Here is an 81,666-nt window from a genome sequence, read left to right on the forward strand (position 1 = left end):
ATCCGCCTCGGGAGAGAGCCAAATTGTTAAGTTTATTGTACTCTCTCGCCACAGAAATGACCCGGCCGAATGCCCAATTCTCATAAGCGAGGAAGCTTTTAATTACGAAGCGTATTAGCTAGTCGAGTCGTATTTCTTTCGTTCCAACTGCGGCTAAACACTGAACAAAAAAAACGGCCGTGAACTTCCCTCGCGCCAACTTGTTGCGAACGTTCGGCTCTGTCTCTTTCACGCCAATCTCAGCGAGCTTGTCCACGAGCTGCGCGTAGGTCACGCCCCTGCGCTTCAACTCCGCTTTCAGGATGCCCTTCACGCGAGCATCCCAAGCCTGTTCCGCGTCGTCAGCCATATCGCATCCTGCCTGATTGCAGATGCCATCATACGCGATGCCTTTGCCCTTGACTATAGGGCGACAATGCCATCAAATAAGATGCATAGGCATCTGACACGATGGCAATGTGCCAACACTTCCTCCTTTCGGCCAAGGCCCGCACCCTGTCGCTCAAGGCGATCTACAAGGGCGGCGAGGACAAGGCGTATGAGACCTTCAAGCGGCTTCGCTGGCCCGAGACGGATGGCGATCCCGTGTGCCCGAAGTGCGGGTGCCTGGAGCACTACAACATCACCACGCGCCGCTGCTTCAAGTGCGCCGGGTGCGGATCGCAGTTCTCGGTCACATCGGGGACGATCTTCGCCTCCCGCAAGCTGTCCTTCATGGATCTGTGCGGAGCCGTGGCGATCTTCGTCAACGCGGTGAAGGGTCTGTCTGCGCTCCAACTCGGCCGCGATCTCTCCGTCTCCTACAAGACGGCCTTCGTGCTCGCTCACAAGCTCCGTGAGGCGCTTGGGACGGAAGCCAAGGGTGTGACGCTTGAGGGCGAGGTCGAGATCGACGGCGCCTATTTCGGCGGCCACGTGCGCCCTGAGAACCGCAAGGAGGACCGCAAGGACCGTCGCCTCAAGGAGCACCAGACCGGCGAGCGCCGCGTCGTCATCGTCATGCGCCAGCGCGGCGGACGTACCCTCACGTTCGTGCGCAAGCGCGAGGCTGAGGGCGTTGCTCTCGCCAAGGAGCACATCGCCAAGGGCGCGAAGGTGTACGCCGACGAAGCGAACCACTGGGATGATCTAGAGGCGGCGTTCCCCGATGCCGGCCGGATCAACCACTCCGAAGCCTACTCGGCCGATGGCGCCAACACGAACCAAGCCGAGAGCTTCTTTGCTCGCCTGCGGCGCATGGTGAGCGGGCAGCACCACTTCGTGACGGCCCGCTATCTCTACCAGTACGCCGTTGAAGCCGCATGGAAGGAAGATCATCGCCGTCTGCCGAACGGGATGACGTTCGCCCAAACGATCCGGCTGGCGATGTTGTCGCCAGTGAATCGGGCTTGGAAGGGGTACTGGCAGAAGCACGATTGCCGATAACTCGGCCGCTTGTTTGTCTCAGAAAGCACCCTATAACTGAATGCCGTCAAGCTGCCGGCCCCGCCGGCCCGCTCGAATTGTACGTGGACGCTATAACCAAGAGAATATACAATGGCTAGGCGATCTGCCCCACGAAAACTACCTGTCCCTCCCGCGCCGAACGCGGCCGAGGTAGGGCCAGAGATAGAAGAGGCAAAGCAAATCAGCGAATTCGATGAATTTTTGATAGACAGAATTCTATGCCGCATGATTGCGCATCGGGAATTCGACCCTAAGACAACAGATCAGGCCAAGGACAAATTGCTTCCCTACATTAGGCAGCATGTAGACACCGCGCTGATCGATTGCATCTGCTCAACCGAGGCCTGCAAGAACCACAACTTGCCGCTTCCGAAGTATCCTTTCTATAAAAGAGAGGATCATGTGCAATTTCGAGTGAGAAAGCTGGTGGAAAGCGTTTATCCCAACGCGCACAAGGAATTTATCCGTAAGAAGGTGACGGGGTGCATGATTACCGTGCAGCATGCTGTAAATATTGCATGGCAAAAGGCTAGTTAATTGAATCCTGCAGAAAAAGAACCCGTTAAGAAAGGGCGATATGCCTTCTCTAAGTGGCAGGACATCAAGTTTCGACTTGAGAATACTGCCCTTAGAGATATTATGTTCGGCAGCTTTACTGCGATAACAAGCGCATTTTTTTACCGCTACACGACGCTGAACGGAACGAGTCAGAGCGCCGCCGCTTTGATCGACTCAGACATGCTGCTGGCAAGCGCAATGGCTTTGGTTTTTGCGGCTTCCTTCCGCTATTTGGGTCATTTCGCGTTTGTATTTTCTTGTCCGACGCTTATACAGTCCCACAAAGATATTGATGATCTATTGAAAAAGGCAAAAGATTCCCTGACCGATACAGAAGAGTGGGCTAACGTTCACAGAAGCCAAGCTGTAAAGTGGGGAGCAGATAATTATAGAAGGCCGATTTTGAGGTTACTGATTTGGTTTACCGAGATGATTTCATTTGGGTTTTTTGCAGCAGGGATCTGTTTGCTATTTTTAGCCGTTCATCGATTTCTTCTTCAGATGCTCCGTCTTTTTTAGCTTGGATATATACATCAATCAGGCGAGTCGCCGCCTGCGCGACCAGCGAATGCCACTTGGGCAATTTAACTATATTGGGTTCATCTAATGGTTTTTTGAAGTCAGGCTCCGATGTCATGGCAGGCCCTTCAATTGTGGTCATTTTATTAAACGATGCATCCATCGCGGAACCACTTAATCGCCTTGAGATATCCCCATAAACAACAGCCGGAAGGCCGACAAAGCTCCATTTTGCCACTCATTACCTCTATACAAAATGCATTCCATGTCTTCTTCATTCAAAATTAACGTATCCACAGCGAGGGTTAGGTAGAAGCTTGCCAAAAGCACGTACTCCGCTCGTAATGCGATACGGCCACCAGCTTGGCGAGGCGCATCATCCGCAGCGCCTTGCTGGCCCGCTTCACCACGTCGCTCAGAAGCCGCTTGTCGGGCATTGCCTTGCCCTCGGCACCGCAGATGCGTTCGGCTAGCTCGCGCGTGCTGAGCGGCCTGTCTGAGCCCCGTAGCTCCTTGAGAATGAAGCCCCGCAGTTCGTTGCGGTAGAACAGGACGATCCGCTCCGTGCGGGCCGTTCGGTTCTCTAGCTCGCCCTCGTAGCCGAGGGAGTCGAGCACGCGGTCTATCGCCTCCACATCCGTTTGGATCGTTGCCATGCGCTCCCTGAGCGTGGCGGCTTCGTCTTGAAGCTCTTGGCGGCGTTGGAGAAGGCCGGTGATGGCGTGAGCGTACGTCTCGGTCATATTGCCATCATAGACGATGGCATACGCCTTGACCTAGCGTGCTTTCTGGTGCATTTGCTCCATAAGGCCGCTGATTTGTACACCAAACCTGCTTATTAAGGCCGCCGGAAGCTAAGCCATGCCTTCATGGCATGGCGATAGGTCTCCCCCACACAGTCCCTGCGGCAATGTCTGCTTCGCTGCATTTGGCGCCCGGAGCCGGACGGGTGGGAAACCACCCAAGTTGGTCGTGCGATCTATCCCGCCAATCGGCCGCAAAGCGGACCTCCCAAGGGTCTGCAAAGGGTCGGAAGCGGGCCCTCGGATGATCTGGCGGAGCGGGCTGTGCCTCGCCCTCGCTGCAGCGCCCTCGTGCCCGGTGGCTGTGAGGCCCTACTTCACACCCTTCCGCGCTCGATGTCGCCGTTGCCGCTCGGCAGAGGTCATCGCCGTCGCGCCGAGCGTCTTGCGTCCACGCTTCGTCTGCCTCGGCGTGACGGCCACACCCTCGCGATGCAACTGCCGGATCCAGCGCACGATCTCGCCCGGTGCCGGATTGTCCGGCCGGCTCATCATCAGCAGGACCACCGCGGACAGCATCCGATGGTCCAGATCACGCCGCAGGCTCTCCATGAACCACAACAAGCCGCCCAACCCGAACTCCCGGTAGGCGCGTCGGTGGTAGGCGAACACGATGGGCCAGCGCTTGCGCGCGCGATAGGTCGCCATCGCCGCTTCCATTTCGAGGAACGTATTGGCCGAGACAGGTGCGGTCGAGGCTTCCCGGCTTCGCTGGGGTATCCGCTCACCTCGGGAGCCCCCGGCGATCAATCGCTTGTACCGGGCGCAGACCGGCTCGATCACCTCGGCGCGGTGGCGGTCGTAGGCCGATCGCATCTCCGCTTGGAGGTCCTTCAGCCTCTTCTCGGTCGCCGCATCAAGCGTGAACTGTAACCTGCTTTTGGACAACGTCGTCCGGCTCCGACCGTGGTGGGAAGCGCACGATCGCTCCCGCTCTTGCGTGACGGATTTCGTCACGGGGCGCCAGTGCTTCGACCCAAATTTCGTCATCCTATTCGTTACGCATCCTCGGTGACGCTACCGAAGCGATCGCCATCTTTTCGTGACAATAAGGTGACCGCGTCGGCAGGAGGGGGGTCGGGCTTGATGATCCGACTTCGTCCTGTCGTCCCCCTCAGCAGTCAACACGCCGCTTGCGGGAATACGCGCGCGCCGCTGTCGCGGTGTGACCGCGAGGCGTCGTCGCGCCAGACGAGCATGGCACAACCAAGCCAGCCGTTCTCCGCCTCACGTTGCTCGTCCTGCCGGCTATCCGTGTGTCAGCTTCGGGCCGCTGGCACGCCGGATCCGCCGATTGGCACACGGCATCCGCCGAAGGCTGTGCCCGGCGCCCGAACGCAACCGCTCGGCTGAGGGCTGCCCCCGGAGACTGCCCCGGTCATCGCGGATTCCCCGCGCGGCTTACCGGGACGTCTCCAGCATGACCTCCGCCGTCACGCTTTCCGCCGCCACGCGCCAGAACCTGCTCTCGCTGCAGGACACCGCCGGCCTCGCCTCGACCAACCAGAACCGGCTCTCGACCGGCAGGAAGGTCAACTCGGTCCTGGACAACCCGATCAACTACTTCACCGCCGCGGGCACCTGCCGAAGATGCAGGGCACCCAGGCCTTGGCCTCCCCCGCCGAGGCCACCGCCGCCGGCAAGAGCGTGCGCGAAACCGCGCTCGCCAAGACCGTGCTCGGCAGCGCCGGCGCGGGCGTCGTCGGCGTGGACGCCAGCAAGGCCGACCAGATCAAGCTGAAGGCCGGCAACACCGGCTACACCTTCACCGTCGCGGCGACCGACACAGTCAACGACCTCGTCAACAGCATCAACAAGTCCGGCATCGCCACCGCGACGGTCGACAGCAGCGGCCGGTTCGTGGTCACCGGCACCGGATCCGACACGATCACGCTGCAGGCCGGCAGGACGGCGGCGGGCACGTTCACCGCGGATGCGGGCGAGACCAGCAAGCTGACCGGCGGCGCGGCCTTCTCAGTGGCGGGCGGCACCTCGGCCCAGCGCTCGGCGCTGGTCGATCAGTTCAACAACCTGCGCACCCAGATCAACCAGGCGGCCCAGGATGCCGGCTTCAACGGCACCAACCTGCTCGCCGGTGACAGCCTGACCATCGCCTTCAACGAGAAGACTGGTGCAGCCCAGTCGAAGCTCAGCGTGCAGGGCAGTGCGCTCTCGGCCGACGCGCTCGGGCTCGGCCGCTTCGTCGACTCGGCGATGGGTCAGGCCGGGGCGAACTTCGGCGTGCAGAACAACGCCGATCTCGGCAAGGCGGCCGACGCGCTGACCAACGCTCTGACCAGCCTGAAGTCGCTGTCCTCGACGCTGGGCTCGAACCTGTCGGTGGTGCAGACGCGTCAGGACTTCACCAAGCAGATGGTCGACGTGCTCGACACCGGCTCGGCCAACCTCGTGAACGCGGACATGAACGCGGAGGCGGCGACCTCGCAGGCCCTGTCGACGCGACAGTCGCTGGCGATCTCGGCGCTGTCGCTGGCCAACCAAGCCAACCAGGGCATCCTCCAGCTCCTGCGCTGAGCGCGGCGGATCCGGTGCATCGCAGACGGTGCGCCGGGTGCCCCGCCGACAGCGCGGCAGACGACAGGGCGGCGGACGGGGGCCGGTCCCGACCGCCGCACCCAGGAGCGACTTCGGACGGTCGCCAGCTGACGAGAGGCCGCTACGGTGCCAGGCGGTACAGACCGAGCGCGTCCTTGACGGTGTCGAGCGTCGCCTGCGTCACGCCGCGGGCGTGACGGGTGCCGTCCCGCAGGATGTCCGCGATATCGTCCGGGCGATCCGCCCAGGCACCGCGGCTTACACGGATCGACGCGAGCAGATCGAGCAGCACGGTCTCCAGGCGCTGCTTCACCACCGTGTCGCCAAGACCGCCGCGACGGTAGTGTGCCTTCATCTCGGCAACCGTGTCGCGATCGGGGTCGAACGCGTCGAGATAGGTGAACACCACGTTGCCCTCGACCCGGCCGGGATCGCTGACGCGTAGGTGGTCGGGATCGGTGTACATCCGGCGTACCGCCGCTCGGATTTCGTCGTCCGCCGCCGACAGGGCGAGGGCATTGCCATGCGACTTGCTCATCTTGGCGCGCCCGTCGACACCGGGCAGGCGTCCGCTCGCGGGGATCAACGCGCGCGCCTCCGGCAGCAGCGCATGACCGACCTGACGGTTGAGGCGCCGCACGATCGCGTTGGTCTGCTCGATCATCGGGGCCTGATCGGCGCCCACCGGCACGAGGGTGGCCCGGAATGCGGCGATGTCGGCGGCCTGGGCCACGGGGTAGCACAGGAAGCCGGCGGGGATGTCGCGCCCGAAGCCGCGCGCCTGGATCTCCTCCTTGATCGTTGGATTGCGCTCGAGCCGCGCCACGGTGACGAGGTTGAGGAAGAGCTGCGTCAGCTCGCAGAGAGCCGGCAGGGCCGACTGCACGCAGATCGTGGTGAGGCTCGGATCAATCCCGACGGCGAGATCGTCCAGGGCGAGGTCGATGACGTGTCTCGTGATGCACCCGGGATCGTCGGCGTTGTCGCTGAGCGCCTGCGCGTCGGCGATCAGCACGAACGTGTCGAGACCGTGCTGGAGGGTGACGCGGTTGCGCAGGCTGCAGCAGAAGTGACCGAGATGGAGCGGTCCGGTCGGGCGATCGCCCATCAGAACGATGGGGCGCGAGTCGGCGGGGATGTCGGACATAGGCGGTTCTCCAGTTGGGAGCCGCCGCGTCGGAAAAGCTGTCGGGATCGAGAACAGGCCTGCCGGACAACGGCGGCAGGGTTCGTCCTCGTGAGATGACGTGTCGTGCCGCTCCTCAGAGGGAGCGCCACCAGAGAGCGCAGGGTGTTGCGGCGATACACGTCATGGCCGAGCTGTCGCACGTCCGTCGTCGTGATGCCAGCGCCGTTGTTTCACAGGCACCAACAGCAGCTCTGCCCGCGGCAGGTTGTGCCGTGGGCAGAGCGACGGCCACGCGAGCGCTCAGAGCAGTTTGCCGGGCTCAGGCCGCGCGTCGGCCTGAGCATCGTCTCGCGACGGTGTCGTCGTACCCATTCCGCGCCAGGTGATGTTCGGCTCATGCGGACGATCGACCTTCGCGCTCGGGGGTGCGGTCCGCGTCAGCATGTCGATGGACCGTCTCTGTGCCTCCGCGACCGACCGGCCGTCGGTCGCGGGCGAGGCCGTGCTCTGCGGCTTGGCCAGGGTCGGACTGGCATCCATCGCCAGGCTTGTCGCGCCGGAGACCGGACCAGGCGATGTGCCGCCCACGGGTACGGTCGGCGGCACGGTCGACGACGGACCCGCCAACCCGCGGACATTGCCCTCTGCACCGGTGCCGACCACCGTTGACACGGGCGCGGACGTGCTCCGTGACGGCAGGTTCGGCTGCACGCCCGCGGCACGGGCCGACGGACCGGCCGTCGGTGCATCCGACGTCTTGGCTGCTGTCGCACCCCGAGTCGTGTTCGGCGTCGCGCTTGTTTTGACTTCGCCCTTCTTCTTGGCTGCGCGCGTCTGGCAGCGGCTGAGGTAGCGCTGCAGTTGCTGCGCGCTCAGCGCGCGTCCGCCGAAGCGCAGGCGCTTAGCGATTTCGGTGAGCGCATGGCCGGCCTTGAGGGCCGCGCGGATGTCGGGGGCGAGCTCGGCCACGGCAGCGGCCGTGGTGATCCGCTGCGGCTGCGGCACGGGCGGCTCCCGCATCAGCGCAGCGAGGGCTGCTTTGTTGGTGTCCATCTCGCTGCGGAGGATCGGCGCTGGTCGGGTTCGCGGCTGTGTCATCGCGTGTCTCGCTGATTGGCGTGGGATCGCGTCGGGTGGCGGCTCCTAACCCGACCAGACAATTGTCACGCTTGGACAAAGAATTGCCAAGTGGATAGCAACGAATAATGCCCATAGATCTGCTTGCTATGTGCGTTTTCGCGCTCGATTCGCGAGATAAAATCAGTACAGCTGTTTGACACGCCACGTGTCATGGGCTGTGTTGCCCGGGCGCTCAACCGATCTGTTGCAGGTCGTGCGGATGAGCGGTCCCGGAGTGAAGCCTCCCACATGTCGTCCTGTCGAATCTCAGCCGCTCTCGGACCCGTTGCGCATTGGGTGCGAGGAAGCGTCGCCAACCTGCTCCGGCGCGCTGTTACCGGTTCCGCGCGCCTTGCCAGCGCTCCGGCGTTCGCAAGCGGGTGCTCCCGGAAGGACGATCCCGAGGAGAACGAAGCGGGCAGGATGCTCTTTGCTATCCGCGCCGGCCGAGCCGGGCGCAGGCCGCAACGAGACGGGGCCGTTCGGCGCAGACGCTTCTCACCTTCCCCTCAGCCTGCCGGGGCGAGCCCCCGGCCCCCATCCCCGAACGCCCACGAAGCTTTCAGACGGAGACATCACCGATGCCCGGCCAGCGGGGATCTGAGACGCGGAAACTGACTCAACAGGTCGGGATCCGGCTCACGGAGGAGGAGTACGAGCGTCTCCTCGGCGAGGCGCAGGCTGCCGGCTTGACGCTTGCTGCGCTCACCCGAAAGCGGCTGCTCGGCTTGCACATCACCGCACAGGTCGATGGCGAACTGATCCGGGAGCTGCGCCGGCTGGGAGGGCTCGCAAAGCTGGCCATTCGCATGCCAGGCATGACGGAAGCGGGACGCCTCGCGCTCGCCGACATCCGCCGCGCCATCGCGCACGTGGCCGCGCCGTCGTGATCGGCAAGCGCATGCCCAAGCGCCGCGACGGCGCGCCGTTCGCCCGGCAAGTAGCGCAGCTGGCCGCATATATCGACGGCGGCGCGGGCGGAGCGGAGCGCGGCGATATCCTGGCCCAGGGCCAGCTCCATCTCATCGCCGACACACGCCCAGGACAGGTCGCGGAGATGATCGCCACCGCGATGGGCGCCCCTCGCGCCCGGGGCCCGATCGAGCACATAGTGCTGTCCTGGCGGGCCGGTGAGCAGCCGACAATCCGCCAGATCGAGCAGGCGATCGTGATCCTACTCGAGGAGACCGGCATGCGCGGTCACCAAGTGATCTGGACCCAGCATCTCGGTGGAACCGGCAATGCGCACGTCCATGCGCTGGTCTCGCGCGTCGCACCGGATGCGGACAGGCCGACGCCAGTCGCTTTCTTCCACCGCGCCATCGGGCGCGCCGTCGCCCGCATTGAGCACGCACAGGGCTGGCAACGGGAGCCCGGCGCTCACCACGAGGTCCTCGAGGAACGAACAGGAGAGCAGCATGTCATCCGGTACCGGACACACGGGCGCGCCGCCGACGAACTGGGCCCACGTCGCGGCCCACGAGGCGCAGGGCGCGCACCGCGACACGGGCGAGATCCTGAAGATGCTTCGCGAGGGGAGCGAGGAGGCCGATCCGATCGCGACGATCCTCGATGGCCAGGACAGGGCCTCGCGGCGGCAGACGCAGATCCTGGATTTGCTCCGCAAGATCGAGGCGGATCTGCAGGCAGTGCGGGCCGAGCAGCTGAGACAGGCGGAGGAGATCGCAGTCCTGCGCAAGGAGAGCCACGAGACCCACGCCAAGCTGGTTCGAGCCAGCGTCATACACCATCCGCCCGCCGGCTCGCCGCCCTGAGGCTGCGCCGGGCTGCCCTGGCGCGCGGCATCGCCGAGGCGCGGGACACCGCGGATCGGGATGACCTCCGACACCAGCCGCCGGAGGTCTCGGGAGCGGCAGGGGAGCCCTGGTCGGTCGGCCTCGCGGCCACGCCAGCCGCGCTCGCCACCCGCCGCCTCGCCGAGATCCGCATGCGGTTGGCGCATCGCGCGGCGGCGTCCGAGCCGCTGCTCGCTCGCAGCGTGGAGCCGAGCGATGCCCTGCCGGCCGGAGCGGCCAGGGTTGAAGTGTATCGCGGCGAGGAGAGCGCCGCGCGGCGGGTGATCGAGATCGCCGGTCCGATCGTGACGCGGTCCCGATCGTGGGCCGACCTGCATAGGAACCTTGCCGAACACGGTATCGCCTATGCCGCCAAGGGCTCGGGCGCGGTGTTCATCGTCGACGGGATCGTGCTGAAGGCTTCGACCTGCCGCGCGGCCAGTCGGGCCCGCTTGGAGACGCGCCTCGGCCCGTTCCAGCCGGGCCCGGCAGGTGACGGTGCGCCACTGCCGCAGGGCCATCGCCGAGCACCGGCGGTCCCGTCGCCGCGGGCCGCGCCCGGCATCGATCCGGCGCTGTTCGCCGTCGCCCGGCAGGCGCAGACTGCTGCAGGTGCGGCGCGTGAGACGTACGATGCGACCTACCCGGAACTGAACATCGCGCCTCTGCTGAAGGCCGCTGTCGTCGGCCCGGCCCCGCGCGCCGCCCCGAGCGCCCGCACGCTGGCGCGGCGGATCGGCAAGCCGCTGCCGCGCCTTGCTCCGGTGCGACAGCCGGAAGCAAGCGGCTCGAACCTGTCCGGCCTGCTCGCGCTCTATCACGCGGGGATGCAGGCCGAGCGCTACCGGGTCGTGGCCGAGCGCACCCGCTCACCGGCGTTCTCCGATCAGGACGGACGGCATCGACCGGTTCCCGACCGGCTGGTGCAACTGACGCCGCGACCGATGGTTGGGATCGCTGCCGGCTGGTCGGCACTGGAGCAGGCGGCCGGGCGGGACAGTGCCATTTACCTGACGCCCTTCTCGGACGAGCGGCATCACATCGTGCTTTCGGGGGCACGCCTCGAGGATGTCGGCCGATTGCAGGCGGCGGGCTTCGCTCCGGCCCTCGTGCTCGACAGACGGGACGGGCGCCACGAGGTCGTGCTCACCGCACCGGACCGGAACCGGCCCTACGAACAGGCTGCGCTGGCCGAGGCGCGTGAGCATCTCCGGCTCAGCCTCGGCCTCGGCCGCACACGCTTCGGGCTGCGCATCGACGCGGCCGATCGCCCGCGTACCGCTCTGCCCGGTGTCGAGCGTCACGCCCCCCGGATCTACGCGCAGATCGTGACCGCGACGGGGGCGACCTGCAAGCGACTGGGCCGTCTCATCTCACACTTCGTCGCTGTGTTTGCCCGGCGTTTCGGGCTCGGTCCGGGCTCGCGCCTCGGCCGCGGCGCGGACCCGGACGACGGCGCGTCGCTCACCGACGCGCCGCTGTACTGGGCCCACCGCGCCGACCTGCTCGCGCGCTGGCAGGGTCGTTGGCCCGATCCCTCGCGGGTCGACGCGCTCATCGCCCGCCGCCTGCGCAGCACCGGGCACAGCGAGGCCGCGGTCGCTGCCCTCATCACCGCCTGTGCGCCGGGTGTTCCGCGCATCGGCCGTCGGGCCTGGACCGGCTACGGCCGGCGCGCGGCGGCCCATGCTTTCCGCGACGAGGCCGACAGCTGCTGGGCGTTCGAGCGAGCGACACCGGCGATGTGGGCCGAGCTGGAACAAGCTGTGAAGGCACGCGAGCGGCCGGACAAGCCCAAGCCTACACGCTTGCCTGTGCCACCGTTCGTCGGACCGGTGCCTCTCCCGCCGAGAAGCGAAGCCAGGTTGGGTACGACACGCAGGAGATCGAGGAACGGCCGTGGAGATCCGGACGGCCCGGGGGAGCGGTGAGATCGGCGCTCTGGAAGATTGCGAACGCGCTGTACCCCAAGGCAGCGTCGGCTCGAGGCGGAACGTAACAGCCTTCGTCGCTCGGCACTGCGAGGCCTTGGACACACGTCCCAGACAGCACGCGCGCGCCTGCGTTGGATATCACGAAAGACGGGAAAAGACGTGTGCACCCAAGCCGTTGCTCGGGTGCTGGGGGAACAGGGATCGAAGGGAAAACGGCGAAGGCACCTTCGCTGAAAATCCCGGGAAGAACGGGTGACGGAGGGCGGCGCTCACACAGCGTCTGCTTCGCAACGGCGAGGCTCCTTCGATCTCTTCTCCGACAATGGACCTCCCCAAATGACACATCACGACATGCCCGCCAGTGCGGACGCGGCCGCTTGCCCGCTCGAGCCCACCGGCTTGTGGGTACGCGCCACGGCGAGCCGACCCCGGCGGCACCGCGACGGCTGGTTGTTCGACCTCCAGGCGCTCGATCCCACCCGCAGCGGTCGGCTTACCGCTTTCATGTCCGCTGACTTCACCCAGCAGGTCGAACAAGCTTCGGGCATCATGCTGCACGAAGAAGATCTCGTCGGCGATCATACCGTTCTGCTGACGCTCACCGTCGATCCGCTGCTCGGCTTGACCGGGCGGATCATCGGCCTGGATCGCGGCCTAATGCTCAGGGCCTGGGCCGAGCGCGACGCGCAGGTGCGGGAGGCGCTCGACGCCAACGGCCTCTGGGAACGGCAACGCGAATTGCCGATGCCACGCCGGCTACGGCGCGTGTTCCTGATCGAGCCAGACGATGGTGCGCCGCACGCGATCGGGGACGGTCTCGCTCGCTGGAACGAGCTCGGGATGATCGCGCTGATCCGTCACCCGCTCGCCTTCGAGGAGCCAGGCGCAGTGGCGGCGCTGCATAGCGCCTTCGATGCCGCCAACGATCAATTTGATTGGGGGACCCTGGATGCGGTGATCGTCGAACCGGGCACGGGCTTCGCCTTCCGCGCCCTGTCCGACCCAGGGCTGGCGCAGAGGCTGTGCGAGTTCCCGGTGCCCATCCTGACGCGGCGGACGCGGCCCGTGACATTGCTCGACGGGCTCGCCTTCCGCAGCTTCGACACTGCGCGCGACCTCGCCGCGCTGCTGATCGAGATCCTGCACCGCGAACTGCGTGAGGCCGACCGGCCCCGCCTCGAGGCGATCGCCCGCGAGCTCGGCCCGGCACCGGCGGCCGAAGATCGGCCAGTCAACGGGGCAGCGCTCTTCGACTGACGCGCTCCCGTCCACGGTCCCGGCGACCGCATGACGGCCGCCGGGCCGCTCGCCCCCGCCATTCACACGACGGCACACAGACAGATACCATGCGACATCACAGATTTCCGAGTTCGAGGGACACGCCGCCGCCCCAGTCTCATTCGGGCGGCGACGCGCCACCGGGCGTCCGCCGCCTCGGCAGCGCGCTTGAACCCGCCCCAAGCGCCGCCGACGTGCATGAACTGCGCGACCTGCTCGGCTGGCTGCGCCAACGCTTGCGCGGCGAGCACACCGTGCGGGCCTGCGTCCTCACCGTAGAAACAGCTGGTCCCGACAGCCATCTCCTCTTGCTGGGCGAGGCGCAGGCGAGCCTCAGCCACGATCCACCGGGACTGAAGGTCCGCCTCGATGCCCCCGAGCTCAACCGGATCCGAGCGGAGCGTGGTGCCGACTTCGATCCGGCCGACCTCGTTAACCGCACCGTCGAGGTTCAGTTGCGCACCGGCCTGCGTCAGCGGTTCGGCCGCGGAGCCGGCGTGCAGGCCAAGCTGATGAGTCTGCTCTCGCTCGGACAGATCCCGCTCGAAGCAGAACTCGAGCGCGAGCGCACGCTGCAGCGGCTGAGGCTCGAGGGGGGCCGCTTCGGGCCGGACAACTGGGTCGAGCCGGAGGACCTCCATCATATTGCGCTCGTCGTCTCAGAGCATAGCGAGGCACGCCGCGACGTCGAGCATGTGCTGCAGCCGCTTGAAGCGGCCGGCATTCTCTATCTACACAGGGTGTTCGCTGCCTTCGAAGGGGCGGGGGCCGAACGCTCCCTGACCGCGGCATTGGCCCGAGTCACGAGCTTGCACGCCGAGTACGGCCTGTCGGCAACACTTGTTTGCCGCGGCGGTGGGCCGATCGAAGCATTCCGTCCGCTCAACAGCTACGCGGTTGCGCGTGCCGCGACAGCTGATCGGCTGCCGAACCTGATCGTCGGCCTCGGACATGCCGGCACGCCACGCACTGCCCTCAATGCGGTGGCGGCGCGCTCCGAGCCGACCCCGACGGCGGCCGCAATGCTCGTGCGTCATCTCATCGAGCGCACCGGGCTCCGGGCCGAGCGCGCGCTCGCCGCCTTCGACGCAGCGATCGAGGAGGATCTCGGAGCGGCCGGCCGCATCGCCCTGGCACGAGCCACGACCGCCTTCGACGCGGCGCTGCAGGATCTCGTCACCGCGGCCGAAGCACGGCTGCGGCAGCTCGATCTGGCCGTCGAGCAGAGTCTGCTGTCAGAATTGAGCGCGGCAACCAGCAGGATCGCGCGGAAAGAACCCGGTGCCGATCCCGTCGAGGTGGGTCCTCTCGATGACACCGAGGACGACGTCCTCCTAAGCAAAGCCCTGGCGCTGGTGATCGCGGCCGACACGGGCTTCATCGTCACCCGCGCCCAGGATCTCTCAGCGGGCCTGCCGCTGCTGCTGCAATTCCCGGATGGCGCCGTACCCGTCCGGGTCGAACCCTTCACTTCAACCACTCACTGACATCACTCAAGGACGCCGATACCATGTCACATCCCCCCGAGACCCCGAGCTTCCTGGTCGCGGTCAAGCGCATCAAGGCGCTGACCCAGGAAATCCGCCGCGACGGACTGGCCGCCTTTGAGAAAGCAGAGGCCGCTTATGCCGAGGTGCAGGAATTACGCGCCGTACTGAACGCGCGGATCTCCGAGCTGCGCCGCCGCAGCCCGTAACAGACAGCCCAACCACCGCCGATGAGAGTTCATCGGCGGTCGTTGGGCGTGGGCATACTGAGAGGTCAGCTCGCGGAGCCCTTGCCGAATAGGCATGGGCACGGTCCAAAATCCCGGAAGCTCGGAACCGCTTCTGAGCGAGTCATCACATTGGCATCGACACCGCCGACGAGAGGCAGCGAACGGCACTCACAGCTGCCATGGTGTTGATGGTGAATGCTGTCCTGAACAAGCCCGGAGATTGCCCCTACTAGTGGGATACGCTGCTTGGCGTCACCATGCGTCGCTCATCGAGGAAGACCTGCGAAGTTCCGATCTCGGGATCGAGAAGCCCTGCACCCACTTTGCGATCTCGTGTACGCAGCTCAACGCTCTGTTCGAGGCCGATGACGGTGTGGTTTCCTACATCAAAGACTCGCGTCTCGCTCGCGCGATGCGCATCCTCGCCGGCCTTGAGGCGAGAATGCATTGCTCAAGGGTTGAGCAGATCACGCCGCGAAACATGCTTTCTTAGGTTTAACCCTCGATTTTAGCTTGGAGCCATGTGACAAAGCCGTAGCCGGCACGTTAAATGACGATTAGATGCGCAGGGTATACCCTACTGCCTGCCTTCACGACGGCATATAGCCAACAATAAAGGCAAATCGGTTTCGCCTATGAATACACTAAGGTATTATGCTGCTTACTTTCTTCCCGTTAGCATCATAGTTGTAGGAATAAATGTAAGTGTTTCAACTTTAACTGTTATTAAATGGCTTTATCCAGATCAGTCAGAGCATCTGCCTTGGCAGCCGGCAACCATGTTTGTTGCGCTACTTACAGCAATGTGGCTAGGAAAATCACAGCCTATTCTCCAAGTATTCGTGACTTATATTCGGTTCGTTTTTCTTTTTGCCATGGGATGTGGCTTTTTCGGAATGTTGTATTTAAATTGTGGGGATACGTGAACAATATACATCAATACCCTGACGCTGCACCTTGGGCGGTCGGGAATTTCTTGATGCTCGTGTCGCAGAGTTTCGCGATTGGAGGACTAACAACTGATCGCGGCAATCAGCACGCGCCAACAACTAATCGGCCGCAAATCGAAAATGATGGCAGAGACCAAGGAATTGCGCTGCAGATTCTTTATATTGCTATTGCCACCTTGATTGTAAGCGCGGTCAGCACAATCGGAACATGGCTTCCTTTGATCAGAAAATAAAGTTTCTAGAGCCGTGCAAGCCTTTGCATTTTTGACATGCTGGACATGGGTCGGAGGGTGGACACCAGCTGTCTGCCGCCATGCACAGAGTAGCAGCGTCGGGACTGTTCCGCATGGATGACGCGTCATAAGTCCCGAGATTGTTATCCGCCGCCGCGAAGCAACTGGCCCCGAACTGCGAAGACTGCTGGTCGCAAATGGCGAGCGCTGTGTCCGGATTGTTTCAAGCGAACCATGGGGATGGCCACCAACACAATCGGCCTGATCGCGCCCGCCTTGCCAGCTACCGGCTCGGCCGGAATGCCTGACGAGGCTCACCAGCGCGCGCCGCATCGACCATCCTTTCGATGTCGATCGGCAGGACGAGGCGATCGATTACGTCCTTGAGCATCATCAAGGTCTGGCCCTTGTTGTAACGCTTCATCTCGGAGCGTCTCGCCTGACTCTCGTGCCCAATCAGCTCTTCAACGAACTCTTGCTGAACCCCGGCATTGCAGAGGAGAGTTGTCACCGAGTGCCGGAACGAGTGAAACACCACATCCTTGCGCACGCCGTACTCCGACTTGAAGCGCTGGAACCACTTTCCGAAGGCGCTGCCGTATGCCGCATCGTCGCCATCGTCGAGATCATCTGCTTCCTCGACGCCGGCCTCGCCTTCAGGCAACAGCAGATCGTTTTCCCGTCGGCCTTGCACCAACGCTTCGATCAAACCCAGTCTCGGCAGATTTTGATGGAGGGGCACCCACCGGGCACTGCCCTCCGCTTTCAGCTCGAGGGTCACCTGCAGGGTTTGAAGAACCGGCTAGCGGAGTTCGCGCGCAAACAGGTCAGAGGTCCGGGGGTGAGCCCGAATTGTGGCTCGGCTTCCAAAGCGGAGCCACCGATCACTCGTACCTAAGCATCTGAAATATTTTGTCTTTAGCTCGCATAGGTTGGTACAGCTTCGGCGCTGATCGGCGTCCAAAAGGTGCCCACCTCAGTGCCGAAAATACCTTTCTGGCCAACCCCTTAGACGGTCTGCGGGGGTGGGACCACTTTGGGCTCTGACTCACTTCCGGTGCACACTGAAACCGCGCCGAGGATCGAGGCGACGCCTTCGACAGCCACCGGAGGTGCCCAAAAACCCACCGACCGGACGACCATGCCGCCCTGACTGCGGGCAATGACTTTCCACCCTGGGTATCGCTGCGTCTGGGATCGGAGAACCGGCGCTGACAGCCGATACGTGACCACGATCAGCTCTTGAACGGGGCGGAATGCAACCGACGAAACCGCGAGCATGCGTGGCGGACCGACGCGCCGAAGTGAACCAGCTCAACGGCTTGGCGAGGCCACCGAGCGATTGATATTCGACTCAGTTAGCTGCCGCCAATCCGCGAGGCGCTTCATACCTCCGAGGCTCCCTCAAGGAAATGCGCCGCGCGCGGCCGTCCTCTCCACCATCCCTCTCCAGTCGGGCTGCGGCGAGAGGTGGAAGACCTCGGCGAGCGCACGTTCAATCCCGTCAGCGTCGAGCTGCCGCCGTTCCACCTCGCCATGCGCCGGACGAATGGTGAGCCGGTTCCCCAGCAGAGTGCAGCGAGCGTCCGGGGTGATCCTTGCGGCGATCAGCTCGCGCCGGAAGTGCGACGTCTCGTGCGCGGCGGCGAACCAGTTGAACAGTTCATAGTGGCTGTCGAGCAGCGGTTCGGGCGACACGTCGTAGAGCGACCTCCACTCTCCGGCTATCTCCACCTGCACCAGGAGGCCGGCGCCGATCGGGAGCAGGCGGTACCGTTCGTGCGAAGTCGGCTGGGGCTCGCTGGAGTCCATCCGCAGCGGCGCCGGCGGCACACTCGAGCCAAAGCCGACGTCAGCGAGCCACGGCGCACCTTCGATGGTCACGCGCAGGACCATGTGCGTGCGCGGTGGCGGCGGCGCGCCCGGCGGCGCCATCCAGAGGACGCTTGCTACGAGTCCGTCCACGTCGAAGCCGATCGCGCGCAGCACGCGCTTGAAGAGGCCGTTCTGCTCGTAGCAGTAGCCTCCCCGCCGCGCCGCGATCAGCTTCGCGTCCACCGCGGCCGGCGATATGTCCACGCCTCGGCCGAGCAGGACATCAATCGCCTCGAACGGGATGGCGGCCAGATGGCGCTCCTGCAGTGCGCTCAACGTTTCAATCGTCGGCTCGAGCGGTCCATCATAACCGATGCGGCGGCAGTACGCCTCGATGTCCACCGGCGACGCCTGCGGCTGCCGGACTGCCGCGACGATCTGCGACGCCGCATAGGGGGCGTAGGTGCGCAGAAAGCGCGCGTCCGGATTGGCGGCGCTAATCATGCGCTCGAGCTCCGTCCGCGTCTCGGCGGACACGCCCATCCCGAAGGCGACGAGATCGAACGCACCTGAGCTCGCAGTTTCGGCGACGCCGACGGTCATGCCGCTGACGTCCAGGCCGCAAGCCGCCACCTCCTCCGTCACCAGCGCGAGAACCTGAGGGTCCTGCCCGACCACAAGGATTCGGGGCCTTCCGCAAGAAGGGGCCAGCGTATTCATGCCGCTGCTCCATAAGCTTCGGCTTGACGCGCCGCCTTGAGCGCGCGCTCACCACATCAGTTGTGACAGCAACGGCCGCATCGATCGCTAGTAGCGCTCTTCCTCGACCGGCCGGCCTTCGTCTCTGGACCTCCCCCAGGCGTTCTGGAAGCTGACGCCCTCCCAGGTGGTGACGGCGTGCAGTTCGGCGGAAGACCCCGCGGAGATGCACGACGGCGCTCAGACTGGAAACGGGAATGCAGCGTACCGCACGAGGAAAGTCGTCGCATCGAGCCGTACGAGCGATTTCCCCTCGGTTGTGCACCTTCCAAGCCGGGAAGATGACAGAGCCTTCCCGAGTGTTCACCTAGGTTACCCAGACCTCGGAATTCAGATGACGGCCCACAGTCCGTGCACTGCGACCCGCCGAGGACGCCACGGCAGCTCGATCAGGCGGCAATCTGGTCTTTCCCATGAGTAATTTCCTCGGCTCGGACCGGAAACTCCGCTTGAACGGCCTCGGCGACACGAGCCAGCCAAGCCTCGGCTCGTTGCGCCCGCATCTCCGCTGCCCGCGTGCGTTCTTCTGCAGCTTCGACGGCCTCCTCGGCCCATCGGCGCAGCTCCCGCTCACGCGCCTCGGCCGCCTCCGCTCGCCCGACCGCAGCGCTCAGCTGCTCGCGGACCTGGGCGACCAGTTCCTGCAAGCGCTTGGTCAGTGCCCGCGTTTGTTGCTCGGTCTCTCGAACGTAGCGTCCCGCTGCCTGGATTGCAGCGACCAGCTCTGCTCCGTTCCAGGAATCCCGCGTCGCTTGAACCGTGGTATTCTCGTTGGCCTGCTCCGGGTGGGCCGGCGATGCGACGATAACCGAAGACCAGCCTGAACCTTGTTGCGTCGTGTCTTTCCAGTCTGAAGGCGCGTTTTCGCTCATCTGACGTATCCTCCTGCTTTGAACCCATAGATGGCTGCCGATCGGTCCTGCCCGATCCTGTGGACCGGCCCGTGGCTTCGGCTCGGATGCACGTTCAGAACACGTAACTGCCTTGCCGACGAACCAGAGGCCCTCGACCAATAGAGTGCACACGCAAGGAGATAGATGTCAGCGTCGCAGATCAGGTGCAGCCGACGCAAATTCCCCGTGTGATTGACGCATCCTCCTCTTGCTCCTTCGTGCGCTTCTCGATGTTCCGTACTGCGGCTGGATCGAGGCTGCCTGGCCGCGGCACGACGCGTCCGGTCGGCGCGGTGTTCGGCACCGTGATCGGGGATCGTGATCCCTCCATATCGCCTGCTCGGCCACTAGGCTGGGCCGAACAAGGGTCAGGCACGTTCGCGGCGAAGACCAGCATCGCCGCAGCAAGGAATCTTGAGCGCATGACAACCTCCATGCTCAGACCTTCCTCCTTGCAATGATCTAGTGGGATCCGCCTCCAGCCAGAAGATGCAGTGGATGCAGAGCGCACTGCGCGACTATGAAAATTCAGTATCGCTGCAACGCGGAACCGGGCCAGTGCGTTTTCGTTACACGGATAGGGTGGATGATTGTCCCACCTGGAGGAGGTGCAAACCATGCTCTGGAAACTTGCAGGTGCTGCCGTCCTTGCCCTGGGAATATTGGTCGGCACCGGCTCGTCGGCCGAGGCACGCGACGGATGCGGCCCCGGCTTTCACCGGAACTTCTACGGCTTCTGTCGTCCGAACTTCTACGGTCCGGTCTTCTATAGTCCGCCTTGGCGTCGGCCCTGGGGATGGCACCGAGCCCGCTTCTACAGGCCGTATTGGGAACGGCCCTGGGGCTATCACGGAGTCGGATTCGATCGGCCGTGGCGCTGGCATTATCACGGGTGGCACCATCGGTGGTGAAAACCCGGCAGGTCTGTTTGCCGTCTTGAGCGCGACGACGCCGCCTGCTTAAGCAGGCGGCTTCTTACGACAGCCCCACGGCAGCCCGCCTGCTCACGTCTTGAAGGCACCCTATCCCGGACTATCGGAAGGCTCGCCGACACACGATCCTGACAGCCACCACGTCACGATCCAGCGCGCGGCTGCAGTATCAGCCATGTATTCACTCCTGCAGGGCTCAATCTCAACTGTGCTGCACTGCAGCAGGTTTGCGATGTGCCGCTTGGACCACCAAGTCGAGTTCGACCCCGGCGTTCGGTACTCCACGTACAGTCTTTCGTTTCGGTGCTGAATCCCGCCGAGGTGGGCACGGGCCAAATCCTGCTGGGTGGTCGGGGCCTACGACAGGGACGCGCTGCGGGACCGGATGGCCGAGCAGGGGGCGTGGGCGAATGTGAAGCGGATGCCCAACCGCAAGCAGGTGCTGGCCTTCAGCCCGTTCCTGTACAAGTACCGCAACTTGGTCGAGCGCTTCTTCGGCAAGATCAAGCACTTCCGCGCCGTCGCCACGCGCTACGACAAGGACCCCGACAACTTCCTGGCCAGCGTCAAGCTCGCAGCCCTGCGTGTCTGGCTGCGAGCTTAATGAGTCCGCGACCTAGGTAGGGAACTCATACAACCAATTGCTGTCTCTTGCGGTTTCTTCCTGAGTATGGGGTTTCCAGCTCAGGAGGATCGCGATGGCACGGCTGTTCTGGCTCTCGGACGAAGCCTGGGCGCGGATCGAACCGCAGTGCCTTACGGTCAACCGGGCAAGCCGCGGGTCGATGACCGGCGGGTCATCAGCGGCATCCTACATGTGCTGAAGGTCGGCTGCCGCTGGCAGGACACGCCCTCTGCCTACGGCCCGCATACGACGATCTACAACCGCTACAACAGGTGGTCTCAGCGCGGTGTCTGGCAGCGGCTTTTTGCCAGGATCGCTGCCGCAGGTCCTGTCCCCGAGGAGCTGATGCTCGATGCCTCTCACGTGAAGGCACACCGCTCGGCATCCGGCGGAAAAGGGGGGCCTGGACCCAAGCCATCGGCCGCTCGCGCGGCGGCTTCACGGGCAAAATCTATTGCTTGGCCGATGGTCGTGGCCGACCGGTTGCGTTCGCCCTGACACCAGGCAACGTGGCCGACATCAGCATGGCGCTGCCTCTGCTAGAGGCCGTCGTGCCATCCAGGCGCCTGATTGCCGACAAGGCCTACGACGCACAGAGCCTGAGGGATTGGTTGAAGAGCCGCAAGGTGATCGCCACCATCCCATCCACGGCCACCCGGACGGTCCCCTACAAGCACAGCCGGATCGCATACCGGCGGCGCAATCGGATCGAGCGCCTGTTCGGCCATCTCAAAAACTGGCGGCGCGTCGCGACCCGCTATGACCGATTGTCTTGCAACTATCTGGCCGCCGTCGTGATCGTTTCCTGTGTTGTCGCATGGACCTGAATGAGTCCCCTACCTAGTGCACTGACGCGGGCAAACGTACTGCGATCAGGGTTTTCCGCGGACTCGCAGCCGCTTAGCAGGCGAGCTCATGCGCGTTCGTCCGCGTCTGTGCAGTAGCTGCTGCGCTATTCACACCATCAGTCGCCCCACTACATCTCTCACGCCGTGCTGATGTAGTCGCGCATGGCCTGCCGTTCGGCCTCTAGCACAGCCAGCTGCCGTTCGATCACATCACGGATGGAGATGATGCCGACGAGCTTGCCGCTCTCGCACACTGGCATATGGCGGAACCGGCCCTCAGTCATTAGCCGCATCACCTCGTCGTTCGTGGTCTCGCGCCGGCAAGTGACAACCTTCCGAGTCATCTGGCTTGAGACCGGCAGGTCCAGGGCGGTCGCCCCTTGGGCCGCAAGCGCGTGCATGATGTCGCGCTCTGAGATGATGCCGACAACAGTACGAGCCTCGCCCATGACGACGAGCGCACCGATGCCATTCTCGGTTAGCAGGTGGATGGCGTCCGCAAGCGGATCATCAGGCCGTACCGTGACGACAGAGGAGCCTTTCTCAGCCAGGATATGCGCAACGGTCACGATGTTCCTCCCTGAAGAAACACTATATAACGCGCGATTGCGCCCCGCCGCTCCCATCAGCGGGATGATCATACTTGAAGCCAACCGTTCCATGCGGCCGGCATAGCACAGGCGCGCAAATTTTTTCTGGCGATGTCTGTCAAAGTAGAAGCCGAAGCGGGCCGTAGCGCGTGCTGGCGCTCACCCAAACTGCGGGCCAGAGAAACATCCACTGGCGTTGCTCACACGATCAGATCTGTCCAGCTTCGACGCAGCGGCACAGCCCAACAGTGCGAACGCGGAGCCTCGCACAAATCTCGAGCTTGTCCGCTATTTACTCTTGTCTAATCTGAGAGCTCCTACGATTTCCTCAGCTACTCTGCTGAAGCAGGGCGGTAAGGCCCCGCCACATTCGCTAACTCTTCACGAGTCGAGGTTGTGGCCGGAGGCCTTGCCTGCAATAAGTGGCCTTCGAGCTTTTTGGCGTCATCCTGGGAATGATCCTGCTCGCCACGCCGCAGATCTTTGATGAAGCCGGCGAACTGCTGGCACCTTGGAGTGCCGTGTTAGACGGTGCTCCGGTCATGCGCTTCGCGTTCTCGGCCGCGGCGGTCCTGGCGCTCGGCGCGATGAACTGGTTGGTGTGCGATCAGGACCGCAAGGACACACAAGTCACGGCCGAGAGCGCGTCACAGCCGCGGGATTGAGCGGCCAGCCCGATGAGGCCAGCCGCCAGGGTTTGCGCTAGATGTTTGATCCCCGGGGTACAATGGCCACGAAGAGCGGCAGCATCCGCAAGTCTATAGCCGGCGAGCGAACATCTGACCCCAAGTGGACATTTGGGTTGCCGCCGGCCAAGGTCCGGACGGGTGCAGGCTCTGTGAAATCGCGAGCCAGCCGCGTTGCCGTAGACAGTCTTCTGTGACGTGCGGGTTGAAGCCGCCTCGCAGGCCATTGCACGGCCTCCGACCGGCCGATATCGTTGGTTCAGGAGATAAACTTTCTACCGCGATCCGTGCCACTTTTGTTTTCACACCGTTCGGTTGGGGAGCCAACCTTCGGGCTTGAGCCTTTTAACGTCCGCAGGCGGTTCGAAGCGGACCGTTGGAGGATTCAAGTCCGCATTAGGGGAACGGCGCTTCGCCAACTGGAAGTTATGAGACATGCTGCTGGTGCAGTGGCCTACAAGCACCTGTCCAGCACTGCTCTGCCTCGCTCAGAGGAAAGGCCGGATCCGCGGTACAAGGGATGGACGCCGCTGAGGGTGCGCCGTCTGAACCATCATCATCTCGCCGACGTTCTCAGGCGTGATCAGGCCCACGAGCCTGCCAGACGCGTCTGTTACCCCAATTGCTGGTAGCCGTTTCTCCTGCATCAGACGAAGAGCACCTTCGAGCGGCTGGCGGTCCCGCACCACTGGAATGTCGGAACGCATCACTTCCGTCACCGAAGTTTCAGGACCGCGGTCACGGAGAGCGCGGATCATGTCGTCTCGAGTGAGCACGCCTCGCAGGTGTCCCATCCCATCTACAACGGGGAACTCGTGTTGTGTCGTAGTGATCAGGCACTGCACCGCATCCTCGACCTGACTACCCGGCCGTAGGCTCTCGAAGCGCGTGATCATCACGTCCGCCGCCAGCAAGCCGCGCGAGACTTGGCGCATCTGCACAGCATGAGCTTCAGAGGCAGCACCCATGTAGACGAAGAACGCGATGAACATCAGCAGCGGATTACCGCCAAGTAGGCCCCAGAGGCCGAACACGAAGGCGAGTGCCTGTCCGACGCGGGAAGCGATCTGGGTACCGCGTGCGTAGCCGAGACGATGCGCCAGGATGGCGCGCAACACGCGCCCGCCATCCATCGGAAAGGCCGGGATCAGGTTGAAGGCAACCAGGAACAGGTTGACCCACAGAAGGCGTTCCAGGAGGCTAACCCCGGGGTTAGCAACTTCTGTACCAGCTTCTGAGGCCAAACCGCCAAGCACAAGAAAGAGCAAGGCCGCGATGGCGATGTTCACCGCGGGACCGGCGAGTGCAACCACGAGCTCCTGTGTCGGCTTCTCGGGAACTCGCTCTAGGTGCGCGACGCCGCCGATGGGCAGCAACGTGATTTCCGGCGTCTGGATGCCGTAGCGTCGGGCGGCAAAGACATGCCCGAACTCGTGCAGCAGCACACAGAGAAACAGCAGGACGATGTACACGACACTCTGCAGCGCCGCGCCTTGTCCACCTCGGACGAAGGCAACCACGCCGATCCATGCGAGGAAGAGCAGGAAGGTGATGTGGACACGGATCACCGTGCCCTTCACGACGCCAATTGGTAGTGACCAGCCCATTCAGATTCGCCCTCGTGACCCCTGTGCCGTGACCGCTGCAGCAGCGTCACGCTTAACTCCCTTCCCGCCTGGGCTGCACCTCAGCCAGGGCAACTAGCGCCATGCAAACCGGCGGGCGTGCCATTATACCTGTCTTGGTCTCGGCTTTCAGTTACGGCCGACCTGCGAAAGCCAGATGACCGATGAACAGGCTCATGGTGACATCCATAGGAGAGCCCCTCAGCCTGATTGGGGTGCATGACCTCACAACATCGAAGCCGAGGGCGTAGGACCTACTCGCCTCAAGCCTCTCGATCGTCAGGTTCCTGAGCAAACTGCCGAAAGAACAAGATAGTTCTGGGACTCTGTTGTCCGAAACAGCTGCCGGACCGTCTGAGGCTGACTTGATGCTGGTTCCTGACGAGGGCAATCAGCGGGCGATCGTCAAGAAAAACGTCCCCCAGCGGGCCTCAGCGTCAGCTTGAGCAGTCCGATTTGTCACGATGTCCCTGACGCTTGCCTGCACCAGATCGGCATGACGCCGAAGTTCGAGGCGGCGGGACGCGACGTGGCGGCCACTCTCCTAGGTCCTCCGACGGCCGTCCAGGCGCTAATCGCGGACGGGCACCTGATGCACACGGTCAATCGGAGCCCGAAGAACAACCGGCTGCGGAAGGTGATCTCGCCCACAGAGCTTCGGCGCGACGACCGTAATGAATAATAAAGTATTTGACCTTCCGTTTTGATGCAGCAGCACAGAGGATCAGTATCTACGCCATGCTGCTCCGGTTAGGTCACTGGACTGTGTATTGCCTCATGCTCGTCAAGAACAGCGAAGATTGCCTGCTCGACGTTCTCAAGCCAGACGAACTCGAGCGCCGCGCGCGCACTTGGGGGGATCTCTTCGTATTCGCGGCGGTTGCGTGCCGGGAGCATCACCCGCGACAGGCCCGCCGCCGCGGCGGCGACGACTTTCTCCTTGATGCCGCCCACCGGTAGGACCATCCCTCGTAAGGAGATCTCTCCCGTCATGGCCGTGTCGCTGCGCACACAGCGATCCCTGAGTAAGGATGTCAGGGCGATGAACATCGCCACACCAGCACTGGGCCCGTCCTTGGGCGTGGCACCGGCCGGTACGTGAACGTGGATGTCACTCTTCTCGAAGACAGCCTGATCGATCCCAAGCGCCCCGGCTCGGCTCTTCACGAGGCTCAGGGCCGCCTGCGCACTCTCGCGCATGACATCACCCAGCTGTCCGGTAAGGATCAGATTGCCCTGGCCGGGCGCACGCGTTGCTTCGATGAACAGGATGTCGCCACCCACCGGCGTCCAAGCTAGCCCTGTTGCGACGCCGGGCACGCTTGTGCGCATCGCGACCTCGTTCTCGAACCGAGGTGGCCCGAGGACGGAAGCAAGCTCACCAACCCCGAAGCGGACTCTATCCGCACTACCTTCGGCAATCCGGACGGCCGCGTGGCGGAAGAGCCGCCCGATCTCACGTTCCAGGTTTCGAACGCCCGCCTCGCGGGTGTATGCACGGATCATCTCCGTGAGAGCCTGATCCCCGACCTCGACCTGCTCCGGCGTCAGCCCGTTCGCCTCAAGCTGGCGGCGGATGAGGTAGCGGCGAGCGATCTCGTGCTTCTCGTCCTCCGTGTAGCCGGCCAGGCTGATGACCTCCATCCGATCGCGCAGCGGGCTTGGTATCGTGTCCAGCATGTTGGCGGTGGCAATGAACGCAATGCGGGACAGATCGAACGGGACGCCGAGATAGTTGTCGCGAAACGTACCGTTCTGTTCAGGGTCGAGAACTTCCAGCATGGCGGCGGAGGGGTCACCTTGGATTCCGCGGCCCATCTTGTCGATCTCGTCGAGCATCACAACGCAATCGCGAGCTCCTGCCTTCCGGACAGCCTGGATGATGTTGCCCGGCATCGCACCAACGTACGTGCGCCGATGTCCACGGATCTCCGCCTCGTCGTGCACCCCACCAAGGCTCACCCGGACGAAGCTCCGTCCCATCGAGCGTGCAATCGACTGGCCGAGCGAGGTCTTGCCCACGCCGGGCGGCCCCACGAAGCACAGGATCGGTGCCTTGCCGTTCGGCGCGAGCTTGCGCACCGCGAGGTACTCAATGATGCGCGCTTTGATCTTCTCGAGACCGAAGTGGTCGGCGTCTAGGATCTGCCGCGCCTCGGCGATGTTGATGGGCTTCTCCTTCGGCAGTGCCCAGGGCAGCTCGATCAGCCAATCGAGATAGGTGCGGATCATGCCGGCCTCAGCTGCCGCCTCCGGCATCCGCTCGTAACGGCGCAATTCCTTGCGCGCTTGCGTCTCCACCTCCTCAGGCATCTGCGCCCGCGTGATCGCCTCATTAAGCTCAGCCACCTCCTGGGCTCGGCCGTCGTTCTCGCCGAGCTGGCGCTGGATGGCGGCCATCTGCTCGCGCAGGATAACCTCCCGCTGGCGCTCATCGATGGCCGCCTTTGTCTGAAGTCCGATCTCGTTGGTGAGGCGCAAAACCTCCAGCCGCTCGGCCAAGAGCCGCAGGACCTTATCCATGCGCGGTATGAGATCGACGGTCTCCAGGATCTCCTGCTTCTGCTCCGGCCCGATATCCATGTACGCCGCTGCGAGGTCGGTAAGCGCGGCAGGTGAGGTCGTCGCCTGAAGGGCTGTGATGAGTTCCTGTGGAGCTTGGGGAAGGAGTTGCAGAGCCTCGACGGCCTGGCTCTGCAGGTGACGAAAACGGGCTTCGACCTCCGGTGTCTGGATCTCGGGCTCAGGAATTTGAAGCACCCGCGCGATAGGGAAGGGAGTGCCCGGGAGATAGTCGAGTACGCGGAATCGCTGTGTGCCTTGGAAGATGGCGTGATGGGTTCCATCCGGCGCAGTCATGTACCGGACGATGTTGGCGATCGTACCGACACGGTAGAGATCGTCCGGGCCAGGATCTTCGATGCTGGCATCCCGCTGCATGAGAATGCCGACAGGACGTTCCTCGCGCACGGCGCGCTGAGCCGCTGCAATGGACTTCGCGCGTCCCAGGATCATCGGACCGATGATGCCAGGGAACAGCACGGTATTCCTAGCAGGCACCAGAATGAGGCCGTCTTCCGGAAGAGTGGGATTTGAAACCGCAGCATGCGGATCGTTCGCGTCGCCGTTGGACGTTCCAGAGAGGCTGTCGAGATGAGCCAAGAGAAGCGCCTCCTCAGCGGATCTTATCGAGCTGCACGACGAGGCAGCCGTCGGCCGCGAAGTGCCGGACGGAGTAGCGACCGGTCGGCAGTGGGATCCTGCGCTCGAAGCGCCCCTGCGGCAGCTCAAGTCGATGGATGACGGCGTTTCTCAGCTCGGGTGGCAGCACGCGCTTCCCCTGCACGAGAAGACTTCCGTCCTCAATCAACGCAGTGACCTGGTTTGGATCCACTCCCGGCAGGGCGATCAGAACGAGGACTGCCCTGTCGGTCTCGAGAACGTCCACCGGCGGTTCCCAAGCAGGTTCGCGCTGCGCAGTCGGGCGCTGAGGCCGGAACAGCTCGCGGTGCATTCGCTCCGCTCGCGTCAGGGCGTCGATGGCCTCAGCCAGCATCCAACCTGCCGGGTTCCTGTTCGGCATGCACGTCTCCTGAGATGCGGGTGTCTAGGAAATGCAGCTCGCTCCCTAAAGTGCCCAAGAGGTGGCATTCCTAGGAGATCCGGACAGCCAACGTCGATCTGTTTCAGCGTTCCGCCCTGGCAGCAGAGCTCTGCAGCACTTCTCGGAGCACGGATCGAAGTCCGTGCACCTGATCGAGGAGATCGAGAATGATCCCGATTCCGTCTGCGTTGACTCCGAACTCGTCGCCGAGGTGCCGGATCAGCTGCCCTCGCGCCAGGTCGATCTCTGACAGGCTCGCGCTGGACGACCCGGTGTCATCCAGCAAGAGCCAACCCTCGGAAGTCCAGAGCTGGAGCGTTGCGCTCCCGATACCAAGACGGCTGCAGAATTCTTCGCGCGTCATGCCTCGCGCTCCAGGTCGCGACGCGGATTGTGAGCAAGCCCGCGCTGCCAGTGTGTGACGAACGTCTCCAGATCCGGATCGTTCTCTGGCAGCACTACCTGCAGGGTGACGTACATGTCGCCATGTCCGCCCTGAGGCCGCAGCACGCCCTTACCGCGCAGCCGCAGCACCTTGCCGGTGTTGGACCCCTTTGGGATAGACATAGTCACCCGACCGGTCGGCGTCGGGACCTCGACGCGACCGCCGAGCACGGCTTCCGTCAAGGAGATGGGTAGATCGAGCCGGATGTCGTCCCCCTCGCGGCGGAACAGCCGGTGAGGACGCACCTCCAACTGAACCAGAGCATCGCCAGGCTGTGCACCGCCCAGGCCGGGCTCCCCCTTGCCTGCCAGGCCCAGAATCTGCCCGTCGCTCACGCCGGCCGGAACGACAAAATCGAGCGCTGTCCCGTCCGGCAGGACGACGTGCTTGTTAGTGCCGTTCACCGCCTCCAGGAAATCGATCGGAAGTCGCAGGTGGCGGTCGGCTCCGCGCATGCGGAAGCTCGTTCCGGTACGACGTCGTAGGAGCTCCGAGAGGAGGTCGTCCGTGCCGGTCATGTCCTCGAAACCTGCCGCCGACGCATAGGGATGTCCGTCGCTGGCGTCGGCGAAGTCGCGGTAGAACCGGTGCGGCGGCTTCTCCGTGCCCGACGCGTCGATCTCTCCGCGATCGAAGCGCGCTCGCTTCTCTGGATCGCCGAGGATGTCGTAGGCCCCCGAAATCCGTTTGAACGCCTCGGCAGCCCTTGGATCGCCAGGATTCAGATCGGGATGATGCTTCTTCGCCAGCTTACGGAACGCCCGCTGGATTTCCTCGGCCGACGCGTCGCGTTTAATGGCAAGAACGTCATAAGGATTGTCGCTCAAGGATCCTGCCTCCGCAAATTATCGTTGCGGCGTGGAATGGAAGAGACCGCGGCATCGAAGCGGTCAATGACTTGATCTTAGGACTGCGCGGGCCGGAGGCGCTGGGGAGCCTGCCTTTCGGACGGACTGGCCCGAGGCCAGACATTCCGGCGGGCTCAGCGGCCGCACCGGTAACCGGTTGGTGAGGCGGATCAGGGAGCCCGAAAGATCGCGAGAGCGGACACGAGCAACGGTCCAAGCCACTCGATCCCGCGGTTTCCGAGTGCGGCAGGAAGCGAAGGCCCACATGCCAAGTGTTACAGGCATGCATCCTTGCTGCCCGACCAGCGAGGGTCATCCGTACGCCAGATCACTGTGCCACGATGCGATGTGCTCCGTCTCCGCTGCCAACCTCCAGCTCCAGCGGCATCCACCCGCTGGCATCCTCGATGAGGTGCCGTAACGCTAGAGCATCTCCATCGGACTGGCGATTGGCTCGACGTCCGACCTCCCCCGGCTCGTACAGGAAGATGCCCTTGTCGAGGCGCTGGGGCTTGTCCTCTCGAAGTTCGCGCTTCGCCCTTCGTAGCTGCTTCGCGACCTTTTCGAGAGCCCTCCGGAATGCGGCGTAAGCGTTCCTGTCATCAGCCTCGCCGCTCATCATCGGTAGTGCCCCCATTTGGACGTTGACGGTACACCGATATGCACCGCCTTCCCTATTGAAATGCACTGCCGCGATGTTGAGGTTGCCAAAGTACTTACTCGCAACCTGCATGACGCCGGCACGCGCATAATCCGGCAGAACGCTGCCCAAGTCGACGTTTGAGCTTTGCACGAGGATATTGGAGCTAGAGCGTTGAGCCTTCATGACATCCTCCGTGTATATTGAATTCTCGATTGCAAAACTTTTCGCCACTTTGCTGGTTCCTCGCCTGGCCGCCGATCACATGCAGCCGTGAAGCCTTCGGCCTCCCCTTCGAACGTCGGTGGTCGGCAGGTCGTCGCGACCGTGCACGATTACTCCCTGCAAGCGCCGCATCCGTATCGCTGCACGCGGTCCGACCTTTCGAAGGTAGCGTCCCGACACTTAGGTCGGCGCCCGACGCTCCGCTTGCTCCTCGGCATGTCGGTCCGCCCCCACGCGATCGCGAGACGTTCCCGCCCAGCCACGCGACGGCGCGTTCTTCGCCGTGACCGAGAACGGGATTCTCCCTGCGGAATTCTGGAAGAGGGCTGCCTGTCTCTCTGGGGCTTCTCGTTCCGGGGGTCGGTGCATCGCTCCGGCTATGGGCTGTCGATCCTGGCTGCCAACCCGCTCGGTTGCGATGCCTCGGACCTAGACTGCTTGCTCTCGCACTCCGCGCGGCCATCGATCCTCAGGTCGGCAGTGGAAATGGTCCGTCCCGTGCCTCCTGCGGAGCCGTATCATCCATTGGCTGGGTCGGGTAGCGAAGAAGCAGCAGCAGCAGGAACGGCGCGGGAGCCATCAGGACCAAGAGACCCGAGCTCATCACGTTGGTCAGCACGAACCAAGTCAACATGACAGCCTCCCTCTCCCGAACAGGAAGCGTGCCACCGCCTCGATCCAGCGAGCGACGCGTGTCGAGCGAACCTCTGCCGCAAGGGTGGGCCAGAACTCTGCCACCGCGAGAGAGAAGGTGATCAGCCCAACGAGATGGAAGAGCCAGGACAACGGCGAGGCTTCGTTCATCCCCAGAGCCCAGGGCGCGAGCGCGACCATGGCGCCCACCAGCATTCTTCCTTTTACCTTCCACGCACGCGGATGCAGGAGAGACGACAGGCTGAGGCGCAAGAGAAGCGCGCCCCCAGAAACCGCGCAGGCCGCAACTTGGGTCAACTCGCCCAAGGCGGTCAGCCAAGGCGAAGCGAGCAGCACCGCGCCAAGCGTGCCGGTGACCAAGTACGAAGTTGTTCTATAATTGTGGTTTGCTCTTTCCAGCATCTGACCCTCCTTCCCGGAAGCAAAGATCAGGAAAAAACCTCGGACCCATGACAGAGACCCCCACGGCGGGCTCTACGAGCACAGGCATCCCACAGGATATCGCTCGCCTTCCGTCCGGGCGGCGATATGTTTCATGCCCTCCTGCAACAGCGGAACGGCAGCTTCCGGAGCACTCGGCTCTGGCCACCATGTCTCCCCAAGCCTCAGGAGCGCGCCCTCAAGCTCGTCGAACCAGAGTCGGCCGCACGGCGGCATCGCATCAGGGCGTGCCTGCGGGCCGGCTTCGGTGAAGGGCCAGAGCTCAGCGGTCGGCCGTTGTGGCCAATCTCCGCGGCCTTCTCCTGCATGGAGGCCGCCGTGCCTGCACTCCGTCAGGGACCGAAAGCCCCGAGACGCGCCGCGCTCTGGACGCGGAAGCTGCTTGCAAAGCACAGCAGGGCCGCATCCCAAGTCGTCAAGTGACCGCTGCCGAATGGCGGGCAGGCTCGGGCGATCGCCACGCCGAGCCAGACGAATCCCGTCAGGGACAGCAGCGCAGCCAAGCCTGTTGGCATGGCCGAGCTCGGGAGGAGCAGTGCCAACCCGACGCAGAGACTCTCAGACAGAAGCCAGTCGATGAGGAGCACCGTATTGCCATTCCACATTGGCAACGTGGGACGTGCGCGTCACATTCTCAGTGTCCAGCGGCGCCATTCGTTCAGGCGGAACGTCGCCATGTTCCCCTCCAATTCCGCAGACACCTTCTCAGGCGGCTTCGGCCTCGCCCTTAATCTGGGCGGGGGCGTTGTCCTGCCCGAGGGCGGCCTGCATGCCGCCGATGGTGATGCGGTGGGGCTTAAGCGCCTCTGGCACCTCGCGCTTGAGATCCACGGTGAGCAGGCCATTCTCCAGGGCGGCGCCCGTGACCCTCACGTGCTCGGCGAGGTTGAAGGTCTGGCGGAACGTGCGGGCGGCAATGCCGCGATGCAGGTACTGGCGCTCGCTCTCCTGGCTCTTCCTCTGGCCCGAGACGAGGAGCGCGGTGTCATGTTGAGTGAGTTCGATCTCGTCGGCCGTGAAGCCGGCAACCGCCATGGTGATGCGGTACTCGTCCTCAGCCACCTTCTCGATGTTGTAGGGCGGCCAAGCGCCTGTCGCTTCGGCCCTTTCGGCTTGGCTCAGCAGATCGAGCAGCCTGTCGAAGCCAACCGACGAACGAAACAGGGGCGCAACGTCGTATGTCCTCATAACCACATCCTCCGATGAGCAACGTGACTACAAGGGACGCCGGACACCGTGTGGCCGGCGCCCATAGCGCGAGCCCATGCCAGGCCTCGCACGCGCGTAACGCAGAGGCGAGCTGTGAGTTCCCGGCCATGCGCAATTTTCTATTGGGTGGAGCTGCCTTGGCCGCGAACGACGGCACTACGAAGGGCAGGAGTGGCCGGCGGCTGGAAGGCACGTTCATGAACATGACTGAATGCAGTTGGGCGCAGCGAAGGAGCTTTCCCTGCCAGATCTGTATTACGGCCCAATCGGCGTTAGGAAATTTCCGCCGCAGCCTATTTACGAGGAGTTGTAGGTGACTAGTGGAACAGATACGCCATCTCGGTGTGCCAGCGCTTCAGTTGCAGCTCGATCAATTTAAATAAGCTACCCCGGTTGCGGGCGTGGCGCGTCGGCAAGGCGAGTTCATGGAGCAGCGCATCCATCGCGGCCCGCCGCGCCCGGCTGCCTCGCAACTCGTCGAGTTTGGCGTCCAGGACCCGCTCGGCCTTGATGATAGTGCCGAGCTTATGGGAAAACGCTAGGGCCAGGATCGAGCGCACGTTGTCGTTAAGTGGGTCCATGCAGGTAGTAGCGCCGCAGGCGCCTGGACGGATCCGGTTCCCGTGGCAAGCACCCCCCGCGCGGGGAGCAAGCAATTGTCGGTCCGCGCGGGTGGCATCAGTCGCCAGTAGGCCGGATGAATTTTCGCCTTCGGTCCGGAGCTCCTCACCCAAGCCATCGAGCGACAGCAGGGAGACAGGCTCTCCGCCCCACGTCAAGGCTCGCTCAGCGCGGCTCAATTGCCGCCGCCTCGTCCTGCTGATGAGGCACCCTTATGCGGATACCGGGGCCAGCCGGCATCGTCTCGACAAGGAATGCGCCCAGGCGCCGACCAAGCAGAGCCTCGCACAGGCGAGTTGTCGAGCTGCAGCGATCCGAAGAGTGCGTCGGCCATACCGCCTAACAGTCGCGGTCAAGCCGCCCGCCAAGATGGATGCGTCAGCCCCGCCACCAGCGGAGCATCCAAACGCTGCCCTCCGGCGTTTTCAAGGCAAGCCGCTCCGTGCGGCCGTGTTCGTGCGAGAGGGTGAACGAGAGCATGAGGAAGATCGCACTGGCGGCCCTGGCGGCCGCAATCGGAACCGGCGGGCTCCTTGGCGGCACCGCCGCCCAGGCAGGAGGATACGGCTACGATGCGCACGACACCGTGGTGACCCGTCGCACCGTAGTGGAGCGCCGAATCGTAGCCCCGCCGCGGGAGGTGGTGCGCGAGGTGGTCGTCGAGCGTCCGGTTGTTCGCTCCCGCCGGATCGTGCGCGAAGTCGTGGAGGAGCGGCCGGTCGTGTACCGGCCTCGGCCTGTCGTGCGTGAGGTGGTGGTGGAGCGTGACGGCTTCCACGGCCCACGTCGCTTCGGACCGCGACCAGTCGGCTACGGCTATGGACCGGCCTTCGACCCCTACGATTGAGTTGACGTGCGCCGGCCTCTCGCCCGAGGCCGGCGCCTCTCCCCAGACCCGCTCCTCAACCCTGAGGTGGCGTCGCGCCGCTGCCGCTTCAGATGGCCTAGCTGTCTGACATCGCATCAACCAGAGGCGACGGATGGAACCGGGCCTTAGATGGCCTCGCGGTTCAGGCGCACCGGCGTTAGCGTTTTGCTGCTCCGCCTCGCCTGCACACCCGAGACCCTTTCGGCAGGAGAGGCTGGCATTCCAAACCGCCTGACGTGCAACGGCCACGGGCAGCCGCTTCGGTCGCTTAGGCGTGCCGGGGGAGTTCCTTGGCATCCGAAAGGGCCTGCCCCCGCGCTCTGGCCTCACCCAATATCCCCCTGCTAGAACACGCCTTCGGTAGATAACTGAGGCAAGATCCCGACGTGTCGCATTCCCGGCAGCCCCTCCAGTCTTCTCTCGAGGCCGCCGAACCCCTGCAGACGCTTCGCCGCGGTGGTCAGCTGTTCGAGACCGAGCGCCGCCTCAACGCTGTCCTGAACAATGCCTCGGTCTCCATCTTCCTGATGGATGACCGCCAGCATTGCATCTACATGAACCGCGCCGCCGAGCTCCTGACCGGCTACACCTTGGAGGAGGTGCTCGCTCGCGACTGCCCGTTGCACGACATCGTCCACCACACCTACCCTGACGGACGACCCTTCCCCCTGGCCGAGTGCGCCATCGACCGCGCCTTCCCACAGAACAATCAGGAGAAAGGCGAGGAGGTGTTCGTGCACAAGAACGGGCACTTTTATCCCGTGACCTTCACCGCCAGCCCGATCCGGGACGATGCCGCCAACATCATCGGCACCATCATCGAGGTGCGCGACATCACCGAGGAAAAGGCCGCGGCCGAGCGCCAGCGCCTGCTCGTTGACGAGCTCAACCACAGAGTGAAGAACACCTTCGCCACCATGCAGGCGATTGCCGCACAGAGCTTCCGCGGTACCGACCCGGCAGCCCTGGCCGTGTTCAACGCGCGCTTGGACGCGCTGTCGGGCGCCCACAACCTCCTCACAGAGGATCACTGGCAGAGCGCCAGCCTCCGCGGGGTGATCGAGCGCGCGCTTGCGCCGCATCTGATCGTTGCAGGCGACAGTAACCGTTTCCGGCTAAACGGCTGGGATGGACGCCTGCACCCGAAGGTGGCGGTGACGCTCGCGATGGCGCTGCACGAGTTGATGACGAACGCGACCAAGTACGGTGCACTCTCCGTGCCGGAGGGGCACGTCAGCGTGGACTGGACGCTGCAGTCGAACGAAGCCGGCGTGGAGCAGCTGGACCTGACCTGGCGGGAGCGAGGGGGGCCGTCAGTGACCCCACCCGCCCGCAAAGGCTTCGGCTCGCGCCTGATTGAGCGGCAACTGCCGATGGAGTTCGACGGCCGTGCGACGCTGGCCTACGAGCCTGAGGGTGTTGTCTGCCGGCTCCAAATCCCGCTGACCGCGTTAGGCTGGTATGGGCAAGAGAAGATCGAGGGGCGACCGGCTCGATGAGCGTGCTTGAGGGGCGGCGTGTGCTGCTCGTCGAGGACGAGAGCATGGTGGCGATGCTGGCCGAGGACATGCTGCTCGACCTCGGCTGCGACGTGGTGGTGGCCATGCGCCTCGACCAAGCGCTCGCGCAAGTGGAGGCCGGTGACTTTGACCTGGCGGTGCTCGACGTGAACATGGGCAGCACGCGCAGCTACCCGGTGGCGGACGCGCTGTTCGAGCGCTGCGTGCCGTTTCTGTTCGCGACCGGGTATGGCCTGGAAGGCGTGGAGCCGGACTACCGCGTGGTACCGGTGCTTCAGAAGCCCTACCAGCACGCGCAGATGCGACGCCTGCTGGAACACCTGCTCACCTGCGAGGATCTGCCTCGGAAGGGCGGGTCGAACGGCGGCGGGTTCAACTGCGGCTGCGTCGGTGGCCACGCGGACAAGGGCGGCGGTGGCTACCGAGCCGACGCGGCTCGCTGAAGGGCGAGGGCTGCGCGAGGCTGCTGTTGGTTAGCCCCGGTCGGCAAACGAGGAGATTCTCGCGTTCGCTGGAACGCGCCGTTAGCCACGACGCCGTGAAAAGGGTCGGGAATGACCCGGGTCGAAAGCGCCGGTGACACGCCGGGAGCTCTGATGCACAACGTGAAGCACAACCACGTGCTGCATACCCGCAACGTCATCCTACACGTGGTCACCGACGACCTGCCGCGGATAGCCGGGGCCGAACGCGTCACGGTCAAGCCGCCCTCGGATGTGTTCACCTGAGTGAGCGTGCACTTCGGGTTCATGGAGTTGCCCGATCTGCCGCGCGCTCTGGCCCGAGCGGGCTTCGATGCGAATGCTCTGTCCTACTTCCTCACGCGGCGGGTCTTGGTCGCCTTGCCGGAGACCGGCATGCCTGTTTGGCCGGACCGGCTCTTATCGCGATGGCGAGAGCGGCGACGGACGCCTCGCGCTGCTTCCGCATTCCGGTGGACCGAGCCGTCGAGATCGGGGCTCGGATCGACATCTGAACCCGATCCCCTTTGAGCGCATCGACGCGCTCTGACCGTGATACTTCGCTGTGGCCTGCTTGCCTGGCCAAAGCGGACGTTCAGACCCGCAGGACGAAGGGTCTGCAAAGGGTCAGGAGTTCGCGCACCGTTGTTTCTGGTGTGCGCCACAAGCGGGCTTTCGAACAGAGCTACGAGAATGGCCGCTTAGCCTTCGAAAGCTGCCATCAATGTGGAACAGCAGGTCCGGGCTGCCCTAACAACCGGCGCCGGTTCGAGCAGGCGTTCGAGCGGGCGTGGAGGGATTCCAACCGGAGCGGGAATGCGCGCAGGCTGGAGGCCGGGTTCCCGCGGCGGATCACGCCGGCCGAGGCTGGCCGCGCGCATCCGCTCCTCGCGGGGCGGCCCGCTTGCTACGACGCGCCAGCCATCCACACGGACGAGGTCGACGCGCTGCCTCCCGGGGCCACCCTGCTCGCCGGGAACCGTCACATCGACGTGCAGGCCGCCGAGATCCACTTCGGCCGCGGCGTTTTCTGGGGTGTGCAGTACCATCCCGAGATCGGCCTCGACGAGGTAGCGGGCGCCCTGCGTCGGCAGGCCGACGGCTTGGTCGAGGCCGGCCTGGCCGCGGGCCACGATGACGTGGAGGCGTACGCGGGCCAAGTCGAGACCCTGCATCGGGAGCCGGGCCGGCGCGACCTCGCCTGGCAACTCGGGCTGGACGAGCAGGTCACCGACGAGCGGCTGAGGCGCGCCGAGATGCGCAACTTCATCGAGGCGCTCGGGCGAGAGGGCCTGCTGGCTGTGGGTAAGTAGCACAAGCGGTCCGCGGCGCGGAACGAGGGCGAAGCGGCGCCGTTGCCCGATGCCGCGGCAGCCCGTGCAGGTTCCGTGGGCATCCGTGCGACGTCCGTGCCGAGTTCCGATGCAACTGCCCCGAGACGACTCCCACCGCCCGCAGGCCGAAGCCTTCCGCGCCTTCATTCGCGACGCAGGCTTTCCGTGCGTCGGCGCCAAGTCGGCCTTGTCGAAGGGCCAGATGCGGATCCTGGTCGCCCGCGACATCACCTCGGCCTGGGACGACATGCGCATCTACCCGGCGCTGATGGCCTTCGCAGCGCGCTACCGCAGACGGCCGGACCTGTTCCAGAGCTTCGCGGTTCTGTTCGAGGGACCGGGCGACCTCGACGAGGCGGGCTTCGAGCGGCACCTCTGGGACCGGGTGCAGTCTCTAACCGACAAGGACGCCTAGCTCGGCCATCCCTGGGACGGGCGCGTCGCGAGTGACCCGGACAGCCCGCACTTCTCACTGAGCTTCGCCGGGGAGGCCTTCTTCGTAGCCGGCCTGCATCCGCGGGCAAGCCGACCGGCACGCCAGTTCTCGTCGCCGGCCCTGGTCTTCAACCTGCACGCCCAGTTCGAGCAGTTGCGAGAGGCGGGCCGCTACGAGAAGCTGCGCTCATCCATCCTGCAACGCGACGAGGCGCTGGCAGGCTCGGTCAACCCGATGCTGGCGCGGCACGGCGAGGTGTCCGAGGCGCGCCAGTACAGCGGCCGGGTGGTGGGCGAGGATTGGCGCTGCCCGTTCAGGCCACGTGGGGCAAACCCGAACGGCCCGACCGGACCCTGAGGCGAGCGGGGCGACTCTCCCGGCTTGCTCAGACATCAGCTTGACCTCTCGGCTGCGCGCGCGGCCTTTTCATGCGCCCTGGCTTCGGCCTCATCGGCAGCCGCGCGGGCATCATCCAGACGCTCGGCCCTGCCGCGGGTCTCGATGCGCCGCCGGAGCGTGTCGAGTTCCTCCTCGGTGAGGTTCTCTATGCCGGTGAAGCGGTTCTGCGCGGCGCTCGACCGGATGAGCTCGTCGAGCTTGGCCTGGATGGCCGCCGCGTCCCGGTTCTGCGAGTTCTGGATCAAGAACACCATCAGGAAGGTCACGATGGTCGTGCCCGTGTTGATGACGAGCTGCCAGGTCTTGGAGTAGCCGAAGAACGGCCCGCTGACCGCCCACCCGACGACGATGGCCGCCCCGAGCGCGAAGGCGACCGGGTGGCCGGCCCACTTGGCGACCTTGCCGGCGAATGCGGTGAAGGCGCGGGAGAAGGACATCGCGGAACTCCGCTCGGACGGCGCCGGTCACTAGCCGCGGGGCGGCCGAATGCCGAGGGCGCGGATGATGCCGTAGGTCGCCGCCGCCGACACGAGGGACAGGCCAAGGACGAACAGGAACCCGCGCGGGTCCTCGGCGAAGGGCAGGCCCTTTACGTTCATGCCGAACAGTCCGGTGAGGAAGGTCGGCGGCAGGAACAGGGCTGAGAGGATGGACAGCACGTAGAGCTGGCGGTTGCTCTCCTCCGCCACCCGGGCGGCGACCTCCTCCTGCAGCAGCCGGGCACGCTCGGCGAGCGCGGTCACGTCCCGGTCAAGGGCATCCAGCCGCTGGGCCAGCCGTGCAGCGACCGCGACAGCCGGTCCCTGCAGGTGCTGGGCGGCATCGTTCTCCTCCAGCCGGTGGAAGACCGCGGCGAGCCCGAGGAGCTGCCGGTGCAGGCGCACGGCGCCGCGGCGGATCGGCCCCAGCCGCCGCCGGTCGTCGCGAACCCGCCCGTCGAGCACGCGGTCCTCGATCCCGTCGACCTCGTCCGACAGGCGTTGGCCCGTCGCCGCCATGGAGGCGACCACGAAGCCTACCATCGTCTCCAAGAGCAGGACCGGGGAAGGGATCTGCTGACCCTTCTCGGCGGTGGCGCGGGCGGCGTCCGGGCTCTCGGCCGGGCCCCTGCGGCCGCTCACCAGCGAGCGTGGTCCCATGACGAAGTGGAGGCGGCCAGAGGCGTCCGGCTTGGCTCCGGGCCGGGCCAGGTCGGCGACCACGCCGCCGACGTAGCCGCCCGCGACAGTGACGCGCTGGTGCTCGTCGGGGCGGAACACGGCCTCGGCGAGCGCCCGCGGCCCTACATGCCCGGCAGCGACGAGCGGACCGAGGTCCGCTGCCTTCAAGTCGAAATGAAGCCAGAGGAAGCCGACCCCGAAAGCGTCGAGGTCGGGGAGCACCTCGTCAGGTGCGAGGAGGCGGCCGCATCCCTTCTGATCGAAGGACATCGCCCAGAGCAAGCCGGGCGGCGTGGAATCTCGTGGGACGGCCATGGCGAGCTGGCCGAGCTCGGGCAGCTCAGTCCGTTGCCACCGCTACGAGGGAGCAGGTGCCGGCGATGGCGAGGTTGTCGGCGACACCAAGGGCGAGGAGGATCATCGGAGACGTCCGCTTTCAGGGACCCTGTAACGACCAGCGGCCACGGTTCGTTGCGAGAGCGGACGCATCGGCTGTGGACGCGGCGGCAACCAGCAAACGCCATGGACGGTCGGCGACCGGCCGGAGGAACGCCCCTGGCCTGCAAGGGTTGTTGCCCCCGGACCCGCCAGCTTTGCCGGGTCGCGTAAGGGGACGTCATGGCGGCCGATCCGAAGCCACTGAAGTTGTGGGACCGCGACAAGGGCAAGGCGGTCGAGGAGTTCATGCCCGACCACCAGACCACCTACGAGACAAGGCCGCTGCGTGCCCCGGGACAGTGGCTACGCGCCACCCCGCTTTTCGATAAGCTATACGCGCTCTACCAGGACGCGCCCTGGACACGGCGCAGCATCGAGCCGTTCGTGCGCGAGTACAAGATCGACATGAGCGAGTTCGAGGAGCGCCGCTACCGCTCCTACGCGGACTGGTTCGTGCGCGAGTTCAAGCCGGACGCGCGTCGCTTTCCCGCCGACCCGGCGGTGATGGGCGCGCCTGCAGAGGCCCGCTACTTCGGCTGGGAGCGGTTCGGGCCCGACCAGCGCTTCCCCGTGAAGGGCCAGTCGCTCGCCGCCGAGGACATCCTTGGCAACGCCGAACGCGCCAAACCCTTCCTCGGCGGTCCGGTGCTGCTGATGCGGCTCTCGCCGGTCGACTACCACCATGTGCACTATCCGGACGCAGGCCGAACCGTGGATCAACAACGGCTTGGGCGCAGCCTTTGGACGGTCACCTGGCCGGCCGTGCGGAGCATGCCTGACCTGTACATCCGCAACGAGCGACAGGTGAACATCCTGGAGACGGAGCACTTCGGGCGGCTCGGCTTCGTCGAGTTCGGAGCCCTCACGGTCGGCCGGATCGTGCAACGCCACTCGCTCGACCAGCCCTTCGCGCGCGGCGTGCAGAAGTCGGTGTTCAAGTTCGGCGGCTCTGCGGTCGCCATCTTCGGTGAGCCGGGTGCCTGGCGCCCTGCCGACGACATCCTGCGACATACGCCCGAGGGCATGGAGACCATCGTGCGGCTGGGCGAGCCGGTCGCAACGAGCCTCAGGGGCGCGTAGGCCAGCCACGAGGCCCGGCACGGAACCTGGCGGGGCGGTCGCCGATTGCTGCATCCCGTTTGCTTTGGACGTGGTTGCGTATGTCCCTGTCGAAGAAGGTGAAGGCAGGTCTCGACGAGACCCGCATCCTGATCCTCGGCTCGCAGATCCTATTGGGCTTCCAGTTCCAGGGTGCCTTCCGGCCGGCCTTCGAGCATCTGCCCTTTCATGACCGCGTCGTTTGGATCGGCGCCCTGGGCCTCATCACTCTCACCATCGCGCTCCTCATCACCCCTTCGGTGCAGCACCGGATGGTCGAGGGCGGACGAGACACCAAGCGCCTGCTGGGCGTCATCGGGCGCTATGCAGGCCTATCCCTGGCGCCCTTCGCTCTGGCGCTCGGCGCCGACCTGTTCCTGGCCGCGGAGCCGGTGCTCGGGCTTGGCCCTGCCGCCGCCATCGGACTTGCGACCTGCGGGCTCGCCCTCCTGTTCTGGTACGGTCTGGAGGCGCTCAAGGCACGCGCCAATGGGGACAAGGAGCGGACCATGACCAGCCGGGAGCCGGAGTACGAGCACACCACACTGGAGACGAAGATCGAGCAGATGCTCACCGAGGCGCGCGTGGTCCTGCCGGGCGCCCAAGCGCTGCTCGGCTTCCAGCTCGTCATCACGTTCTCGGAGGCGTTCGAGAAGCTGCCCTTCGCCACGAAGGTCGTGCACTTGGTGGCGCTGGGCCTCCTGGCCCTGACGGTGGTCTGGCTTATGGCGCCGGCCGCCTTCCACCGCATCGTCTACGCCGGCGAGGACACGCCCGAGTTCCACGCGCTGGGCAGCCGATTCCTGCTCGCCGCCAGCGTGACGCTGGCGCTCGGCATCTCGGCCGACCTCGGCGTCGTGGTCGCGAAGACCGTCGCATCGGACATCGCAGGGGTCTTGGCTGCCGTGGTGTCGCTGGCGCTGCTCGTTGGCCTATGGCACGTGCACCCACTCATCCTACGGGCGCGCCGGGACGCGGCTCCCTTTCCCTGACCGCACCTTCAGGCCGCCTCGTCGAGGCCGTAACGGTGGCAGTGTTGCAGGTAGCCGACCTCGTGCCGGCCGGCGAGTTCGACCAGGCTCCACCAGAGCCAGTTCGACGCTTGCTCACCGCCGTCGGTGCCTTGCACGACCTCTTCCTGCCAGCCTGAGCGGGTCGCCTCACCCATCTGCCGCCCGTGCGCCTTGCCGATGACTTAGGCGAGGTAGTGCGCCGCCCGCACCGCTTCGTCGCGGCTGAACTGGTCGAACGGAGCGCACTATCTGATTTGCGACCCACGGCCTGATCCGCCCCCACTGAAGTGGTTCATCGCCGAGTTTGGTGGATCGAGGTGCGTGACGGTTGGGGTCTTGGCGTGGTCGGTTCAGCCTCGCAGATCGGGGCATGACCCAGCTCTTCCCTTTGCCTGGCTGCCGCCTCGTCCGCGTCGCGCGGGACGGCCCCACCGCCCTCACCCTCGTCGCCGAAGCGAAGCCCGACCACGCCCGCTGCCCGACGTGCAGAGCAATCAGCACGTCGGTCCATAGCCGGTATCGGCGACGGCCTGCCGATTTGCCGGCCAGCGGCAAGGCCGTTCGGCTGCAGTTGGAGGTTCGGCGCTTCTACTGCTGCGACCCAGCCTGCCCCCGCCGAACCTTCGCCGAACGGTTCCCGAAGCTACTCGCCCGCCATGCCCAACGCACCCGCCGGCTGGCCGGGGCGCAGGCCCGGACCGGTCTCGCACTCGGCGGACAGCCAGCTGCCCGGTTGCTCGCGCACCTGGCCATGCCGTCCAGCGCCACGACTCTGCTGCGGACGATCCGAGGAGTGCCGCTGCCGAAGGCGCCTCGACCCTGTGTCGTCGGCGTCGATGACTGGGCGCTGCGCAAGGGGCGGACCTACGGCACGATCGTCGTCGATCTCGAACGCCATCGCCCTCTCGATCTGCTCCCTGACCGCTCGGCCGAGACCTGGGCCGCATGGCTCCGCCGCCAGCCGCAGATCCGGCTCGTGGCGCGCGATCGTTCGACCGAGTATGCCCGCGGCACCACCCTAGGCGCGCTGGCGGCCGTGCAGGTCGCTGACCGGTGGCATCTCCTGCTCAACACCCGCCAGATGATCGAGCGTTGGCTCGCCCGTGTCCACCCGCGCCTGAAGCTCTTGCCGCCGATCACGGCGCCAGCGCCTTCGACCCGGCGCACCAGAGCCTATCCGCGTGCACCCGCCGAGACGCTCGCCCGCGCTGCAGCGGTCGGTCGGTGGGAGGAGCTCTACGACGATGTCCGTCGCCGCCGTGCCGCCGGGCAGTCGCTCCGGCTCATCAATCGCGAGACCGGCTTGGCTCGCGCCACGGTGCGCAAGTACGCCTTCGCCGAGGGCTTCCCGCGCCATGACCGGCGCGGGCCGGGGCGCAGCATCCTTGATCCTCATCTCGATCACCTGCACGCTCGCCAGGCTGCGGGGTGCGAGAACGCCATGCAGCTCTGGCGAGAGCTGCGGGATCGCGGCTTTCCCGGCACCGTCAAGCAGGTCAGACGCTGGCTGTCCGAGCGGCGCACGCGCCCCGCCAGGACCACGATCTGGCGCCTCCAGACGCCGTCGCCCATGGCGCAGGTCGCGCCCCCGTCACCGCCGCTGCCCTCGCCGAAGCAGTTGTCGTGGCACCTCCTGCGCGAGCCGGATGATCTCGACGCCGACGCCGCAGCAGTGGTCGCGCGCGTGCTGCAGGATGACGAGGCTGCCAAGGTCGTCGGGCTCGGTCGGCGGTTCTGTCGGATCGTTCGCAGCCGTTGCGGCGCCGCGCCGGCCAAGCCCGGCATCACCACCGCCTTCGACGCTTGGTTGTCCGACGCCCGTGCCTGCGGTGTGCGGGTGGTCGAGAGCTTCGCCGTCAGCCTCGCTCAGGATGGAGCCGCTATTCGTGCAGGCCTTCGCCTGCCTTGGAGCAGCGGACAGGACGAGGGGCAGGTCAACCGCCTCAAGCTGTTGAAGCGTTCGATGTATGGCCGCGCCAAGCTCGACCTCCTGCGTCGCCGCTTCCTCCTCGCAGCGTGATCCACCAAACCCGACGAAGAGCCACCCCGTGGGGGCGGATCATCCGTGGCTGCCATGCCGTAACGCGGGCCTCAGCAGGCACAAAATCATCTCATGATTTCAATCATATAAGTGTTCGCATTTATATTCAGGCTGGCGCGCCAATCTCCTCAATGACTTAGCTGATTTTCGGGACACCCTCATTGGTGCCTGCGGAAGCACTGCGGAAGCAGCGGGAGAAATCCGGTCGATTCGTGCGTTCGGGCTGAAGGGCCATGCCCGGTAAGGGTAGGCGCCCACGGTGGGGGGCTGAAGCGCCACGGACCTGATCGCGAAAGGATCCACCGCACGATGCCGATCAAGGCTCTCAACGATCGCAAGAAGCTGTCGAGCGACTTCAACGAGGCCAACGACGCCTTTATTGACGCAGTGCTCGGTGCCTTCCAGGCTGGCGAGATCCCACTCGATCTGGCACGGGCCTACCTCGCGCATCCGGTCGCCATGATGCATTCAGATGGCCCGCAGGCCGTTGCCAACTACTTCGAGCGGATCCTGTCGCAGCAGCCCAAGATCGACTGGACTCCCGGCGACTGAGTGGAGGTAGCCATGGCCGTACCAGATCGCGGTGCGGGCCGATGGCATGACGATTGTCGGTCTGCGAGGGCCTGCTTTCGACCCCTCTCAGATCTCCAGACAAGCACAAGCCATTGTACGAAGAGGTGGGGAATGCGGACTGTGGGGCCTGAGTTTCGGTCGACACTTGAGCGCCATCTCGGCGCCTGGGCGACGAAGGCTCCTCAGGCCATTCAAAACTCTTGATTTGTGGACAATCTGGGAAGGCAGGGACTGTTCTACCGGGTGGGTTTCACAAGCTAGCCACATGAAGGGATACAAGTGCGACTGGCTCCCCGTTCCATTAGGAGTGGGGAAAAAGAGACTGCTTGCCATGTATGTCCGGTACGACGACATTTTAAATCGGATCAATGAGCCACCTCGCTGGTGGGGCAATGGCGTGCCGCGATATAAGGAATTTGAGCCTTCTGATTTGGATCACGCTATGGAGGCAATGCTCATTCATGTAAAATGCCAAAGTTGCGGCACGAACTTTGATATGGGCGTAGGAAGTGAATACCAATACGACAGCAAAGATCGCGACAAAACATTTGAGAATGCCTTGAGAACAGGCCAAAGGTTCTAGGCTGGCGATCCACCCAATGTGTGCTGCACGCCCGGCAACAGTATGACGGCTATAGAAATCGAAATTATACAGTTTTGGCGTTTAGATGTTTCAAAAATACCTAGTTGGTTTCGCCTAAGAGAGTTAGAGGGGCCTTTGCCGGAGGATTGGTAAGCAAGCCAACCAGTACGAGTTTGGCCGTTGAATAGTTCGTGGTTTGAGCACCACCGTTCTGGTGCTGCGCCTATCACAAGTTGTCGGCCGACAGAGCTGAGGGCGCGATTTCCTGGCCGACGGCCGGCAGCAGAATGTGCCGAGCGGCCCGAACGCCTTCTTCGACCGCACCAGCTATTCGGCCCTATTCTCGTGATTTGAAACAGCAGTGCTGTGCTACGCTTTATGCCTGCTTTCGACTCCCAACAGGCCTTCAACCGCTTGGCTCTGTATGTCCGGAAAACGACCGTTTAGGTGAAATCTGCGAGTAGCCGCTCTCGACTCAAGCGGTCCTGATGCTTCCACCCCTGTTACAGATCTGGCGCCTGACAATTGACGAGTGATGCATCCCATAAAAGCCCTGGCTGCATGGGCTGCTATGCCTTCGTCTATGAGCCCGTTTTCAGCCAAGTCCATAAATAGCAATCTCCAAGATAGAGTTTTGCGGTTTTCGGAGTTATACATAAGACGCGCAGATTTGAATCCTGCTTATGCATAAATCCTACGATCTTGCTCTCGCCTTCATCTTTCTCTTCAAAAAAATATAGCCCATCAATACGCAGAATTTCATTCTTGAGAGACTCTTTTCGTATTGCAATCGCTTCTAAGTAACACGATGCAACACCTGGATAAGAATCGTTGTTCTTGACGCCGACGAGATAGGGGCCGCTACGGGTCCAAGCTCCCCACTCGGCTAATAAGGTTGTCCCTTGCGTCTCATCGCGCACAGGATATTGCCGTGGTATCTTCTCGAACTCAGGCGACGGCCGGTCTGCAATCAGCGATCGAAGCGCGTGACGATGTCGGTAACAGGTCCGCTCGAACATCTCTCGAAAATGGCTCGTTGCCTCGTCCAGATCGAATTCGACCGGGCCGGGCGGGACACTTGGCTGGGCTGAGACTTGAAAGATCGTAGCGGCAAGTAGTCCGATCGCCGCTAGGAATGATCTGTACGACATCGGCCCCTAACCTTCTGCGCTCTGTGTCGCGGGCAGGTGCAGCCCACCCTGCGAAACTGCCATCGAGCAAATCGACATGCTATGGCGGGGCAGCCACACTCTTGGGCCTTGGTGGGTGCAGCGTCGACGAGGTCCGCAAACGCCCCCTTGCTGACCGTGATTTGTCTGCGGAACCTGCGTACCTGGGGTGCTGGAGAAGAGGTAGATGCAGATCGGGTTGAACCTTCGAGGCGACCTTGCGAAGATTGAGGACCAGGAACTCGAAGCTCGACTTGCCCAGCTTTTCGACGAGCGCGAGGCTCTATCTGCAACCGTCACTAACCTCACGACGGTTGGGAACAAATGGCTATACGACAAAGGCTTAGGGATGCCGTTCGGAAGAGGTCCCATCCGAGCACGGCTTGCCTATCAAATAGCTGCCACGCTCTACGGGGGTTCGCATCAGAGCGGGCTCGGGCGACTTCATATGATTGATTGCGAGGTGAAAGACTTGCTTGACGAAGCCAAGCGCCGCCTTCGAAATCGTGCTGCCACGGACGTACCGTGATGTCTGGTTTCCACCGAGGGTGTGTGGAAACACGACGGCTGTAGAAGGATCTTCTCCCCGCGCATTCCGTCTGAGCTTATCTGGGTCGCCTGAGGACATCAGACGAGCATCGAGCGTGCCCGAAGGCCGGCCACGTAGAGGTTTGTTCTACAAATTCTGGCTGCGCTTGCGTTTCCACACAGGCTACACCTTCTGCGGACATCGGTCCGGCGATCGCGCGCAATCGGCCCTACAGCGAGTCGAGCGGGCACAGCGGCCCGTTTGATGGATTGAGCCGGGTGCCTATGGCGTCAGGCCAACGGTGAACGATCTCACTCCACGCCGTGCCTCGGTTGATCTGTGCCCGTTGCACGAAACCGCCGACCTGGCAGGTGCCGTTCGCCTCGTTTCCGCCGATCGGGATGCGCTGCTGCCGTGCCGCGCAGACGATCCGCACCGCGACCTCGGCGCATCCAATGCCCTGCTCGTTCAGGGCACGGTCCGGGTCCATGCCGACGGCGACACACGCCTCGCGGCCATAGCCAGGAGTCCAGGCGGTCGCGAGGGCGGGCGTCAGCTCCCAAGCCTCGTAGCGGTCTTGGGTGCCGCCGGCCTCCCACGGCTCGGAGTTGAGCCAGTAGGTTTCCCACTGCTGCCGGGCCTCGGAGAACCCGCCGATCAGCATGGCGAAGGCGCGGCTGTAGCCATAGTCATTGGCGGCGGCGAGCCACGCGTTGGCCGTCAGCTCCACGATCCGGGCGAGGACGCCATCGAAATCGGTGGCTTCGCCCAAGCCGGCGCGCAACGCGACATGGTAGAAATACGGACCTTGCAGCGTGGCGACGCAATCCTTCTCCGGCATCAGCACCAGCTTCGAAGCCACACCCGTCAGGGTGCCGTTCTGGCCGTAGAATGCGCCGTCCGCCGCGGCGATGATGCCGTCCGGCATTCGGGCCATGAAGATCGCGGTCATGCCGGCAATTCCTCGCAGCCCTGGGGCGTGCCGCAGACTGCCCCGGGCGGACCGGACAGTCCGACGATTCCGCCATCAGCAAACCCGAGGAAGGATTTCAGCGACGTCATCATGCCCGCGATGCCAGTCGCCGGCCCGGTCGCTTCAGCGGTCGCGCTGCCGCTGCCAAGCAAGCTTGCGAGTATGCCGCCGCTGGTGCCGCGCTTGCCGAACAGGGCATCCGTCAGGCTGTCGGCCGCGAGATCAAGCACGCGCTGCTTCACCCGCTCCAGGGCATTGCCGAGGATGTCCGCCCCGCTCTTGGCCTCGCCCAGGTCCCGCACGAGCGAGCGCACACCGTCGGAGCCGACGCCGCGGAAGTCATCGAGGTCCCGCATGCGCTCGCGGATCTCCTCGTTCCGCTTGGCTGCCTCGCCGGCCCGGTTGGCGTATTCGGTGATCTCCCGCGTCAGCTCGGGCGTCACGTCCCGTCCGGCGCGCTGGGCGGCGGTCAATAGCTCCTGCTGGACGCGGAAGCGCTCCACCTCCTCCGCCCCCATGCCGAAGGTCGTCGCCTGCTCCGCGATGCGGCGGGTCCGGTCTTCGGTCGAGCGGATTGCGCGGTCGTAGTCGTCCCGGCTCTCCCGCTCCGACTTCCCGCCTCCGCTCTTTTTCGACTCGGCTTCGATACGGGCGAGCACCCCGGCCCGGGTGATCTGCTCCCCGGCGTCGAGTGCGGTGAGTGGCTTGCCGGCGAGGTCGAACGCCTTCTGTCGCTCTGCCACGGCCGCCTTCTGCTCTGCGGTGGTGGCCTTCATCGCGTCGAGACGAAGCTGATCCTGGCGGCGGGCAAGCTCGGTGCTGGAGATCAGCTTGCCATTCGCGTCCGTCATCGTGTCGATGGCGTTCTTGTAGGCGTCCCGCGCACGGGTCACCGCGTCCTCATCGAAGAGCCGCGACCGGGCCTCCGGGTTGTCGAGCGCCGCCTGTAGGTCGCTCCGCTTCTTCATGAGGTCGCTGAGCTGCGCGGAGCGCGGATCGAGCGCCTTGGCGAGGGCGCCTGCCGTGGCCGATGCGGACTTGGCCGCTTCCTCTGCCGCGTCGCGGGCCGCCTTCTGTCCCTCATCGGTCAGCCGCTTTCGAGCGGCGGCGAGCTGCTGCTGCAGCTCCTCGGTCTCGAAGCCGAGCGGATCGTTGATCCGGCGGCTGCGGTCGCTGAGCCGCGCTTCGAGCCGCTTCACCTCCTCGGCGGCGCCGGGCGGCACCGCGCCGAGGGCGACACCCGCGATCTTCTTCGCAACCTCCCAGTACCCGGCCGCTGCGGCGGCAGCGGTGTTCCAGGCAGCGGCCCATCCGGTCGTTGCGGTGGCGTTCGCGTCGATCGACGCCTTAAGCGTGTCGGCGAGGGTCTGTTGCGCCGCCGACTTGTCACCCTGCTCGAGTTGGGTCGCGATCAGCTCGCGGGTGCGGTCGTCGAGAGCGCCGATCTTCCCCGACAGCTCCTCAGCCCCGCGGGCGGGATCGGCGAACATGCGGGCGAGTTCGGCGGTCGCCGCCGGCACGTCTTGGCCGGTGATGCGGGCATATTCCTTGGTCGAGCGAGTCAGGTCATCGATCACCGGCAACGCGATGCGGCCCGTCGAGGCGTAGCCCGCCACGATCTCGCGGGCGGTCGAGGCTGAGACCTTTCCCGCTTCCGCGTTTGCGCGGGCGAGCACGTCGAGCTGCGCGGCGCTGGCACCGGTGGCGCGGCCGATACCCTGCGTCGCCTTCTCTAGGGCCTCACGCTCGTCACCGGCCTGCTTGCCCGCGAGGAGGAAAGCGGCGCCAAGGCCGGCCACCGCAGCGGCGCCGACGCTCATGGGTGTCACGAGCGACAGCGCACTTTCACCCAGGGCCTTGATGCCACCCTTCAGCCCGCCCTCGCCGCCGGCCAGACCCTGCAGGATCTGCGGCCCCTGTTGGAACGCGACCGTACCGAGCCCGGCCCCGGAGCCGAGCGAGGCGACGACGTCACCGCCCTGATACATCAGGTCTCGACGCTGGTTGTTGTCGAGACCGCGGCGCGGACCCGCCGGGTCGTTGTCGTTCCCGGTGCCGTAGCGGCGCTCGGCGAGATCCCGCAAGCGAGTCGCGTAGGCGGTCGAGAATGAGCCGGCCGCCTCGCCCCGGCCGATGGCCGCAACGTCACGCTCGAGTTGCCGGGTGTTCCGATATTCCTCATCCAGCCGGGCGCGGACCCGCTCCACCTCGCGCAGAGTGGCGGCGCTCGGAGAGGCGCCGGCTGGCGCGCCGGAGCCGACCGCGGCGGCCTGGGCCTGCCGCGCCGCGCCGGCCGCCTCCTGCGCCTTCCGGGTCAGACGGTCGGTGGCCGCGGTCGCCTGATCCGCCGCGGTCGAGACGGACCGGAACGCGGCCTCGCCGGAGCGGCCGGTCTCGTCCAGGGCCTGCTTGACCTCGGACTTGCCTTCGACGGCGATGCGGATGGCGATGTTCGCAGGCATGACGCGGCCTCCTATCGGCTCAGTCGGTCGAGCCGCGCAGGGCGGGGGCGAAGACGAGGGTTTCGAACCGGTCGTAGAGGGCCGGGTGCGCCATCGCGGCGTCGACCGCCTCGGGCGACACGGGCAGCGGCTCGCCGGCCTCGTTGCCGATGCCCTCCCAGGCGATGACGGCACGGCGGGCGCAGGCGCGGACCATGGCCTCGCCGGCCGTCACCGACACGGCCGGGTCTTTGGTCTCAGTTTCGGCGTCGGCAAGGTAGATGCCGCGGGCGGCCTCGCGGGCGTGGAGCACGTCGAGAGCGGCGAGAGGGCGGACCTGCATCCGCACGCCGGGCAGCATGTCGATCCAGGTGGGTTCGGCGGGGGTGACGCTGAGCTTCAGCACGATGCGGGGTCTCCAGAGGGCTTCGGTTGCAGGGAGGGGAGCGCGTCGATCGCCGCGTCCCAGGTGTCGTGGTCCACCACCTCGCCGGCTTCGTCCGCCAGCGCCGCCCAATCCGGGTGAACGATCCGGCGATCGACCATGGCCTCGAACGGCGAGACGCCAGGCCCTTCAGGCAGGCCAATCAGTCGGTCGGCGAGATGCCAGAGGTGGATGCAGACCGCCACATCGAGGATCGCGGCGACCTGCATGGTGGCGCCGGCCTCGATCGCCACCTTGGCCGCCATGGCTCCGGCATTGCCAACCAACTCCGCCAGCGCCGTGATCTCGACCACCTCGTCGGCCCATTCCTCGGCGAGCTGCGGGGCCGGTTCAGCGGGCTTCGGTCGGGCTGGCTCCGGCTTGGCGAGGCGGGCGGCGCGGTTAACTCCGCGATCCGCTCCGGTGTTAAGTCCGCGCCCATACCGGTTAAGCCAGTTAAGGGCTTCATCGCGGTTCAATTTGCCGTCCGAGCGTACAGGCAACCCGTTCCGCACGTATTGGGACACCCGCGCCCGAGAAATCCCAAGCTCGTCGGCAAGTGCAGCCTTAGTTGTGGTCGTCATGGCCGAAACGCTGCCCGAGGGGGTGTTAAGTGGTTTTGGGGATCTGGCGCTAGAAACGGTCGGGGCCCCGACCACCCGTATAGGTTCGGGGGCTCCAGGGGCCCTGACGATCAGGCTGGCCCTCGCGGGGTGAGTCCCTGCCGACGGATCTCTCGGTCCATGCTGGCCTGAGAGGCGGAGGCGCCGGCATCGGGCTGGGCCACCGCAGTCATGCCGCGGCGTTCGAGTTCACGGCGCATGGAGGCCGAAGCGAGCACCTGGCCGGAGGCTGCCTGGAAGGGCTGTGGGCTGGGTTGGGTGGATGCAGATTGTGGGGCTGGTGCCTCTGTCGTCCTCGGCATGGGAGCACTGGTGGCGCCGGGCGAGTGGGTCGCCTGATAGGCCTCGATGTCCCGCATGAGGGCATCGAAGTTGTGTTGCTCATCGTCGGTGAGGGAGCGGCTGCGCAGGATGACCCGCTCGTTGTCGAGGCGGGCGAGGGCAGCGCGGTACTCGTCGTCGGTACGGATCGACATCGGGGTGTCCTGTCAGCCGGAGGAATGGGAGGGCGCCCGCGGCCCCGACCGAAGCCGGGTGACCATCCGCGGGCGCGTCACCGAAGGGGAAGGACACCCTCCGGCGATCTCGGGTCAGGCGGCGGCGCGCTGGTCGGTCAGCCACGCGGCGAGGTCGAACTCGATGTCGACCACATTGCCCCAGCCATGGGGGGTGGTCGTGGCGTCGGCGCTGCCCGCGTCGGTCTTTCGAGCCCGGAGCCACTCCGGCGTCTCGGACGATGCGGCGACACCGAGCTCGATCGCCCGCTCGGCCACGGGCCAGGGCACCAGGGTGACCGGGGAGGTGACCATCGTCGGAGCGTTCGCCCGACGGTGATACGAGAACGGCGCGATGACGTAGATCTGCATCTCGGCGAGGTCGAAGGGCACCGGTTCGGCATAGTCCTCGCCGACGGGCAGCTCGTGCCCGATCTCGCGAGCTCGCACCTTGCCGGCGGTCTCGCGCAGACGCTCACCGAACTCGGCGGCGATGCGGATCGGGTCGGCGCCCTCAACCTGGGAAGGCGCACTGTACGTCGACCAGGGCTTGAGCTCGGCGCGGATCTCCAGGCCGGGCATCGCCTGTACCAGCCCGTGCAGCAGCACGTTGCTGGCGATCGCGAGGGGACCGGCCGGGCCGTTGACCGGATCGAACTGACCGGCCGCAGCGCCGCTGATCGTGATCGCGAGGCCGGTATGCGCCTTGGCGACCTCGGCCAGCGCCTTGGCGAGGCGGTCGCCGGCCTTCTGGATCTCGATTGCGTTCCGCTCCAGCCCTGCGGCGATCGCTTCGATCTCGGCCGTCTGACGCTCGGTTTCGATCCGCTGCTCCGTCGCGGCGATCCGGCGCTCGACCTCGGCGAGGGCATCGGCGATGCCGGCGGCCGTACCTTCGATATCGCGGCAGGCCCGCTCGGCCTCGGCGATGGCGGCGGCATCGGCGCCCTGGATCAGCGCCTCGCGGCGGCGGGCGACAGCCTGCTCAAGGTCGGCGGCAAGAGCCGTTTGCCGACCCCGAAGATTGCCGTGGGTGGTGTGAAGGCCGGCGAGCTCGGTCTCGAGCGAGCTGCCAGCAGGGATCTGCTTAAGCTTCGCCATCGTCAGGCCGCCTGCTTCGAGGTGATGTCCGCAGCAGGGATGCTGAAGCCGTCGCGCTGCAGCTTCTCCGCGAGCGCCTGCCGGACGTAGGCCGACGGAGAGATGAAGATGCGCGATGCGGCGGTGGAGATTAGGTCCGGCATCTCGCGGGGGAGACGCGCAGCGATGCGGACGTCATAGATGGTGCGGCTCGACATGGTGCCTCAGGGGTTGAACCTTACCGGGCCAATGTCGGGTGGATCACGGTCCTCCGATACGTCGCCATTTCCGCGACGTTCAGGCGGTGCAGGTTCGCCAGCGTTCAACGAGATCGCCGAGACCTTCGGCCGCGAAGTATGCGCCGACGGCCGGGCTAGTGCGATCGCCGGCGAGGTAGATGCGCAGCGCCGGCGCGTCGTCGTTCAGGTGCATGGCCAGTGCCACCCGAGACACCATCCACGGACCACCAGCGACGCGGCGGCCGATATCAAGGTCCCGGCACCACATGCGGATCGTGCGTTCGGTGCGATTAGCGCGCGCAGCCGCTTCCGCCGTCGTCAGACCTTCCCGACGATCGAACGGGATCAGGCATCGGCCGCGGCCGGCCTCGGCGAGGCAGTGTGAGCGACCGTCGGTAGCGGCGCTGACGCCAGCATAGGGCTGCATGGGTACGCACTCCAACTGGCAGTTCGGAACTCGAAAATGGCGCAAATTCAGCGACTCGGGCTGGGTGGAGGGTCTGGAAGCAAAGCGCCGGATTTCACCGTGTCCCCGTCATCAGAGCTGGCAGATGGGGATCTCGGGCGGCACCCAGACTGAACTCGTCGAGAATATGCTGAGGCACCAATGTCCTCGGATCGTTGGGGGGAGCGGTACGCTGGGCGAGCAACCATTGCCCGCCGGTCCTGCGCCAGCCCGACACGTGCCGCCGCCAGTCGTCGTCGGTGAGGCTGGCGAGGAAGGCGCGAGGATCCGACGACGGTCCTCCGAGCGGATCAGTCTGCCCGGCCATCGGCTCGAAGCGATCCTGGTTCAACCAAGTCGTGGCTTGAGCGACGAACTCGCTGCCGATTTTGCCGCGCTCGGCGAGATCGGCTGCGTAACGGCGCAAGTTGGCCATGATCACGGCATGGGTTGCCCCTCTTCGGATCGCCGCAACGTAGGCTCGCAGGGCCGGCTTCCGGGGGTTGTCGCCTCCTCGTCGCGGATAAGCTGCCCAGAATTCAGCGAAGCCGTCCGGCTCTGTCCCCTTGGGGACTATAGGGGTATTATCTCTTCTCTTCTCTTTTAGGCTTCGAATTTTATGAAGCGGCGCTCTATCTGATTCATTGTTTTTCAGTGAGTTAGCAGGCGAATTCTCCATGTCAGCGGACGAATTTCTGCGCTGGCCTGAGATTTTACCGCCTTTTCCTGCGTTTTCTCGGTTTTTTTGTACGATTTCGAGCTCGCGAGCGGCGCGCGTGTTGCTGATCCGACCCTCCTCGACGGCCAGTTTTCCGGCCCTAACCAGTTCGTCCAGATGACGCAGGAACAGCTTGAGCGTCTGATTGCAACGCCCAGCCAAACCTCGCTCGTTGAGTGCGATCGGCCCCTCGTTCAGCATGATGAGTTGCACGATCACGTGGTAGGCGCGGTATGCGCCGTCGCTCAGGGCTTCGGTACCGTCCATCCAAGCGGGAATGTCGTGCTTGTAGAAGCCGACCATCAGTAGGCCTCCGCCAGCACGTTGCAGGCCAGGTCGGCGTAGCACTCGATCCGAACCGTCGGTCCGCCGCGCTGCTTCAAGATTTCAATCTCGAGGATGTTCTGCGCCAGCGCGAGCCGGTTGATCTCGTCGTCGCTCAGGTTTGGCTTGTTCTGCAAATAGTAGGCTTCGCGGAACAGCCCGAGCACCACATCGGCGTCCTGCTCAATGGAGCCGGAATCGCGCAGATCGGATAGGATCGGCCGCTTGTCCTCGCGCCGCTCGACCTCGCGGCTGAGCTGCGACAGGCCGAGCACGGGCACGCTGAGTTCCTTCGCGAGGCCCTTCAGCCCCGAGGAGATCTCAGTCATCTCCTGCACCCGGTTGCCCGAGTAGCGCTTCGAGGGACGGATCAGGCCAATGTGATCGATGACCAGCGCCGCGAGCGGCTGCCCCTGCCGCTCGGCCGTAAGCCGCATCTGCCGGGCCCTGGAAGCAATCTGCGACAGCGTCACGCCAGCCTGCGGCTCAATCCAGAGCGGGATGCGGGCCGCCTCCCTCTGTGCTTCCTCAAGCCGCCATAGAGCCTCGTCGGACAGGCCCTTGGCCTCGGCGATGCCGCGATAAGTGATCGGCTCCTGCACACGAGGGTCGTAAGCCAACGCCGACAGGACGCGCTCGGACAACTCGTCGGCCTCCATCTCCAGCGAGAACATGCCGACGGCGCCGCCGGAGCGCGCCGCAGCGATCGCGATGTGGAGGGCGGTCAGGGTCTTGCCCATGGCTGGGCGGCCAGCGAGCACGATGAACTGGCCCGGTCGCATGCCGAGGGTCACGGCATCGAGCTTCGGGACTCCGTAGGGGACGCCGCGGCGTTTCTTGCCGTGCCGGGTCTCGGCGACGCGGGCGAGCACCCCGGCTGTGCTCTTGCCGAGCGTAATGCGACGCATGTGCTCGGCGAGGCCTGCGCTTGCGACCTCGTCCAGCGCCTCGATCATGTGGGCGGCATGGGCGGCCGGGTCGCGAACTGCGCCGTCCGTCATGGCGGTGACGGCCTCCTGCGCAGTCTCTAAGACTTTCCGCATCCGCGCGGCCTGGGCGATTGCACGCGCGTAGCCGGGCGCATTGATGACTGTAGTCGCCTCCGTCACCAGCCGCCCAAGGTAGGCTCCGACCGTCACGCCGCCGAGGTCGGCGTTGCCGAGCACCGCGAGCATCATCCGGCGGTCGATCGGCTCACCTGCATCGCGGCGGGCGCACATCGCCTCGAAGATCTGCCCGTTGACGGCCTCGACGAAATCGGCGGGCTGGACATGCTGCCGGGCCGCGTCGATCGCGTCGCCGTTGATGAGGATTGCGCCAAGCAGCGCCTGCTCGGAGTCGAGTGCATGTGGCAGCAGAGGCTCGGCGGTGGTGGTCAACGCCGTCATCGCGACACCTCTCGCTCCGCAGCCTGCAGAGCTTTGATCAGGGCCGGAAGCTGATCGCGAGGCACGCAGATGCCGGCCCGGGTCGCTGTTGGCTCTCCGCGCTTGATGCCGGTGGTCGAGAACACCCGCATGTCGACGAGGGGATACCGGCCGCCAGTCGACACGGAGACGCGAACCTCCTCCATGTTGTTCTTGCGCACGGTGGCAACGGTGCGGAGATCGGTCATGCCGCGCCTCCATCACCCTGACTGATAGCGAGCTCGACCATCCGGCTGCGGAAGGCCTCGAACGCTGCCTCGCCGACCTGCAGCGCCATCTCAAGCGGAGCCGCGAGACCGTGGAAGGTCTCTGCGGTGGCACGAGCATGACCGTCGAGCGTCCGCTCAACGAGTGCCCGGGCCTGATCATGCGTCCATCCCGGCTCGGTCCGGAGCTTCAGGAAGATGGACTCGGCCAAGTACCGTGCGCTCGCCACGGTCATCTCGGACAGCTGGGTGATCGCCTCTTCGCGGTTGCTGACCGGCTCGGCGTCGGCCTCGAGGTGGGCCGCGATGTTCCGGAAGACATCAACTTCACTCATGCCCGGCCCCCGTGCAGGAAGGTGCGCGCAGCGGTGCGGCCGGCGAAGACACCGGTGACCCGGCCCTCGCGGTCGATCACAGCAATGAGGGGAAGCACGGCCTTCTGGGGGGAGCGGATGCGGCTAGGCGGATGCCACGACGTGGGACGAATGCGACTCTCAGGCATGCCCATCCTCCGAGGTCGAGTGGACAATCCGGCCGAGACGTGCCGTGGCCCAAGCGTCGAGGAGATCGACCGGGTAGAGCGGCACGCGACCGGCCTTCTGGAAGGGCGGCCCACCGCCGAGGCAGGCGAGCTTCGCCAGGGTCGACACCGCCAGTTCGATGCCATGGCGATCGCGGAGATACCGGCTGGCCTCCCAGCGGCGCAGCCGGGGCTTTCCTGCGGTCTGCTGCGGACAAAGCTCCGCCGGGCCCCGCGGAGGGGCCATTTCCATGCTCGTCATTGTGCAGTTCCTAGGTTTTTGGGATCGGCGAGCTAGCGCCGAGCTTTCGGCGGTCCCTACTCGGCGGTGTTCTCGAGGTGCACACCCTGATCGATGAGCTTCTGCATGCTGGCCTGAGCCAGGTCCCAGCCGTCTGGGCGTGGACGGTAGCTGAACGGCACCGTCCAAAAGTCGTCCGGGATTTCGATGTTCAGCCGGTTGGCCCGGTTGATCAGCAGCGCGAGGCTCCGGCTGGCGCTGGAGCGGATGCTGCGGATCACGGGCTTGTCCAAGGCCGCGAGTTCCTGGCTGATCTCGAGATCCGTACCCGCCAGGGGCCGGGGCGGATTGATGCCGGCCACATAGTAGCGACCGCACATGATCTCTTCGACCTTTTCGCCAGTACCACCCGCGAGTGCGAGACCAGTCTCGACGACCCGGCTCCAATTCGGCGCCAGTGCCTCGGGCAGTGCACCCGTGATCTCTGCCGCCCGTGTGATGTTCACCCCGTGCCCCTCGCCGAACTCATGGGCGACGATGGTCAGGAAGGCCTCGAACACGGTGTAGCCGCGGCCGGAGGCTTTCTGATCAATGGAGAAGGGAAGTTGGCTGCGCCGGGAAAGGGAAGCCAACGCATCGGGAGAGTGGGAGGTGAGTCCGCAAAATTGGGTGCGGCTGAGGTCTGGCATGGCGTGCCCGTATCTGGTCAGTCTGACAAGGTGCGACATCTAGGACACTGGCGGCGCAACTTGTCAAGCAGACAAGATGCAATGGCTTTCTATGTCCCCTTCAGATCTCTATCGCCACCCGAGGCCCAGGCGCGTTGTGACGGGCCGCCCACAGGAGCTGCGAGAGACGGCTCAGCATCGCCGCCGTCCTCGAAGTCTGAATCGCCATCGGCCTGGTCGAGCAGCAGTACAATGCGGTCGACGACGTCGAGGGCGAGTTCGGCCAGCCGCTCGAACTCGGCTCGTGGGATGGTGGCAGCCGGGATGCGGCGACCGCCAGGAAAGCGAACAAGGTTCGTCATGGCTCAGCCCCAGGCCTTCAGCGCTTCTATGAGGAGAGTGGGTGCGTCCCGACGATCGATGCGGCCGCTGCATTCGATCTCGTGAAGGATCTGGGTGCAGAGGATGTGATCCCGCTCGTCGTCATCGGCCGGCTTGCGCCGGGAAAGCTCTTGCACGCACCGATCGCTCAAGAACCCGAGCCGTTCGCATTCGAAATCCGCAAATCGGCCGAGTGTAGTCGGGCGCGGGATCCCCGCCCACTCGCTTGGCTCGTTGCATCGAGGCATGTTCGCGACGTGCCGCCAGAAGTCCGCCGTGTCCCTGGCGATTTTGTAGATGAACGCCATGTCGGCAGTGGTGAACGGCGAGAAGTCGAAGCCATCGGCATATGCCTGCGGATCCGCGAATTGGGCTGCTTCTGCCTTGCTGGGCAGATGCCGAGCAGCGCTCTCGCGTGCCGATGCGGCCCGGCCGCTGAGGTCCAGTGCCTGAGCTGCCTGTGAGATAGTGGCTCTCTGGCCCATGATCTGCCTCCCTCACCCGATCCGCACGAAGCCGTAGGCGAATACGCCTCCGGCAACGACGACGAGGGCGGAGATCATCTCGCCGCCGAGGTCGAGGAAGCGCAGAGCTCGAACATGCGCTGTGTCTGGCCGGACCGGCGCGACGGCCTGCCAGGGCTCGATCGAACCGGGCGCGGCCTCATCAATCTCGAGGTGCGGTGATTGCCGCGCATAGAGCGCGGAAGGCGAGCGAAGCCGTTCACCGGCGCGTGCCGGTGCTGTAGAATAACGGGTAGCCATGATGCGTCGTCCCTCGACGTGCGTGGTCAGGGCCGAGCTGGAGGTTGGCGCTTCCGCTCGGCCTGTTTTTGTGATTAAATGTAGTCAGTCGTCGAGTCAACTACATTTAATGGACGTTATGGGTCGCCCACCCTCCACCGCGCCAAAGAGCCTTCCAGTCTCGCTCCGGCTTCCGCCGGAGGTGAAGGCAGCGGCGGAGCGGGCCGCCAAGGATGACACTCGTTCGATGTCGAGCTTTCTTGAAAAGCTCCTCACCGAGCACTTGAAGGCGAAGGGCTATCTAAAATGACCGACGCTAGCGCTGAGGGACAGTCCGACAAACTCGGCGAGGTCGCGCGACGGGCAACTTTGATGGCCGATCGCATCCTCGAAGCGCAGATCACGAATAGGCCGATACCGTAGGAGCAGTTCAACGCCCTCGTGAACGCCGCCTGGCTGTTGCAGGAGCACGGCGTGCCATGGCCGTCTTTGGTGGAAGAGGTTCTGCATGAGGCTGGTAAGCGCTTGAACCGAGGCGAGGCCGCACCTGAAACAGCGGATCCTGAATCTGAAGACGATGGCGCCCTCGCCGGCCTCACGCGGTTCTTAAGCGGCTTCCGACGCAGCTGATTTGGTTGATAGGTGGTCGCCCTGAAGGGGCCGCGTCATCTTCATAGAGGAAAACGGCGAGGGGCCGGGCGTACGGCTGCGCAAGGCGGCACAGCGGCAAAGACACAGCCCAGCCTTGATGGCATCCTGAGGTCGGATTTTCTTCGGCCAGGGCGATTCAGATGCACGTCGAGGCGGTGGTTCTAGTCACGATCGCGGTGGTCTTCATCGTCTGCCTCATAGCGGCCGTTACGGCTGCGCTGCTGTTGCTGAAACAGCGTCGAGCAGCCGCGGCAATGCTTAGAAGATTTTCTGGCGTCATAGATGCAGACGCTGAACTACAACGAGTTCAGGAGGAGGCCGCCAAGCAGCGCGCGAGCACAGAAGAACTAGCTACCAAATATCAGACAATCGAGGCGCGCTACGCCAGCATTGTTGGCGCGGAAGCAATCGTCAGCAGCCTAGAGCATGAAGCGGTACGCCTTGCTTCCGAAGTTGAACGTACTCGCGCTCAATACAAAGAGAAGCGAGCCGTCTATGATCGTCTCGCGAGGGAAGTAGCGATATTCGACGAGCGCTTGGCTTTCGCTGAAATGGGCGTGTACGAGCCTCACTTCGACTTTGCTGATAGTGAGCAATATAAAGCACAGATTGAGGACGTGCGAAGCTGGCAAAAGGCCATGATCTCAGCAGGGACGGCGGTCACTTGCAGCATTCAATGGTCCGTCGATGGCAGCGAGGCCAAAGGGCGAACCATGACGAATCGGGCCATCAAGCTCACGCTTCGGGCCTTCAACGGTGAGTGCGACGCTGCCATTGCGAACACTCGCTGGAACAACGTCAACGCGATGGAAAAGCGTATTGAGAGGGCCAGGGATCAGGTCAACAAATTAAACGAGTCCAATCATGTTGTCATAGCTGGTGAGTACGCGGCCCTGAAGTTTAAGGAACTCTTCCTAACCCATGAGCTGCGAGAAAAGCTCAAAGCGGAGAAGGACGAGCGGGCCGAGGCTGCGAGAGCCTCGCGTGAGGAGCAAAAGCTGCTTCGCGACATAGAAGCAGCCGAGGAAGCCGAGGCGCGGTATCAAAGGTTGCTGGCCAAGGCTACCGCTGATGCGAACAAGGCCAGCGGAGCGAAGCTGGAAGCCCTCACCGGCCAGATCAGAATGCTTGAGGGCGATCTCGCTGAGGCGCATGCGAAAGTGGAGCGTGCTCAAGCGTTGGCCGAACGCACCCGCTCCGGCTACGTCTACATCATCTCGAATGTCGGCTCATTCGGGAAGGACGTGGTCAAAATTGGCCTGACCCGCCGGCTCGACCCCCTAGATCGGGTGAGAGAGCTTGGGGATGCAAGCGTGCCCTTCACGTTCGACACACACGCGATCATTTACAGCGATGATGCTCCAGCGCTGGAGCGGTCGCTGCATGCAGAGTTCGAGAAGACTCGCGTCAATGCTCAGAACTATCGGAAAGAATTTTTTCGGGCTTCGATCGACGAAGTAGAGATTGCGGTCAAGAGACTGGCGCCCGCGGCCCCTTTCATCAAAGATGTCGAGGCGCAGGAATATCAGGAGACGCTCGCTAAACGCCATCAAGCACTCAGTGCCGCGGGCGTCACCACTGCCCCAGAATTCCCGATTGCAATCTGAGGCTTGGAATCTCTCGCGCGGCAGCTGAACGCGATCGCTCACCGGGTGGGCGCGATCGACCTCGCACCCGTCTCGATGGCCGAGGAGCTGACGCGGGTTTTGCTGGCGATCGAGGCTGTCAATCGTGCTCTAGCCAACGCGGGTCAACCCTTCATGGCTGCAGAAGCCTGACTTCCTGCTAAGCTGCTTTTCTACAGGATGGGAGCGGGCGCAGATGTCGATTCGAGATGGGGTCTTGGGGCTGATGCTGATGCTCGGCGTGCCGGGCGCGGCCATGGCTCAGCAGACGCTTCGCGTCATCGACACGGCCCCCAACGACGTCCTCAACGTGCGTGAGTACCCGACCACGGGCGCCCGCATCGTCGGTGTCATCCCCCCGGACGGTCGCGGCATCGTCCCCCTCGGCGACCGCAACAGCGGCTGGGTATTTGTCCGCTATGAGAACGTCGAAGGGTGGGTATCAAGTCGTTTCGTCTATCCGGAGTCTCCGCCCATCCGGCGTGGCCGTAAGCTCGATTGAAATTCTGGAATCCACCTAGGGTCCCCTCGTATCAAATTCAGTCAACTTCGCTGACGTTGATTGTACAGGGACGCAGATCATTAGGCCGCGCAAATGGCAAATCGATCCGAGTAGGAAATATTAATATGTTCGATCCATGGATAGGGAAAAACTATGGCAACCGGCATAATAGTTTGAGTGGATTTCGGTTGCTGCTACTGGGCGAAAGTCATTACACGCACAATCCAGAAGCCGTTGGTGTCCCCAATCCAAGCTTCACAAATGAAGTAGTTGAAGCACTGGCGATCGATTCATCTTATGTTTTCTTTAAGCGTCTATCTCATCTTTCTACAGGAATAACTCGTGAGCGCTGGGATGATAGAGAAAACTATGAGTTCTGGCACTCTGTAGCGTTCTATAACTTCGTTCCCGACATGCTGGCACACAAAGCGCGCCCTTCAAATCAACAATGGGCAGCTGGCCGCGCAGCTTTTCCGCAGCAACTTCAGAGAATTCAGCCTGACGGGGTAATTGTCTGCGGCCTTGCCCTTTGGTGGTGGGTACTGGATTCGCTTCCCGGCGGAGTGGACGCTCATCCGCCCGCTCAAGGTATAGCTCGGTCGGAGACGACGCAGTTTATCCGTATCCCTCACATAACGGGGGCACGCGGCGCGAGTGCCTACTCTTATGCCGTTTCGCGTCCGATCGTTGCTGCAATGTTAAATCAGCATTGAGCATCATTTCGCTCTCCTCCAATTGCTACAGAGATCGCCGCCGCCACGCGATCCGCCGCGGCGAGCAGCACCGCATCGAGGTGGTGGACGTATCGGCTGGTTACGGTGCTGCCGGCGTGACCGAGCATCGCGCCGATCGTTGAGTCGCTGAAGCCGAGGTCCCCTGCCACCGAGGCGAAGGAATGGCGCAAGGTGTGGGCTGTGACGCCCTCCAGGCCGGCGCGGGCGACGATCCGCTCCAACGCGTCGGGGAGGCTGACGAACGATCCGGAACCGCGTGCCGCGGGCAGCACGAAGGGGGAAGCGGTCTCCCTCGGCAGGGAGTTTAGCACCGCGACCGCCGCCTTGCCGATCGGCCGGACGGAGGCGCCTTCCTTGCTGTCCTCGAGCCGCAGGCAGGACTCGACCCGATCTACCTCGGACAAGCGCAGCTTCACCACCTCGCCCAGGCGGCAGCCGGTGAGAGCCAGGAGCCGGACGCCAGCCACGGCCTGCCATCGCTCGTCCCGGCTGTCCTCCGCCTCCTGCAGCACCCGGCCGAGGGTGGCGAACTCTTTAAGGGAAAGACGGCGGGTGCGCTTGCAGTCGGCGGGCTTCTTCACTCCGGCCGCCGGGTTGACTGTGATGATGCCCTCGCCGATCGCAAAGCTGAGGATGCCGCCGAGGAGTCCGGCAGTGCGTGCCGCGGTGCCGGGGCCGCCCTCGACCACTGCTTTGCCTCGGAAGCCAGTCTTGACCACGTCGGCGGTCTTGCCGGCTTGCACGTCGCGAACGAAGCGCCGCACGTCCGACTGAGTCAGCTCGACGACGCGGCGCCTGCCGAGCAGTGGCTTGATGTGTCGTTCGATGCGGCCGCGATCGACGTAGAGGGTGGACGCTTTCTTGGCGACGCCGCGCTTGCCCATGATCAGCCCTATGTCGGCGGCCTCAAGGTAGCGGTCGCAGAGCTCGGCGATGTTCATTGAGGCCCGACGCGTGGCGCGCTCCTCTGCGGGATCCTCCCCGCGTGCCACCTGGCCGAGGAGCGCTTTGGCCTCGCGACGCGCCTCGTCCGCCGTCAGGGCGCCGTGCAGGCCGAGCGTCGCCCTCCGGCTTCGCCCGTTGGCCCGGTACTGGACGAGGTAGCTGCGTCGGCCAGAAGCAAAGATCCGGACACCAAAGCCCGGCAGCTCGTCGCACCAGATGAAATAGTCCCGGCCATTTGGCTCGGCGGCCTCGACGAGCCGCTTTGTGATCCTCGGCATCCCCCGTCCCCTGGCGCTGCGGAAGCACTGCGGAAGCACGCGGAAGCAAATCGCCGCCGTCCGCCGCAAACGAGGGAAAAGCCGATTCTGCGGATTTCACAAGGCAGGACAGAGGTTTAGCAACCACAGGAAAGCTTGGGCAATTACGCGAAAATCCTGAACACTAATCCTCCGAAGGCAAAGGTCACACGTTCGAATCGTGTCGGGTGCGCCAACCTAACCCCCCTCAAATCGTTAGTCTTTTTGAATCAAGTTGGGTGTGATCTTCGGCTCTCTCAGCCGGTTTGACGCGCTGAGCTGGCGCTGAATGTCCCTGCTCGCACCGCGTTTGAAATTTCCTCATTGCAGATCGTCATCGCAGCCGTGGCGAGCACCTCGGCGCCCTCTGATAATGATACGAGCTTCACGATCTGGTTCGTTGTGCATTCGTACCTCTTGTCTCGGTAGAGCGTCGCGACACTGTCCGCCTCTTCAAGACCGGCTCGTTTCGCGGCTTCTTGCCCTCCAGTCTCCTACTGCTTAGCGGCTATCTCCCGGGCTTCAGCGGCAGCGAGCCGCTCGAACTTGCCCCTCAGCCAAGTGCCGGGTGCCCGCGGTAGATCTCTGATGTATGGACCAGAAAAACGTCTGCCCGGTCCCGGCCCCATAAAGCTGATCATGCGTGCTGATCAGCGTATTGATTTCTGCGCCACAATGCCCCTTCGGCAGCGATAGCAACGCATCGGCCCACTGGCCTTGCTTTGCCAAGTGAACTGAGACAGGGACCATAAGCAGAGAGCGAGCAATACAGTTTGTTGCAGTTCGCACGTAAGGAAGGTGTATCGTCCGCTTCTGAGCGTCTATCAGAGAGCCAATGTCGGCTCGAGCGCAAGCCTCTAGGCTCCGCAACATCGCGCAGACTGCGATAGCACGCCATGCCAATCCACGCATTGCGTCACCACAGCTTAAAATTGCTCAGCGCTTAACAGTGTCACGCAACCTGAAGGGCTGGGTGCCATGCGGGAAGTTATCTGCGCAATTGCTTGGCACCCAGAGCAACGGCTAAGACTTCGCAACGGCGCCGGCGATGCAACACGTGGGTCCTATTAGGCGCCTGTAGTGCCGCATCGCACAAAGGGCACCTCACGATTCTTGAGATAGTCGCGTGGCTGCAGCCGGTAGCGGCTTGGATCTGCGACCAAAACAAGCCTTTACCGCGATTCCGCGGCTGCGCTCCACGTCCTCCGCACAGCCCTTGTGGCGGCCCTCAGCCTTCGCCTTGGCCTGCCCCTGCGCTTGGCGCCGCCGGCCAAAGTACCCGTGGAGCAGTGGCCGACCCTGCACGAACTTCGACACCGGACCACCTCCTGGAAGCCGGCCATCGTATGGCCAGGCACGTGACGTTGAGGGCCGATCCGGGGCTCGCCTGTGCGGACCTTCACCGAGGGATCGGCCTGATCCGCTGCAGCACCCGTTGAAGCGCGACTTGAAATTCCGGTTTTTTATCTAGTATAGATGCGGCCGCCATTGCTAATAGGGGCCGCGCCTGCGGCATCATCAGTCTTCTTTGCTTAGTCGGCGAAGATAAACCGATATCGGGGTGAGACTTTATGACGAGTTCGCTTCAGCCGAGCACCGGCAGCGTCAATGCGCTCCTGAGCGGGTTCACCGACATCCGGACCAATCGTCCGGACATCCTCGCCAAGAGCTTGCAGACCGTCAAAGACATCATAGCGGCCAGCACGGCGGCCGACCGGAAGGCGGCTATCGCCGACGATACGACCTATGCGACGTCGGGCATCGCCGGACCGGCGCTCGGCGGCCTCGGCGTCAGAGGAATGCCCTACGGCAATGCGGACGGATACGGCTGGACCATCAACGACTCGGCCAATGTCCAGTCAGCGACCGCAAAGAACTACTTCGCTTATCCGCGCCCCTTCGTGGTGGACAAGAGCATCAAGCCCCTCGTCGCAGGCAGCGGCGGTTCGCTCCCGAGCGGTCACACCACCAAGGGGTTCGCGGAATCCCTCTACCTCGCCTACATCTTCCCCGAGCGGTATCAGGAGATCCTGACCCGCGCGAGCGAGTACGGCGAACATCGCATCGTCAACGGCGTCCATTATCCGCTCGATATCGTCGCCGGCCGCATGGTCGCCGAGTGGAACACGGCCCGGCTTCTGAGCCCCAGCCTCTCGCCATCAACCAGCCAGGCGATCGCCAACACGGCGGTTTCCGTGCGCACGGCGATGATCGCCGCGATCTCTAAAGCGACGCCGGCGGGCAGCGAGCCCAACACCATCGCCGAACAGGCCGCGAGCGGGCCGACGGACCGCTTCAGCGATCCGGCCGCCAACGAGGCCGATTGGGAGCGCCGGATGACCTTCGGCCTTCCCAGCGTCGGGGCGACCGACCAACCCATGGCCGTTCCGGCCGAGGCCCCCTACCTTCTGGCCACCCGTCTGCCTTATCTCAGCCTCGATCAAATCGCCGAGGTGTTGCGCACCACCGCGCTCCCGTCCGGCGTGGTCATGGACAACGGCAACGGCTGGGCCCGCCTCGACCTCTACCGGGCCGCAGGCGGATACGGCCGCTTCGATACCGATGTCAGCATCACGATGGATGCCGCCAGGGCCGCCGACGACAGGCGGCCCGGTGCCGGCTTCAACGCCGCGGCGACCTGGAGCAACGACATCGGCGGCGTCGGCCGGCTCATCAAGGACGGCTCCGGCGTCCTCACCCTGTCGGGCGACAACACCTTCGCCGGCATCCAGCTCGTTGCGGGCGGTATCAACCTGACGGGCAGCAATGCCTTCACGGGCTCGACGCAGGTGACGGGCGGGACCTTGTCCGTGACTGGCCCGGCTCTGACGATCGCGGGCGATCTCGCCGTCGGACCGCTCGGCGTGTTCCAGATCGGCAAGGCCCGCGTGGCAGTCGAGGGGGCCGTCACGGCGCAGGGATCGGTCGTCCTGACGGAGGCGGCTGAGATCGACATCACGCGCGACGGGATCGTCTCGGGCGCGGTCTCCGGGGCCGGTGGCCTCACCAAGGGCGGCGTCGGTCAGCTCACGCTGGCGGCGCCCAACACCTATTCCGGCGGCACGGTCCTGGCCGCGGGCGCGCTGCTCCTCGGCGACAGCGCCGCCCTCGGGAGCGGGGCGCTGTCGATCGCGACGGGCGCGACGCTGGGATTCTCGTCGAACGCCCTCTCGGTCGCGAACGCCATCACGCTGAACGGCTCCTCCACCATCACGGTCGGGTCCGCGCTGACGAGCGAGTCCCTTCTGGGGACGATCGCCGACGGGTCGGCGCCCGGCGCGATGAGCAAGACCGGCTCCGGAACGCTGATCCTGTCCGGGCCGAACAGCTATTCCGGCGGCACCACGCTCGTCGACGGCACCCTGGAACTGCGGGGCCTCGGCGCGGCCGGAGCGGGAGCCATCACCTTCAGCGCCGGCGCCCAGACGCTCCAGCTCGATTCCGCCGGCAGCTTGGCCAATTCCCTCCTCGGCTTCGCGCCCGGCGACACCATCACGCTGCGCGCAATCAATCCCGGCACGGCGATGCTGAGCTACGCCAACGGCGTTCTCGGCGTCACCGACGGCCGGTCGACGAGCACCCTGAAGCTGGCTGCGGCACCGCAGGGCTACGGCTACGTGACGAGCGCCGACCCGAACGGCGGCCTTGACCTCACCCTGGCGCCGACGACACAGGCCAACAACCAGGCCCCATTCGCCCTCACCGACCGATCCTCGCTCACCTCCCTGACCTACCTGACGCAGACCAGCTACCCTGTCACCTACGCCACCCAGGGCTACACCGTCGGCGGCCTATCGGGGATCGACTACAATCCGACGACGAAGACCTTCATCTCCCAATCCGACCACGGGAAGGACAGCCAGCCCAGGCACTTCTTCTCGCTCCAGGCGAACTTCGTGGCCGGCCAGCCGGGCTACGGTCTCAGCTTCACCGGTGCGACGCGGCTCGGCCCCGACGACATCGAGTCGATCCGCTTCGATCCCTCGGGGAACGGGATCTGGATAACCACGGAGGGCACGCCGCCGCGCATCTACCACCTCGCGTCCGACGGCATGTGGTCCCAGATCAAGGTCCCGGACAACATCGCCACGCGCGCAGGCAGCAACGCCAGCCTGGAGGGCTCGACCTTCACGCTCAACGGGTCGTACGTGGTCTCGATGGAGGCGCCGCTCTCGGGCGACACCGGCAACCTGACGCGGATCACGCGCTTCAAGCCCGACAGCAGCGTCGCCGCCCAGTACGCCTACAAGCTGGAGAGCGGCGGCGTTTCCGAGATCCTGTCGCTCAGCGACACCAAGTTCCTGATCATGGAGCGCGGCTTCGACGGCAAGCCGCAGACGACGCCGCCCGTGAGCGTCTCGCACAACAGCGTCCGCATCTACGAGATCGACACCAGCGCCGCGACCGACGTCCAGAACATCCGAAATCTCTCGGCCGGCGGCCCGTTCACGCCGGTCACGAAATCGCTGATCCTAGACGGCGCCTCGCTGGCCTCGACCCTCAACACCTACGAGACCAAGATCGACAATCTGGAGGGTATGAGCTTCGGTCCGAAGCTGCCGGACGGCCATGACAGCCTCGTCCTCGTCAGTGACGACAACTACAATCCGACGCAGGGCAAGACGCAGTTCCTCGTCTTCAAGGTCAACACGCCGGTGCCCGCGCTCCAGTTCTGGGACGGAACCTCGCCGATGGCCGACGGCCGGATCGGCGGCGGGAACGGGACCTGGTCCGCGGGCGCTGCGGCCGAGCCCTGGGCCCGCGCGGACGGCACGGTGAACGATGCGTGGAATGGGGGGACGGCCGTGTTCGCCGGCCCGTCCGGGACCGTGTCGATCGATGCCGGCGGCGGGCCGGTCTCGGCCGGAAAGCTGGACTTTCAATCCGACGGCTACCGGATCGTCGGCGGTCCGCTGACGGTCGGCGCCGGCGGCCTGACCGTGTCGGTTGCCGGGACGGCCCAGGCCAGCCTCGGCGTGGCGCTCACCGGTGCGAACGCGGTGACGCTGGCGGGACCCGGCACCCTCGTGCTGAGCGGCGCCAGCACCTACTCCGGCGGCACGGTCCTGGCCGCGGGCGCGCTGCTCCTCGGCGACAGCGCCGCCCTCGGGAGCGGAGCGCTGTCGATCGCGACGGGCGCGACGCTGGGATTCTCGTCGAACGCCCTCTCGGTCGCGAACGCCATCACGCTGAACGGCTCCTCCACCATCACGGTCGGGTCCGCCGTGACGAGCGAATCCCTTCTGGGGACGATCGCCGACGGGTCGGCACCCGGCGCGATGAGCAAGACCGGCTCCGGAACGCTGATCCTGTCCGGGCCGAACAGCTATTCCGGCGGCACCACGCTCGTCGACGGCACCCTGGAGCTGCGGAGCCTCGGCGCGGCCGGAGCGGGAGCCATCGCCTTCAGCGCCGGTGCCCAGACGCTCCAGCTCGATTCCGCCGCCCTCGGCGCGGATGCGGGGCACAGCTTCGCCAACACGATCTCGGGCTTCGGCGCGGACGGCGACGTGATCGATCTGCGCGGGATCGGCGAAGCGACGTCCGCGCGTTACGAGGCCGCGACCGGTACCTTGACCCTCTCCGCCGGCAGCACCCTCGCCGCGACGCTGCACCTGAGCGGCGGCTACGACGGCATCGCCTTCACCGCCGCAAGCGACGGCCAGGGCGGAACGCGGGTGACGGCGTACGGCGACACGACCGCGCCCGCGGCCCCGACACAGCTCGCGGACGCCGCCGTGAAGGGCGGCTCTGTCGGCGCGGCAAGCAACACCGCCGGCCAGTCGCTGACCGGGCTTGCCGAGGCGGACAGCCTCGTCACCGTGTTCGACGGCACGATGCGCCTCGGCACCGCCGCGGCCGACGCCGCCGGCACCTGGAGCTTCGGGCTCGGCGCCCTCGCGGAGGGCAGCCACAGCCTGACGGCGACGGCGACCGATGCGGCCGGCAATACAGGCCCGGCGAGCGCCGCCCTGGTCTTCACCGTCGATACGGTCGCGCCTCAAGCGCCGAGCCTCGCCTTGGCGCATGATACCGGTATCGTCGGTGACGGGATCACCGCCGATGCCGCGCTGGCGATCCCGAACGCGGAGCCGGGGGCGACCTGGGCGTTCCGCGTCGATGGGGGTGCTCCTGCCGCCGTCTACGGCCCGGGCGCGCTCAAGGACGGCGCGCACACCGTCTCCGTCACGCAGACGGATGCCGCCGGCAACGTCTCGGCCGCCGGTTCGCTGAGCTTCCTGCTGGACAGCCAGGCCCCGGTCCTCCAGCCCGTCTCGCGCATGCAGGTCGGGCTTGTTCCGGCCGAGGGTACGGTCCTGGCCGGGGCGACGGACGCGACGGCGCTGCATGTCGTCGATGCCCGCTTCGGGAGTAACGGCGCGGAGTTTGCTGTCCCGGCTGGCGGCCAGACCGTGGTCTCGGGCAGTCACGGAACCCTGTCGATCGCGGGGGACGGCAGCTACCGCTACGTGCCGGCCGCCTACGCCGCGGACGGTGACACCTTTTCGATCGACGTCGCCGACGCCGCCGGCAATGTCAGCCGGACCAGCCTGCACATCGCGACCTCGTCGGCGATCCCTCAATCGGCGCCGAGCTTCACCTTCGCCCTGACCGAGGCCCGGTTCGACTTCAGCCACGGTCACGACCTGATGACGGCGCCCGACGGGACCGTGACCGATCTGACCGGGGCGCGAACGATCACCTTCACGGACGGAACCGTGCAGGAGGCGGACGGGTCGCCCCTCGTCGACGACCTCTACTACGTCGCGACCAACCCTGACGTCTGGGCCGCGCATGTCGATCCCGACCAGCACTACGCGCAGTACGGATGGCGCGAGGGCCGCAACCCGAACGCCTATTTCGACACGCGCGCGTATCTGGCGCAAAATCCGGACGTTGCGGCGGCGGGGGTGAACCCTCTGACCCATTACGACACGTATGGCCGGCACGAGGGCCGCAGCCCCGGACCCGCGTTCTCGGCCGAGGCGTACCTTGCCGTGAACCCGGATGTGGCGGCGGCCGGCCTGGACCCGCTCGCGCACTACCTGCAATACGGTCGGTCCGAGGGGCGCGCGACCGTCGCCGGTCTCACCCTGACGGGAGACGGCGACCACCTCTACGGCGACTTCGACGCCTCCTTCTACCTTGCCGCCAACCCCGACGTCGCCGCGGTCGCCCGGTCGTCCGGCGTCGCGAGCGACAGCTTCGCCTTCTCGCACTATCTGCGCTACGGCGCCCCCGAGGGTCGCGATCCGAACCCGTATTTCGACACGCGCTTCTACCTCGCGCACAATCCCGACGTGGCGGCCAGCGGCATGAACCCGCTGCTGCATTACGAGCAGTACGGCTGGCGCGAGGGCCGCGATCCGTCGGCCGCGTTCGGGACGAACACCTACCTCACGGCGCATCCGGACGTGGCCGCCGCGCAGATGGACCCGCTGCACCATTACCTCGTCAACGGCTTTCAGGACGGGCGGCCCATCGCATAACCTCCCAGTTCTGCCGCGTGTTCTAGATAGGGCGGATGCCAGATAGTAAAACTACTCGCGTTATTAAGATTTTCTACAGGCGCTAGATGTTTGATCCCAGAGTTTGATGGTGCATCCTTCACGCTGGAGTGGAGGGATGCGCTATGCGCCAAGTTCTTCATGGCAGGGCCGCGACGGAGGTGGTCCGTCGAGCGTTCCAGCATCGTCAAGTGAGCTTGAGGGCGCTCTCGAAGCGCTGCGGAATCAACCCGAAGCCCGTCGCCAGGTGGAAGCAGCGGTCCTCGGCCGCCGACTAGGTCGCATGGACAGTTACCGGAGCCACAGAATGCAGGATGCCGCTGATCACCCGCCGGTCGTCCACGCGCGGCTTGCCCGGGTGACCGTGAGGCAGGTGCGGTTCGATCTGCGCCCAGGCTTCATCCGAGAGCTGAAACAACCGTGCCGTTGCCCTCCTTCCGCGCTGGGAAACCCAAACTAAGGGATAAAACGCAAGCGATGGTAATGGGTTGTACGGGATTCCTACCTTGCGCGTCGCGAGGCGTGGTCGGGCGTTCGTAGAACCAACCGGGACCGACGCGGTGTCCAAGGGCAGCGCCCGCTCCAGCAGCCCCGCTCCAAACAGCTCGCGGAAGCCGCGATGCGGCATGTGGGCGTAACCAACATGGCAGCGGCACTGCGCCAGCGGGCAGGGCCGTGACGTCAGGGCAGCATCGAAATCCACGTCGTAGAGGTTGCCGATCCGGGCCGGAACGACGTGGCAGCGGCGGACGTCGCCATCGCCATCGACGCTGACCACGCTCTCGCCCGTGGCGCAGGCCCGGCCCCGGCTGCGGATTCCGGTGCCGTTGATGTCGAACAGCGGATCGATAGCGCGTAAGCGTTCGAGGTCGTCCGGCCGGTAATAGCTCGCCCCTCGTCCCGGTAGGCGTTCACCCAGAGATAAATCTCGGGACGCAGCGCCCAGCGGAGCGCCGCGAGCGCGTCGAAATGCTCGCGCTTGCCCACGATGCCGACGCTGTAACTGATGCCGCGCGCGTCGAGTTCGGCGCAGCGCCCGAGGAAGCGGTCGAGCCGCGTCTCGCCCGGGTGGAAGGTGCACCAGAACGCGATGCGCTCCGGATCACAGCCATCGAGCCAGCCGGTCGGCCAGGACAGGTTGGTCTGAGCGGCAACCCGGCGGATATGAGGCATCCGGCTCAGCCGCGCCATCGTAGCAGGGCTGGATGGCCACCTTCTGGGTGCTGTTCGGCGTCGTGGCGCTCGGCGCCATGCTGGCCGCCTGCGCGGTCTACACGGCGCCTGCCCTGATCTCGGATCGGCAGATCCGCGAGACGGCCGAGTCGGTGGCGGATGCCCGGATCAGCGACGGCAAGTGCAGCTCCAAGATCGCGATCCACATCTGCGACCTGACGCTGAGCCTGCGCCAGCCCAACGGCACCATGACGCGGCGGGTGAACTACGTGTTCGCCGGCCTGCATGTCGGCGATTTCAGCGCAGGGGTGATGGCCGACCCGGCGCGCCCCGACCGCGTCACCACCGATCTCGGCCTCGATCGGCTCTGGAATCGGACGATCACCCTCGTGGTGATCATGGCCGCCCTCGCGGCGGCCATCTTCGGGGCGCTCATCTCGGTGGTGCGCAACCGGAGCGCCGCCGCCCGTGCGGCTGGGTGAGGGACCGTCCGGGCCGGATCAGCCGTCCGCATGCTCGGCCGCATCGAGCGCCTTCAGCACCGCCGGATTGCAGCCGTAGCGCCGCCGCAGCCGCTTCTCGTCCGCCTCAACGGCTTCGCAACGCAACGTCCTGAGGGCGGCGATCTGCCGACCGCGGGCCGCATCGTAGGCATCCTCTCCGGACCAGTGGTTGCAGCCCATCCGCCGGTCCAGATAGGCAACGACGTCGGCGGGCAGGCTCGTCCGGGCCGCGGGCGAGATCGTCGGTTCGGCGCGCACCGGGGCGAGCAGGTGCGCGACGATGAGCGTGGCGGAGGTCCACAATCGGGTCATCGTCACATTCTTCCGTCGAGGGTTGCGGCTCCGCTTAGCAGAGCTTCGACGTGAGACTCAGACATGCACAGCCGCTTCCCTCCGGCTCCGGGAGGTCGGCAAGGACAAGATGGGCCGCGAGGCGCTTCAGGCGTGATGAACGGGGATAGGGAGCCGGAAATCCCCACCGGGTCCGATGCGATCTCCGATAGAGCCTCCGCGCCGCACGCTGGCGTGATCAGCTTTTTCGTTCGAGCGCTTTGAACCGTGCTGCCGTCTCCCGCGACCAATGGAGGTCAGGGCCGCTGATGGTCCTCAAACGCAGGAGACGAAGATGTCGGGTCGTCGCAAACTGATGAGCATCGTCCTTCTGGTTGGTCTCGGCGCGTTTGGCACGACGGCAGCCTCCGCGCACGGGCCGAACCATCGCCCCGGCCCGGGGTTCAGGCCCGGCCATTTTGGACACGTTCACTGGGGCCACAGGCATCATCACTTCAGCCCCTGGGGCTACTCAAAGATCTACTACGGGGGACATTGCCATGCCCGTCGCTGGATTGACGATTTCGGTGACGTCGTAGTGCGCAGGTTCTGCCACTGACCGATATCAGGACGGCCTCATCAAGTGTGCCGGATCTGACCAACCAAAGCCGGAGGACAGGGGCGCTGCCCCATCCAGCGCTCCTTAGCATCACCTTGACGCACCTGGGGCCTCTGTGGACCCGGGTGTGTTCCTCGTTCTGGGGACCGTTCGCGACGACATCTCAGCGACGCAGTTCCTGGCCTCCTATGACGCCTTCCACGCGAAACATGGTGAGGGAGATGGCCGCCTCCCGCGATGGTTGAACGTCTGACGGCTATGTCCGGGCAAGGCCGGTGGCGATGGCTGCCTGTGGGGGTCCGAGATGACAAGACAAAGGCCGAATCAAGTGTGCTGATCGTCGGCCCCGTCTACGCCGAGATACGGAGAACCCGAGGCTGCTCGTGGCAGAGAAGGTGAGGACGTGCAGAGTTACATGACAGGCCAGCGCGGCGTCTTGCCAGCCGGAGACGCTTCCGGGCTTCGACCGTCTACCCGGTCAAGCGAGTGAAGTCTTCGTCCCGTCGGCGGCGCGATGAGCGGCTGACCTCGGCCGGGCATCCGGCGCACATCACTCACCGGCATATCGCGCACGCCGGAGATAGGCTCACGGTACGCAGGAACCTACTCGGGACAAGGCGGTCTCGGCCCGCGCGGGTTGGGTAAGCGCCAAGCACCGAGACGTCGAAGCCGGGCACGAACCCAGAGGACTTTTCCGAGAGGTCGTTGACGGGCCTCTCTCCGCAGGTCTGCGCCTGCCGCCGCGTCCTGGCAACGGATGCATCCGCGGCGCGGCTGCCGGACCCGCCGCTGTTGTCGAAGGAGCCGAGCACCACCCACCAGCTCTCGATCGCGAGCGGCACGCCGCGCATGGGCTGGGCCTGTGCGACCAGTGTCAAGCACGCGAGGATCAAGGCGACATGCATCGCGGCCTCCTCTGTTCAGCGAACCGGCGCCGTTTCGGGCACCGCGAGAACGACCAAGCCGGACCTCGCGCGCAGCCGGCCGAGGACGGCATCCAGGTTATCCTGGACGTCCGCTCTCTCACGGAGACGAAGGCGATAGATGCCACCGGCACGGGGCCCGTCCACAATGGATAACCCGGTCTCCGCGAGGGCTTCCGTGATCTGCGCCGCCGTGGACGCCGGCGCGAAGGCGACGAGGATAAAGGCGCCGCCCGCCGGGGGCCCGCTCCCACCATGGGAAGCTGTCTCGTAGGTCGTCTTCGAACCACCCAGCCACGCGCCCGTCAGCAGACCCGCCTGCAGCAGGAGCAGGAGACAGGCAGCGAGAGCCGACCCGGCCAGCATCGGAGGCGGCAGGCGCGCCAACCTCTCGCCGATACGCCGCAGCCAGCCACGGGGACTTTGCTCCCGCGCCGCGAGGTCTGCGTCGATGCGCGCGAACAGGTCGTCGCGGGCCTTCATCGATGGCGCGCCGAGGCTTTCGTTGACGGCCACTGCCTCGTCCCGCTCGCCTTCAGCGAGACCGAGCCTTCGCGCGAGTTCCGGATCACGCGCGAGCGCAGCTTCGATGCGGGAGTTCTCTGACGGGCGAAGACGGCCGGTGGCGTACCACGGCAGCAGCAGCTCGTTCTCGTCGCGCTCCGGGTCGGTCGTGCTCATCGTGGCCTCCTCACGGCCATCCCCGGTCGATACCCGCCTTTACCAGAAGGTCCGACAGGCGCTTGCGGGCGTGGAACAGGCGGGTCTTCACGGTGCCCGCCGGGATATCGAGAACCTGCGCCACCTCCTCGACACCGAGCTCGTGATAGTAGACGAGGTCGATCACGGTGCGGTGCTCCAGGGACAAGGCTTCGAGGCAACGCCGCATCGCCTCTGCCTTGCTCACTTTCTGCAGCGTGACCTCCGGCGTGTCGGCCTCGTCCTCGACGGCCTCGGCCATCTCGGGCTCCAGCGCCTCATGAGAGCGCCGACGCATCGACGAGAGCGCCTTGAACCGCGCGATGGTCAACATCCAGGTCGTCACGCTGGAACGGCCCTCGAAGCGGCCGGCCTGCTGCCAGACATCGAAGAAGACGTCGCTCATCAGATCCTCCGCCCGGGTTGGGTCGCGCACGATGCGGACGAGGAACCGGAACACGGCGGTCGCGTGCCGGGCGTAGAGCCCCTGCATCGCCGTACGGTCGCCGCCGGCGATGCGCCGGATCAGGTCCTCGTCGGAGGGCGCACTCATCCGCACCCCTTCATGGGTCGCGCGGGCGAGGCGAACGGTTCAAATCCAAGAGCGCTTTTCCGTGCGGGAACCGGTTCCCGTCGGTCTATCGGCGGCATCACGGCTGGTCCGGCGCGGCGGCGCTGACCGGGGTTGCGCTCATGCCCTCGGTTGGTGGTGCTGGCCGCGTCTGCGCCGCAGGAGCGATGAGAGCCTGAACTGCTCCCTCGGCGTCGGCTGAGCCTGCGCCGAAATCCCGGTCTGGTCCCAGCGGTCCGAGGTCGCGGGCGCTGCGCGTCAGCGCCGCCCGCACCTCCGGAGGTGTCAGGTCAGGTTTCGCCTGAAGCATCAGGGCGACGATGCCGCTCACCTGTGCGGCCGCCATTGAGGTCCCCGAGAGGAGCCCGTAATTCCCGTTCGGTGCGGCTACGAGGATGTCGACGCCCGGCGCGGCCACGCAGAGATGCGAGCCGCGGTTGGCCGCTGGGAAGAGCCTGTCCTCCGCGTCGGTGGCCGTGACCGCGATGACGTTCGGGTCGGCAGCCGGAAACAGGGGCGCCGAGGCCGGACCAGCATTGCCGCCGGCGGCCACATAGACGACGCCGCGCCCGGCCCCCGCGGCGAGGAAATCGGAGAGGGCCGCATCCCAAGGGCCGGCGAAGCTCATGTTGACCACGCTCGCGCCCTTGCGTTGCGCCCAGTCGAGGCCGCGTGCCACGTGGATGGTGGTGCCTTGCGCACCGGTCCGGGTTTCGCCCGAGAAGGCGCGCACCGCGAGGAGGCGTGCCTCGGGTGCCGCGCTGGCCAGCTGGGTGCGGGCACCGACGATACCTGCAATGGCCGTACCATGAGGATGTGCGGCCACCGGCTTACCGCCGTCGAGGGCGTCATGCCGTTCGGACACGGCGTCACGGAGCGCGGGATGATTGCTGTCGGGCTCGGAATCGATGACTGCGACGGTCACGTCCTTGCCCGTGGCCGAGGCGTGCGCCTCCTTCAGGCGGAGCTTGCCCACGACGTACTGCGCGCCGGCGAGGGCCGGCATGGCTTGGGCGACGAGGGCATAGAGGTGGTTGGCCTGCGCCCTGCCGATACGCGAGTCGCGCGCAAGGGCTGCGACCACCTCCGCGATGGAACGGCGGTCCTTGAAGCGTGCGCGGTGCAAGGTCATCGGCACCAAGGTGAAGGTGTCTGTCGAGACCAGCTCAAGGCGCTCGCGTCGCAGGATGACGCGCAGGCTGCCCGCCGGTGCCTCCGCTTTCAAGGAGAACAACACTTCACCGGGGACCTCGCTCGGATCAGCGGCGCCCGGCCGAGTTGCGGCGGGGACAGGCGCCGGAACGGGTCCCTCCCGACGCGGCGGAGACGGTGTCCTGGCGAGCACCGGTTTCGGCTTGGCGACCGGTGATGCGATTGGCTTCGGGCGCTCCGGCCTTTGCGCGACCTTGGGCGGAGGTTCGCGAACGGGTGCGGTTTGCCTCGGACGCGGCGCCGGCTCCGCGCGATGAACGGTCGGCAGGCCTTGTGGCCGGGGACGCGGCCTTGGCCGATCTGCCGCAGGCTCGTCCTCGTACTCAGGCCGACGCGTCGGCCGTCGCGGTGGCGGATCCTCGTCTTCGACCTCCTCCACCCGCTTCGGCGGCGGGATCAGTCGCGGAATGATGCCGATCACGCCCGGCAGGCCAATCATCGGGCCGCCGCGATAGCCTCCGCCACCATAGCTGCCCCTGCCGTAACCGCCTCCCGAACCGGCCCCAATCGGACCGCGCACCTGCGCCTCGGCGGCGAGGCAACCAGGGAGCAGGAACGCCGCCGCAGCCAGGATGCGGCAGAGCCGTCGGAGCATGGACCGAACGAAGGCACCCGGCATTGCAGCACGTGCTCCCGCGACCGCTCGCGTAAGCCAGCGTGCGGCACTGTGAATGTAGATGAGCGGCCGAACTCAGTCCACGCGGCCCGGATGCTCCGGACCGCGCAATTCTGGCGGCGAACATCGGGCCTCATTCGCAGATCCGCACCCGACGAACATAGACGTTGCCGAAGTCGTCGTAGGTTCGCCGGACCTTCACGATGCACTCGTCGGTCTCGTCGGATGCGGCCGCGATTGCGGTGCCGACCACCACGGTCCCAAGAGCGAGTCCGCCCAGGACGGCGCCCCCGTGACCGAAACCGTAATGGTGATGGTGCTTGTACCCGTGGAAGGGCTTCGCCTCGGCGGAGCCTGCTCCGAGAGCCAGGCCGATGGTGCACAGGGCGGCGATGATCTTGGTCCGGGTCATGGCGACACTCCTCCGAATGGCTCGGGCCGCTCGGTGCGGTCCCGACATTCATTGGTCGCGCGACGCCGGGAGCCGGTTCACGGGTCCTCTCGAAAATATCGAGAACCGGACGGGAGCGGGACGGCGTCGTCCGGCAAGGAGAGATTAGAACCCCCGAGGGGCCCGGCCGCCGCGATGACGCGCGAAGCTCTTCCGGCCTTTCGGTCCGACAGGAACGGCCTCATGGGTATCCGGCTCCATTCCCTCGACCTCTATACCGTGTGAGCCCGGTCGCTTCCGGCCCCTCCGCCGGGAAGAACTCGGTCGCCACAGTGACACTTGCCGCTCAACTGAGTAACCGCCAGCTCGGGCGATGCGGCAGGAGGCGATGCACCTCGCGGGGAGGATCGGCCAAGGGGCTGCTTGAAGACTGAGCATAACGGCATCGCACACATGGCGCGGGAACCGGTCGTCCTTGCTCGATCTTGCCTTAACTCGACTTGAGGCGGCGGCTTCGCCAAGAGGGAGCAACATAGGTCGAGCGGTGGCCGGTGAGACGTTACAATTCAGCGCGACCCAGCAAGAGGCTGGCAATGGTGCGCCCGGCGCGACGGCGTCTTTCCCCTATGACCGCCTGACCGTTGAGCGGTTCCGCGCCGCATTTCCCCGCGCGCGGTGGCGCCACGAGCTTGGCGCTTGGTTCGTGCCTGGCACCACGGCCGAGCGGCGCCTCAAGGCATGGTCGGGCCGCGAGTGGTCGGGCATCCTGGCCTACGCCGATGAGCGGGGCCGCGACGCCTTCACGTTCGAGCCGGTCAGAAGTCCTTACCTAGAGGTGGCTGACGACTTGGTGGTCCGAACGCCGTATTCCCGCGCCGTCGTCGCCGCGTTGCGGATGGTACCTTGGGCCAGGTGGGACCCGGCATCGAAGGCGTGGCACGTCCCATTCCGGTCATTCGAGGAATTGCGACGACGCTGGCCGACCATTGAGGATGCTGCTCGCCAAGCCGAGCCTGAGGAGCGGCGGAAACGCGAGGCAAGTCGCAGAGCCTCGCCGGAGCACGCGGATAGGCTGGCCGAGACCGCGGAACGCCGCCGTAAGCGCTACCCGGTACCGGAGGACGCGCTGCCACCCCTCAGGCGGGTGGTGATGACCCACGCGGGATCCATGGTGTTCGAAGCGGTCACCGGCGAAGTCGTCGAAGCCCCTATCGCCGCTCGCTTCTACCCGGGCGTGGTGGCCGGGCGCGGTGCGTTGATCTGGGCGTCCTGGCGCAGGCCGACGCATGACGAGCTGGTCCGGGCTTGGCCAGCACGGGAAGCGCCGGGCTCGACCGAGCTGGCTCGTGGCTGGTGGCAGCCGACGATCGAGATCTTGCGCGAGGAACGTCGTAGGGCGGCTTCTCTGGAGCGCGCACGTGCGACACGCCGGCCCGGAGAGACGTGACCGTGCCTCTCTGCCGCGTGCAGTCAGGCTTCGGTGGACGCAGTCTTTTCAATGACATCCACCGAAGTGCGGCTGGGCCGGGGCTGTCGGCCGGCTTGCGCAACGCCGCCGAGTTGCGGATCAAGCAGGCCTATTCACGTGAACGGATTCGCCCCAGAACTCCTTGATGCGGAAGAGATCGAGTTGATGTGCCACCCTCATCGAGCGGCCTGGACGCACCCGCGGTTGACGTCTGCCGCCTCTGCACGGTTTTTGTTTGTCGCGGTCTCAGTCCAGAGGTGATCGGCTTATCATCACGGGTGCTCGCCGGACGTAGCGTCGCATGCTTGAAATCCGATGGCTTCTCGGAAGCGAACCATCTTCTTCACCACAGACGAACATCCGAAGCGGCGCAACTGAGACCGACAAGCCTGAGCTGCGGCAATGTCCGCTTCGGAGAAGCCGCCAGAGGCAGCTGAATCGCTGAGATGGGCGCCAAGAGGGTATGAGGTGGACATCGGGTCGAAGTTTGACCTCGATATTCTAAGCAAGAAAGGATCATCCGCACGATGCCGATCAAGGCCCTGAACGACCGTAAGAAGCTGTCGAGCGACTTCAACGAAGCCAACGATGCCTTCATCGACGCAGTGCTCGGTGCCCTCCAGGCCGGCGAGATCCCGCTCGATCTGGCCCGCGCCTACCTCGCCCATCCGGTTGCCATGATGCACTCGGATGGTGCGCAGGCCGTCGCTAACTACTTCGAGCGGATCCTGGCACAGAAGCCCAAGATCGATTGGATGCCCGGTGGTTGAGGCTGCGCGCGTGCAGTCGGCAAGACGGATTCCCCCGATGCCGGATCGTGCTTGCTCAGCATTCGGGTATCCGCACCGTGTGCTCGCTCACTTCATGCGAGAAGGGTATGCTGCGCTTCGTCATGGCTCCAGCGCCTCAAGAGCTGGAGCTGTCAGGACACTCGAAGCGGTTCAATCCGCCCGATCGATGACGCCAATGTCGAGCGCCAGCATTACGACGCGCAGGAAAGGTTCCGCGCCCAACTGCAGTCGTTCGTGGACGCCTAAAACTCCGCCTATCGGCTGCAGACTCTGAGCGGCCTCACGCCCAACGAGCATGTCCTTCGGGCCTGGACGAAAGGGCCCGAACGCTTCGGGCTCGATCCCTCGCACAACATCCCGGGACCATATGCCTAAGCTCGCAGATCGAGCATGCACGGTCTGAACGCAGGCCGGCATTGTTCTTGCCAAGCGATGGCATTGAGAGGCTCGGCCAACCGTCTTGGCTAATCTCTCGGCCCTGCTCGCATAGTGCGCGACCGATGCGTATCGGCTGTGCGTCGGCCGATTTGCTCTCGTGGCCCAGCCTGTGCGGACGCCTACCTGATGCGCGTGAACATTTCCAAGCAGACTGGCAACGGCCGACTTACAGACTGTCGCAACGCATCTCACCTTCGTTCTCTATAGGTCGTGATACCATGAAGATAACGATGATAGGATCCGGCTACGTGGGGCTGGTGTCAGGGGCGTGCTTGGCCGATTTCGGCCACGAAGTCGTCTGCGTCGACAAGGATCCTAGTAAAATCGCAGCGCTCGAAGCCGGACGTATGCCGATCTACGAGCCTGGGTTGGAGACACTGGTTGCGGACAATGTGCGCCAGAAGCGCCTGTCCTTTACGACCAACCTGAAATCGGCGGTGGCCAACGCCGATGTTGTGTTCATCGCGGTGGGCACGCCGTCGCGGCGCGGCGACGGCTTCGCCGACCTCTCCTACGTCTACGCCGCCGCCAAAGAGATCGCCCAGGCGCTCACCGGCTACGCCGTCGTGGTCACCAAATCGACCGTGCCGGTCGGCACCGGCGACGAGGTCGAGCGCATCCTGCGCGAGGCCCGCCCCGACCTCGAAGTCGGTGTCGCCTCCAA

The 81,666-nt window shown here is 65.1% G+C and carries 81 protein-coding genes and 8 pseudogenes (1 of these 89 cut by a window edge); 38 read left to right on the forward strand and 51 right to left on the reverse strand.

Annotation, left to right across the window (positions count from 1 at the left end):
• Nucleotides 1–118, forward strand: the final stretch of a protein-coding gene (locus FHU13_RS22695; RefSeq protein WP_183438117.1) for a hypothetical protein. It extends 674 nt beyond the left edge of the window; 118 of the gene's 792 nt are visible here — the last part of the coding sequence; the start codon falls outside the window, past its left edge; it ends in the stop codon at nt 116–118.
• Here the strand turns inward: FHU13_RS22695 and FHU13_RS22700 are convergent, their stop codons facing one another.
• Nucleotides 119–349, reverse strand: a complete 231-nt coding sequence (locus FHU13_RS22700) for a DUF6471 domain-containing protein (RefSeq protein WP_183438118.1) — start codon at nt 347–349, stop codon at nt 119–121.
• A 107-nt stretch (nt 350–456) separates the two neighbouring features.
• Between FHU13_RS22700 and FHU13_RS22705 the strand changes: the two genes are divergently transcribed.
• The 3 genes from FHU13_RS22705 to FHU13_RS22715 all read left to right on the forward strand — a co-directional run bounded on the left by FHU13_RS22705 (nt 457) and on the right by FHU13_RS22715 (nt 2,523).
• Nucleotides 457–1,425 (forward strand): IS1595 family transposase, encoded by a 969-nt coding sequence (locus FHU13_RS22705; RefSeq protein ID WP_183438192.1) that lies wholly within the window; start codon nt 457–459, stop codon nt 1,423–1,425.
• Between the two features lie 111 nt (nt 1,426–1,536).
• Nucleotides 1,537–1,983, forward strand: coding sequence for a hypothetical protein (locus FHU13_RS22710; RefSeq protein ID WP_183438119.1), 447 nt, complete (start codon nt 1,537–1,539; stop codon nt 1,981–1,983).
• The gene (locus FHU13_RS22715; protein WP_183438120.1) at nt 1,984–2,523 is read left to right on the forward strand and encodes a hypothetical protein; all 540 of its coding nucleotides are present in this window, start codon (nt 1,984–1,986) and stop codon (nt 2,521–2,523) included.
• A 305-nt stretch (nt 2,524–2,828) separates the two neighbouring features.
• Here FHU13_RS22715 and FHU13_RS22720 read toward each other — a convergent pair whose 3' ends face one another.
• Complete coding sequence (locus tag FHU13_RS22720) at nt 2,829–3,266, reverse strand: hypothetical protein (RefSeq protein WP_183438121.1); 438 nt, start codon at nt 3,264–3,266, stop codon at nt 2,829–2,831.
• A 372-nt stretch (nt 3,267–3,638) separates the two neighbouring features.
• A complete protein-coding gene (locus FHU13_RS22725) occupies nt 3,639–4,142 on the reverse strand; it encodes a hypothetical protein (protein WP_183438122.1) in 504 nt (167 codons plus the stop codon).
• 604 nt (nt 4,143–4,746) lie between these two features.
• On the opposite strand from FHU13_RS22725, the pseudogene FHU13_RS22730 reads away from it, so the two are divergent.
• Nucleotides 4,747–5,861, forward strand: a pseudogene (locus tag FHU13_RS22730) (flagellin).
• A gap of 142 nt (nt 5,862–6,003) precedes the next feature.
• Here FHU13_RS22730 and trpS read toward each other — a convergent pair.
• Together trpS and FHU13_RS22740 are read right to left on the reverse strand one after the other, a co-directional pair.
• Nucleotides 6,004–7,029, reverse strand: a complete 1,026-nt coding sequence (gene trpS / locus FHU13_RS22735; RefSeq protein ID WP_183438123.1) for a tryptophan--tRNA ligase — start codon at nt 7,027–7,029, stop codon at nt 6,004–6,006.
• Between the two features lie 282 nt (nt 7,030–7,311).
• On the reverse strand, nt 7,312–8,064 hold the full coding sequence (locus tag FHU13_RS22740) for a hypothetical protein (protein ID WP_183438124.1): 753 nt from the start codon (nt 8,062–8,064) through the stop codon (nt 7,312–7,314).
• Nucleotides 8,065–8,711: 647 nt separating this feature from the next.
• On the opposite strand from FHU13_RS22740, the gene FHU13_RS22745 reads away from it, so the two are divergent.
• The 8 genes and pseudogenes from FHU13_RS22745 to FHU13_RS22770 all read left to right on the forward strand — a co-directional run bounded on the left by FHU13_RS22745 (nt 8,712) and on the right by FHU13_RS22770 (nt 16,038).
• Nucleotides 8,712–9,020, forward strand: a complete 309-nt coding sequence (locus FHU13_RS22745; RefSeq protein ID WP_183438125.1) for a plasmid mobilization protein — start codon at nt 8,712–8,714, stop codon at nt 9,018–9,020.
• Between the two features lie 182 nt (nt 9,021–9,202).
• Nucleotides 9,203–9,433: pseudogene (locus FHU13_RS28620) on the forward strand (relaxase/mobilization nuclease domain-containing protein); the annotation flags it as partial.
• A gap of 115 nt (nt 9,434–9,548) precedes the next feature.
• The gene (locus FHU13_RS27950; protein ID WP_246714803.1) at nt 9,549–9,905 is read left to right on the forward strand and encodes a hypothetical protein; all 357 of its coding nucleotides are present in this window, start codon (nt 9,549–9,551) and stop codon (nt 9,903–9,905) included.
• Between the two features lie 173 nt (nt 9,906–10,078).
• Entirely contained in the window at nt 10,079–11,857 is a 1,779-nt protein-coding gene (locus FHU13_RS27955) for a hypothetical protein (protein WP_246714804.1), read from the forward strand.
• A gap of 339 nt (nt 11,858–12,196) precedes the next feature.
• Nucleotides 12,197–13,117: a hypothetical protein gene (locus FHU13_RS22755; RefSeq protein WP_183438127.1), complete on the forward strand. Its 921-nt coding sequence runs from the start codon at nt 12,197–12,199 to the stop codon at nt 13,115–13,117.
• A gap of 89 nt (nt 13,118–13,206) precedes the next feature.
• The gene (locus FHU13_RS22760) at nt 13,207–14,625 is read left to right on the forward strand and encodes an exodeoxyribonuclease VII large subunit (protein ID WP_183438128.1); all 1,419 of its coding nucleotides are present in this window, start codon (nt 13,207–13,209) and stop codon (nt 14,623–14,625) included.
• Between the two features lie 23 nt (nt 14,626–14,648).
• Nucleotides 14,649–14,834 carry a hypothetical protein gene (locus FHU13_RS22765; RefSeq protein WP_183438129.1) on the forward strand — a complete coding sequence of 62 codons (186 nt, stop codon included), beginning with the start codon at nt 14,649–14,651 and terminating at the stop codon, nt 14,832–14,834.
• 784 nt (nt 14,835–15,618) lie between these two features.
• Nucleotides 15,619–16,038, forward strand: a complete 420-nt coding sequence (locus tag FHU13_RS22770; protein ID WP_183438130.1) for a hypothetical protein — start codon at nt 15,619–15,621, stop codon at nt 16,036–16,038.
• A gap of 283 nt (nt 16,039–16,321) precedes the next feature.
• Here the strand turns inward: FHU13_RS22770 and FHU13_RS22775 are convergent, their stop codons facing one another.
• The 3 genes from FHU13_RS22775 to FHU13_RS22785 form a co-directional block, all read right to left on the reverse strand.
• On the reverse strand, nt 16,322–16,819 hold the full coding sequence (locus tag FHU13_RS22775; RefSeq protein WP_183438131.1) for a tyrosine-type recombinase/integrase: 498 nt from the start codon (nt 16,817–16,819) through the stop codon (nt 16,322–16,324).
• A 623-nt stretch (nt 16,820–17,442) separates the two neighbouring features.
• Nucleotides 17,443–18,573, reverse strand: a complete 1,131-nt coding sequence (locus FHU13_RS22780; protein WP_183438132.1) for an arylamine N-acetyltransferase family protein — start codon at nt 18,571–18,573, stop codon at nt 17,443–17,445.
• Between the two features lie 428 nt (nt 18,574–19,001).
• On the reverse strand, nt 19,002–19,484 hold the full coding sequence (locus FHU13_RS22785; protein ID WP_183438133.1) for a hypothetical protein: 483 nt from the start codon (nt 19,482–19,484) through the stop codon (nt 19,002–19,004).
• Nucleotides 19,485–20,122: 638 nt separating this feature from the next.
• Here FHU13_RS22785 and FHU13_RS28625 point away from each other — a divergent pair.
• The 3 genes and pseudogenes from FHU13_RS28625 (at nt 20,123) to FHU13_RS22795 (ending at nt 21,889) form a co-directional block, all read left to right on the forward strand.
• Nucleotides 20,123–20,416 (forward strand): GCG_CRPN prefix-to-repeats domain-containing protein, encoded by a 294-nt coding sequence (locus FHU13_RS28625; RefSeq protein WP_246714805.1) that lies wholly within the window; start codon nt 20,123–20,125, stop codon nt 20,414–20,416.
• A gap of 342 nt (nt 20,417–20,758) precedes the next feature.
• Nucleotides 20,759–21,041: pseudogene (locus FHU13_RS22790) on the forward strand (transposase); the annotation flags it as partial.
• Between the two features lie 94 nt (nt 21,042–21,135).
• Nucleotides 21,136–21,889, forward strand: a pseudogene (locus tag FHU13_RS22795) (IS5 family transposase).
• Nucleotides 21,890–22,047: 158 nt separating this feature from the next.
• Here the strand turns inward: FHU13_RS22795 and FHU13_RS22800 are convergent.
• A complete protein-coding gene (locus tag FHU13_RS22800) occupies nt 22,048–22,479 on the reverse strand; it encodes a CBS domain-containing protein (RefSeq protein ID WP_183438193.1) in 432 nt (143 codons plus the stop codon).
• A 443-nt stretch (nt 22,480–22,922) separates the two neighbouring features.
• Here FHU13_RS22800 and FHU13_RS22805 point away from each other — a divergent pair, with 443 nt between their 5' ends.
• Complete coding sequence (locus FHU13_RS22805) at nt 22,923–23,165, forward strand: hypothetical protein (protein WP_183438197.1); 243 nt, start codon at nt 22,923–22,925, stop codon at nt 23,163–23,165.
• A 509-nt stretch (nt 23,166–23,674) separates the two neighbouring features.
• On the opposite strand, the gene FHU13_RS22810 is transcribed toward FHU13_RS22805, so the two are convergent.
• The 11 genes from FHU13_RS22810 to FHU13_RS22860 all read right to left on the reverse strand — a co-directional run bounded on the left by FHU13_RS22810 (nt 23,675) and on the right by FHU13_RS22860 (nt 33,458).
• On the reverse strand, nt 23,675–24,793 hold the full coding sequence (locus FHU13_RS22810) for a site-2 protease family protein (RefSeq protein WP_183438134.1): 1,119 nt from the start codon (nt 24,791–24,793) through the stop codon (nt 23,675–23,677).
• A gap of 768 nt (nt 24,794–25,561) precedes the next feature.
• Nucleotides 25,562–27,973: an endopeptidase La gene (gene lon, locus FHU13_RS22815; protein ID WP_183438135.1), complete on the reverse strand. Its 2,412-nt coding sequence runs from the start codon at nt 27,971–27,973 to the stop codon at nt 25,562–25,564.
• Nucleotides 27,974–27,986: 13 nt separating this feature from the next.
• On the reverse strand, nt 27,987–28,394 hold the full coding sequence (locus FHU13_RS22820; RefSeq protein WP_153876859.1) for an Hsp20/alpha crystallin family protein: 408 nt from the start codon (nt 28,392–28,394) through the stop codon (nt 27,987–27,989).
• 103 nt (nt 28,395–28,497) lie between these two features.
• On the reverse strand, nt 28,498–28,779 hold the full coding sequence (locus FHU13_RS22825; RefSeq protein ID WP_183438136.1) for a chaperone modulator CbpM: 282 nt from the start codon (nt 28,777–28,779) through the stop codon (nt 28,498–28,500).
• The gene (locus FHU13_RS22830) at nt 28,776–29,687 is read right to left on the reverse strand and encodes a DnaJ C-terminal domain-containing protein (RefSeq protein WP_183438137.1); all 912 of its coding nucleotides are present in this window, start codon (nt 29,685–29,687) and stop codon (nt 28,776–28,778) included. The genes FHU13_RS22825 and FHU13_RS22830 overlap by 4 nt, the downstream gene beginning before the upstream one ends.
• Nucleotides 29,688–30,036: 349 nt before the next feature.
• Nucleotides 30,037–30,534 carry an HPF/RaiA family ribosome-associated protein gene (locus FHU13_RS22835; protein ID WP_183438138.1) on the reverse strand — a complete coding sequence of 166 codons (498 nt, stop codon included), beginning with the start codon at nt 30,532–30,534 and terminating at the stop codon, nt 30,037–30,039.
• Nucleotides 30,535–31,042: 508 nt separating this feature from the next.
• Entirely contained in the window at nt 31,043–31,207 is a 165-nt protein-coding gene (locus FHU13_RS22840; RefSeq protein WP_183438139.1) for a hypothetical protein, read from the reverse strand.
• The gene (locus FHU13_RS22845; RefSeq protein WP_183438140.1) at nt 31,201–31,629 is read right to left on the reverse strand and encodes a hypothetical protein; all 429 of its coding nucleotides are present in this window, start codon (nt 31,627–31,629) and stop codon (nt 31,201–31,203) included. The genes FHU13_RS22840 and FHU13_RS22845 overlap by 7 nt, the downstream gene beginning before the upstream one ends.
• A gap of 371 nt (nt 31,630–32,000) precedes the next feature.
• The gene (locus FHU13_RS27965; protein ID WP_246714806.1) at nt 32,001–32,183 is read right to left on the reverse strand and encodes a hypothetical protein; all 183 of its coding nucleotides are present in this window, start codon (nt 32,181–32,183) and stop codon (nt 32,001–32,003) included.
• A gap of 190 nt (nt 32,184–32,373) precedes the next feature.
• Nucleotides 32,374–32,856 carry an Hsp20 family protein gene (locus FHU13_RS22855; protein WP_183438141.1) on the reverse strand — a complete coding sequence of 161 codons (483 nt, stop codon included), beginning with the start codon at nt 32,854–32,856 and terminating at the stop codon, nt 32,374–32,376.
• Between the two features lie 338 nt (nt 32,857–33,194).
• The gene (locus FHU13_RS22860) at nt 33,195–33,458 is read right to left on the reverse strand and encodes a hypothetical protein (protein WP_183438142.1); all 264 of its coding nucleotides are present in this window, start codon (nt 33,456–33,458) and stop codon (nt 33,195–33,197) included.
• Nucleotides 33,459–33,976: 518 nt separating this feature from the next.
• Between FHU13_RS22860 and FHU13_RS22865 the strand changes: the two genes are divergently transcribed.
• The 6 genes and pseudogenes from FHU13_RS22865 to gntA all read left to right on the forward strand — a co-directional run bounded on the left by FHU13_RS22865 (nt 33,977) and on the right by gntA (nt 38,474).
• Nucleotides 33,977–34,345, forward strand: coding sequence for a hypothetical protein (locus FHU13_RS22865; protein WP_183438143.1), 369 nt, complete (start codon nt 33,977–33,979; stop codon nt 34,343–34,345).
• Between the two features lie 407 nt (nt 34,346–34,752).
• The gene (locus FHU13_RS22870; RefSeq protein WP_183438144.1) at nt 34,753–35,865 is read left to right on the forward strand and encodes a sensor histidine kinase; all 1,113 of its coding nucleotides are present in this window, start codon (nt 34,753–34,755) and stop codon (nt 35,863–35,865) included.
• Nucleotides 35,862–36,329 carry a response regulator gene (locus FHU13_RS22875; protein WP_183438145.1) on the forward strand — a complete coding sequence of 156 codons (468 nt, stop codon included), beginning with the start codon at nt 35,862–35,864 and terminating at the stop codon, nt 36,327–36,329. Before FHU13_RS22870 ends, FHU13_RS22875 begins: the two co-directional genes overlap by 4 nt.
• 153 nt (nt 36,330–36,482) lie before the next feature.
• Nucleotides 36,483–36,878: pseudogene (locus tag FHU13_RS28630) on the forward strand (KUP/HAK/KT family potassium transporter).
• Nucleotides 36,879–37,339: 461 nt separating this feature from the next.
• On the forward strand, nt 37,340–37,660 hold the full coding sequence (locus tag FHU13_RS22885) for a hypothetical protein (RefSeq protein ID WP_246714808.1): 321 nt from the start codon (nt 37,340–37,342) through the stop codon (nt 37,658–37,660).
• Between the two features lie 109 nt (nt 37,661–37,769).
• Nucleotides 37,770–38,474, forward strand: a pseudogene (gene gntA, locus FHU13_RS22890) (guanitoxin biosynthesis heme-dependent pre-guanitoxin N-hydroxylase GntA).
• 35 nt (nt 38,475–38,509) lie between these two features.
• On the opposite strand, the gene FHU13_RS22895 reads toward gntA, so the two are convergent.
• On the reverse strand, nt 38,510–38,953 hold the full coding sequence (locus FHU13_RS22895) for a low affinity iron permease family protein (RefSeq protein ID WP_183438146.1): 444 nt from the start codon (nt 38,951–38,953) through the stop codon (nt 38,510–38,512).
• 30 nt (nt 38,954–38,983) lie between these two features.
• Nucleotides 38,984–39,991: a CorA family divalent cation transporter gene (locus FHU13_RS22900; protein WP_246714809.1), complete on the reverse strand. Its 1,008-nt coding sequence runs from the start codon at nt 39,989–39,991 to the stop codon at nt 38,984–38,986.
• Nucleotides 39,992–40,294: 303 nt separating this feature from the next.
• Here FHU13_RS22900 and FHU13_RS22905 point away from each other — a divergent pair, with 303 nt between their 5' ends.
• Together FHU13_RS22905 and FHU13_RS22910 are read left to right on the forward strand one after the other, a co-directional pair.
• Nucleotides 40,295–41,194, forward strand: coding sequence for a phosphatidylserine decarboxylase (locus FHU13_RS22905; protein WP_183438147.1), 900 nt, complete (start codon nt 40,295–40,297; stop codon nt 41,192–41,194).
• A gap of 80 nt (nt 41,195–41,274) precedes the next feature.
• Nucleotides 41,275–42,204, forward strand: coding sequence for a DUF6328 family protein (locus tag FHU13_RS22910; RefSeq protein ID WP_183438148.1), 930 nt, complete (start codon nt 41,275–41,277; stop codon nt 42,202–42,204).
• 8 nt (nt 42,205–42,212) lie between these two features.
• Here the strand turns inward: FHU13_RS22910 and FHU13_RS22915 are convergent.
• Nucleotides 42,213–42,458: pseudogene (locus FHU13_RS22915) on the reverse strand (DUF2252 family protein); the annotation flags it as partial.
• Between the two features lie 137 nt (nt 42,459–42,595).
• Between FHU13_RS22915 and FHU13_RS22920 the strand changes: the two are divergent.
• From FHU13_RS22920 to FHU13_RS22930, 3 genes are all read left to right on the forward strand, one after another.
• Nucleotides 42,596–44,245: an ISL3-like element ISMex10 family transposase gene (locus tag FHU13_RS22920; RefSeq protein WP_183438150.1), complete on the forward strand. Its 1,650-nt coding sequence runs from the start codon at nt 42,596–42,598 to the stop codon at nt 44,243–44,245.
• A gap of 330 nt (nt 44,246–44,575) precedes the next feature.
• Nucleotides 44,576–44,818 (forward strand): hypothetical protein, encoded by a 243-nt coding sequence (locus tag FHU13_RS22925; RefSeq protein ID WP_183438151.1) that lies wholly within the window; start codon nt 44,576–44,578, stop codon nt 44,816–44,818.
• Between the two features lie 286 nt (nt 44,819–45,104).
• Nucleotides 45,105–45,422 carry a hypothetical protein gene (locus tag FHU13_RS22930; RefSeq protein WP_183438152.1) on the forward strand — a complete coding sequence of 106 codons (318 nt, stop codon included), beginning with the start codon at nt 45,105–45,107 and terminating at the stop codon, nt 45,420–45,422.
• A 581-nt stretch (nt 45,423–46,003) separates the two neighbouring features.
• On the opposite strand, the gene FHU13_RS22935 is transcribed toward FHU13_RS22930, so the two are convergent.
• Nucleotides 46,004–46,441 (reverse strand): hypothetical protein, encoded by a 438-nt coding sequence (locus FHU13_RS22935; RefSeq protein ID WP_183438153.1) that lies wholly within the window; start codon nt 46,439–46,441, stop codon nt 46,004–46,006.
• 337 nt (nt 46,442–46,778) lie between these two features.
• On the opposite strand from FHU13_RS22935, the gene FHU13_RS22940 reads away from it, so the two are divergent.
• Complete coding sequence (locus FHU13_RS22940; protein WP_183438154.1) at nt 46,779–47,120, forward strand: hypothetical protein; 342 nt, start codon at nt 46,779–46,781, stop codon at nt 47,118–47,120.
• Between the two features lie 229 nt (nt 47,121–47,349).
• On the opposite strand, the gene FHU13_RS27975 is transcribed toward FHU13_RS22940, so the two are convergent.
• The 18 genes from FHU13_RS27975 to FHU13_RS23030 all read right to left on the reverse strand — a co-directional run bounded on the left by FHU13_RS27975 (nt 47,350) and on the right by FHU13_RS23030 (nt 59,088).
• The gene (locus FHU13_RS27975) at nt 47,350–48,072 is read right to left on the reverse strand and encodes a hypothetical protein (protein ID WP_246714810.1); all 723 of its coding nucleotides are present in this window, start codon (nt 48,070–48,072) and stop codon (nt 47,350–47,352) included.
• Entirely contained in the window at nt 48,069–50,555 is a 2,487-nt protein-coding gene (locus tag FHU13_RS22950; RefSeq protein ID WP_183438155.1) for a phage tail length tape measure family protein, read from the reverse strand. The genes FHU13_RS27975 and FHU13_RS22950 overlap by 4 nt, the downstream gene beginning before the upstream one ends.
• A gap of 19 nt (nt 50,556–50,574) precedes the next feature.
• Nucleotides 50,575–50,940 carry a hypothetical protein gene (locus tag FHU13_RS22955; RefSeq protein WP_183438156.1) on the reverse strand — a complete coding sequence of 122 codons (366 nt, stop codon included), beginning with the start codon at nt 50,938–50,940 and terminating at the stop codon, nt 50,575–50,577.
• Nucleotides 50,934–51,437, reverse strand: coding sequence for a hypothetical protein (locus FHU13_RS22960; RefSeq protein WP_183438157.1), 504 nt, complete (start codon nt 51,435–51,437; stop codon nt 50,934–50,936). The genes FHU13_RS22955 and FHU13_RS22960 overlap by 7 nt, the downstream gene beginning before the upstream one ends.
• A gap of 215 nt (nt 51,438–51,652) precedes the next feature.
• Nucleotides 51,653–52,057: a hypothetical protein gene (locus FHU13_RS22965; protein ID WP_183438158.1), complete on the reverse strand. Its 405-nt coding sequence runs from the start codon at nt 52,055–52,057 to the stop codon at nt 51,653–51,655.
• Nucleotides 52,058–52,171: 114 nt separating this feature from the next.
• Nucleotides 52,172–53,176 (reverse strand): hypothetical protein, encoded by a 1,005-nt coding sequence (locus FHU13_RS22970; RefSeq protein WP_183438159.1) that lies wholly within the window; start codon nt 53,174–53,176, stop codon nt 52,172–52,174.
• Nucleotides 53,177–53,178: 2 nt separating this feature from the next.
• Nucleotides 53,179–53,373: a hypothetical protein gene (locus tag FHU13_RS22975; RefSeq protein WP_183438160.1), complete on the reverse strand. Its 195-nt coding sequence runs from the start codon at nt 53,371–53,373 to the stop codon at nt 53,179–53,181.
• Between the two features lie 79 nt (nt 53,374–53,452).
• A complete protein-coding gene (locus tag FHU13_RS22980; protein ID WP_246714811.1) occupies nt 53,453–53,821 on the reverse strand; it encodes a hypothetical protein in 369 nt (122 codons plus the stop codon).
• A 94-nt stretch (nt 53,822–53,915) separates the two neighbouring features.
• Nucleotides 53,916–54,860 carry a DUF1376 domain-containing protein gene (locus tag FHU13_RS22985; RefSeq protein ID WP_183438161.1) on the reverse strand — a complete coding sequence of 315 codons (945 nt, stop codon included), beginning with the start codon at nt 54,858–54,860 and terminating at the stop codon, nt 53,916–53,918.
• Nucleotides 54,860–56,269, reverse strand: coding sequence for a replicative DNA helicase (locus FHU13_RS22990; RefSeq protein WP_183438162.1), 1,410 nt, complete (start codon nt 56,267–56,269; stop codon nt 54,860–54,862). The genes FHU13_RS22985 and FHU13_RS22990 overlap by 1 nt, the downstream gene beginning before the upstream one ends.
• Complete coding sequence (locus FHU13_RS22995; protein ID WP_183438163.1) at nt 56,266–56,496, reverse strand: transcriptional coactivator p15/PC4 family protein; 231 nt, start codon at nt 56,494–56,496, stop codon at nt 56,266–56,268. The genes FHU13_RS22990 and FHU13_RS22995 overlap by 4 nt, the downstream gene beginning before the upstream one ends.
• Nucleotides 56,493–56,849 (reverse strand): hypothetical protein, encoded by a 357-nt coding sequence (locus tag FHU13_RS23000; protein WP_183438164.1) that lies wholly within the window; start codon nt 56,847–56,849, stop codon nt 56,493–56,495. Before FHU13_RS23000 ends, FHU13_RS22995 begins: the two co-directional genes overlap by 4 nt.
• Complete coding sequence (locus FHU13_RS23005) at nt 56,846–57,016, reverse strand: hypothetical protein (RefSeq protein ID WP_183438165.1); 171 nt, start codon at nt 57,014–57,016, stop codon at nt 56,846–56,848. Before FHU13_RS23005 ends, FHU13_RS23000 begins: the two co-directional genes overlap by 4 nt.
• Complete coding sequence (locus tag FHU13_RS23010; RefSeq protein ID WP_183438166.1) at nt 57,009–57,281, reverse strand: hypothetical protein; 273 nt, start codon at nt 57,279–57,281, stop codon at nt 57,009–57,011. Before FHU13_RS23010 ends, FHU13_RS23005 begins: the two co-directional genes overlap by 8 nt.
• A gap of 71 nt (nt 57,282–57,352) precedes the next feature.
• A complete protein-coding gene (locus FHU13_RS23015; protein ID WP_183438167.1) occupies nt 57,353–57,964 on the reverse strand; it encodes a hypothetical protein in 612 nt (203 codons plus the stop codon).
• A gap of 89 nt (nt 57,965–58,053) precedes the next feature.
• Nucleotides 58,054–58,305: a hypothetical protein gene (locus FHU13_RS23020; protein ID WP_183438168.1), complete on the reverse strand. Its 252-nt coding sequence runs from the start codon at nt 58,303–58,305 to the stop codon at nt 58,054–58,056.
• Between the two features lie 3 nt (nt 58,306–58,308).
• Nucleotides 58,309–58,809, reverse strand: coding sequence for a hypothetical protein (locus tag FHU13_RS23025; RefSeq protein WP_183438169.1), 501 nt, complete (start codon nt 58,807–58,809; stop codon nt 58,309–58,311).
• A gap of 12 nt (nt 58,810–58,821) precedes the next feature.
• The gene (locus FHU13_RS23030; protein WP_183438170.1) at nt 58,822–59,088 is read right to left on the reverse strand and encodes a hypothetical protein; all 267 of its coding nucleotides are present in this window, start codon (nt 59,086–59,088) and stop codon (nt 58,822–58,824) included.
• A 770-nt stretch (nt 59,089–59,858) separates the two neighbouring features.
• Here FHU13_RS23030 and FHU13_RS23035 point away from each other — a divergent pair.
• From FHU13_RS23035 to FHU13_RS23045, 4 genes are all read left to right on the forward strand, one after another.
• Entirely contained in the window at nt 59,859–61,325 is a 1,467-nt protein-coding gene (locus tag FHU13_RS23035) for a DUF4041 domain-containing protein (RefSeq protein ID WP_183438171.1), read from the forward strand.
• 3 nt (nt 61,326–61,328) lie between these two features.
• On the forward strand, nt 61,329–61,496 hold the full coding sequence (locus FHU13_RS27405; protein WP_210287803.1) for a hypothetical protein: 168 nt from the start codon (nt 61,329–61,331) through the stop codon (nt 61,494–61,496).
• A 73-nt stretch (nt 61,497–61,569) separates the two neighbouring features.
• Nucleotides 61,570–61,845, forward strand: a complete 276-nt coding sequence (locus FHU13_RS23040; protein WP_246714817.1) for an SH3 domain-containing protein — start codon at nt 61,570–61,572, stop codon at nt 61,843–61,845.
• A 125-nt stretch (nt 61,846–61,970) separates the two neighbouring features.
• Entirely contained in the window at nt 61,971–62,558 is a 588-nt protein-coding gene (locus FHU13_RS23045; RefSeq protein ID WP_183438173.1) for a hypothetical protein, read from the forward strand.
• On the opposite strand, the gene FHU13_RS23050 is transcribed toward FHU13_RS23045, so the two are convergent.
• The gene (locus tag FHU13_RS23050; protein WP_183438174.1) at nt 62,549–63,802 is read right to left on the reverse strand and encodes a site-specific integrase; all 1,254 of its coding nucleotides are present in this window, start codon (nt 63,800–63,802) and stop codon (nt 62,549–62,551) included. The genes FHU13_RS23045 and FHU13_RS23050 overlap by 10 nt on opposite strands.
• Before the next feature lie 1,589 nt (nt 63,803–65,391).
• Between FHU13_RS23050 and FHU13_RS23055 the strand changes: the two genes are divergently transcribed.
• Complete coding sequence (locus FHU13_RS23055; RefSeq protein ID WP_183438175.1) at nt 65,392–71,310, forward strand: esterase-like activity of phytase family protein; 5,919 nt, start codon at nt 65,392–65,394, stop codon at nt 71,308–71,310.
• A 325-nt stretch (nt 71,311–71,635) separates the two neighbouring features.
• Here the strand turns inward: FHU13_RS23055 and FHU13_RS27410 are convergent.
• Nucleotides 71,636–71,746: pseudogene (locus FHU13_RS27410) on the reverse strand (transposase); the annotation flags it as partial.
• Between the two features lie 263 nt (nt 71,747–72,009).
• Nucleotides 72,010–72,501 carry a hypothetical protein gene (locus FHU13_RS23065; RefSeq protein ID WP_183438177.1) on the reverse strand — a complete coding sequence of 164 codons (492 nt, stop codon included), beginning with the start codon at nt 72,499–72,501 and terminating at the stop codon, nt 72,010–72,012.
• A gap of 32 nt (nt 72,502–72,533) precedes the next feature.
• On the opposite strand from FHU13_RS23065, the gene FHU13_RS23070 reads away from it, so the two are divergent.
• Nucleotides 72,534–72,983, forward strand: a complete 450-nt coding sequence (locus FHU13_RS23070) for a hypothetical protein (RefSeq protein WP_183438178.1) — start codon at nt 72,534–72,536, stop codon at nt 72,981–72,983.
• 18 nt (nt 72,984–73,001) lie between these two features.
• On the opposite strand, the gene FHU13_RS23075 is transcribed toward FHU13_RS23070, so the two are convergent.
• From FHU13_RS23075 to FHU13_RS23100, 6 genes are all read right to left on the reverse strand, one after another.
• Nucleotides 73,002–73,316, reverse strand: a complete 315-nt coding sequence (locus tag FHU13_RS23075) for a hypothetical protein (RefSeq protein WP_183438179.1) — start codon at nt 73,314–73,316, stop codon at nt 73,002–73,004.
• 1,131 nt (nt 73,317–74,447) lie between these two features.
• A complete protein-coding gene (locus tag FHU13_RS23080) occupies nt 74,448–74,798 on the reverse strand; it encodes a hypothetical protein (RefSeq protein ID WP_183438180.1) in 351 nt (116 codons plus the stop codon).
• A gap of 15 nt (nt 74,799–74,813) precedes the next feature.
• Complete coding sequence (locus FHU13_RS23085) at nt 74,814–75,497, reverse strand: hypothetical protein (RefSeq protein WP_183438181.1); 684 nt, start codon at nt 75,495–75,497, stop codon at nt 74,814–74,816.
• Between the two features lie 10 nt (nt 75,498–75,507).
• Nucleotides 75,508–76,068 (reverse strand): sigma-70 family RNA polymerase sigma factor, encoded by a 561-nt coding sequence (locus FHU13_RS23090; RefSeq protein ID WP_183438182.1) that lies wholly within the window; start codon nt 76,066–76,068, stop codon nt 75,508–75,510.
• Nucleotides 76,069–76,165: 97 nt separating this feature from the next.
• Complete coding sequence (locus tag FHU13_RS23095) at nt 76,166–77,320, reverse strand: S8 family serine peptidase (protein WP_246714812.1); 1,155 nt, start codon at nt 77,318–77,320, stop codon at nt 76,166–76,168.
• 727 nt (nt 77,321–78,047) lie between these two features.
• Nucleotides 78,048–78,326 (reverse strand): hypothetical protein, encoded by a 279-nt coding sequence (locus FHU13_RS23100; protein ID WP_183438184.1) that lies wholly within the window; start codon nt 78,324–78,326, stop codon nt 78,048–78,050.
• 523 nt (nt 78,327–78,849) lie between these two features.
• Here FHU13_RS23100 and FHU13_RS23105 point away from each other — a divergent pair.
• From FHU13_RS23105 to FHU13_RS23115, 3 genes are all read left to right on the forward strand, one after another.
• Nucleotides 78,850–79,752, forward strand: a complete 903-nt coding sequence (locus FHU13_RS23105; protein WP_183438185.1) for a hypothetical protein — start codon at nt 78,850–78,852, stop codon at nt 79,750–79,752.
• Between the two features lie 548 nt (nt 79,753–80,300).
• Nucleotides 80,301–80,543: a hypothetical protein gene (locus FHU13_RS23110; protein WP_183438186.1), complete on the forward strand. Its 243-nt coding sequence runs from the start codon at nt 80,301–80,303 to the stop codon at nt 80,541–80,543.
• 677 nt (nt 80,544–81,220) lie between these two features.
• The coding region (locus FHU13_RS23115; protein WP_183438187.1) for a 2-dehydropantoate 2-reductase N-terminal domain-containing protein at nt 81,221–81,666 on the forward strand (446 nt) is incomplete at its 3' end.

It is taken from the genome of Methylobacterium sp. R2-1 (assembly GCF_014191355.1).
Classification (GTDB): domain Bacteria; phylum Pseudomonadota; class Alphaproteobacteria; order Rhizobiales; family Beijerinckiaceae; genus Methylobacterium.

What these genes read in the sequence shown, in the direction of transcription:
- FHU13_RS22700 (WP_183438118.1), bottom strand. Translation starts at nt 349, where the DNA reads ATGGCTGACGACGCGGAACAGGCTTGGGATGCTCGCGTGAAGGGCATC.
- FHU13_RS22705 (WP_183438192.1), top strand. Translation starts at nt 457, where the DNA reads ATGTGCCAACACTTCCTCCTTTCGGCCAAGGCCCGCACCCTGTCGCTC.
- FHU13_RS22710 (WP_183438119.1), top strand. Translation starts at nt 1,537, where the DNA reads ATGGCTAGGCGATCTGCCCCACGAAAACTACCTGTCCCTCCCGCGCCG.
- FHU13_RS22720 (WP_183438121.1), bottom strand. Translation starts at nt 3,266, where the DNA reads ATGACCGAGACGTACGCTCACGCCATCACCGGCCTTCTCCAACGCCGC.
- FHU13_RS22725 (WP_183438122.1), bottom strand. Translation starts at nt 4,142, where the DNA reads ATGCGATCGGCCTACGACCGCCACCGCGCCGAGGTGATCGAGCCGGTC.
- trpS (WP_183438123.1), bottom strand. Translation starts at nt 7,029, where the DNA reads ATGTCCGACATCCCCGCCGACTCGCGCCCCATCGTTCTGATGGGCGAT.
- FHU13_RS22740 (WP_183438124.1), bottom strand. Translation starts at nt 8,064, where the DNA reads ATGGACACCAACAAAGCAGCCCTCGCTGCGCTGATGCGGGAGCCGCCC.
- FHU13_RS22745 (WP_183438125.1), top strand. Translation starts at nt 8,712, where the DNA reads ATGCCCGGCCAGCGGGGATCTGAGACGCGGAAACTGACTCAACAGGTC.
- FHU13_RS27950 (WP_246714803.1), top strand. Translation starts at nt 9,549, where the DNA reads ATGTCATCCGGTACCGGACACACGGGCGCGCCGCCGACGAACTGGGCC.
- FHU13_RS27955 (WP_246714804.1), top strand. Translation starts at nt 10,079, where the DNA reads ATGCGGTTGGCGCATCGCGCGGCGGCGTCCGAGCCGCTGCTCGCTCGC.
- FHU13_RS22755 (WP_183438127.1), top strand. Translation starts at nt 12,197, where the DNA reads ATGACACATCACGACATGCCCGCCAGTGCGGACGCGGCCGCTTGCCCG.
- FHU13_RS22760 (WP_183438128.1), top strand. Translation starts at nt 13,207, where the DNA reads ATGCGACATCACAGATTTCCGAGTTCGAGGGACACGCCGCCGCCCCAG.
- FHU13_RS22765 (WP_183438129.1), top strand. Translation starts at nt 14,649, where the DNA reads ATGTCACATCCCCCCGAGACCCCGAGCTTCCTGGTCGCGGTCAAGCGC.
- FHU13_RS22780 (WP_183438132.1), bottom strand. Translation starts at nt 18,573, where the DNA reads ATGAATACGCTGGCCCCTTCTTGCGGAAGGCCCCGAATCCTTGTGGTC.
- FHU13_RS22785 (WP_183438133.1), bottom strand. Translation starts at nt 19,484, where the DNA reads ATGAGCGAAAACGCGCCTTCAGACTGGAAAGACACGACGCAACAAGGT.
- FHU13_RS28625 (WP_246714805.1), top strand. Translation starts at nt 20,123, where the DNA reads ATGCTCTGGAAACTTGCAGGTGCTGCCGTCCTTGCCCTGGGAATATTG.
- FHU13_RS22810 (WP_183438134.1), bottom strand. Translation starts at nt 24,793, where the DNA reads ATGGGCTGGTCACTACCAATTGGCGTCGTGAAGGGCACGGTGATCCGT.
- FHU13_RS22820 (WP_153876859.1), bottom strand. Translation starts at nt 28,394, where the DNA reads ATGCCGAACAGGAACCCGGCAGGTTGGATGCTGGCTGAGGCCATCGAC.
- FHU13_RS22825 (WP_183438136.1), bottom strand. Translation starts at nt 28,779, where the DNA reads ATGACGCGCGAAGAATTCTGCAGCCGTCTTGGTATCGGGAGCGCAACG.
- FHU13_RS22835 (WP_183438138.1), bottom strand. Translation starts at nt 30,534, where the DNA reads ATGAAGGCTCAACGCTCTAGCTCCAATATCCTCGTGCAAAGCTCAAAC.
- FHU13_RS22840 (WP_183438139.1), bottom strand. Translation starts at nt 31,207, where the DNA reads ATGTTGACTTGGTTCGTGCTGACCAACGTGATGAGCTCGGGTCTCTTG.
- FHU13_RS22845 (WP_183438140.1), bottom strand. Translation starts at nt 31,629, where the DNA reads ATGCTGGAAAGAGCAAACCACAATTATAGAACAACTTCGTACTTGGTC.
- FHU13_RS27965 (WP_246714806.1), bottom strand. Translation starts at nt 32,183, where the DNA reads ATGCCAACAGGCTTGGCTGCGCTGCTGTCCCTGACGGGATTCGTCTGG.
- FHU13_RS22855 (WP_183438141.1), bottom strand. Translation starts at nt 32,856, where the DNA reads ATGAGGACATACGACGTTGCGCCCCTGTTTCGTTCGTCGGTTGGCTTC.
- FHU13_RS22860 (WP_183438142.1), bottom strand. Translation starts at nt 33,458, where the DNA reads ATGGACCCACTTAACGACAACGTGCGCTCGATCCTGGCCCTAGCGTTT.
- FHU13_RS22865 (WP_183438143.1), top strand. Translation starts at nt 33,977, where the DNA reads ATGAGGAAGATCGCACTGGCGGCCCTGGCGGCCGCAATCGGAACCGGC.
- FHU13_RS22875 (WP_183438145.1), top strand. Translation starts at nt 35,862, where the DNA reads ATGAGCGTGCTTGAGGGGCGGCGTGTGCTGCTCGTCGAGGACGAGAGC.
- FHU13_RS22895 (WP_183438146.1), bottom strand. Translation starts at nt 38,953, where the DNA reads ATGTCCTTCTCCCGCGCCTTCACCGCATTCGCCGGCAAGGTCGCCAAG.
- FHU13_RS22900 (WP_246714809.1), bottom strand. Translation starts at nt 39,991, where the DNA reads ATGGCCGTCCCACGAGATTCCACGCCGCCCGGCTTGCTCTGGGCGATG.
- FHU13_RS22905 (WP_183438147.1), top strand. Translation starts at nt 40,295, where the DNA reads ATGGCGGCCGATCCGAAGCCACTGAAGTTGTGGGACCGCGACAAGGGC.
- FHU13_RS22910 (WP_183438148.1), top strand. Translation starts at nt 41,275, where the DNA reads ATGTCCCTGTCGAAGAAGGTGAAGGCAGGTCTCGACGAGACCCGCATC.
- FHU13_RS22920 (WP_183438150.1), top strand. Translation starts at nt 42,596, where the DNA reads ATGACCCAGCTCTTCCCTTTGCCTGGCTGCCGCCTCGTCCGCGTCGCG.
- FHU13_RS22925 (WP_183438151.1), top strand. Translation starts at nt 44,576, where the DNA reads ATGCCGATCAAGGCTCTCAACGATCGCAAGAAGCTGTCGAGCGACTTC.
- FHU13_RS22930 (WP_183438152.1), top strand. Translation starts at nt 45,105, where the DNA reads ATGAAGGGATACAAGTGCGACTGGCTCCCCGTTCCATTAGGAGTGGGG.
- FHU13_RS22935 (WP_183438153.1), bottom strand. Translation starts at nt 46,441, where the DNA reads ATGTTCGAGCGGACCTGTTACCGACATCGTCACGCGCTTCGATCGCTG.
- FHU13_RS22940 (WP_183438154.1), top strand. Translation starts at nt 46,779, where the DNA reads ATGCAGATCGGGTTGAACCTTCGAGGCGACCTTGCGAAGATTGAGGAC.
- FHU13_RS27975 (WP_246714810.1), bottom strand. Translation starts at nt 48,072, where the DNA reads ATGACCGCGATCTTCATGGCCCGAATGCCGGACGGCATCATCGCCGCG.
- FHU13_RS22950 (WP_183438155.1), bottom strand. Translation starts at nt 50,555, where the DNA reads ATGCCTGCGAACATCGCCATCCGCATCGCCGTCGAAGGCAAGTCCGAG.
- FHU13_RS22965 (WP_183438158.1), bottom strand. Translation starts at nt 52,057, where the DNA reads ATGTCGATCCGTACCGACGACGAGTACCGCGCTGCCCTCGCCCGCCTC.
- FHU13_RS22970 (WP_183438159.1), bottom strand. Translation starts at nt 53,176, where the DNA reads ATGGCGAAGCTTAAGCAGATCCCTGCTGGCAGCTCGCTCGAGACCGAG.
- FHU13_RS22975 (WP_183438160.1), bottom strand. Translation starts at nt 53,373, where the DNA reads ATGTCGAGCCGCACCATCTATGACGTCCGCATCGCTGCGCGTCTCCCC.
- FHU13_RS22980 (WP_246714811.1), bottom strand. Translation starts at nt 53,821, where the DNA reads ATGCAGCCCTATGCTGGCGTCAGCGCCGCTACCGACGGTCGCTCACAC.
- FHU13_RS22985 (WP_183438161.1), bottom strand. Translation starts at nt 54,860, where the DNA reads ATGGTCGGCTTCTACAAGCACGACATTCCCGCTTGGATGGACGGTACC.
- FHU13_RS22990 (WP_183438162.1), bottom strand. Translation starts at nt 56,269, where the DNA reads ATGACGGCGTTGACCACCACCGCCGAGCCTCTGCTGCCACATGCACTC.
- FHU13_RS22995 (WP_183438163.1), bottom strand. Translation starts at nt 56,496, where the DNA reads ATGACCGATCTCCGCACCGTTGCCACCGTGCGCAAGAACAACATGGAG.
- FHU13_RS23000 (WP_183438164.1), bottom strand. Translation starts at nt 56,849, where the DNA reads ATGAGTGAAGTTGATGTCTTCCGGAACATCGCGGCCCACCTCGAGGCC.
- FHU13_RS23005 (WP_183438165.1), bottom strand. Translation starts at nt 57,016, where the DNA reads ATGCCTGAGAGTCGCATTCGTCCCACGTCGTGGCATCCGCCTAGCCGC.
- FHU13_RS23010 (WP_183438166.1), bottom strand. Translation starts at nt 57,281, where the DNA reads ATGGCCCCTCCGCGGGGCCCGGCGGAGCTTTGTCCGCAGCAGACCGCA.
- FHU13_RS23015 (WP_183438167.1), bottom strand. Translation starts at nt 57,964, where the DNA reads ATGCCAGACCTCAGCCGCACCCAATTTTGCGGACTCACCTCCCACTCT.
- FHU13_RS23020 (WP_183438168.1), bottom strand. Translation starts at nt 58,305, where the DNA reads ATGACGAACCTTGTTCGCTTTCCTGGCGGTCGCCGCATCCCGGCTGCC.
- FHU13_RS23025 (WP_183438169.1), bottom strand. Translation starts at nt 58,809, where the DNA reads ATGGGCCAGAGAGCCACTATCTCACAGGCAGCTCAGGCACTGGACCTC.
- FHU13_RS23030 (WP_183438170.1), bottom strand. Translation starts at nt 59,088, where the DNA reads ATGGCTACCCGTTATTCTACAGCACCGGCACGCGCCGGTGAACGGCTT.
- FHU13_RS23035 (WP_183438171.1), top strand. Translation starts at nt 59,859, where the DNA reads ATGCACGTCGAGGCGGTGGTTCTAGTCACGATCGCGGTGGTCTTCATC.
- FHU13_RS23040 (WP_246714817.1), top strand. Translation starts at nt 61,570, where the DNA reads ATGCTGATGCTCGGCGTGCCGGGCGCGGCCATGGCTCAGCAGACGCTT.
- FHU13_RS23045 (WP_183438173.1), top strand. Translation starts at nt 61,971, where the DNA reads ATGTTCGATCCATGGATAGGGAAAAACTATGGCAACCGGCATAATAGT.
- FHU13_RS23050 (WP_183438174.1), bottom strand. Translation starts at nt 63,802, where the DNA reads ATGCCGAGGATCACAAAGCGGCTCGTCGAGGCCGCCGAGCCAAATGGC.
- FHU13_RS23055 (WP_183438175.1), top strand. Translation starts at nt 65,392, where the DNA reads ATGACGAGTTCGCTTCAGCCGAGCACCGGCAGCGTCAATGCGCTCCTG.
- FHU13_RS23065 (WP_183438177.1), bottom strand. Translation starts at nt 72,501, where the DNA reads ATGCCTCATATCCGCCGGGTTGCCGCTCAGACCAACCTGTCCTGGCCG.
- FHU13_RS23070 (WP_183438178.1), top strand. Translation starts at nt 72,534, where the DNA reads ATGGCCACCTTCTGGGTGCTGTTCGGCGTCGTGGCGCTCGGCGCCATG.
- FHU13_RS23075 (WP_183438179.1), bottom strand. Translation starts at nt 73,316, where the DNA reads ATGACCCGATTGTGGACCTCCGCCACGCTCATCGTCGCGCACCTGCTC.
- FHU13_RS23080 (WP_183438180.1), bottom strand. Translation starts at nt 74,798, where the DNA reads ATGCATGTCGCCTTGATCCTCGCGTGCTTGACACTGGTCGCACAGGCC.
- FHU13_RS23085 (WP_183438181.1), bottom strand. Translation starts at nt 75,497, where the DNA reads ATGAGCACGACCGACCCGGAGCGCGACGAGAACGAGCTGCTGCTGCCG.
- FHU13_RS23090 (WP_183438182.1), bottom strand. Translation starts at nt 76,068, where the DNA reads ATGAGTGCGCCCTCCGACGAGGACCTGATCCGGCGCATCGCCGGCGGC.
- FHU13_RS23100 (WP_183438184.1), bottom strand. Translation starts at nt 78,326, where the DNA reads ATGACCCGGACCAAGATCATCGCCGCCCTGTGCACCATCGGCCTGGCT.
- FHU13_RS23110 (WP_183438186.1), top strand. Translation starts at nt 80,301, where the DNA reads ATGCCGATCAAGGCCCTGAACGACCGTAAGAAGCTGTCGAGCGACTTC.